The sequence below is a fragment of the Paenibacillus gansuensis genome (genome assembly GCF_042684925.1).
In the GTDB taxonomy this organism is placed as follows: Bacteria; Bacillota; Bacilli; order Paenibacillales; family DY6; genus Paenibacillus_N; species Paenibacillus_N gansuensis.
In genome coordinates this window covers 460271-575613 of record NZ_JBHUME010000002.1, presented here as the reverse complement: position 1 = coordinate 575613, position 115343 = coordinate 460271, and the positions used below count along the sequence as shown (strand labels likewise).

84 protein-coding genes and 1 pseudogene (2 of these 85 running past the window's edge) are annotated in these 115343 nt (G+C 48.9%); 62 read left to right on the top strand and 23 right to left on the bottom strand.

What is annotated here, in order from left to right; all coding sequences use genetic code 11:
• From ACFSUF_RS02680 to ACFSUF_RS02655, 6 genes are all read left to right on the top strand, one after another.
• On the top strand, positions 1-663 hold the 3' portion of the coding sequence (locus ACFSUF_RS02680) for an ABC transporter permease (RefSeq protein ID WP_377599832.1). Its footprint begins 192 nt before the window's first position; only the last 663 of its 855 coding nucleotides appear in the window; its start codon lies off the left edge, out of view; the stop codon is at positions 661-663.
• A gap of 51 nt (positions 664-714) precedes the next feature.
• Entirely contained in the window at positions 715-2073 is a 1359-nt protein-coding gene (locus tag ACFSUF_RS02675) for an LLM class flavin-dependent oxidoreductase (RefSeq protein ID WP_377599831.1), read from the top strand.
• Positions 2074-2169: 96 nt separating this feature from the next.
• Entirely contained in the window at positions 2170-2556 is a 387-nt protein-coding gene (locus tag ACFSUF_RS02670) for a YtxH domain-containing protein (RefSeq protein ID WP_377599829.1), read from the top strand.
• Positions 2557-2767: 211 nt separating this feature from the next.
• Entirely contained in the window at positions 2768-4468 is a 1701-nt protein-coding gene (locus ACFSUF_RS02665) for an extracellular solute-binding protein (RefSeq protein ID WP_377599827.1), read from the top strand.
• A gap of 140 nt (positions 4469-4608) precedes the next feature.
• The gene (locus tag ACFSUF_RS02660) at positions 4609-6321 is read left to right on the top strand and encodes a sensor histidine kinase (protein WP_377599825.1); all 1713 of its coding nucleotides are present in this window, start codon (positions 4609-4611) and stop codon (positions 6319-6321) included.
• 3 nt (positions 6322-6324) lie between these two features.
• On the top strand, positions 6325-7932 hold the full coding sequence (locus tag ACFSUF_RS02655; protein WP_377599823.1) for a response regulator: 1608 nt from the start codon (positions 6325-6327) through the stop codon (positions 7930-7932).
• 56 nt (positions 7933-7988) lie between these two features.
• Here the strand turns inward: ACFSUF_RS02655 and ACFSUF_RS02650 are convergent, their stop codons facing one another.
• Both ACFSUF_RS02650 and ACFSUF_RS02645 read right to left on the bottom strand, forming a co-directional pair.
• Positions 7989-8867 (bottom strand): carbohydrate ABC transporter permease, encoded by an 879-nt coding sequence (locus ACFSUF_RS02650; protein WP_377599821.1) that lies wholly within the window; start codon positions 8865-8867, stop codon positions 7989-7991.
• 14 nt (positions 8868-8881) lie between these two features.
• Positions 8882-9739, bottom strand: a complete 858-nt coding sequence (locus ACFSUF_RS02645) for an ABC transporter permease (protein ID WP_377600226.1) — start codon at positions 9737-9739, stop codon at positions 8882-8884.
• 371 nt (positions 9740-10110) lie between these two features.
• On the opposite strand from ACFSUF_RS02645, the gene ACFSUF_RS02640 reads away from it, so the two are divergent.
• The 4 genes from ACFSUF_RS02640 (at position 10111) to ACFSUF_RS02625 (ending at position 19416) form a co-directional block, all read left to right on the top strand.
• Positions 10111-14301, top strand: coding sequence for a sugar-binding protein (locus tag ACFSUF_RS02640; RefSeq protein ID WP_377599819.1), 4191 nt, complete (start codon positions 10111-10113; stop codon positions 14299-14301).
• Between the two features lie 208 nt (positions 14302-14509).
• Positions 14510-16681 (top strand): carbohydrate-binding protein, encoded by a 2172-nt coding sequence (locus ACFSUF_RS02635; protein WP_377599817.1) that lies wholly within the window; start codon positions 14510-14512, stop codon positions 16679-16681.
• A gap of 172 nt (positions 16682-16853) precedes the next feature.
• Entirely contained in the window at positions 16854-18860 is a 2007-nt protein-coding gene (locus tag ACFSUF_RS02630; protein WP_377599815.1) for a beta-galactosidase trimerization domain-containing protein, read from the top strand.
• 142 nt (positions 18861-19002) lie between these two features.
• Complete coding sequence (locus tag ACFSUF_RS02625) at positions 19003-19416, top strand: YtxH domain-containing protein (RefSeq protein WP_377599813.1); 414 nt, start codon at positions 19003-19005, stop codon at positions 19414-19416.
• Positions 19417-19511: 95 nt separating this feature from the next.
• Here the strand turns inward: ACFSUF_RS02625 and ACFSUF_RS02620 are convergent, their stop codons facing one another.
• From ACFSUF_RS02620 to ACFSUF_RS02605, 4 genes and pseudogenes are all read right to left on the bottom strand, one after another.
• Complete coding sequence (locus ACFSUF_RS02620; protein ID WP_377599812.1) at positions 19512-20063, bottom strand: NAD(P)H-dependent oxidoreductase; 552 nt, start codon at positions 20061-20063, stop codon at positions 19512-19514.
• Positions 20060-20233, bottom strand: a pseudogene (locus tag ACFSUF_RS02615) (ester cyclase); the annotation flags it as partial. The gene ACFSUF_RS02620 and the pseudogene ACFSUF_RS02615, both read right to left, overlap by 4 nt.
• Positions 20234-20343: 110 nt before the next feature.
• Entirely contained in the window at positions 20344-21267 is a 924-nt protein-coding gene (locus ACFSUF_RS02610) for a DMT family transporter (protein WP_377599810.1), read from the bottom strand.
• 150 nt (positions 21268-21417) lie between these two features.
• On the bottom strand, positions 21418-23661 hold the full coding sequence (locus tag ACFSUF_RS02605; RefSeq protein WP_377599808.1) for a glycoside hydrolase: 2244 nt from the start codon (positions 23659-23661) through the stop codon (positions 21418-21420).
• A 139-nt stretch (positions 23662-23800) separates the two neighbouring features.
• Between ACFSUF_RS02605 and ACFSUF_RS02600 the strand changes: the two genes are divergently transcribed.
• From ACFSUF_RS02600 to ACFSUF_RS02565, 8 genes are all read left to right on the top strand, one after another.
• Positions 23801-24661 (top strand): AraC family transcriptional regulator, encoded by an 861-nt coding sequence (locus ACFSUF_RS02600; RefSeq protein WP_377599806.1) that lies wholly within the window; start codon positions 23801-23803, stop codon positions 24659-24661.
• A gap of 258 nt (positions 24662-24919) precedes the next feature.
• Entirely contained in the window at positions 24920-25924 is a 1005-nt protein-coding gene (locus ACFSUF_RS02595) for a LacI family DNA-binding transcriptional regulator (protein WP_377599804.1), read from the top strand.
• A 28-nt stretch (positions 25925-25952) separates the two neighbouring features.
• Positions 25953-26918 carry an ABC transporter permease gene (locus tag ACFSUF_RS02590; RefSeq protein ID WP_377599802.1) on the top strand — a complete coding sequence of 322 codons (966 nt, stop codon included), beginning with the start codon at positions 25953-25955 and terminating at the stop codon, positions 26916-26918.
• Positions 26919-26937: 19 nt separating this feature from the next.
• Entirely contained in the window at positions 26938-27858 is a 921-nt protein-coding gene (locus ACFSUF_RS02585; RefSeq protein ID WP_377599800.1) for a carbohydrate ABC transporter permease, read from the top strand.
• 115 nt (positions 27859-27973) lie between these two features.
• Entirely contained in the window at positions 27974-29626 is a 1653-nt protein-coding gene (locus ACFSUF_RS02580; protein WP_377599798.1) for a DUF3502 domain-containing protein, read from the top strand.
• Positions 29627-29737: 111 nt separating this feature from the next.
• Positions 29738-30796 carry a zinc-dependent alcohol dehydrogenase gene (locus tag ACFSUF_RS02575; protein WP_377599796.1) on the top strand — a complete coding sequence of 353 codons (1059 nt, stop codon included), beginning with the start codon at positions 29738-29740 and terminating at the stop codon, positions 30794-30796.
• 27 nt (positions 30797-30823) lie between these two features.
• The gene (locus ACFSUF_RS02570) at positions 30824-31597 is read left to right on the top strand and encodes a hydroxypyruvate isomerase family protein (RefSeq protein WP_377599794.1); all 774 of its coding nucleotides are present in this window, start codon (positions 30824-30826) and stop codon (positions 31595-31597) included.
• A 2-nt stretch (positions 31598-31599) separates the two neighbouring features.
• Entirely contained in the window at positions 31600-32766 is a 1167-nt protein-coding gene (locus ACFSUF_RS02565; RefSeq protein ID WP_377599792.1) for a Gfo/Idh/MocA family protein, read from the top strand.
• A 445-nt stretch (positions 32767-33211) separates the two neighbouring features.
• On the opposite strand, the gene ACFSUF_RS02560 is transcribed toward ACFSUF_RS02565, so the two are convergent.
• Both ACFSUF_RS02560 and ACFSUF_RS02555 read right to left on the bottom strand, forming a co-directional pair.
• Positions 33212-34150: a tyrosine-type recombinase/integrase gene (locus ACFSUF_RS02560; protein ID WP_377600224.1), complete on the bottom strand. Its 939-nt coding sequence runs from the start codon at positions 34148-34150 to the stop codon at positions 33212-33214.
• Positions 34111-34389, bottom strand: a complete 279-nt coding sequence (locus ACFSUF_RS02555) for a hypothetical protein (RefSeq protein WP_377599790.1) — start codon at positions 34387-34389, stop codon at positions 34111-34113. Before ACFSUF_RS02555 ends, ACFSUF_RS02560 begins: the two co-directional genes overlap by 40 nt.
• 315 nt (positions 34390-34704) lie before the next feature.
• Here ACFSUF_RS02555 and ACFSUF_RS02550 point away from each other — a divergent pair, with 315 nt between their 5' ends.
• The gene (locus tag ACFSUF_RS02550; RefSeq protein ID WP_377599788.1) at positions 34705-37797 is read left to right on the top strand and encodes a sacsin N-terminal ATP-binding-like domain-containing protein; all 3093 of its coding nucleotides are present in this window, start codon (positions 34705-34707) and stop codon (positions 37795-37797) included.
• Positions 37794-38702: an RNA-binding domain-containing protein gene (locus ACFSUF_RS02545; protein ID WP_377599786.1), complete on the top strand. Its 909-nt coding sequence runs from the start codon at positions 37794-37796 to the stop codon at positions 38700-38702. The genes ACFSUF_RS02550 and ACFSUF_RS02545 overlap by 4 nt, the downstream gene beginning before the upstream one ends.
• Positions 38703-39068: 366 nt before the next feature.
• Here the strand turns inward: ACFSUF_RS02545 and ACFSUF_RS02540 are convergent, their stop codons facing one another.
• From ACFSUF_RS02540 to ACFSUF_RS02530, 3 genes are all read right to left on the bottom strand, one after another.
• Positions 39069-39995 (bottom strand): tyrosine-type recombinase/integrase, encoded by a 927-nt coding sequence (locus ACFSUF_RS02540; protein ID WP_377599784.1) that lies wholly within the window; start codon positions 39993-39995, stop codon positions 39069-39071.
• Complete coding sequence (locus ACFSUF_RS02535) at positions 39992-41113, bottom strand: tyrosine-type recombinase/integrase (RefSeq protein ID WP_377599782.1); 1122 nt, start codon at positions 41111-41113, stop codon at positions 39992-39994. Before ACFSUF_RS02535 ends, ACFSUF_RS02540 begins: the two co-directional genes overlap by 4 nt.
• Before the next feature lie 442 nt (positions 41114-41555).
• On the bottom strand, positions 41556-42356 hold the full coding sequence (locus tag ACFSUF_RS02530; RefSeq protein ID WP_377599780.1) for a hypothetical protein: 801 nt from the start codon (positions 42354-42356) through the stop codon (positions 41556-41558).
• 269 nt (positions 42357-42625) lie between these two features.
• Here ACFSUF_RS02530 and ACFSUF_RS02525 point away from each other — a divergent pair, with 269 nt between their 5' ends.
• The 8 genes from ACFSUF_RS02525 to ACFSUF_RS02490 all read left to right on the top strand — a co-directional run bounded on the left by ACFSUF_RS02525 (position 42626) and on the right by ACFSUF_RS02490 (position 56070).
• On the top strand, positions 42626-42958 hold the full coding sequence (locus ACFSUF_RS02525) for a helix-turn-helix domain-containing protein (RefSeq protein ID WP_377599778.1): 333 nt from the start codon (positions 42626-42628) through the stop codon (positions 42956-42958).
• 375 nt (positions 42959-43333) lie between these two features.
• The gene (locus ACFSUF_RS02520) at positions 43334-43690 is read left to right on the top strand and encodes a hypothetical protein (RefSeq protein ID WP_377599777.1); all 357 of its coding nucleotides are present in this window, start codon (positions 43334-43336) and stop codon (positions 43688-43690) included.
• 331 nt (positions 43691-44021) lie between these two features.
• Complete coding sequence (locus tag ACFSUF_RS02515; protein WP_377599775.1) at positions 44022-46754, top strand: hypothetical protein; 2733 nt, start codon at positions 44022-44024, stop codon at positions 46752-46754.
• An 18-nt stretch (positions 46755-46772) separates the two neighbouring features.
• The gene (locus ACFSUF_RS02510; protein WP_377599773.1) at positions 46773-48317 is read left to right on the top strand and encodes a DUF2357 domain-containing protein; all 1545 of its coding nucleotides are present in this window, start codon (positions 46773-46775) and stop codon (positions 48315-48317) included.
• Between the two features lie 1004 nt (positions 48318-49321).
• Complete coding sequence (locus tag ACFSUF_RS02505) at positions 49322-51148, top strand: type I restriction-modification system subunit M (protein WP_377599771.1); 1827 nt, start codon at positions 49322-49324, stop codon at positions 51146-51148.
• Positions 51136-52488 carry a restriction endonuclease subunit S gene (locus ACFSUF_RS02500; RefSeq protein ID WP_377599770.1) on the top strand — a complete coding sequence of 451 codons (1353 nt, stop codon included), beginning with the start codon at positions 51136-51138 and terminating at the stop codon, positions 52486-52488. Before ACFSUF_RS02505 ends, ACFSUF_RS02500 begins: the two co-directional genes overlap by 13 nt.
• Entirely contained in the window at positions 52485-53072 is a 588-nt protein-coding gene (locus tag ACFSUF_RS02495; protein ID WP_377599768.1) for a DUF4145 domain-containing protein, read from the top strand. Before ACFSUF_RS02500 ends, ACFSUF_RS02495 begins: the two co-directional genes overlap by 4 nt.
• A 13-nt stretch (positions 53073-53085) precedes the next feature.
• Positions 53086-56070: a type I restriction endonuclease subunit R gene (locus ACFSUF_RS02490; protein WP_377599767.1), complete on the top strand. Its 2985-nt coding sequence runs from the start codon at positions 53086-53088 to the stop codon at positions 56068-56070.
• Between the two features lie 326 nt (positions 56071-56396).
• Here ACFSUF_RS02490 and ACFSUF_RS02485 read toward each other — a convergent pair whose 3' ends face one another.
• Positions 56397-57191 carry a WYL domain-containing protein gene (locus ACFSUF_RS02485; RefSeq protein ID WP_377599765.1) on the bottom strand — a complete coding sequence of 265 codons (795 nt, stop codon included), beginning with the start codon at positions 57189-57191 and terminating at the stop codon, positions 56397-56399.
• A complete protein-coding gene (locus ACFSUF_RS02480; protein WP_377599763.1) occupies positions 57178-58488 on the bottom strand; it encodes a helix-turn-helix transcriptional regulator in 1311 nt (436 codons plus the stop codon). Before ACFSUF_RS02480 ends, ACFSUF_RS02485 begins: the two co-directional genes overlap by 14 nt.
• 581 nt (positions 58489-59069) lie before the next feature.
• Here ACFSUF_RS02480 and ACFSUF_RS02475 point away from each other — a divergent pair.
• From ACFSUF_RS02475 to ACFSUF_RS02455, 5 genes are all read left to right on the top strand, one after another.
• Entirely contained in the window at positions 59070-60587 is a 1518-nt protein-coding gene (locus ACFSUF_RS02475; protein WP_377599760.1) for a TROVE domain-containing protein, read from the top strand.
• A 23-nt stretch (positions 60588-60610) separates the two neighbouring features.
• Positions 60611-61396: a nucleotidyltransferase domain-containing protein gene (locus ACFSUF_RS02470; RefSeq protein ID WP_377599758.1), complete on the top strand. Its 786-nt coding sequence runs from the start codon at positions 60611-60613 to the stop codon at positions 61394-61396.
• Between the two features lie 77 nt (positions 61397-61473).
• Positions 61474-62739, top strand: a complete 1266-nt coding sequence (locus tag ACFSUF_RS02465) for a class I SAM-dependent methyltransferase (RefSeq protein ID WP_377599757.1) — start codon at positions 61474-61476, stop codon at positions 62737-62739.
• Between the two features lie 2 nt (positions 62740-62741).
• Positions 62742-65330 carry a metallophosphoesterase gene (locus ACFSUF_RS02460; protein ID WP_377599755.1) on the top strand — a complete coding sequence of 863 codons (2589 nt, stop codon included), beginning with the start codon at positions 62742-62744 and terminating at the stop codon, positions 65328-65330.
• A gap of 164 nt (positions 65331-65494) precedes the next feature.
• Entirely contained in the window at positions 65495-66334 is an 840-nt protein-coding gene (locus ACFSUF_RS02455; RefSeq protein ID WP_377599754.1) for an alpha/beta fold hydrolase, read from the top strand.
• 42 nt (positions 66335-66376) lie between these two features.
• Here the strand turns inward: ACFSUF_RS02455 and ACFSUF_RS02450 are convergent, their stop codons facing one another.
• The gene (locus ACFSUF_RS02450; protein ID WP_377599752.1) at positions 66377-66649 is read right to left on the bottom strand and encodes a hypothetical protein; all 273 of its coding nucleotides are present in this window, start codon (positions 66647-66649) and stop codon (positions 66377-66379) included.
• Between the two features lie 212 nt (positions 66650-66861).
• On the opposite strand from ACFSUF_RS02450, the gene ACFSUF_RS02445 reads away from it, so the two are divergent.
• The 4 genes from ACFSUF_RS02445 to ACFSUF_RS02430 all read left to right on the top strand — a co-directional run bounded on the left by ACFSUF_RS02445 (position 66862) and on the right by ACFSUF_RS02430 (position 70304).
• Positions 66862-67560: a nuclease-related domain-containing protein gene (locus ACFSUF_RS02445; RefSeq protein WP_377599750.1), complete on the top strand. Its 699-nt coding sequence runs from the start codon at positions 66862-66864 to the stop codon at positions 67558-67560.
• A gap of 50 nt (positions 67561-67610) precedes the next feature.
• Positions 67611-69176, top strand: coding sequence for an S-layer homology domain-containing protein (locus tag ACFSUF_RS02440; RefSeq protein WP_377599748.1), 1566 nt, complete (start codon positions 67611-67613; stop codon positions 69174-69176).
• Positions 69177-69285: 109 nt separating this feature from the next.
• The gene (locus ACFSUF_RS02435; protein WP_377599746.1) at positions 69286-69597 is read left to right on the top strand and encodes a DUF1806 family protein; all 312 of its coding nucleotides are present in this window, start codon (positions 69286-69288) and stop codon (positions 69595-69597) included.
• A complete protein-coding gene (locus ACFSUF_RS02430) occupies positions 69594-70304 on the top strand; it encodes a PIG-L deacetylase family protein (protein ID WP_377599744.1) in 711 nt (236 codons plus the stop codon). The genes ACFSUF_RS02435 and ACFSUF_RS02430 overlap by 4 nt, the downstream gene beginning before the upstream one ends.
• A 2-nt stretch (positions 70305-70306) precedes the next feature.
• Here ACFSUF_RS02430 and ACFSUF_RS02425 read toward each other — a convergent pair whose 3' ends face one another.
• Positions 70307-71506 (bottom strand): acyl-CoA dehydrogenase family protein, encoded by a 1200-nt coding sequence (locus tag ACFSUF_RS02425; protein WP_377599742.1) that lies wholly within the window; start codon positions 71504-71506, stop codon positions 70307-70309.
• Positions 71507-71620: 114 nt separating this feature from the next.
• On the opposite strand from ACFSUF_RS02425, the gene ACFSUF_RS02420 reads away from it, so the two are divergent.
• From ACFSUF_RS02420 to ACFSUF_RS02380, 9 genes are all read left to right on the top strand, one after another.
• Entirely contained in the window at positions 71621-75943 is a 4323-nt protein-coding gene (locus ACFSUF_RS02420) for a lipase/acyltransferase domain-containing protein (RefSeq protein ID WP_377599740.1), read from the top strand.
• An 89-nt stretch (positions 75944-76032) separates the two neighbouring features.
• Positions 76033-76428 (top strand): iron chaperone, encoded by a 396-nt coding sequence (locus tag ACFSUF_RS02415; protein WP_377599738.1) that lies wholly within the window; start codon positions 76033-76035, stop codon positions 76426-76428.
• A gap of 5 nt (positions 76429-76433) precedes the next feature.
• A complete protein-coding gene (locus ACFSUF_RS02410) occupies positions 76434-76853 on the top strand; it encodes a DUF1801 domain-containing protein (protein ID WP_377599736.1) in 420 nt (139 codons plus the stop codon).
• 182 nt (positions 76854-77035) lie between these two features.
• The gene (locus ACFSUF_RS02405; protein ID WP_377599733.1) at positions 77036-78010 is read left to right on the top strand and encodes an ABC transporter permease; all 975 of its coding nucleotides are present in this window, start codon (positions 77036-77038) and stop codon (positions 78008-78010) included.
• Positions 78011-78027: 17 nt separating this feature from the next.
• Positions 78028-78894 (top strand): carbohydrate ABC transporter permease, encoded by an 867-nt coding sequence (locus ACFSUF_RS02400; protein WP_377599731.1) that lies wholly within the window; start codon positions 78028-78030, stop codon positions 78892-78894.
• A 136-nt stretch (positions 78895-79030) separates the two neighbouring features.
• Positions 79031-81382 (top strand): AraC family transcriptional regulator, encoded by a 2352-nt coding sequence (locus ACFSUF_RS02395; protein ID WP_377599729.1) that lies wholly within the window; start codon positions 79031-79033, stop codon positions 81380-81382.
• Between the two features lie 210 nt (positions 81383-81592).
• Positions 81593-83095: an ABC transporter substrate-binding protein gene (locus ACFSUF_RS02390; RefSeq protein WP_377599727.1), complete on the top strand. Its 1503-nt coding sequence runs from the start codon at positions 81593-81595 to the stop codon at positions 83093-83095.
• A 211-nt stretch (positions 83096-83306) separates the two neighbouring features.
• Complete coding sequence (locus ACFSUF_RS02385) at positions 83307-87737, top strand: discoidin domain-containing protein (RefSeq protein ID WP_377599725.1); 4431 nt, start codon at positions 83307-83309, stop codon at positions 87735-87737.
• Between the two features lie 272 nt (positions 87738-88009).
• Positions 88010-89791, top strand: a complete 1782-nt coding sequence (locus ACFSUF_RS02380) for a right-handed parallel beta-helix repeat-containing protein (RefSeq protein WP_377599723.1) — start codon at positions 88010-88012, stop codon at positions 89789-89791.
• Positions 89792-90144: 353 nt separating this feature from the next.
• Here the strand turns inward: ACFSUF_RS02380 and ACFSUF_RS02375 are convergent, their stop codons facing one another.
• Both ACFSUF_RS02375 and ACFSUF_RS02370 read right to left on the bottom strand, forming a co-directional pair.
• Complete coding sequence (locus ACFSUF_RS02375) at positions 90145-91170, bottom strand: Gfo/Idh/MocA family protein (protein WP_377599721.1); 1026 nt, start codon at positions 91168-91170, stop codon at positions 90145-90147.
• 30 nt (positions 91171-91200) lie between these two features.
• A complete protein-coding gene (locus ACFSUF_RS02370; RefSeq protein ID WP_377599719.1) occupies positions 91201-91974 on the bottom strand; it encodes a sugar phosphate isomerase/epimerase family protein in 774 nt (257 codons plus the stop codon).
• A 161-nt stretch (positions 91975-92135) separates the two neighbouring features.
• Here ACFSUF_RS02370 and ACFSUF_RS02365 point away from each other — a divergent pair, with 161 nt between their 5' ends.
• The 4 genes from ACFSUF_RS02365 (at position 92136) to ACFSUF_RS02350 (ending at position 96262) form a co-directional block, all read left to right on the top strand.
• Entirely contained in the window at positions 92136-92945 is an 810-nt protein-coding gene (locus ACFSUF_RS02365) for an AraC family transcriptional regulator (protein WP_377599717.1), read from the top strand.
• Between the two features lie 457 nt (positions 92946-93402).
• Positions 93403-94782: a DEAD/DEAH box helicase gene (locus ACFSUF_RS02360; RefSeq protein ID WP_377599715.1), complete on the top strand. Its 1380-nt coding sequence runs from the start codon at positions 93403-93405 to the stop codon at positions 94780-94782.
• Positions 94783-94899: 117 nt separating this feature from the next.
• Positions 94900-95028 carry an S-layer homology domain-containing protein gene (locus tag ACFSUF_RS02355; RefSeq protein WP_377599713.1) on the top strand — a complete coding sequence of 43 codons (129 nt, stop codon included), beginning with the start codon at positions 94900-94902 and terminating at the stop codon, positions 95026-95028.
• Positions 95029-95368: 340 nt separating this feature from the next.
• Positions 95369-96262, top strand: a complete 894-nt coding sequence (locus ACFSUF_RS02350) for a DUF2935 domain-containing protein (RefSeq protein WP_377599711.1) — start codon at positions 95369-95371, stop codon at positions 96260-96262.
• 5 nt (positions 96263-96267) lie between these two features.
• On the opposite strand, the gene ACFSUF_RS02345 is transcribed toward ACFSUF_RS02350, so the two are convergent.
• The 3 genes from ACFSUF_RS02345 to ACFSUF_RS02335 are packed head-to-tail and all read right to left on the bottom strand — an operon-like array spanning position 96268 to position 99930.
• Complete coding sequence (locus tag ACFSUF_RS02345) at positions 96268-97368, bottom strand: Ger(x)C family spore germination protein (protein WP_377599709.1); 1101 nt, start codon at positions 97366-97368, stop codon at positions 96268-96270.
• On the bottom strand, positions 97365-98465 hold the full coding sequence (locus tag ACFSUF_RS02340; protein WP_377599707.1) for a GerAB/ArcD/ProY family transporter: 1101 nt from the start codon (positions 98463-98465) through the stop codon (positions 97365-97367). Before ACFSUF_RS02340 ends, ACFSUF_RS02345 begins: the two co-directional genes overlap by 4 nt.
• A 16-nt stretch (positions 98466-98481) precedes the next feature.
• Complete coding sequence (locus ACFSUF_RS02335; RefSeq protein WP_377599705.1) at positions 98482-99930, bottom strand: spore germination protein; 1449 nt, start codon at positions 99928-99930, stop codon at positions 98482-98484.
• Positions 99931-100125: 195 nt separating this feature from the next.
• On the opposite strand from ACFSUF_RS02335, the gene ACFSUF_RS02330 reads away from it, so the two are divergent.
• The 8 genes from ACFSUF_RS02330 (at position 100126) to ACFSUF_RS02295 (ending at position 106364) form a co-directional block, all read left to right on the top strand.
• Positions 100126-100296, top strand: a complete 171-nt coding sequence (locus tag ACFSUF_RS02330) for a DUF3934 family protein (RefSeq protein WP_377599703.1) — start codon at positions 100126-100128, stop codon at positions 100294-100296.
• Positions 100297-100320: 24 nt separating this feature from the next.
• Positions 100321-100773 (top strand): HEAT repeat domain-containing protein, encoded by a 453-nt coding sequence (locus ACFSUF_RS02325; RefSeq protein WP_377599701.1) that lies wholly within the window; start codon positions 100321-100323, stop codon positions 100771-100773.
• A 114-nt stretch (positions 100774-100887) separates the two neighbouring features.
• The gene (locus ACFSUF_RS02320) at positions 100888-101256 is read left to right on the top strand and encodes a hypothetical protein (RefSeq protein ID WP_377599699.1); all 369 of its coding nucleotides are present in this window, start codon (positions 100888-100890) and stop codon (positions 101254-101256) included.
• A 181-nt stretch (positions 101257-101437) separates the two neighbouring features.
• Positions 101438-102523, top strand: coding sequence for a fatty acid desaturase (locus ACFSUF_RS02315; protein ID WP_377599697.1), 1086 nt, complete (start codon positions 101438-101440; stop codon positions 102521-102523).
• Between the two features lie 64 nt (positions 102524-102587).
• Positions 102588-103724, top strand: a complete 1137-nt coding sequence (locus tag ACFSUF_RS02310; RefSeq protein ID WP_377599695.1) for a sensor histidine kinase — start codon at positions 102588-102590, stop codon at positions 103722-103724.
• A complete protein-coding gene (locus ACFSUF_RS02305) occupies positions 103721-104320 on the top strand; it encodes a response regulator (protein WP_377599693.1) in 600 nt (199 codons plus the stop codon). The genes ACFSUF_RS02310 and ACFSUF_RS02305 overlap by 4 nt, the downstream gene beginning before the upstream one ends.
• 380 nt (positions 104321-104700) lie before the next feature.
• Entirely contained in the window at positions 104701-105162 is a 462-nt protein-coding gene (locus ACFSUF_RS02300) for an acyl-CoA thioesterase (RefSeq protein WP_377599691.1), read from the top strand.
• Between the two features lie 80 nt (positions 105163-105242).
• Positions 105243-106364 carry a DUF3900 domain-containing protein gene (locus tag ACFSUF_RS02295; RefSeq protein WP_377599688.1) on the top strand — a complete coding sequence of 374 codons (1122 nt, stop codon included), beginning with the start codon at positions 105243-105245 and terminating at the stop codon, positions 106362-106364.
• A 74-nt stretch (positions 106365-106438) separates the two neighbouring features.
• Here ACFSUF_RS02295 and ACFSUF_RS02290 read toward each other — a convergent pair whose 3' ends face one another.
• Complete coding sequence (locus tag ACFSUF_RS02290; RefSeq protein WP_377599687.1) at positions 106439-107287, bottom strand: hypothetical protein; 849 nt, start codon at positions 107285-107287, stop codon at positions 106439-106441.
• 226 nt (positions 107288-107513) lie between these two features.
• On the opposite strand from ACFSUF_RS02290, the gene speD reads away from it, so the two are divergent.
• The gene (gene speD / locus ACFSUF_RS02285) at positions 107514-108347 is read left to right on the top strand and encodes an adenosylmethionine decarboxylase (RefSeq protein ID WP_377599686.1); all 834 of its coding nucleotides are present in this window, start codon (positions 107514-107516) and stop codon (positions 108345-108347) included.
• A 96-nt stretch (positions 108348-108443) separates the two neighbouring features.
• Here the strand turns inward: speD and ACFSUF_RS02280 are convergent, their stop codons facing one another.
• Positions 108444-108917: a GNAT family N-acetyltransferase gene (locus ACFSUF_RS02280; RefSeq protein ID WP_377599684.1), complete on the bottom strand. Its 474-nt coding sequence runs from the start codon at positions 108915-108917 to the stop codon at positions 108444-108446.
• Positions 108918-109257: 340 nt separating this feature from the next.
• Complete coding sequence (locus ACFSUF_RS02275; protein ID WP_377599682.1) at positions 109258-109407, bottom strand: hypothetical protein; 150 nt, start codon at positions 109405-109407, stop codon at positions 109258-109260.
• A 173-nt stretch (positions 109408-109580) separates the two neighbouring features.
• Between ACFSUF_RS02275 and ACFSUF_RS02270 the strand changes: the two genes are divergently transcribed.
• The 3 genes from ACFSUF_RS02270 to ACFSUF_RS02260 all read left to right on the top strand — a co-directional run.
• Entirely contained in the window at positions 109581-111038 is a 1458-nt protein-coding gene (locus ACFSUF_RS02270; RefSeq protein WP_377599680.1) for a sensor histidine kinase, read from the top strand.
• Positions 111039-111050: 12 nt separating this feature from the next.
• Complete coding sequence (locus ACFSUF_RS02265) at positions 111051-111626, top strand: response regulator (protein WP_377599678.1); 576 nt, start codon at positions 111051-111053, stop codon at positions 111624-111626.
• Positions 111627-111824: 198 nt separating this feature from the next.
• On the top strand, positions 111825-115343 hold the beginning of the coding sequence (locus ACFSUF_RS02260) for a fibronectin type III domain-containing protein (RefSeq protein ID WP_377599676.1). The gene runs 5892 nt beyond the window's last position; 3519 of the gene's 9411 nt are visible here — the first part of the coding sequence; the start codon lies at positions 111825-111827; its stop codon lies off the right edge, out of view.

Below are 115343 nucleotides of genomic sequence, written 5' to 3'. Positions count from 1 at the left end.
CCGCCGTTTAGCGCCATTGTGGAAACCTGGTGGAGGATGCTGCTCTCCGGTGATTTGCAGGATCATGCGGCGGCAAGCTTGACCCGCTCCTTTGGCGGGTTCGCCTTGGCTATCGCGGTGAGCATCCCGATCGGGCTCGCGATCGGGTGGTGGAAAGGCGTCTCCGATCTGCTGAATCCGCTTTTGGAGCTTTTCCGCAATACCGCTGCGCTGGCGATTCTGCCTGTGTTTATTCTGCTGCTGGGCTTGGGAGAGACGTCGAAAATTGCCATCGTGTTCTATGCGTGCGCGTTTCCTCTGCTGCTGAATACGATCAGCGGCGTGCGGAACGTAGATCCCCTTCTTATCAAGTCCGCGCGGTCTATGGGGTTGTCCCCGGTTGCCTTGTTCCGCAAAGTGATTTTGCCGGCTTCGATTCCTACGATTTTTGTAGGAGTGCGCCAGTCTGCAGCTGCATCCATCCTCGTCCTTGTTGCGGCAGAGATGGTCGGGGCGAAGGAAGGTCTGGGCTATTTGATTCAATACGCTCAATTCAGCTTTCAAATTAAGGAAATGTATGCAGGGATTCTAACGATCTCACTCATCGGTCTTGCGTTGAACTATACGCTGGTATTTGCAGAACGGAAGCTGACGGCTTGGAAACAGGGGTTTGGAGAGTCCTGAAGCAGAGCAGGAAGTGATCATCATTATATCGGAGAAGGGCGTGTTGTAATTATGGGAGAGAACAAGCGGCAAATGCATCTTAACGTTTTCATTATGAATGTGGGACATCATGAGGCGGCATGGCGCCGGACCGATACCGAACCGCGCCGTATTACGGATCTGTCGTACTATGCGGAGCTGGCCCGCGAGGCTGAAGAGGCGAAATTCGACTCGCTCTTTCTGGCGGACGGCCTTGCGGTGAGCCGAAACGTAAAGCACGGATTCCAGTCGGGGCTGGAGCCGTTCACACTGCTGTCCGCGCTGGCCGCAGTTACGAAGAAAATCGGGTTGATCGGTACCGTCTCGACTACGTTTAACGAGCCGTTTCATGTGGCCCGTAAGTTCGCCTCTCTCGATCATATCAGCAACGGGCGTGCGGGCTGGAACATCGTGACATCGGGCAGCGATTTGGAAGCGGCGAACTTCCATAAGGAAGCGCATCTGCAGCATGCAAAGCGGTATGAGCGCGCAAAGGAGTTTCTCGATGTGGCAGTAAAGCTGTGGGACAGCTGGGAGGACGATGCGCTGGTCGTGGATCGGGAGTCGGGGGTTTTTGCCGACGACCGCAAAGTACGGGCGATCGATCACGGAGGCAGCTGGTTCCACGTCCGAGGACCGCTCAACGTCCCTCGTACCCCCCAGGGGTATCCGGTTCTTGTGCAGGCCGGCTCATCGGAGGATGGCAAGGAGTTCGCGGCCGAGTTTGCGGAAGCGATCTTCACAGCGCAGCAGACGCTGGAGGACGGGCAGCGGTTCTACAGCGATGTGAAAGGACGCCTCCTGAAATACGGGCGCCATCACGACTCGCTGAAGATCCTGCCCGGCATTTGCCCGATCATCGCCCCGACGGAGGAAGAGGCGAAAGAGAAGGAGCGGCTGCTGAACGAGCTGACTGTGCCGGCTTACGGTTTGCACCAGCTTTCGCAGATGGTAGGCATAGACCTGTCCCAGTATCCGCTGGATGGCCCGCTGCCCGAGCTGCCGCCGGTGGATGTCATCAACGGCAATAAGAGCCGTTTCCAGCTGGTCGCCGACTTGGCGAAGCGGGAACAGCTCACCCTTCGCCAGCTGACGCACCGGCTTGCAGGGGGCCGCGGCCACCGCGTCTTTGCGGGCACGGCCGTGCAGGTGGCGGATCAGCTGGAAGAATGGTTCCAGCTGGGGGCGGCAGACGGCTTCAACGTCATGCCTCCGTTTCTCCCCGGCGGATTGACCGAATTTGCCCGGGAGGTCGTGCCGGAGCTGCAGCGCAGGGGGCTGTTCCGTACGGAGTACGACAGCGGAACGCTGCGCGGGCATTATGGCTTGCCCCGCCCGGAGAATCGCTGGGCAGCTTCGGAAGTTGACCGTTATAAGGAAGTATCGTTGTAAATCAACGTTCATTCGCTTCAGCCTGTCCGGCCTATTTTTAACTTCAGGAAAACGGGGTAAGTACTTGTGTAGACATTCACGAGAGGAGAGATGAACATGAACGCTCAAACAGGAAAGACCATCGCCGCCGGTGCAGTCATTGGTGCCGCGGTCGGTGCGGGTGCGGCGGTTCTCATGGCTCCCGGGCAAGGTCAGCAGGTACGTGCAAAGATTTCGGAGGCCGTTGATCTGCTGAAGGAGAAAGGCGCCAAACTGAAGGAAACCGGTCTTGAGTTCGCAGGCAAAAGCCAGGAAATCGCAGGCGTGATTAAGGACTCCCTTGCGGTGATCAAAGAAATACAGGCTGACGTACAGGCGGCGAAGGAAGAGATCAAGACGGGGGTTCAGCAGTTTAAGGCAAAGGCGGATACCGACTTGGAAAACATCAGAGAGGCGGCATCCTCGACTTCCGCTTCAACTTCAACTTCAACTCCGGTCATGTAACTGAATAGGAAGCGGCGCAAACCCTCTCCGTAACGAGAGGGTTTTTTGCCACGTTTGCTTCCTGATTCAAAGCCGCGGGCTCCTCTCTCAGGGGAAACGTAGTATACTAAGTTAATAGAATCTCCGAATTGTTTACTTATTCCTCTTACTCGTAATGGGTGATTTTTCTACAATGAGGATAGAACCTATTACTTGAAGGGGGAAGCAAACCATGGCATGGAGAAAGTCACTAACGGCAATGCTGGCGCTTTTGCTTTTTGTAAGCGTATTAGCAGCTTGCTCAGGCAGCAATTCTAACAGCGGCAGCGGGGGTAACAAAGAGGCACAGGCGGAGGAAGGCGCGAATAACAAACCAGAGGAAGCGCCGGAACTCCCGAAGGGATTTACTGATGGTAAATATGATCCTCCAGTTACGATTACGACCATCAGCAGCCGGCCGTCGTTAACGTTCAGAGACGGGGAGAGCATTGAGGACAATGTTCATACACGCTGGGCAAAAGAGACATTGGGCATCAATCTGAAGTATTTGTGGTCGGTTCCGAACGGCGATGATGCCAAGACCAAGTTAAGCTTATCGTTATCGGCCAACGAACCGCTTCCCGATGTTCTGATGATGGATGATAAAGCGTTTGAGAGCCAGCTCATCGAGTCCGGCAGATTTATGGATCTGACGGAAGCGTTCGAGAAATACGCTTCCGAGGACGTCAAGAAGCTGTACGAATCTACACCGGGCGTATGGAACCGGTATACCAGGGACGGTAAGATTTACGGGATCCCTCATCTGAGCGTCGCTATGCAGAATGATCCGATTCTATGGATCCGTCAGGACTGGATGGATAAGCTCGGACTGCAAGCACCCAAAACGCTGGACGACGTCGAGAACATCATGGATGCTTTCGTGACCAAGGACCCGGACGGCAACGGCAAGAAGGATACGTTTGGCTTGGCTATGAGCCAGTATTTCAAAGATTGGATCAGCGATACCAGCTGGGTGTTCGGCGCATACGGCACCGTTCCGAAGATCTGGACGAAAGGCAGCGACGGAAAGCTTGAATACGGTTCCATTCAACCTGGAGCCAAAGAGGCGCTGGCCCGCATGAACCAATGGTTTAAGAAAGGATACATCAGCAAAGAATTTGGAGCTATGGACGGCGGGAAAGCGTCGGAACTCATTCTGAACGGCAAAGCGGGCATCATCGGAGGCGCCTACTGGCTTGCCAACTGGCCTTTGCCGGATGCGATCAAGAACAATCCGGGCGCGGTATTTAAGCCTTATCCGATCCCTGTAGGTCCTGACGGTAAAGCAGGCCGTCAAGGACAGACCATTGCCGGCGGCGGATTAATGGTGAATAAGGATTTTAAACATGTCGATGCGCTGTTTCTATATCTGAACAAGCTCTTCGAAGGAGCAGATCCTAAGCCTGGAAGCGCATTTGAACACGGCTTCGCGGAAGGGTACGACTATGTGATGAAGGACGGCAAAGCATCCGGATTAACAGAGGATATTCCCGGAGGCAAGCTGGAAGTGTTTCAATATTTCCTGACGACGCAGCGGCCGAACGTACCGATGCTCGAAATGGAAACGTTCGATAAATTAGCGAAAGGCGGCAAACCGGAAACGCCGTTTGAGCTGATCGCATCTCAGCAGCTGCCGGGACGGATTGAGGGCGGCGCTGTAGTTTACTCCCAGAAGGAAGCCTCCAAACAAGATCTGTTCGAAGGGCCTGCTACCCCGGCTATGCAGTTGAAGGGGGAAATCCTCAATACGATGGAAGCGGACACGTACATCAAGATGATTTATGGAGAGACACCGCTGGATGCGTTCGATAAATTCGTCAGCGATTGGAAGTCCAAAGGCGGCGATGAAATTACCAAAGAAGTGAATGAGTGGTACCAGTCCGTCAGCCAATAACGCTGCGGGTAGAGCGAAAGCTGTGATATACGCAGCTTTCGCTTTCCCGCGTTTAGAAGTAACGATGCAGTTTGGGCTCCGCAAATCCTAAGCAAAGAAAGGGTTGACTTGTTTTGAGCAAATGGGGAGTTTTCACAAAAATGATTGTGCTGCTCTTCGTCATTATGATTCCTGTCATCTATCTGTACAATTACTCCAACAAAGTGAGTGTAGGGGTAGTCCGGGAGGAAATTCAGAATGCGAACTATGCTCAACTGACCTTTCTTTCGAAGCAGCTTGATAACCAGATCGACCAGTTGTCAATGCTGGCGATCACCTTAAGCAATGACCCGAACGTGAAAGAGTTTCAAGGAATTCAGACCGTGGACACGATGTACAGCAATTACAGCTCCGTGAAAACCCATCAGCTGCTGGAACAGAAGCTGAAGCTGCAAAGCGCATCGAACCATTGGACGAATACGCTGTCCGTTTATTCGCCCAATGCCAAAAAAGCGGTATCGTCCAGAGGGGGAGCGGTTTACGACGAGTCCGCCCTTCAAGACCGCCTTACGGCGGATTGGGTCCTGCAGAAGCCGGCCGGGCAGCCTGCCTATTTCATGAAGCATATTACTTCTCCCATTGTTGCCAAAGGCGACATAAGCAGGATGCAGCTTGTAACGGAAATCACGTTTCCGATAAAGAACATCCAGGACATCCTGGAACAGTACAAGGCCGGAAAGAAAAATAACCCGTTTCTGTACTCCCCGTCACAGCAGCCCATTCAAAGCTTTTCAGGCGATCAGGAACTTACGAGGTCCCTTGTTCAGCAGGTGGAAGGCAGCAGCAGTATCCAACGCGGGCGTCTTGCCAATCAAATCATGGAAATGAACGGCCAGAACTATCTGGTGAACATTGTGGAAATTCACAGCTTGCACTGGTATCTGGTGGATTATGTTCCGCTGCAGCACATGCTCGCGCCGATTACCAAAAGCCGCAACTTATTTTATATGTCCGTCTCTGTACTCTTGTTCATGAGCGTGATTGTAGTCGTCTTTTTGTATAAACATGTTCAGGTCCCGATCCGTGAGCTCGTCCACAGCGTACAAAGATTGAAGAAAGGGGATTACTCCGTACGGATTGTCGGCAAAAACAATGATTTTCAGTTTCTGTTCCTGCGGTTTAACGAAATGGCGGAGGAAATCGGCAGCCTGATCCAGCATGTCTATGCCGAACGAATCCGGTCCAAGGAAGCGACGCTGAAGCATCTTCAGTCCCAGATCAACCCCCATTTCCTATACAATTGCCTCGCGTTCATCCGCAGTATGACCAGGCTTGGGGAGAAGGAAGCTGTGATGGATATGGCCCTTCATCTAGGCAACTATTACAGGTATACGACCAGGAATGAAAGGCAGATTACGTCTTTGGGCGAAGAGCTTGAACTAGTCCGCAATTACTTGACCATCCAGAATCTGCAAACCCAGCGTCTGGACTATGACATGGCCGTGCCTGATTCCATGCTGGCTTTGGAACTTCCCAGGCTGACGCTGCAGCCGATTGTTGAGAACTGTATCAAGTACGGGGTAGAACGGAAAAGGGGAACCGGCATCATCCGCATTCTCGGGGAAGAAGACGACCGTTTTTATACCCTTGTTGTAGAAGATAACGGACCGGGTATGGAAGCCTCTTCTCTAGAGCTTTTGCGCAGAACTTTGATCATGCCGCTGGAAGACGAGATGGGATGCGGCCTTTGGAATGTGCATCAGCGGCTTTTGTATCATTTTGGTGAAGAATCAGGCTTGTTATTTGAGAATATTCCCGATGGAGGGCTCAGGGTAAGTCTCAAGCTGCAAAAGAAAGCAAACGCGGAGGGGTAAAGCATGCTGAAGCTTCTAATAGTGGACGATCATATGCATCTGGTGGACGATATGGCGGAGTCTCTGGATTGGAACGGACTTGGTATTACTTCGGTCTATAAAGCCTACTCGTCCGACGATGCGCTCGAAATCCTGAACGAACAGGCCGTCCACATTGTGATAACGGATATTCAGATGCCGGGGATGTCCGGGCTGGAGCTCGTACAGGAAATCCGAAAGAAGTGGCCTGGGGTGAAGTGTATTCTGATCTCCGGATATGACGATTTTCAATATGCCCAACAGGCCATTCAGAACCGGGTGGAGGATTATTTGCTGAAACCGGTGTCCGATGAGCAGATTCTCGGCAAGGTCCGTGAAGTGATCCTGCAGATTAGGGAGGAGTGGGAGCATGTCGCATCCTTTCAAAGAGCGGTCCACACCTTTCGGGAGAACTTGCCCCGCCTGCGGGAGACATTGCTGCTTGAGCTTTTGCGGGGGTTCAGGCACGGCAATCTGGAGGAGAAGCTGCAGCGCTTGGAACTGCCGTTTCAACCGGGAGATTCCGTCTCCCTATTGTTTATCCGGTTCGACGACGATTATGGAGCGTACCATCCGCATGATATCGCATTGCTGGAATATGCGGTTTCCAATATTGCCGCCGAGCTGCTGGCGGATTCCTTTGAGACATGGCACTGCAAGGATGAGCACGGCTATATGGTTGTGGCAGTGAAAGCCAAGGGACACGGGGAATCCGGGCTGCGGAAGGATCAGCTGGATAAAGCCGGGATGCTGTTGATGGACAATACGCGAATGTATTTGAACAAGGCCATTTCGGTAACGATCAGCACATGGGGGACGTTCCCCCATGAAATCCCCGGCATGTACCGGCATTCCATCTTAAATATCGTCAAGCGCATCGGGAACGAAAGCGAGTGCTTCTACTCGGAAACCTCGGCCCTAAGTGCCGGTGAAGAGCAGCTGCAGTCGCTGGTTTCCTTATACCAGCCTCCGGCACTCCCGCAGCTTTTGGAGGCCGGGCGTTGGTCCGAGGCTGAAGCGAAACTGCATGAGCTGGATAAGGAGCTGAGCCGGAAATGGACTTCTTCCCGGGAGCACCTGCTGGAAGCATTTCTGGCCGTCAGCTCGGCCTTTACGTTCATTGCCCACAAGAACGGCCGAAGCATTGTGGAAATTGCCGGAGACGATTGGAACCGGGTCATTGGAGGGGCCATGCCTCACAGCGTCCAGCAGTTGAGCGAATGGAGCCAAAGGGTGCTGCGGAAGCTGAAGGAGGACATGGAAAGCGAAATCCAACTATCCCGAAGCTCGATTGTCAGGGAAGTTCATCAGTTCGTCGAGGACCACTTGTCAGAAGATGTCTCCCTGAAAAGCATTGCGGATCATATCTATCTCCATCCTGTATACTTATCGAGAATTTACAAGCTCGAAACAGGCCAAGGATTGAGCGACTATATTCTGCAGCTGAGAATGGAGAAAGCGGCACACTGGCTGAGAAATACACATGAGAAAATTTACGAGATCGCTATGAAGCTGGGATATCATAATCCGAATTATTTTGCCAAAACGTTCAAGAAGCACTTCGGCATGACACCGCAAGAGTACCGGAGTTAGTGTTTGTATCATACAAAAAGGAGTTCCCGCCGGGAACCCCTTTTTGCTTTGCAACCTTATTCTTTGACAGCACCGAGCACAATTCCTTTCACGAAGAAGCGCTGCAGAAACGGATAAACCAGCAGGATCGGGAGAGCGCCGATGAAGATTTGCGCCGACTTGACGGTACGTTCGGATAAATTCTCCAAATCTTCCGGGTTGATCTGCACCCTGGTGAAATCCTGTTCCACTACGATCGACTGAAGGAAGGTGGCGAGAGGGTATCTTTCCATCTCGGTCATGTAAATCAATCCGTCAAACCAGGAATTCCAGTTTCCAACCATCGTGAACAAGGATAAGGTAGCTATGGCGGGAAGCGATACCGGTAAATAAACGCGCAGCAAGGTGACCAGATGTCCGGCTCCGTCAATCAGTGCGGCTTCTTCAAGTTCTTTGGGTACGTTGCGGAAGAAATTCAGCAGCAGCACAACGTTCCATGCCGACAGCAGGCCCGGGATAATGAGTGCCCAGAGTGAATTGATCAACCCCAGCTTTTGGACGAGAATATAGTTGGGAATCAAGCCCCCGTTAAACAGCATCGTAAATACAAAGAACCATACAAGTACGGTTCGTCCCCGGAAAAAAGAATCATCTTTAGACAGAGGATAGGCTGTAAGAATGACGACCAGCATGCTGAAAAACGTGGCAATCACGGTCCGTTTGGCGGAAATCCATAGAGAAGTGGTGAAATTGCTGTTTCCTATCGTTTTGAAATAAGCATCAAAGGTAAAGTCTACGGGCCATAATCCGACTAGGTTGGCCATGGCTGCTGATTTTCCGCTTAGGGAGACGGCGAAAATGTGGATCAGCGGAATAATGCACAATAAAGCCAGGGCGAACAGGAAGATATGATTAAACAGGCTAAAGATCCGGTACCCGCGCGATTTATAGTACATGGCGAGGCCTCCTATTAGAAGATTTTGTAGTTGGCATATTTATAGGCAAGCCTGTATGAGGTCACGATCAGGATGAACCCGATGACGGATTTCAGCAGGCCCATGGCGGTAGCGAAGCTCATTTTGCCGCTGAGGATCCCCTGACGGTAGACGAAGGTGTCGATAATATCCCCTTTGTCGTACACAAGCGGATTATACAAGTTGAAAATCTGGTCGAAGCCTGCATTCAAAATGTTCCCGAGCGACAGCGTACCCACTACGATCATAATCGGCACCAATCCGGGCAGTGTAATATGAACCGTCTGTTTCCAGCGGGACGCTCCGTCCACCTCGGCGGCTTCATACAACGACGGATTCACGCCGGCAAGCGAAGCAAGGAAAATGATCGTGCCGAATCCGAACTCTTTCCATACGTCGCTGATTACCACGGTCGCCCGGAACCAGTCACCGTTGCCAAGGAAGAAGACCGGCTCGAATCCGAATGCGCCTAACAGCCTGTTCACCAAGCCGCCTTCCGGCGAAAGCATATCCAGAAGAATTCCGCCCAGGATGACCCAGGACAGGAAATGCGGCAGATAGACAAGGGTTTGTACGGTGCGCTTGAACGCCATTTTGCGTACTTCATTCAGCAAGATGGCAAACACGACGGGCACGATCAGCCCCGCGATAATCTTGAGCACCGCGATGATAAAGGTATTCCAAATGACTTGCGTATTCTCTTTGTACTCGAACATGAACCGGAAGTGGAATAACCCTACCCACTTAGAACCTGTAATACCCAGCCACGGCTTAAAATCCTGAAATGCGATGACCAGCCCGGCCATCGGGATATAATTGAAGAGGAGCGCCAGCAATACCCCTGGTACAACCATCAAATATAACGGGGCATTTCTCCGGAAATTCCACGGGCGTCTTCTTAGTTTCGCCGTTGCAGCCGTTGACCTGCGGACCTTGCCGATGCCGGAAACGGCGTTTTCTGTTTTCATGAAGTTCTCCCTCCAGTACGTGATAGTAGAATCGTATCAAGAATGGATGAGGGCTTTAAGAAGCAAATCTAAAGATTTAAGATACTTTGTTTACGAGTTTTCCAGTCCGGGCAGTCCCGTCCAAGAATGGGTTAACAGGTTATCTTTTTTATTAATGAAGTATCATAGGAACCGGATGCGTTCTCCCTTAAGATGAAACTGTTCACTTGCCTGAGAGCTTAGGCGGGCAGGAACGATTTCGATGGGAGGGGAATCAGGTGGGTAAGAAGCAAATTGCAATGGTTTTGGTATTTCTTATGATGTTTTCCGTTTGGAACGGATGGCGGGGGGACGTTCAAGTCCTTGCTGAGACCGGCTCAGAAACGAAAGCGCTTACGGGCGTTGCTTACACCGAACAGTCCACGGGCTTTACGATCGATGGCAAGCTGGAGGAAGCAGGCTGGAATCCGGCGGAAGAGGCAACCCATTATACAGTGGGGACGGCTTCGGACAATGTCGCGGCGTTCGACACTGCCTGGGATGAGACTAATTTATATGCCGCTGTAAAAGTTACGGATCAGGATATCGTCAACAAAGGGAATGCCAATTTGTATGAGGATGATTCCGTCGAACTTTTTCTCGATGGGGATAACGGAAAGAAGTCGGCTTATGATACGAATGACTTCCAGATTTTTATCCGGTCCGATAACGCGGTAAAAGTGACCAGAAACAATGCGGCTGTTACTTTGGACGGACTGGAAACCGCTGTCTGGATCGGGGAAGGGGGCTATACGGTAGAAGTAAAAGTACCGTGGAACAGTCTCGGCGTCACACCTTCACAGGGCCGTTTCGTCGGGTTCGATCTGTCCAATAACGACAATGACGAGCCGTCCGGCCCGGCCGGCCGTTCCGCATCCCTCAGCTGGCATGCATCCGCTAATACCAATTGGAGCACGCCGTCTACCTTCGGCACCCTGCTCCTGACAGGGGATACGGATCCTCTCGTTTCTTTGGAGGGAACTGCCGTGATGGAGGATGTATATGCCGGCCTGGAAACGGATCAAGTTTGGGCGGCAGGCAGCAACACGGTTACGATGGGATCTGTCAACAACCAAGACTACCTATATATTCGCGTCCATGTAGCGGACGAGGAAGTGAACAGCGATGATGCCGTGCACCTTTTTATAGACGGGGATCACAGCAGATCGTCCGCTTATGACGAACATGACCGGCATTTCATCGTTGCCAGCGGAAGTCAGGACATTTGGGAAGCGGGTGGACGTTCCACTGCGGGTGTATCCGTACATACTGCACGGGTATCCGACGGATATGGAGTGAGTTTAGCCATCCCTTGGACTCTGTTGGACATTAATCCGAAATACAGGTCAGTTCTTGGATTTGACGCGGCGGTTGCCGATTCGGACGGCAGAGGCACTGCGACCTCTTATTGGTCGGGAGATGCAGAACATGTTACGGGTACGGCCGCATTCGGAATCCTTCTTGTTGAAAACATGAATGTGGAAAAACCTCCGTACACCGGGCCGAAAGGGACGTTTACCGACGAAACCGAGGACTTTTCGAAAGTGTTCGAAAAGGGAAGCCGCGTTACAATTGAGAACCAGCGGCTGGATACAACCGCGAAATTCAATAATGGGTGGGCGGAGAACCAGTTTGTTACCTATAAGTCCCCTGGTTCGGACCTGCTCTCCTTTGCGGTGGATGCCGTTGAGACCGGAGGATTTCATCTGGATTTATACGTTTCTCCGGACAATGGTAGTTATACGAAATTAATCGAAGGAGTTCACTATAAGAAAATGATTGTAACCCCGGAGTCCTCTCCGGAGTGGTACGCGAGAAATCGGTATGAATCGCTGAACCTGCCCCTGCAGGCCGAATTTTTAAAAATTGTGTTTACAACGGGCAGCTCTGACGGCTATAAATCGTATATTTCCACGGTAAACATCGATTACAAAATGGATTATACCGGTCCCAAGACAGCTGTAATCGACGAGACGAATGATCTTAGCAAGGTCCTTGCCAGTTCGTTCATTTATGTTACAGAAAACTTGAACTGGTATGACCTGACACCGAAGTTCGCTGCATGGGATGCGGGGGCATTTGTGAAGTATAAGTCACCGGCCGGCGATGTGCTGAACTTTGAGATGGAAACGGCGGAGCTGGATTCACCGGACCCCGCCTTCCGTTTATATGAATCCGCCGATGACGGGACCTACACCGAAGTAGCTATGAAGGCTGAATTAGTAGACGGTGCCAACAGTGAAACCGGCTGGTTTGCCAAAAAGAAATACAGCGCGGACAGATTCAAATCCGGAACCAGATATATACGGATCGATTATCAGACGCTCACGGACCATTGGAAGGCTTCTATTGCTTCTTTACGTTTCGAAGCGGTCAAAGAGAACAGCGTTCCTGCCGCAGTACAAACTCAATTCGCTGCTGCGGAAATCAACACGCAGACTGCAGGCGCAGTATCGGCCAGCGATGCGGACGGGGACGCGCTTGCTTACACGGTGAAGACACAGCCTTTGCATGGTACAGCGCTGGTTGCCGACGCTGCATCCGGAAATTGGAGCTACACTCCCGAACAAGGGTTTACAGGCAATGACCAGTTCGTGATCGGCATATCGGACGGATTCGGGGGAGAGACGTCCGTACTGGTTACGATCCTTGTTCACGATGCGCCCTCCCGGTTGAACTATTATGTCGACAGCGCTGCGGGGCTGGACAGCAATGACGGCCTTGCCGGGACCTCCGCGTTCCGGACTCTTCAGAAGGCGCATGATGTCTCCAAACCGGGTGATACGATTTATCTAATGAACGGTACTTACACGGATATTGGAAAGTCGGGCGATGACGGGGCGCTGCTCTCCATTACCCGTTCCGGCAGCCCTGATGCTTACATCACTTATCGAAACTATCCGGGCCATAAGCCTTTGGTTTACGGGAAGGGCAATATCGATAACGTGATAGCGGTGCATGCTTCTTACATTACCATTGAAGGCTTGGAAGTGGCCGGAGGGAATGACAGCATCACGTACGAGGAGGCTTACGCCAGATACGAAGTGGTACGTCCGGTTGTAGTCGATCAGACTTGGGATGCCGACTGGGATTGGGTGAGGGAAACGAATACAAGCGGCATCGGAATTGCCCCGTTAAAGGGAACGACGATAGTCCCGCATCATGTGCAGATCCGCGGAAATATCGTGCGGGATTTGCCGGGCGGCGGCATCGGGACCGGCCATGCCGACTATGTCACGATTGAAGGCAATGAGGTGTACGGCAATGCGAAGTGGACAATTTGGGCGAACAGCGGCATCTCTGTATATCAGCCTCAGGATGTCGACACCAATACAGCGGATTACAAAATCATCATTCGCAACAATATTTCCCGCAACAATGAGACAACGATACCTTGGGTAGTTATTGGAGATTATTCCGACGGCAACGGGATTATCATCGATGATGCGGAACATTCCCAGGCTGCGGTCAAGTATCCTTATCGGGGCAAAATTCTAATACAAAACAACTTGTCCTACCGCAACGGGGGCTCCGGCATACATGCGTATCACAGCAGCAACGTGGACATTATCAACAATACAGCTTACCGGAATTCTCATAGCCCGCACTTGAATTATGGGGAGATCTTCGCCAACTCCAGCCGGAACGTAAGGATCATGAACAACATCATGGCGGCCGGCGGCGAGAACATCAACGGGGATTATAACAATCAGAATGTTCTGTATCAACATAATTTGTACCACAACGGAACGGTGATCGTCGAAGGGGAGCACACGGTAAAGGCGGACCCTAAATTCAGGGATGAGCAGGCGGCGGATTTCCGCTTGCAGCCGGATTCTCCGGCTGTCGATGCAGGTACTGCTTCCGGTGCTCCATCCGTCGATTTTGCTTATCAACCCCGTCCCGTGGGAACAAGCGTGGATATCGGAGCCTATGAATATGTGCCTCCCGTTCCTACCGATGAAACGCCGCCCATGGCTCCGGTGTTACGGGCAGTAAACCAGTCCGCAACCAGCGTGGATCTGGCATGGGATGAATCTACCGATAACGCAGCAGTAGAGGGGTATGTTGTTTATCAGGATGGCGCCGCCATTGCAACTGTTACCGGAACGACGTATACTGCCGCAGGACTTGCGGCGGGGACGACATATAAATTTACCGTGAAGGCAAAAGACACGGCAGGATTGCTGTCTCCTGCCAGTAACGAAGTGACCGTAACGACCTTAACGGTCCCGGGTCCCGGGAATCCGGATCAGCCGGGAGGTAAGCCAGGCGGCAAACCGGGCGGTAAACCGGGCGATAAGCCAGGCGGCAAACCGGGCGGTAAACCGGGCGGAAAACCGGGCGATAAGCCAGGCGGCAAACCGGGCGGAAAACCAGGCGGTAAACCAGACCATAAAACGGACCATCCAGGGACGGAGTCCGAGTAGTCAACCAGGCGGATACTCTGATCCGGTTAATAGAATTTCCGATATCTTGAAAGAGTGGCGTTTTGCACGCCGCTCTTTTCTTATAAGCTTATGGTAAGCGCTTTCCTTACTTGTCTTACCGAAAGCGCCCCATCTACAAAGGAAAGGAGGCGTCCAGATAGGCTGGTAAGAAACGTGCTGTACCCCATTTTGTATAGGAGGGAATCTTTTGAAAAGAAAAGACGGTAAGCTTTACAGGCTGTTGCAAGTGTTCCTCGCCCTTATCATCATTGCTGGGCTGCTGCCGGTGACACCTTCAGCCAAGGCGGCGGGCGTGAATTATTATGTCAGTCCAACCGGCTGCGATACATGCAGCGGATACGGCACGTCCTCAACGACCCCCTTCAAAACGATTCAAAAAGCAGCTGACCTGACCAATCCCGGGGATACCGTCTATGTCATGAACGGAACCTATTCGGAGACTGTGGAGGGGCAGGCGAACTTTGTCGTTAAGCGTTCCGGCAGTGCGTCCGGCGGATACATTACTTACAAGGCGTATCCGGGCCATCGTCCGAAATTGAAGGTGGCGGGAGTCTGGAACCATATTCTGGTGACAGCTTCTTATATCAAACTGGAAGGCTTCGAGATTGAGGGTCCGAGCGAAAGCATTACGTACGATCAAGCGTATGCGCGTTATACGTATTACCGCAATGCAAAAACCTCCAACAATTGGTCCGGTTTCGACTGGAACTATCTCGGCCAAACCCAAACGGGAGGCATCTTCGTACGGCCGGACAATGGGGTAACCAATCCGCCGAACCCGCACCATATTGAGATTCGCAGTAACCTCATATACAACTGCGCCGGCGGCGGCATCGGAACCGAAAAGGCGGATTATGTCACCATTGAGGACAACATCGTGCATCATACGGCCAAATGGTCGGTTTACGCCAACAGCGGCATTTCCGTGTTTCACCCTCAAAGTTACGACACGAATACGGGATACAAGATCTTTATCAGGCGAAACATCAGCCATCATAATGAAGAGCTGATTCCTTGGGGTGAAACGGGGGATTACTCCGATGGAAACGGAATTATTATCGACGATACCAAGAATGAACAGATTTCCGGGACGCCTTATAACGGCAAGATCCTCGTTGAGAACAATATTGCTTACCGCAACGGAGGCTCCGGCATTCACGCAATCCAAAGCCGCAATATCGATTTTGTGAATAACAGCACCTATAAAAATTCGCAAAGCCCGCATCTGAATTACGGGGAGATGTTTACGCTGTTGTCCGACAGCATTAACTTCCGTAATAATATCCTTTACGCGAACGGCGAGAATGTAAATACGCAGTATAATGATTCCGGTATCAGCTATGATCACAATATTTTTTATAATGGCACGATCCTTGTACCAGGGTCGAATAACATTACGGCTGATCCCAAATACGTAAACCCCGAACAGGGCGATTTCCGTCTGTTGTCCGGTTCTCCGGCCAAAGACAGCGGTACGAACTCGCTTGCCTCCACTCAGGATATCTATTTAACTTCAAGGCCGCAGGGCTCGGGCATAGACCGGGGAGCAGTGGAAGTAACAGGCGTGATCCCGAATGATCTGATTCCGGGCAAGGTGGAGGCTGAGAGTTACAGCTCCATGTCCGGAGTGATCAAAGAGACTGTTTCCGATACAGGCGGCGGTCAAAACGCGGGTTCCATCGACTCGAACGACTGGATGGATTATACCGTCCATGTTCAACAGCCGGGTACCTACAAAGTGGAGTATAGAATCGCCAACAACAATGCTTTCTCGGCGCAGCTTCAGTTGAAATCGGGAGGTACGACTCTCGGGACTTTGAGTGTGCCGGTAACGAATAACTGGCAAAACTGGCAGACGATTCAGCACAATGTGACACTCAGCGCGGGAACGCAAATCATTCGGCTACATGCCGGCACCGGAGGGTTCAATTTAAACTGGCTGACGTTCACAAAAGTGAGCGGGGCGGAGATAGCGAAGACGGGGTGGAGCGCATCCGCATCCGCGGCCGCTTCCTACGGCCCGGCAAGCAATGCGATCGATAACGATGCGGCATCCAAATATGTGAACGGCAAGAGCATGGCGGATGGGGACTGGTTCAGGGTGGATATGGGCTCTTCGAAGACGGTAGGGCGAATCCGATTCTCCGTAGATAACGGAAACTATCCCCGCGGGTTGGAGATCTACGTTTCCGATTCAACCGGGAGTCTCGGCGAACCGGTCCATGCGATCCGCACAAACGGCAATGCGGTCGTGGACGCTTCTTTTTACGCCAAAAGCGGCAGGTATGTTACCGTGAAGCTGACAGCATCCAATGCGAGCTGGTGGGAGATTCAGGATTTGAAAGCTTATCAGCCATAAATTGAGCCGCGTTAGGCAGTCCTCAGGCAGAGGGCTGTCTTTTTTAAATAGTTAATACTATTGCATTTATCTTAATTTCGTTGCGTTCAAAGTGGGGAGGCCGTCAAGTAAGATATAGCTATGCATGGGCAGTAAAACGTTATGAATGATAGATCAGAAGGAGCGAATACAGTTGCAGCGAAACCAAGAGATGCCTTTTAGGCAGATTCATCTGGATTTTCACACTTCGCCTTATATTCCGGGTGTAGGGGCGCATTTTGATCCCAAGCAGTTCATTTCCGCGCTGAAAGAAGGGCACGTCAATTCGATTAACCTGTTCGCCAAATGTCATCACGGCATGTGCTATTATCCGACGAAACTGGGAACGGTACATCCGCATTTGACCTTTGATCTGTTCGGGGACATGGTGAAGGCTTGCCGCGAAGCGGGGATCGGGGCTGTGGCCTACGTTCCTGTGGGCTGGGAGGAGGACGCTGCGGAAAAGCATCCGGAGTGGCTTCAAGTGGACCGGGAAGGGGTGCTGGGCGGAAAAAAACCTTTTGAAACGGGTCATTACACATGGAGGCACCTATGCCATAACAACGATCATTATGTGGATTATGTCCTCGCTCAAACCAAGGAGATTCTGGACGCATATGAGATCGACGGCTTCTGGTACGATATTATTTTTCATATAGGCTGTGTGTGCGGTACCTGTCAAAAAAGTATGAGAGAACTTGGTTTGAATCCGGAACGGGAACAGGATGTATTGCAGCACGATTTTATGTCCCTGAAAAAGTTCCGCGAACGCGTAACCCGCTTTGTACACGCAGTCAAGCCGGACTTGCCTGTCTACTTTAACACCGGCTACTCCGCGGATATTGCCTATACCGATTACAATATTAGAGAAAAAGTCCGCTACAACACGCATATTGAAATTGAGTCCATCCCGTCGGGGTTATGGGGCTACAACCATTTTCCGCTTGTCGCCAACTACCACAACGCCAAAGATTACGAGATTGTCGGCATGACAGGCAAATTCCATAAATGCTGGGGCGACTTCGGAACCTTGAAGAACAGGGCCGCTCTGGAGTACGAGTGCTTCCGCATGTTGGCGTATGGGGCCAAGTGCAGCATCGGGGACCAGCTCCACCCATCCGGGCGGATGGAAGAGGCGGTCTACCGGCGAATCGGTGAAGTATACCGCAGTGTGGAAGAGAAAGAGCCATGGTGCGCGGGCAGCAGAAAAATGGCGGATATCGGCGTTCTTACCGCGAATCCGGATCTTGCCGATAAGCATGCCATCCACCACTCGGATGAAGGCGTTATGCGTATGCTAATGGAACTGCATCAGCCGTTCGACTTCCTGGACAGCCTGGCAGATTTGACTCCATACAAGCTGATTATCCTTCCGGATTCCGTGGCATTGAACGGCGCTTTGGCGGAGAAGCTGGAACGGTATGCGGAACAAGGCGGTGCCGTGCTGGCAACGGACCGGTCCGGTCTGGATCTGGACGGTAACGATTTTGCCACCAGGCTGTTTGGCGTCACTTATGAGGGTCCTGCCTTATACGCGCCGGATTACCTGCGATTGACGGATTCGTTCCGCGCGGCGATCGAACCAATGGATTATTGTTTCTACGAGCAAGGAACGGCCATTGCAGCAGAAAAAGACAGCGAGGTGCTGGCCTACGCCGTCCATCCGTACTTTAACCGGACACACGACCGGTTCTGCTCGCACTGCCAAACACCGCCCGATCTGGATGAGGGAGGTCCGGCTATCGTTAGAAACGGCAGGATCATTTATATTTCCAAGCCGATTTTTAAAGATTACATTGTCAGCGGAACCAAGGTGTACAGGGATGTGATTGAAAGATGCCTGGAGCTGCTTCTTCCCGAACCGCTGGTCCGCTCCACGCTGCCTGCGTCCGCCGAGGTTACTGTCCGAAGACAAGACGCACAGAATCGAGAGATCCTTCATGTCATCCACTATATTCCTCAGAAGAAATCCAAGGAAATGGAGATTGTCGAGGAAGTCCTGCCGCTATACGGCCAGCAGGTACGGGTCCGGCTCTATCGCCGGCCTAATAAAGTCTATCTCGCGCCGCAGCTTGATGAATTAACTTTTTCTTATCGGGATTCCTATGTAGAGTTTATCATTCCGGAGATATGGGGCCATCAGATGGTCGTCATGGAGTGACAGGGCCGAATATTCACGGTGTTTCTTTGCACGTTGCCGGCTCCATCTATCCCTCATCATGTTCTATCTTGCTGAATGTCTTTTGAATTCATGAAAATGTGGGTAAGTACTAGAGAAGACATTCACGAGAGGAGAAATGAACATGGACGCCCAAACAAAGAAGACATTAGCCGTAGGTGCAGTAGCGGGTGCAGTTGTCGGTGCAGGTGTAGCCGTTCTTTTTGCTCCGCAGAAAGGTCAACAGGTACGCGAGAAACTCGCCGGAGTCGCTGACATGGTCAAGGAAAAAGGATCCATGCTGAACGAAACGGGCCTGGAGCTCGCCGGCAAAAGCCAGGAAGTCGCAGGTGTCATCAAAGATTCCCTCAGCGTGTTCAAGGAAATCAAAGACGAAGTGACTACCGCGAAGGATGATATTAAGACGGAGATTCAGAACTTCAAATCAAGTTCCAGCCCGGGCGAGGGTCTGAACGGAGCTGGTAATCCCAGCACAAGTTCCGGCAGGAGCTCCGATACTGGTTTAGTTCAAGAAGATAATAAGATTCCTTATATGTAAGAAAAGAAAAGCCTGCGGCCTCTTCTTCGGAAGGGCTGCAGGTTTTTTTGAAATAGCAGAAGGATCTGTTATCCGGTTCACTTTGCCCCAATGGATTACAAACTCAACACGTTCTTCAAATGGCCGGTCAGACCGTCCAGAAACCGGTCTACCTGCGGGTTGGAAATGACATCATAGCAGGCATATCCGGGCAGGGTCTCCATGCCGCAATAGATATGGGTGCGATGCAGGTGAACAAGCGCTTCATCCGGAGTGATCCCTCCGAAAAATTGCGAACGGTCTTCAAATGCTTCTTGAGGAGCGTTCCATGTCGTGGAGAAGAAGTACTTTTTCCCCTTTAAGAGGCCGCCTTCCCCATACCGTTCGCTTCCCTCAAAGAAAATGCCGTACGCGAACACTTCGTCCATATACGTTTTCATGAGTCCCGGCACGCTGAACCAATACACGGGCGTCTGATAGATTACGACATCGGCCCATAGGTACTTGTGCTGTTCCTGCTCGATGTTATAGCCTTCCTGCACAAAAGTCGTCTGCACCCGGTTATCTGCTTTTAGTTGATTTACCATATGTTCGGTCAAGGTGCGGTTTAATTTGCCTTTTGCCCCTTCGTAGGACTGATGCCCGTCAACAATTAGAATATTCTTCATCTGGATCCCCCCTGTATAGCCCCAATCTGCTGCAAAAAGGACAGATTATCCTCCAAGTGCCAGTCCTCCGCAATTTTGCCGTCTTGGATTCTTAGAATATCAATCGCGGTAAAACGGATCGGTTTCCCGGAAGGCTTGGTGCCCATAAAGGTCCCGGTAGATTTTGTTGTAGTTTGCATTGTTATTTCCTCCAATGTCAGGACGTATTTCTTTAATATATTGCCCTGATATGGTAAAAACATGTAAAAAGGAGCCGCATAGGCGACTCCTGATCAAGGTGTTACCCTTTTGCTCTCCCAGCTGGAATCCTCCGAGAGTACCCCGCTTTGGCGGGCATGGTTTTTCGGTTTGCAATATACACCCCCCCAAGTATGAATGCCAATCCGGCCAGCAGACTCCAATGCAGTTCCTCCCCGAGCAGCGAAGCGCCCCATAATATCGCCGTAACCGGGACGAGATACGTCACATTCGTTGCAAACTCCGGGCTGCCGCGTTGGATCATGAAATAAAATAACACGTAAGCAACACCCGAACCGAGCGCACCAAGTCCGAACAGCAGCCCCCATACTTCCGGGGAAGCCAGCGGTGCGAAACTTACGTCTTCGAGCGTGAATGCGGCAATGCCGCTTCCCACCACCCCGCATAGCAGCGTGCCGAACGTCGTCTGGTACATAGAAAGCCCCGTCAGATAACGCTTGGACAGCTGTGCAGACAGGCCGTAACAGAGCGTCGCGGTTACCATAGCGAAAAATCCGACCGGATCCACGGAAATAATCGAAACGGGATTCACCCTGAGCAGGATGAGCAGCCCGACCGTCGCAATGGCCAACCCGACCCCTTGCGTGCGGCGGAAGGGGTTGCCGAACAGGACCACACCAGTAACCAGCGTCCAGATCGGCGTTGTGGCATTCAGCACCGAAGCCATGCCGCTCGTCACCCTGGTTTCGCTAAAGGCGATCAGCGCCCAGGGGAGCGTCGTATTGAGCAGCCCCGCAGCGATCATGGGAACCCACGGAAGGCGGGTTACCTGCAAAGGCTGACGCAGCGCAACCATAATACCCGATATGACAATCAGCCCCGTCCCCGACCGAAGCAGCGCAATCGTCAGCGGATCGAAGTGATGCAGCAGCATTTTGATAAAAAAGAAAGAGCCGCCCCAGATGAGACTGAGCAGCACTAAAGCGCCGTACAATTTGCGAGACATTTGCATTTCCTCTTCTCTGTGAATTTAACCAATGGTTACATTATACGGGAGGTTGGGTTTGGGGGGAAGGTTTTGACTAAAGCCGATGATGCAATTATTACAGAAATGAAAAAAGCCGATGCTCGGCACCGGCTTCGTTACGTATTCCCTTCAATACTTCATCACCAGCGTCACAACAGAGAGCGGAGGGACTGTAAAGGGTTCCCCTTGGGCACATAGAACAGGTTTCAAGTTACAGTCCGGCTCATCAGAAGTAATATATGCAGTGATACTTGCTATTTGCATACCCGCAACATGTAAAAGCAATGGTCGCTCGTTACAGGTGTCGTTGACTGCGACGGCGATCACGCTTTGGTTGGTTTCATCGATGTAAGCTGACGCCAGGAAGCCGGTACTGTGTTCCGGCCCTGTCAGGGCGACTCGCCGTGAGCCGGGGCGGATGAATTTGCTGAAGTTTCCTAAGGCCCAGAGCATTTTGGATTCAATGATGTTCTCCGGATCGCCGGGCTGGATCCAGTCGGTGTAGAGCAGCCCGTCTTTGAAGTCGAAGTTGCCCGGGGAGACGGACAGCCACCAATGCCAAGCGGCGGAATGGAGGATGGTTAAGTCCAAATGGACCAATTTTGCCAACCACAACGCCGGGGTCATCCCGTAGTCACGGGTTTGGCCGTTGCCTCTGCCGATGAAGCAGTATTCCGTCTGCCAGTAGGCGTGGTCGGGGTAAGCATCCAAAGCCTTCCGGGTCCGCCTGCGGAGCGGGACAGCCTCCTTTTCAAAGTTATCCGAAAAATAGGAATGGCCGCAGATCATTTGCGACAGCTTCGCACGAACCTCTTCATTGCCGTACAATTCATCGAGGTAGCCAAGATCGGTAAGGTGCCCGATGGTTGCTGCTTCAGGAGCTGCGATGCGGACAGGAAGATGCCTATCCTGAAGTTCATCATATAAGGCATTAATAATACGGATCATATCGTCATTGCTGGAGCGGTTGCCCTCTTCGTGTGCATTGTCCCACGGCCAGCCAGGTTCATTGATAGGGCATATATAATCAAAAGGCAGGTTCTCCTCATCCCTGAAATGCTCAAGAACGTCAGCGAGAAAGCGGGCATAAGGCCGTTCGTATCCTTCTTTCAGGTTGGTTGTATCCGGTCCGGCCGCGGGGCGGGTTCTGCCGTTCTTCGTCATCCAGTAGGGAGGGCTGTGGGTAAATGCCGTAAATTCCCGGACACCGCGCGCCTTGGCGGCCTGCATCATCCATTGCTGCCCGGCCTGCCTAGTCCAGTCATAAGGACCGTTTGCCTCCTCTTGGAATACTTCCACCCGTCGGAACGGATCGTGAAAATCCTCCGCGTCTACGATCGTACTTCCAGCGCCGATGTAAAAGCGGAAACCCGACAAACCAATGCCTTTGTCTTGCGAATACAACAAATCTGCGATCCGCGATTTATGTTCCTCCTGCCAATGCTCCCCGATCGGGTCGATCGACCAGCCGCTGGAGGCGCCGAAGCTTTCAATGGCCTGAAAGCGGCGGGCAGTAGCGATAAAAATTTGGGTGACCATGGCAGCTGCCGACGAAACGGCAACGCGGTCGATGGCGATGCTGCGGCCTGTCCCTGAGGTTTCACCGGTTACAGACGCAATTAGACGGTGTTCTGCCTGAGGTAGCGGTTCACTTGTATAAAGCAGCACGTTTCCTCGCGTTGTCTCCGAGCGGCAGTCCACCGTCAGAGGCGGCCCGTCATCAACCGAGATCAACATGATCCCCTGATCGGGACCCGTTCTGCCATAAAGCTGCACTTGTATACCCGTAAATGCGAATGAGATCTCAGCACCAACGTGACCGGACAGGAGAACGTCGCCGCCGTAACTATCATCACATTCCTCCTGTCCCCAATGGTCCGGATTATAATTCAGTTCATTCATGCCCGTACCAGCTGTACTGGAGCTAATATCGATCACGCTGCATGGGGCAGCCATGCGAACGGCGAACCTGTCTATCGTTACGGCTGTCCCGCCGGAGGATGGATGTTTGGTTCCTGTCACCCGTATCATAATTTCGTGTAGCCCCTCGGCAAGCTCCCGGCTCCTATAAATTAAAGACTCTCCGCTGATCTCAGTAGAGTAATAGTCCACAAGCTCTTCCTGCCTGCCATCAATGCAAACGGAAGCTATGCCGCAGTCGGGGCCAAGAACTCCGTGCAGACTTATCTCATGTCCGGCAAAACGCACCTTAGCCCAGGCGTCCGCGGTATCCGAGATGTGCATATGCCGGTTAGTGCAGTGAGGGGACTTAACATAGTCCCACTGGTAGTCGTTCCCGATTCGCTGGTACTGCACCTGATGAATGCCGGTGCCTATCTGTTCGTCGTCGATATTGAGTTCATGTCCGCGCATAAAAGCACCCCGTTTCCCTGCAGAAATATAATTGAGCGTGTATATTTCTAATTCTATCGTAAGTGCTTTCTGGATAAAATGGACTTGTGATGCACTCTTTTGCACGCAAGTTGCCAAATGGACGGGAGGATGATGAAAGTTGTTCACGCCAGGATTGAATCGGATAGAAGCGTTCAATTACGGAATCGGCACGGGTGCGTTGGAACTGACACATTGCGGATACGAGAAATGCGAACCGCATTTCGTCTGCCACACCCATGTGCGGAGCTGTTTCCTGATACATTGCGTTATCAACGGCACGGGTTGTTTTACCCAAGACGGCTGTACGCGGATTGTCGGTCCCGGAGAACTTTTCGCGATCTTTCCAGGCCATCTTGTCGCGTATGAAGTGCTCAACGCGGATCAGCCGTGGGAATTCTGCTGGTTCGGTTTTAGCGGCAACGAGGCGGACAGCTTGCTGGCCGCAGCGGGATTAACCGCTTATGATCCGGTCGTCAAGCTTAGGGCGGAACGGCAGGAACAGCTGGCGGCAGCTATCAAACAATGTGTGGAGGATATGCGCGGACACAAACAGGTTTCCAACACGTTGATCCGAAGCCATTTGTACAAACTGATGTATCTGTTAGAAGCTGAAGAGAACATAGCAAAACCGCCGGTTCCTCCTTACCATTCCAACGAACGCTCCGAAACTTATTTTCGCAAAGCGGCGGCCTTTATCGAGCATCATTACAAGCAGCCTATCACCGTCCACGATATATATACGCACTTAAGCATTGACCGCTCCTATGCCTGGCGTATTTTTCAGCAGCACGCTGGCAAATCCCCCCAACAATATCTTATGCAGTACCGGATTGACCGGGCCGCCGAACTGTTGATGCATACCAAGCTGAGTCTCAGCGAAACCGCACAGAGTGTAGGTATTTCCGACCTTTATTACTTCTCCCGATTGTTCAAAAAAATGAAGGGGATCGCCCCTTCGAGGTATGCTTCGATGAATTAGAACCTTTTAAAAGAACTGAATTCATCTTTCGATATCAGAGCTTAGGGCTTTTTTATTTAACATTTTTTGGTATCGATACCACCGATTTGGTTTTGTTCTGCAAAGCATGGTGAAGCAATCGCAGTTGACATGTAATTTTACAAATGTAAGCGGTTTATTTTTTTAGAATATTGTTGGCATCGATGTCATAAGTAAAAGGTATCAGCCGGATTAGTGGTATCGATGCCACATTTTGAAAAGAGACAGGGGGAGAAGCATATGGTACTGGTCACAATTACTGAAATTGCAGAGAAAGCCGAAGTCTCCAGATCCACTGTCGTCCGCGTCATCAACAAGAAGGGGAAGGTGTCGGAAGATAAACGGGTTCGGGTAGAGCAGGCTTTAGACGAACTTGGTTATGTGCCGAACAAGATAGCCCAGGGTCTGAAAAATCAAAGCACCAAGATGATCGGGCATATTATGCCGAGTTCATATCCAAACCCTTTCTTCGCCCGGGTTTCCAACGCTATTGAGAAGAGCGCGCATGATCTCGGCTACAGCGTATTGACGATGATAACGGACAGGGACGTCGAAAGGGAGCAGAAAATGATCGAAGAACTGCTCGGCCGCATGGTAGACGGCATTATCTTTACTTCCGCGTTCTCCACCGAGCAGATTAAGAAAGTGGCTAAGCTGGAGAAGCCGATTATCATGCTGGAGCGGGCAGACGATATTACCGGCGTGGATACGATTCTATCGGATGAAACGGCAGGTTCCTATGCCGCCACGTCTTACATGATCGCCCGCGGCCATCGCAAAATCGCTTGTATCGCCCATGAACCTGTCTATTCCGTTGAAAAGGGGAGACTGAACGGATACTTGAAGGCGGTTCAGTCCTTTGGGCTCGACCCGGAGCAGTATCTCAAATATGTAAATTATTATTCGCCGGAACAAGGCTATGAAGCGGCACGTGAGCTGTTCGGCGGCAACCGTACGGATGCTACAGCGGTATTCGTAGGCAGCGATATTCTGGCAGTAGGCGTCATGCAGTATTTTTACGACGTCGGGATGAAAGTTCCTAAGGATATTTCCATCATTGGCTATGACGACACCTACTCGGGGATGCTTGCTCCAAAGCTGACTACTGTAGCCCTCCCGATTGAAGAAATCGGCCGAAAAGCGGTGGAATTATTGATTGAACGAACGGCTGCACCGGAATTGGAAGCACGGGAAGTAAAGCTTGTACCCTATTTGATCGAACGTCAATCCGTAGGATCCGTTTAGTAACGGCCCGCGAGATAGGAGGAGCCTTATGAACCACTCCGCTTTGCCCGTCCGGCGTCCGTCTGGTACACCGGGGGCGCGCAAGCGCTGGAAGTCGCTGTGGAACTCTCGGATTCTGCTGTTGATGTGCCTGCCGGCACTGGCTTTTTTCCTGGTTTTCGCTTATATTCCCATGCCGGGCGTGTACATTGCTTTCGTAAACTATATGTACAATAAAGGCATTTTCGGAAGCCCTTTTGTAGGTTTAGACAACTTTAAATTCCTCTTCATTTCCGGTGATTTATGGCGGTTGACGACGAACACGGTGTTGTATAACCTCGCTTTTATCCTTGTAGGAAATGTCGTGCAAATCGGGTTAGCTTTACTGTTCAATGAACTCCGGAGCCGCACGTTCCGCAACATTTCGCAGTCGCTTATGATTTTGCCTTATTTCATCTCTCCTGTCCTCATCGGGCTGTTCGCCTACAGTTTCCTCAGCTACGACTACGGCCTGCTTAACAAGCTTTTGTCGGCTGCCGGATATACCCCTCTTGAAGCTTACTCCACACCATGGATTTGGCCTTTCATTATCATATTCACATTTCTTTGGCAGGGTGCCGGTTACGGTACGATCATTTATTTCGCCTCCATTATGAGCGTGGAATCCGAAGTGCTTGAAGCTTCAAATATCGATGGAGCCAACGGTCTGCAGCGGATCCGGTATATTTTGCTCCCGCATCTAAAGCCTACGTTTATTATTCTGCTGCTGTTCTCCATGGGCGGGATCATGAAGGGAAACTTCGGCCTCTTCTATAACTTGGTGGGCGCCAGCAATACGATGCTCTATGAGAACACGGATATTATTGAAACGTTCGTATTCCGGGCGCTCATGCGCGAGAATAATTTCTCCTTAGCCAGTGCTGTGAGCCTTTATCAGTCAGTCGTAGGTTTCGCGCTTGTGCTGGCAGCCAACTGGGTTGTGAAAAAAATCGATAAAGACTACTCGTTGTTCTAAAAGAAGGAGAGGGTGCTTTATGGACGGCACAGCAACAGCAACAGCAACACCATCCATACGCCAAGACAGTTACACCATAGCCATCCGGACCGTCGGGTATGCGGTCATCAGCCTGTTCTCGATCCTCTGCGTACTGCCTTTTGTCATCATGATTTCCTCCTCGTTCACAGCAGAGTCCTGGATCGTGAAACATGGATTTTCTATCCTGCCCATGGAGTTCAGCTTGGCAACTTACCGGTTTCTATTGGCTTATCCTCGGACACTGATCGGGGCCTATGCGGTAACGATATTATTGACGGCATCGGGTACGGCGATCGGGCTGTTTCTAACGGCCATGACAGGATATGCTCTGCAGCGGCAAGACTTTCCTTACCGGAACACCATTTCCTTCCTGATCTACTTTACGACATTATTCTCCGGCGGACTCGTGCCGTTCTATCTGTTGATGACCAAGGGCCTGCACTTAAAGGACAGTTATTTGGCGGTGCTGCTGCCTTCGCTGTTATCGCCTTGGCTGATCATTTTAATGAAAAATTTCCTCAAAACCATTCCGCATTCCATTACGGAATCCGCGAAAATCGACGGTGCCGGCGATTTTACGATTTTCCTTAGACTGGTCCTTCCGCTTGCAAAGCCCGCTCTCGCCACGGTCGGCTTGTTTCTAGCCATCGGGTACTGGAATGAATGGTACAATTCCATGCTGTTTCTTTCTGCAAATGTTCCTTACCGTCCTCTGCAGCTATATTTGTACACCGTTATCAATACGGCATTTTACATTAATAATTCTTCGGCCGGGGCCAATGTCTCGATGGATGCCTATCCGACGGAAACCATGAAACTTGCCATTGCCGTCATGGCTACTATACCGTGCTTGTTTTTCTACCCTATGATTCAAAAGTATTTCGTAAACGGGCTGACTATCGGCGCCGTAAAAGGGTAACTCAGCTTTACCGTTCCGCCAGGTTGTTTCCGCGGTGCAAGGATCCTGCAGCGCGTTAACATACGAAAAAAAATGTAATCGCTTACTAATTTGAATGGGAAAAGGGGCATAACACATGTTGAACATGCGGAAAACCATGAGTATCGTGTTGGCATTGGTCCTGACGGTGTGTATGGCGGCTTGTTCAGGCGGTAATAACAGCGGCAAGAGCAGTGAAAACGGCAGCAGTGCATCAGGAACAGGCAATAATGCAGGTTCCGGTAACAAGAACAGTAACGCGGATACGCCGGCTTCTACCGGTAATGCGGCTGCAGACAGCGGAAGCGCCGATACATCCAAAGAAGTAGAGCTGTCTATTCTGGTTCCCGGCGATCCGCCGACGAACGGCACATTGGAGAAAGTAGAAGCGAAGTGGAATGATCTGTTCAAACAAATGATCAATGCGACCGTCAAGCTGAAGTGGGTAGGTTGGACCGACTGGCAAACAAAGTATGATCTGGCGATGGCGTCGGGCGAAGCTTATGATCTGATCGTCGTTGGAGATTGGCTGAATTTTTGGGCGAATTCCAAGAAAGGCGCTTATATGAATTTGGAAGACTTGCTGCCGAAAGCCGCTCCTGAGCTTTGGTCCGAATTCAAAGAGGATTGGCCGAGCGTGACGAATGATGGCCATATTACGATGATACCGGAGACGCATTATTCACAATGGACAGACCAAGGCATTTATTACCGGGGAGACTGGGCCAAGGAGTTCGGCATTACGGAACCGATCAAGGATTTCGATACCTTGGGCAAATACCTGCAAGGCATCAAGGACAAGAAGAAAGGCGTCATTCCCTATGATGTAACGGCCGGCACCAAATACGAACCATACTGGGGCTGGGTGCAATCTCATACTGACGCCTTACTGATGGAAATGGTGCCAACAGGCTTCCTCCACCTGTTCTGGGGTAAGTCCTATTACGAGAAATATACGGCATGGAGCCCTGTGTTTGACCAGACGTTTGTTGATGAAGCGGTCATGATGAAGGATTGGGCGGACAAAGGCTACTGGCGCAAAGACGCACTCAATTTCACAGGCGACACCCGTGCCGAACTGCAAGAAGGCAAAACGGGTACGGATGCACATCATTCCCAAACGTTCCGGGGCCTGCGGGCGACGATGGATCAGAAACAGCCTGGCTCGGAACTTCAAATGTTTGCCTATGCGGACACCCGGGGGAATCTGATGACCGACTCGCCGGTGCACGGCGGCTTTGCAGTCGGGGCGAACAGCAAAAATCCGGAGCGGGCACTGATGGCGTTGGAGCTGATCCATAACGATCCGGATATTTATCGGCTGTTCCAATATGGAATCGAAGGCGAGCAGTACGTCGTGAAGGATGGACTGCGTGCTCAGCCGGACGGTTATGATCCTGCCAAGAGCGACTTTTTCTCCAACATGTGGGGTGCCCGCAATGACAAAAACGAGATTCCGAGCAAAAACGAGTATGCCGGCATCTATGACATGTTCAAAGAGAAAGCGGCCAAAGCCAAGCGTTATCCCTATGCTTCGTTTGTGTTTGACAAAACGCCGGTGCAGGCGGAGCTTTCCGCATTATCCAACGTCACAAGTACGATGGGGCCTGCCATCATCTGGGGCAAAGCCGGCGATCCGGTAAAAGCGGTGGAGAATTTCCGCAAAAAGCTGAAAGCGGCGGGATATGATAAGGTGCTTGCCGAGCTGCAGAAACAGCTTGATGCCTATAAAGCAAAAGTAGAGGGCTGATCACATTACAGCGGCACGGCGGCTGGCGGACCGGGTGCCGCTCTTCTTAAGAAGATAGGACTCCCTAGGGGCTTATCCATATACAATACCGTTCAGATGGAGGATGGAGAAATGAAAATCATGGTTTACGACGGGCCCAGGCAGCTTCGGGTGGAAGAGGCGGCCTCCCAGCCTTTACAGAGTGATCAAATTCGGGTGAAGACGATGTTTTCCGGCATCAGTCACGGAACGGAAATGAATGTATACCGGGGAGTGGCGCCGTTCTTCCGGAGAAAGAGCGATCCCGCCGTCCGCCTGTTCGTAGATGCGGAGCAGTCTGAAACCTGGCAGTATCCGATCCGCAGCAGCGATCCCGGCGTCTGGTACATGGGATATGCCAACGTGGGCAGGGTCATAGAGGCAGGCAGCGATGTGAAAGATTTTGAAGTCGGGGATATCGTTTACACGGATGCGCCGCATCAATCGGAATATGTGAAACGCGCCGATGGAGGCATCGTAAAGCTTCCGCCTGGCGTGAAACCGGAGCATGGGATCATGCTGACGAATTTGATGACTACGTACAACGGTATTTTGGATACGAAGATCAAACTGGGCGACACTGTCGTTATTTCCGGGTTAGGGCTCATTGGGCAGCTTCTGCTGCAAATGGTAAAACTGTCCGGCGCTTTTAAGGTCATTGGCATCGATACCGTCGAAAAACGGTTGAATACAGCGCTGGAAAATGGGGCAGATCTTGTGTTTAACCCTATGCAATGCGGCGATGTGGCAATGGCCATCCGGAAGGAAACGGGCAACAAGGGAGCGGATGCCGTCATCGAAGCGACAGGCAATCACCGCGCCTTGCATGAGGCGATCCGCATTGCCGCTCCCGATACCGTAATTACCGCGATGGGATGGTATCAGGGGCCTGCGGCCGACCTGGATTTCTCGGAGGAGTTCCATCACAACCGTGTCACGATACGTTCCTCGCAAACCGGCGATATCAACCCGGATATCCGGCATATGTGGAATCATGACCGCAAGCGGCAAGCTTGTATCGACCTGCTTAGCAAGCTGCAGCTGGATAACCTGATTACACACCGGATTGCTTATGATCAAGTAGCGGACGCTTACGCCATGGTAGACAACAAGCATCCCGATCTGATCCAGTCGCTGCTTGTATATGAATAAGCCCATTAGGAGACGGGAGATGTGAATATGAAATTTTCAGTGTGCATCGATGCGGTCTACTCCGGCGCGGACTTGGAGGAGAGTCTGGCTTCTATACAAAAGCTGGGCTTCCGCACGTTTGAGTTCTGGACCTGGTGGGATAAAGATATCGACCGCTTAAATGAAGCAAGGAAAAGACTTGGGCTAAATATCAGCTGTTTCTGTACCAAATTTATCAGTCTGGTGGACGAATCGCAAAGAGCGGCTTATCTGGAAGGGCTGTCCGAGTCGATCGAAACGGCAAAGAAGCTTGGGTGTACAAAGCTGATCACACAGGTCGGCAACGAGCTGGAAGGCGTGGCCCGAGAGGTTCAGCGGCAAGCCTTGACCGAGGGTTTGAAAGCAGGTGTCCCTATGCTGGAAGAGGCGGGGATTACCCTGTTGGTCGAACCGTTAAACCTGAAAGTGGATCATGCAGGATATTTTCTGTCGCGATCGGACGAAGCATTTGAGATCATCCGAGAGGTCAACAGTTCGAATGTGAAGCTGTTGTTCGATATTTATCATCAGCAGATTACGGAGGGGGATCTGATTCGCAGTATCCAGGCAAATGTGGAGGTAATCGGACATTTTCATGCGGCCGGGCATCCAGGGAGACATGAGCTTCACACAGGTGAGATTCACTACTCAGCAGTGTTTGAGGCAATTAGGGCAACCAGGTACGATGGGGATGTCGGGCTGGAATATTTTCCGACAGAAGAACCGGAAAAAGGGCTGGCCCGACTGACTGAATCCGCCTATTCCGCTGTCAGCGAGGGTTGAGTATGGGACCACGTTCGATCGGGATCGGCATGATCGGCTACCAGTTCATGGGCAAGGCGCACAGCCATGCTTACCGGGACTTGCCGTTCTATTTCGGACAGGATCCCTATCCGGCGATGAAGGCCATTGCCGGGAGGGATGGCCGAAGGGTGGCTGAAGCAGCACAGCGCATGGGCTGGGACAGTTATGAGACCGATTGGCGCGTGCTGCTGGAAAGGGCGGATATCGATGTGATCGATATATGCACTCCTAATGCCAGCCATGCGGAAATCGCAATCGCTGCGGCGGAAGCAGGCAAGCATATCCTATGCGAGAAGCCTCTTGCGCTCAATGCAAGTGAAGCGTGGACGGTGCTGGAGGCGGTCCGGAAAGCAGGCGTTATCCATATGATCTGCCATAATTACAGGTTCGCCCCGGCAGTCCTGCTGGCGAAGAAGCTGATTACGGAAGGAAAGCTCGGGCGGATTTATCATTTGCGGGCGACATATCTGCAGGATTGGCTGGCCGATCCCTTTGCGCCTTATTCATGGCGCATGAGCAAAGCCGTTTCAGGGTCCGGGGCCCATGGGGACCTGGCCTCTCACAGCGTTGATCTGGCCCGTTTCCTGCTCGGAGAGATTCGCGCGGTTTCCGGCCTGCTCCCTAGGTTCGTTTCAGAACGGCCTGACCCGGACGGGAATCCCGTGCAAGTCGACGTAGACGATGCTTCGATCTTCATGGCCGAGTTCGCCTGCGGCGCTGCAGGCACTTTCGAGGCGACCCGGTATGCCGGAGGCAACCGCAACGGCAACCGGTTTGAAATTAACGGAGAGCGGGGATCTCTGCGTTGGGACATGGAGAAGATGAATCAACTGGAGGTTTACTTTGCGGACGATCCCGCTGAGGTGCAAGGCTTCCGGTCCGTGAGTTGTACGGAAAACTGCCACCCTTACGGGGGAACTTACTGGCCGGCAGGCCACATTATCGGATATGAGCATACGTTCATCCACGTGATGCACGAATTAGTCCAGGGGATTGAACGGAGGGTCAACCCGGAACCGAATTTCGGGGATGGGCTGCGCAACCAGCTGGTGTTGGATGCGGTCGAGGAATCCTCTACTACGCGCCAGTGGGTGGACGTACAGGATGTTGAAGGGATGATACTAAGCGGATCGAGTGAAGATAAATGAAACGGATAAGATGGAAAAGGCAGCCCGGAGCAATCCGGGCTGCCTTCTTTGTGCGGGGTTTAATAGTTGGCCACTAGCGTGACAACGGAGCGGGCGGGAAAGGTAAATGCATGATGCAGGATGGGGAAGTTGGAGAGACGGGAGGTTCGGCGGTGGGGATGAGGGGATTGGCTTATTTTGGGCGAAGTAATGTTTTTTGAGGGTTCATAGATATGTATTAATATTAAGAAGACATGTTCTCGCATACGGTGCATGTGGAATCGGTGGCATTCCTGGTGAGGGATTAAACAGAGACTGAGACCCCTTGTCCTGATTGGTTTTTTCGATATGATACAGCATATTAATAGTTGTGATACAGCGGCCGAAAAATGGCATTGATGTAAAAGTGATGTAAAAGTCGAGCCGAAAAGAACTGAGAGACGCTCGGGAATTTCCCGAGCGTCTCTTATTGTCCTTGAGCTTTGTTGATGTTAAAGAGTGATTCGAACTTATCGGCAGCCGCTTGGTCAGCCGTACGGAGAGCATGACCATAGATGTTCATGGTTGTCGTTATGCTTCCATGCCCGAGTCGTTCTGAAATGATTTTGGCATGAACGCCCCGGTTGATCAGAATCGTGGCTGAAGTATGCCGGAGATCATGAAAACGAATATATCGTAGTTTGTTTTTCAAGATGAAATTTCGGAACCATTGGTATGGGGCCTCGTGATGGAAAGGTTGTCCGTCGGGGTGGGAGAACAGGAATAACCATAATCCTCCTCGCCAAGCGTTCCTTATGTCATGCCGCTCCTGAGTCCTATAGGTATGATATTCCCTTAACTCTTCAAGTACCGAGGAGGGAAGGGCTACTTTCCGAACGGATTTTTTAGTTTTTGGCTGCTTTACGATAACTTCTCCTTTTAAGGCATGAACCATTGTTTGCCTGACTTCAATAACGCCAGTGCTCAAATCAACGTGTTTCCACTCGAGCCCAAGAATTTCGCTACGACGTAGACCTGTTGTAAGGGCCAAAGTTATTAATATTCTCCAGTGGAAAGGCTCTCTTTGTAGAGCTTTAAGCATTTGGTTCACTTCAACTTCATCATACGGGATGATTTCTTTTGATGTAACCTTAGGCTTCTTAACATCACTCACAGGGTTCCGATTGATTATTCTCCATTCCACAGCACGTTTAAATATATTTTTTAAGATGCGGTGGTCGATTTCAATCGTACCAGAAGAAAGCCCACCGCTCTTTTTATCACCCCGACTGTTTTCCTTTTCCAACTTGTCAAGAAAATCGACTATGTGAAGAGGTTTGATTTCCTTAATTGACATGTGTTGAAAAGCAGGAAGAATTCGATTTTTCAAATTGGATCTATATGTGTATAACGTCTTGAATGCCAGGTGTTTAACGGCATATTTCGAATGCCACTCCTCGACAAAGCACCGAATGTCATTTTTTCTGGAGCGATATATTTTCCAGCCTCAACTTCCAGCCGGAATTTTGCATATTCGCTTTCTGCTTCCCGTTTTGTTCGACAATGAATGGTTCTTGTGAAGCGAATGTATTTGCCTTTTGCGTCTTTGCCCGCGTTGACCGTCAAGAACCATGAATTATCACCACGCTTTTGGATATTAGCCAATAGTATCAACTCCGATGATCTTGATGTAACTATTATTTCCAATAATCAGGAAACCAGACAAGACCCTTACAGTCTAGGCTTCTAATTAGTTAAATCTGAGAAAATACTATTCGACCTGAAGCATTAAGAAATATTATAAATAAACTTAATCCCAGCTCGACTTATTTCCATTTAAAAACAGGGGATTTGTAAACAAACGTCGAAAAAAATCAAATACTGCAGAAAAAGAAAGAAATGAATGATCGATGTAGAAGGAGTACATATACTTACAAGTTGAAAATAGAAAGAGTAGGTTTTATTTAAGGAGGGATAAAGATGGAGTTTTCACAAAAGATACAAAGTCTGCGTAATAAAGCGCAAGAAACGCAAGCTGCAAATAAAATTATTGATATGTTGACTCAGTTAAAATTGAAGAATGATGATACAACTTCTTATAGATGGATTTGGGAGCTTATTCAAAATGCAAAAGATGTTGTTAACTCTAGCGGTATGGTTGACATTATTATCAACTTTGAGGAAAGTAAAAGAACTGTTGAATTTAAGCATAACGGTAAACTATTCTCAACTGAAAATATAGTTTTTCTTATAGAACAAGTATCCACAAAAGATCGAACAATAACTGATGTAATAACCAAGAGGACTACTGGTAAATTTGGAACAGGGTTCTTAACTACACATTTACTTTCAGAAAAAGTGAAAGTATCTGGATATTTGCAGGACGTTGGCGAACCTCCGTGTTCTTTTAGTGTTATTTTAGATCGATCCGGTAAGGATAAACTGTCAATAATAAATGCGATACAAGAGAGTTGCTCTCAGTTAGATAAAAACACTTCTATGATTAATGATACAGCAATAAACGATAAGGATTTCAACACTTGTTTTAGTTATGCATTGGATGAATCGGGGGTAATAATTGCAAAGAAAGGTCTGAAAAATCTACTTATTTCTGCACCTTTCGTTTTTGCCTTTGTTCCTGAGATAAACTCTATAACTGTCACAATCGGTCAATACATCCGTACAATTAGTCGTGGAGAAACAAATATTAGTAATCTTGAAAATGCTTTTGAAATCGAAGTTATTGTTGAAACAAATAATAACGGGAAGCATTTCCGTAAAAATAAACATATCTGTGTTGTGGGTACTAAAGATTCATCACTTGCAGTTGAAATACTAAAGGAAAACTACAATATTGTTAAGTACGACAATGAATTACCCCGGATTTTTTGTGACTTTCCTCTCTTAGGAACAAATGATTTTTCATTCCCAGTAGTAGTTAACAGTCCACTGTTTAATCCAACCGAACCGCGAAATGGAATCCATTTAACGGATAAAGATCACGAACAAGTATCAGAAAACAAGCAATACTTAATAGAAGCTTGCCAACTTTACATCAAAATGCTGGACTTTTTCGCAGAAAAAAGTTATGAGGGGATTTATAACATTGTTAAAATCTCTGATCAACCTGAAAAGGAATGGATATCCAAAGAATGGTATGAGCAAGAAGTAATTAACCCACTTAAATCTCACATAAAAGCAATCCCACTCATTTATACACATAGTGCTGAGAAAAAGCCTCTAATTGATGAATGGGACTATACCTGTGTATTTATTCCCAAAGATCTAGACGATACACTTAGGGGAAAAGTATGGTCACTGTCAAGCAAAATCATTCCTAATATGATTACAAAGCGCGAAGAACTAGAGCATTGGTACAATTCTCTATGGGATGAGTGTCGTAACTATAGCTTATTAGATTTAATAAAAAGAGTAGAAGACTTCGAAGATATTGATGCATTATCAAAAAATGTTACTGATGATGTAACTGAATGGCTAAATGAATTAATAGAATTATTTTATACGAAAGAAGAAACTTTCATCAACAGTCTTGGCAGAAATCCATGTATATTGCCAAATCAACACGGTAAATTATGTACAATAGATTCAATTTTTCTTGATTGCGGTGTTGATGAAACCTATAAAAATATAGCTACTACTGTAGATTTTGACTTCAAAAGTAAGTTATTAGAAAGGAAAATTAAACATGAATTTCTGCTAAACTTAAAAAAGTACACGTTAGAAGATGTTCTTTCAGAGATGGAAAGGAAATTGCAGAGACCACATCCAAGAGAACAGGAGTTTTATAAGTATATTATTTGCTTACAAGCTGAACATAACCAAGAACAAGATGACTTTATAAGTCTTGTTAAGAATCTTTATTTCGATGATTCGTGGGAAAAAAGTAGAGTTACAAGGCATTCAAACGTGCTCCTTAAAGCAGCATTGAAATTCTGGAGAGAAAAAATAACCAAGGACATAAGCACATGTGAATGCATCGACGAATTCACTTCTAAATTTAGTTTTGCTAACAAAAACGAAGCAATTATTTGGCTGTCAAGTTTTGTGCATATCCTAGTGAAATATGAGCAGGCCTATTTATTAGATCGCTTCAATATATTGCCTAATCAGTATGGTGTGTTTAAAAAAAGTGCAGAACTATCGCTCGATTCTGGTGAAATTGAGGAAATCCTCAAAGACGCAAGCAAGTATACCGGATATGACGTGCGTGAAACATTGTTATTAAAAGACATTTGTTTCAAATTGCCTGAAAATAGAACAATTTACCTGGAGAGCATTTCTGAGAAGATCACAAAATATGTGAAGGAGAATAAAAACAGCTTAGGCCAATATAATACTGATGAAAAAGAAGTCTATAATAAAACCTACCTTTGGCTTAGAGAAAACTCTGATAATGAAACGGTTCTTAAGTGCTTTAAAGATTTATTAACCAATTTGCATTGGTTTTATAATGACAATGATATTGCTGAGAATATGTCTAAAGTTGAAGAGTACAATGATGTGTTAAAGAAATATGGTGTTTCAGGAGTGCAAGAACTAGAAAAGATATTGTCACGCACCGATATCGAAAGTGGCTCAAGTAAAACGGTGGAATTATCAAAAGAACTTCTTGCACAATGGGGCATTTCAAATGAAGAAGATTTAAAACGTGCTCTAGCTAATAATATACTTAACGCAGAATTCCTTCATGATTCTAAAGTTAGCATAGAGATGTTTAGCTATGTACAAGAGATTCTTGAGCGATCCAAGAAAAAAATCATCGATTTTTTAAGTGAGCAATCGGATTATGATGTTTCAAATATAGTAGAGATAAGCAATAATATATTTGTAATTAAAAAACACAATACTGAAATTTATTTGATTACTCGCCCATCAGATTATGGTCAAATAATCTTATATTATGATTCTGAATTAGATGTTCTTGATTACGAAAAAGATTGTGAATTGTGGGTTGAGGACGGGAAAAGTGATCCACAAAAAATAACATTTGGGAAAATACTAAAATTAACTGGCGTTAACAAAATTCCATTAAGGAGCATAAGAGAGAAGTGATCGACATTGATGAAGTGCTAGAATTACTGCGATCCCCAGAATCAAAAAATCTTATATGTAGGAACTTAGAGTTTAGGCCACAAAGTTTGGCTATGTTTATCGCTGCTCTGTCAAATATGCCAGACGAGTACGGTTACATTGTTATTGGGGCAATCAAAGATACAGATAAGTATTCTATAAATGGAGTAAGTGCTGGATTTAAAATAGATGAACCTGTTAAACGGGCACTAAGTTTATTATCTGAGCAACCTATAATAGATTATGGTCGGATTACTATTAATGGTAAAAACATCTTTGCAATCAAAGTGAAAAAAAATACAAGCGATATTTACTTCAAATCTACGCAGAAAGTAGAATCAAAGCCCGATTTATTTATTCGTGATCTTTACTTGGCTTGCATCAAGCTCCAAGCACGAAAACTTTATGTGAATGCCACAGAAGATGAGCGTAATGACTATATTGCTGATTTACTAGAAACAAACGGATACCGTTTAAAAGATCAAACTCGCCGTGGAAGTTCTGCCGCAGGAAAGTCATCTGGTGAAGTTGATATATATATCGAAAAAGACAGTATGCCGTTCACCATAATTGAAGCTCTTAATTTAGATAGTTTGAACACAAATTATCTTAATGCACATCTTGATAAAATATATTCTTATGATACAGCAGGGAATTTGTTCAATGTATGCCTTTCATACGTCAAAGTTAAAGATTTTGGTTCTTTTTGGGATAAGTATTGCACTCATGTTAAAAACCATGCTTACCCAGTAATGCTTATTTCTTCAGATACGAATGCTGATAAGGAATATTCATATTCTGATATAAGATTTATGACAACAACCCATAATCGTTCAGGAAAAACTACATGGCTCTATCATATATGTGTAAGAATACAAGAAACGTAAGCAGATGTTGCTGATTTACTCGTGCGACTTGAGGCAGGCGTTGGCCGGGTTATGGGTCGTACGCTAGCGGCTGGCAAGATGAACTAAAAACCCCGTACACGTTCAGGCGGACAGATTTCAGTGGATCAAAAGGCAAAGGCCGTTCACTACTTTGCGTCGAGCTTCGCATGCTTAGACCGACGAAAGTCCGTTTGTTTATTGTAGGCTTCAGGTTTGCATGCAGAGACGATCGAGGTGCTGCATATGTTGAGTACGACCGGTCTACATGGCAGTGGCGGATGAGTTTGATCCTTATAAAGATTAATGAAGGTATTAAAATAGGGTTCTGTCTACTAGTAGATGTACTAATTCAATATGGGGAATTCTTCATGTATCCTCGAGGATTTTGGTTAAGTCGGCTAAGGGTGGAACATAGCGTAAGGTTGTGCCTAAATTTTTATGACGCAGCTGATTCTGAATCTCAACTATGTCCATACCGCCAGTTTGCATCAAATATGCAGCAGTCCGTCTTAGGTCATGCGGTCGAATGTGCCTAGTTATCCCTGCATCGTGGGATAACTCAGATAGAATCCGTTTAACTTTGCCAACAGTCATGATTTTTCCTTGCTGATGAAATAGATATTCATCACCTTGGTTTGCGTATTTGAGATATTCCGTATGTTGTACATATCGTTCAAGTTCTGAAGTGAGGTCCTCAGGGATAGCGACCGGCCGATGATCGGTTTTGGCTGCTTCAAAGACGTGTACGGTTCTTGTCTCTAAGTTCAGCCGCTTACGACGTAAAAATCGGACCTCAGAAATACGAAGCCCCGTGATTAGCATAAACCAAATAAATAGAAATTCCTGCCGATAAAAGGGGCTTCTAAACAAGGCAGCTCGAAGAAGGGCACAGCACCCTTCTTTGGATAATGCGGTATTTTGAATCGGACTCTCGAATTTTGGCCGAGGATACCCGATCATCGGGTTATGTTCGATCAGATCCATATCATGAAGTAACTCAAAAAAACGTCTTAATGCGGTTATGGTTTCTGCGATCAATCGATCGGTCACCTGTTCATTGTGCTTTAACCCCATAACAAAACGATCAATGACTTGTCTCTGAATAGGGAGATACCTACCTGGGTAGTCACGGCTCGCATGAAATTGATCAAAATTGATTTCCCCTTCGAAGCCTTCTCTTTGCAGGAAGGCTTCGAAACGTTTTAGAGCAATGATGTGATTATCTTTTGTGCTGTCACTTCGTCTAAAATTAGTATTCCAGAACTGAAAATAATGGGAACGAAGCAATGTCATGCTAACACCTCCCTGTATGCAAAGAGATCGCTGGCTTTTAGCTGCGCTAAAGGATGCTTGTCAATAGCCGCAACGAGCATGCTGTCAAACAATCTCAAATAAACTTCGGTTGAACTGAGCCATTTATGTCGCATCAAATCTTTGATGGTATAGATGTCAACGCCGGATTCCAGTAAGTATAGAGCAAAAGAATGCCGTAGGGAGTGTACGGACAGTTGGTACGGTTTTTTATCGGATGACGGAATCGACTTCGCTTCATCAATCAACATGGCCAACATTTTTTGAACCGTGCTTTCATGCAAGGGGGAAGTACCTTTGTCATTGGAAAAAATATATCGCTCATGGTAATCCGGAGCGTTCTGAACACCTTGATAGCGAAAATTAATGTACGCGAGAAGGATTTCAAGGGCAGATTTAGTTATTTTGCTCGGTTGTTTATAGCCCTTTTTCCCCTTTCCGCGTACTTGTATTTCTTGGCGGGATGGCGTAACATCCCCGACCTGCAAATGTAACAATTCGCTTAAGCGGATACCAGAACCAAGAAAAGTCCATAGGATGGTGAAATTACGATGAGACTCACGGCCGAGACGAACAAGACAAAAGAGTTCATCGAGCTGTTCTTTAGTGAAAGCACGTGGTTCGCGATTTCGATCCATTTCGATGGAAAGGATCCTTTTTATTTTGCCGATATCGCTATTAAAAAAATGGACGTAGGATTCGCCAAGAAAGCTTCTTAAAAAAGCCGCCTTTTTGCTACGTGTATTGAGTTTTTGGACGCTCGATAAATATTCAGCTAAGAAGACAGCTGAAGTAACTTCTTTGAGGAGTGCATAGCTCCCTTTTTGGCCTCGGCAATGGCGGACAAATAGATTCATCTCATATCGGTAAGCTTGCTGTGAAGAGGTTGCTAGGCTTTGAAAGGTATCACTCTCGAAATAATGGAGAGTGGCATCGTCTAGCAAAACTTCATTGTATCGTTTGTTTGTCTCGATGTGAGTTGATGGTATAAGTCGTCGTACCATTTGCATAAACGAATCGGGCCCATATTGATCCGCCAATTGGAGAAGCGTTTCTTCAAGTGCTATTTCTTTGGTTACAGCGTCGTCGTATAATGGCATGTGTTATCACCTCACTTGAAATTTAGTAAATTGATTTGATTAACTAAGTGCTTGTCCTGGTTTGCCAGATGTAAATACAAACCAACGGTATTTAGCATTTTGACACGGGATACTTCTTTTATAGCTTGTGGTGGACACTCTTTGTATGCAAGTCGTGTTATAAAGATATGGCGGAACAAATGAACGCCGCCCGGAAATGGCCACGCTGCAATTAAGGCATAGAGTTTAAAATACTCATACAATTCACGCTTAATGGTGGATGGTGCTCCTCCCATGACATATTTCTGGGTATTGTGATTGCGATGAGCTAGTTTTCTTCAAAAAAATTGAACTTACACGGAACCTGCTGATGTTGATTTCAAAGCTCCTAACCAAGTTGATGATGTGTAGTTATACACTCATCAAAGTGAGTAAGCAAGCCTTAATGGAGGGGAGTGCGCTATCAGTTAAGGGGTAAAACGAAGGTGCGGTCACGAGCCTCGATGACTTTTAACAATTCTGCAAATGCTGTCTGTTTATTAGGTTTTGGTCCCAAGATCCAAAATGACCGTTTATGAGGCCGAAGAGGTGTATAGGTCGTCACAAGGTGCGTGGCAAACGGAAACATCTTCTGGATGATGCTTCTTTTTTGAGGATAAAGTGCAGGCTCATGATTTAAATGGAACTCAAAATACTCCATCTCTGAGTAACTGCTTACCCATCTTGCAGTGATCGGGCTAATCTCCCCTTCAAAGAGCGGGAGAGGATCACTGATCCAATATCCTCGGATGCTCCGAATCTGACCTCGTTCAGCATTAAGTTCGTCGATTCTTTTTTCAACGGATACCCCGTTAAACCAATATTCTGTTGGAGAAGTGAAAGATTTTTCCTCAGGTTTTTGCTCCACAAGAGTTTGCCAGGGAACGTTGCACATAACTGCATAAGTATGGATAAGACTCAGGGGTGGCTGCTGACTCGTGTTTAACAGATTGTGAACGGTTCCTGCTGCAAACCCCGTCCCTTCCCTAATCATATGTTGGCTTAGACCGAAACAATTAGCAAAAAGTTGCCTTCGAAAGAAGACATCTGGATACAGGAGCAATTGTTCCCAAAGTGATTGATAGATCTGTACACGAAAAAGTAATCGATAGTTTGCATTAAGTATATAGGTACGGCAATCCATTTTTCGTATGCTATCTGTCGTATGCAATAATTCTTTTGCTTTAAGTATTGGCTGATCCCAATATTCTTCTTTTATATTCATTTGCATTCACCACTTCTATCATAACCGTGGTATGTGCTAAATTCCGGGTTACTCACATAAGTGAGTAATTGACTTAATAACCGAGAGTGGGAAATTAATGAATGTAAGGTGCTCATTCGCAAAGTCAAAAATTATCACGCTTCTCCATATATGTGTAATTTGCAATGTAGATAAAGAATAGTTGGAAATTAACTTTCAATTAGAGTTTCCTTGTAGTGTGTAATTCGCCTCCTTCAAATTAAGATTGAATAATATCGAGGGTGATCGTTATGAGAGAATATGACTTGTTACGAATTCAATTACTAAAAACATTAGTACAAATGGAAGAACAGCTGCTAATTAGTATCGAGAAAGAAAAGATTCAATCTGACACTATTGCGGAAAGCAGAGACGAAAATTCAACCTTTCAACAAGATAATCATCAAATGAAAGTTGTATTTTCTGTAACGGAGTTGTCTGAGTATCTTGGCGTCTCAACGGACTGTATTTATGCAATGGTGCGAGAAAATCAAATTCCCTTTGTAAGAATACGAAGAAGAATCCTATTCTACAGAGATTCAATCAATTCATGGATTAACACTACCTCCCGTATCCTTGAATAATGTTCCAACTTGATTTTAAGTCGTCAGCAAAAATAAAAACCACAAATAACTCCATCCAAAATGGATGGAATTGTTTGTGGTGGTTGATTAGCTTTAACAGTACAATAAGATTAACATTTGAAACAAGAAGTAAATAATTCCTGTTTATATTTGTTGAAATATAATTAGCGTGGACCATATATTTACGCTGGGTGATGGCATAAAGGTTTCTTTTCTAAGGTCTGGGGAATGACTATCTTCAATTTTGGCAGATAACACTTATTGGAGCCATAAGGTATGTTTGGCACTGATGAGGGTAATGATATTATTTCTAAAATTGAACAAGCAAAGGGATCCGTTGATCGGATCGGTTCTTAAAATGAGGAGCGAATATAAGTGATCCAAAGTGAACCTCAACGTTCAATGAGTGAAATATATATGAAAGCGGTTATTCAGCAGTTGCAACAAAATAAAGGTCTGGATGAGTCGCAGGCCACACAGCTTTTTGAAAAATACTATCGTCCTGTTTACAAGCATTGGGGAATGGAACCCAATGCTGAAGAGTTCGCCAAAAAGATTCAGAAAATCGATGAACTTGCATGTCGGCTAGGTATGGGAGTAAAAAACATAAAGACCTTTGACTCAAAAGCGAGCCCTATAGACAAGGAGAAATTGATAAGGCTAATCATGGAGTTACCAGAAGGAAAGGTGCTACAGGTTTATGAATATGTCAAGAAAATCAACACATTCTAGAATCATTGAATTCCCTGGTAATTAGGATGCTTTTCTGGTGCTTTTCCTAAGTTCCCTATTAATTAGAATAGATGATTGTTTATTTATGAACTTCTGATTACATAATAACTAGTGGTTGATGACCTATGCTGTTCTGATGATGACAGTCATTCGGGTTAGTGAACTAAGCGGGTTTAAGTTTCAACTAAGTATAGAAAAATATTGAACAGAAAAGTAGAGGCATTTGTGGTTATCCACGGATGCCTCTTTTCACGTATAATAGGACATATTGTCAGTTTTAGACGCTCGTGTAATCAACCCAACCAACACACTTCTCGGGAGGTCGCCTATCTTGCTCAAATTCGAAGCCGCTCGAAAAATATTTACGAACCTGCTAGATCAACCATACGATTCAGTCGAAGTGGATCTATTGAACGGCTGGAAGCTAAGCGCGGAAGTTATATCTCGGCAAACAGAAAGCGAAGTGCCTTATTTGGGTAGTCTTCATGTCCCCGTTACTTTCCGCAAGGGGAATGAGGACCCGATAAACTTCCTCATTCAAATGCACTTTATTCGAAATAAAAGCATTCCTTCGCTAGAGGATCAGGACGATCAGAGGGGCGGTTACGCGATCTCAATTCGTAGCTCAAAGTCGGAGCTTTTGTTCAGAGCGATGCAGGCTGCTCGGTATGAAATTCAAGGCGACGGTATGACCGTGCATCTCACGACGGACTTGAACTCGAAAAAAGGTGACGAGACTTTCCGTCATCAGATGCTTCAATACATCCAGCAGTTCCTCCCGCTCCTTGAACAGTTGGGCGGAAAAAGACTCGGTGAGAATCAGTTTTTATTCGCAACCTATGATTCTACATATGACGCGTTCACCCAAGAACAACAAAATATATTCAAAATATTACTGCTCTTGTCTGTCTTCAAGGCGATGATTAAAAAGGAAATTAAGCTGCCGATTTCCGCTCTGCTTCCCGAAAAGAACGCAGCTATGCCGCCCTCAATATGGAAGATTGCACCAGGGAAAAAGGCAGCATTCTGGGAGGATGCGCTAGAGGACAACAATATTTTTATTGGATGGCCAGAGCTTGGCGATCTTCGGCAATACGATGACAAAGCGCAACTCAGGACAGCCTATTTGACTGAGTACAAGAAAGCTAACGAACCGAGAAACGATATGGAATCCATTTGGAGTTTCTATCGGGAAATCAAACCCGGCGATATAGTGATCGCAAATAATGGTATGAAAAATCTCGCTGGGATCGGTAGAATTACGGGGGAATATACGCACGATCCGGAATTCTCGGACTTCCCGAATATTCGATCCGTAGAATGGATCGTCACGACTCCAGTTCAGTTAAATAGCAATGCTTTTCGAATCCCGGCTGTTACGAGGGTGGACCCTCGATTTTTGGCCGAAATCAAGCAGGCAGTTCTGGAGCAAGTAACGGACGGTTTTTTGCTGTGGGACCAATTATTCGGAGCGGTTCCACTACAATTGAGCGTTCGACCGTCCAACACAACACTCGCGGAGAATTTTCATCAGTATTTGAATTCGTGCCAATTCTGGTATTCATTTGAATTCGTTTCCCGGTTCGTGACGGCTCTTCAAGTAAAACCTTTTACCATCCTTTCAGGCGCTTCTGGTACCGGGAAAACCAAAATCGCACAATATTTTGCCGATTATATGAAGGAAACCGAGTTTGGTCAAAGCCAGGTAATCAATTCGAAATCTACGTCATCGAACAGCCCAATCCATAATGATGGTGATACGTTCCATCTCGAGTTGTATCCCTATACGTTCGATTATCAGCGCATGATTGTGACCGTCGAGATGCTAGATCGGATCGACTTGGATCTGACGAACGGTACGGAAATCGAAGTGCGTTTCGGCGGTCAGGCAGAGCGATCGTTGATCAAATCGCAAGGCAAATCCGTACGCCTCGGATTCCGCAAAAACTTCATGGCTTGGCTTCATGCGGAATGCAAGATCGGCGATCAACTTCAGCTTAAGATAGCGGACGGAGGACGGACATTTCATTTCCAAAAGGAGATATCCCCCGAGATCTTAACAAAGGATGCCACCAATGTAGCCTTCGTATCGATTAGGCCGGATTGGCTGGACAACCGTGGTATGCTCGGCTACTACAACCCGATTACGGAAACGTATGAGCCCACGTCCTTCTTGCTCACGATGCTGCGAGCTGAGCGCCACCCGGATCAGCCATATTTCATATTGTTGGATGAAATGAACTTGGCCAAAGTGGAATATTATTTTTCCGATTTTCTAAGCTGCTTGGAGAGCCGCCGCATTGATGGAGACCGACTGATACAGGAGTCGCTTCTCCTTCATCAACAGGCAAGACCGATCGAATATGTCGACGATCAGAATCGCGTCTGGTACATCCCGGCTAAGCTTGTGATACCGCAAAACCTGTATGTGATCGGTACCGTGAATATTGATGAAACGACATATATGTTCAGCCCAAAAGTGTTGGATCGGGCGAACGTGCTTGAATGCGGAGAAATGAATCTTTCCAGCTATTGGCATGCTCTCGGCGACGTGGATGACTCTTCCCCTGCATGGACGCCGCTGCGAAATCGTCGAGCTCTCTTTACGCAAGATGGCCAATATCATCTTCCACTTTATCGAAAAGATTTTCTGATGCCGGAGAACCGTTTTCTATTAAAATCCGGAGTCGAAGAGGTACTCGATCTTCATCGTTTGCTCGAAGAGCATAGCCACGCTTTCGGTTACCGCGTGTTCGACGAAGTCATGACCTATTTACTCCTATACCTTAGAACGAATGAAGAACTGCTCACGGAAGCACTGGACGCGCAGATAGTTCAGAAAATACTGCCCAAACTGCACGGTAACCGCAAGCAAATCGAAGGGTTGCTTCTAGCCTTGCTCGAGAAATTCGTTGGAGGCTCGATCAATGGGGATCCGCTATCCAAAGAGAATCGAGAGAAGCTGGAGAGAGATGACGGCTACGTTTATCCACTGAGCGGAGTAAAAGTGTACAGAATGTACAAGCAACTAGTTCAAACCGGCTATACGAGCTTTGTTTGTTAAAGGAGAAGAGTTCTGCCAATGTTCAGAGCACATTCAATTTACGACCGGGGCACTCCCGTGAACGGCGTCTTGCGAGAATGGAACGATTACATCGTAGAATTCGAAACAACGCTTTCCGAGGCAGACAGGCAGCAGCTTCTGGACGACTATCGGAAAGTACTCAAGCCACTTCGAGGAAATGTTTTTTTGCTGAGCTTTAGAAATTTCGTGGGACACACGATTTTTTGCGGGCAGCCGTATACAGTGAGCAGCGATAAAATGTCCAAGGAAGATATTCACGACATGAATCGTTTCATCAGTTCACGAATAGCTTTGCTGCCCTATTACGACCACAATCCTGTAAGGTCATATTGGGCCGAGAATGCCGAAGAGGAAGCCTATCGCCTTCATCAGTGGCATTTGTTGCGGGAAGCGCTGTTTCGGGAGTGGGAAGGTGCTACGCTGCAAGATTGGTGGAAATTGATAGATCACGATCCTCACCATCGAATTGATAACGAGGTTGTGAGCTCGCCGATCTGGAGCGTCAGAACGGTATATCCGGAAACGCTTGAGGGGATCGCAAAGCATCCGGAAACATGGGTGCCGATTCCGAAATCCAGCGGCTTGTCTCTTACCGCTATTGCAGGCAGGCACACGATGCAGGGACAGGCTTATTTTCCGGCAACGGCTATCGAACGGATCAACCGTCTTACCTTCGATACGGCCGAAAATCGTATGATGAAGCTGATATTAGATCAGTTCGTGGAGCTTACGGAATGGATGGCGGATCGGCTTTCAAGAGATAAACATTCAATCTATGGAAAGTTCGAAATTCGGGATGAAAACAAGAAAATTCAGGACGAATTGACGGAGCTGCTGATGTCCGGTTGGGTGCAAGATATAGCTGAGCTCCATTCGATTCCACGGGCATCAACCGTCCTGCTGAGAAAAGCGGGCTATCGTCAGTGGTATTCTTTTTACCAGCATTGGCTGTTGGGCGGGAAATTCCCGATGCCGGAAGATTGGATCCGGACATTGGTCGATACGAGGGATATCGCCAAAATCTATGAATATTGGTGTTTCTTCATGGTAACCGACAAAATCGAGCGAATATGGCGGGGGCCGCCTTCCGCGATACTGCGAATCGAGGGATGGGACGAGTCCGGAAGATTGACTCAAGGCATTCGATTGGACTTTGCCGCACCGAACAGAACATTGTCGGTCTACTACAACAAGTGTTTCGGCGGCGGTCAGCAGTCGTATTCTCAAAACTACAGTCCGGACATCAGCGTGGATTCGGAAGGCAGATGGCATCATTTTGACGCGAAATTTAAGTTCGAAGAAAGCCCTAGCGGCGTGAAAGCAGCCAAAAAGGAAGATATCGATAAAATGCACACTTATCGGGACGCCATACGGAACACGGAGACGGTGTGGGTTTTGTATCCGGATTCCGAGCCGATGCCGCCGCGTTTCCATTCCGTAAACGGTAGCCACAACTACGATGCTGGTGTGGGCTCAATCGCGTTATCCCCCAATAACGGCGAAGGGCTGACACGAGTAATCGAGGAACTATTCAGCATCTGACTTGGTGTGTTTAGGGTCAGCATGACCGTCATGCGATCGGACTTCATAGCAAGTCTCATCTTGAAGCATAGCGTAGACTCCAATAGCGCGATTCATTTTAGCTACCATTCTTCGACAAACTCATCAAAAGTATACGCTTAGAACTTGGCTGACTTGTATGCACAGATCCACATGTCAGGACATTGGGGCGGAAACAAGCGAGACAGCGTTACTTTGTATAGGATCCATGTATCTGAATTAGTTTCCTTTGATAAGTTAGACGTTGAAATCAGCGTAAAAGGACATTAACGGTTAGGGTAAAGTTATCTCTTTGATTTGAGCTTTGTCAGAACACCTTTTATTTACAATACGATATTAAATCAATCACGGAATACACGAAAGGTAACCATACCCCACCAAGAAAATAACCGTTCAAAATAGCTTGAAAATGGCGCATGTCGGAATGACGCGTCCGACACATATGCTTTGTGTAGCTGCACATAAAGATGGATGTGAGCCACAAATTGAAGAACTGACTGCCGTTGGGTGGGGTATTCATCGCATTTTTTAAGTATAATAGTAAGGTCTGAATCCTACTTGAGAATCATATCTTCTTTGGGAGATAAAGAGGGGACAGGATTTTTGTGTCGAATCACTAGAGAATTGATCAAAAGAAGAGAAAAGGGATATTTCAATTTATGAAAATTATTCATAATACGGGAACTGAACGTTTTGTTGTTCAGCTCCCGCCTATGGATTAGAGAGGGCAATAGATCGACATTATGGCTCCATAGTTCCCTTTTTTCGCATTCTAGGAGCTTCTTGAGAAAAATTCGAAGATTCGTAGAGTACATTTTATATTTTTTGGCAGATAGGGCAGAATTAACTTTTTAAGTACAAAGTTTACCTCGGGTGAATACGTGCAAACGGATGTGCTTGTTAAAATATGCGCCGCCGTACTGATCTGCGGGATTAAGGATATAATGCAGATTTTATCAGAATTCGATAAGGTGGAGAAAGAATAAATGGACAATCAAATTTATAATCAAATCGTAAGTTTCATTTGGGGCATTGCCGATGACTGCCTTCGTGATGTTTATGTGCGTGGCAAATATCGCGATGTAATATTGCCTATGACTGTTATCCGCCGTCTGGATGTAGTGCTTGAGGAAACCAAAGATGAAGTTCTAAAAATGAAAGAGATGCTTGACACCGCAGGTGTTACCAACCAGACAGAAGCCCTGTGTAATGCTGCAAAGCAGTCTTTTTGCAATGGGTCAGAGTTTCGTCTTCGCGACTTAACCAGTCGCGCCAGTCAGCAGAAGTTGAAAGCCGATTTTATTGCCTACTTGGATGGCTTTTCGCCCAATGTGCAGGAAATACTGGACAAGTTCAAATTTCGTAACCAAATTGACACCATGGTGGATGCCGACATCCTCGGCGCGGTGATTGAAAAATTTGTTTCGCCAACCATCAACCTTGCACCGTTCCCGTTATTAGATGACAACGGCGGTATTCGTATGCCCGCACTGAACAACCATACAATGGGAACATTATTCGAAGAGTTAATCCGCCGCTTCAACGAGGAAAACAATGAGGAAGCCGGTGAACACTTTACGCCACGCGATGTCGTGGAACTTATGGCAGACTTGATTTTTCTGCCTGTCGCAGATCAAATCAAGGACTCTACATATTCGGTGTACGACGCCGCAAGCGGCACAGGTGGTATGCTCACGGTGTCCCAAGACCGTCTAAACGAGCTTGCACGACGCAACAACCGCACCGTGTCTATCCATCTTTTTGGGCAGGAAATCAACCCCGAAACCTATGCCATCACAAAAGCCGATTTGCTTTTAAAAGGTGGGGGGGCAGAAGTGGACAACATTGCCTACGGCTCCACGCTTTCTTCTGATGGTTTTCCAAGTCGTCAGTTTGACTTTATGCTTTCCAATCCGCCTTACGGCAAGAGTTGGAAAAGTGATGCTGAAAAGATGGGCGGCAAGAAAGGTATTCAAGATACACGTTTTGTCACCGATTTTGCGGGAATTCCCGATTTTGGCATGATCCCGCGTACAAGTGACGGTCAGCTTCTGTTCCTGCTCAACAACGTAAGCAAGATGAAGGAAACCACCGAACTCGGTAGCCGTATTGCCGAGGTGCATAATGGATCGAGTCTATTTACTGGGGATGCCGGACAGGGCGAAAGTAATGCACGCCGCTATTTAATCGAGCGCGACTTGGTGGAGGCGATTATCGCCCTGCCGGAAAATATGTTCTACAATACGGGCATCGGCACGTTTATTTGGGTGCTTTCTAATCGCAAATCGGGAATTCGAAAAGGCAAGATTCAATTGATAGATGCAACCAGCTTGAAATCTCCGCTACGTAAAAATCTTGGCAAGAAAAACTGCGAATTGACAGACGATATACGCCGCCAAATCATTGAGTTGTTCTTAAACTTTGAAGAGAATGAGTATAGTAAAATCTTTGATAACATTGCATTTGGCTACTACAAAGTCACCGTTTTACGTCCACAGTTGGGCGAGGATGGTAAGCCTTTACGCGACAAAAAGGGGAAGTTCATCGCTGATAAAGAGCTGACCGATACTGAGCAGATTCCGCTTGACTACGAGGGCGGGATCAAGGCGTTCATGACCAAGGAAGTGCTGCCTTATGCGCCCGATGCATGGATCGATGAGAAGCAGACAAAGATTGGCTATGAGATTAGCTTTACCAAGCATTTTTATAAACCTGTACAACTACGCGAGCTTTCCGAGATTGTCGCCGATATTCGTACGCTTGAAGCGGAGACAGATGGGCTGCTTGAGGAGGTGTTGGTATGGAGCGAATGAAGTCGTACCCTTCGTATAAGGCATCTTATCTGCCAGACATGAGTTCAATTCCAGCTTACTGGGAAGAGCAACGAATGAAACACTCATTCGTTGAAGTCGATGAGCGTTCAATAACTGGCGCTGAAGAAATGCTATCAGTATCACATATTACAGGTGTAACTCCTCGCAGCCAAAAAAACGTTAATATGTTTGTTGCTGAAACCAATGTTGGGCAAAAACTGTGCAGACCAGGGTATATTGCTATCAATACAATGTGGGCATGGATGGCTGCTATGGGGGTATCTGATTACGAGGGAATCGTAAGCCCATCGTACGGGGTGTATAAGCCAATTAATGAAACATATAATCCGAATTACCTTGACTATCTCTTAAGGACAGAAATTTACCGCGCTGAATATAATCGCAGATCGACAGGCGTTAATTCTTCGCGATTGAGGCTTTATCCAGATCGATTCCTTGATATGCGTTTTGTCTGCCCTCCGCGAAATGAACAAGATCACATAGTGCGCTTTCTTAATTGGAAGGTATCACAGATAAACCGCCTTATCAATGCCAAGAAAAAGCAGACTCAGCTTTTTCAGGAGCAGAAGCGAGCGGTGGTAAGTACAGCTATCTCGCAAAAAGGCGAACAAATACGATTCAGAAATTTATTTACACTTATTAAAGGGTTGAATATCACAAAAGAACAACTTTCTGAATCAGGAGTTCCTTGTGTGAATTATGGACAAATTCACTCGAAATACGGATTTGAAGTAAATCCTGATGCACACCATCTTCCGTGCGTTGCTGAAAGCTATTTGGAGACGAACCCAAAATCACTGATGCAATATGGCGACTTCGTCTTTGCTGATACTTCAGAGGATTTAACTGGCTCAGGAAACTTTACTTATTTAAATAGCAGATCACCAGTTTTTGCTGGTTACCACACAATCATTGCACGATCCTTTGAAAGGTGCAATTATCGCTATTTGGCATACTACTTTGATTCGCCGCAATTCCGTTCTCAAATTCAGCAGCGAGTAAACGGAGTTAAAGTATACAGTATCACGCGTACCATACTGAATAGCACGGTTGTTGTGCTCCCAACCGACAAAGAACAGGAAGCAATAGTTCAGTCGCTTGATAAAAAATGCGCTAGTTTTGCACGACTTATAGAGAAAATTAACACCGAAATCGCCCTCCTCAACGAATATCGAACCCGCCTCATCTCCGATGTTGTTACCGGTAAAATGGATGTGCGTGACGTAGAAGTGCCGCAGTATGAGGCGGTGGACGAATTTACGGAAGATATCGAAGAAGCTGATGAGGATGTTGGAATAATGGAGGAAGATTCTTTATGATTTCAATAAAAGAATGGAAGTGGGAAAAGGTTAAACCAAAAGATAAAAAGGAAGAAACCCTTTGTTGTCCATATTGTAATGTTAAAGTTCGTGCCACTTCTGACACAAGAATTTTTGATGTTGATACAGGTGCAATTAAATATCAAATATTCAAGTGTCCAGAGTGCTACATGCCCATAACGATTGGACTTGATGGGATAATAATACCTCCATCACAGTTCTTGCCGTTTGAAGATATCCAGCACTTGCCCGTAAAAATAGAAAAAATGTATCGCGAGTGTAGGAAATCTTTTTCAAGTACTTGCTATTATTCTGTCATAATGGTTGCCCGCACAATGATAATGCACATAGCAGCAGATTTAGGCGCAACATCAAATCTTAAATTTGTTGAATACATAGACTATTTAGAGAACGAAGGATATATATCACGACACAATCGAACTTGGGTAGATAAAATAAGAAAACTGGGAAATCAATATATACACGAATTAGACGAGGCAACGGAAGAAGAGGCTAAATTGGCGATTGTTTTCATTAAGCATCTGTTGATTAATGTTTATGAATTGCCACAGATGGCGCAATAGAAGGAGGGATATCATGAAAACTAACATAAAAGAACAAGGATTTGAATCGGTAATTATAAACCACCTTGTCATGCATAATGGCTTTGAAGAAGGAGAAAATGCCGACTATAACCGCGAATATGCCATTGACGAAAACCGTCTACTTCGCTTTTTAGAAGTAACTCAACCTGAACAAATGGAGTTGCTTGGAATTAAAAAAAGTAGACAAAAATACAATCAATTTCTCAACCGCCTAAGTGGAGAAATTGCAAAACGCGGTGTAATTGATGTGCTTCGCAACGGCGTAAAGATTTACCCTGCGAACCTTGTTATGTTTTATATGACCCCGTCTGACAAAAACAAGGCTGCAAAGAAGCTGTTCGAGCAGAACATTTTCAGTGTAACACGCCAATTGATGTACTCCAAGGATAGCACTACCCTTGCATTGGATTTTTGTATTTTTATTAACGGTCTACCCGTAATCACTTGCGAGTTGAAAAACCAGTTGACCAATCAAGACGTAGATGACGCCGTGTGGCAGTATAAAACCGATCGTGACCCGAAGGAACTGTTGTTTACCTTTAAACGGTGCATGGTGCATTTTGCTGTGGATGATGCGAGAGTGAAATTCTGTACAAAATTAAGCGGCAAAAGCTCATGGTTCTTGCCCTTTGACAAAGGCTATAATGACGGCGCGGGTAATCCGCCGAACCCAGACGGAATTATGACTGATTACCTGTGGAAAGAGATTTTCACCAGGGAAGAGCTTGCGAATATCATCGAAAATTACGCTCAAGTGGTGGAACGGGTTGATCCCGACAGCAAAGCGAAGTCATATATACAAATTTTCCCGCGCTATCATCAGCTTGCAGTGGTAAAGTCTTTGCTTGCCAATGTAAAAGCGAACGGCGTGGGGAAACGTTATTTAATCCAGCACAGCGCTGGTAGCGGCAAGTCAAATTCCATCGCGTGGCTCGCACACCAACTCGTAGGCTTGGAGGGTAATGGTGGGAATATCGTTGATTCGGTTATCGTAGTTACCGACCGCGTAAACCTCGACAAGCAAATCCGTGACACAATTAAGCAGTTCATGCAGGTTTCCAACAATGTGGCATGGGCGGAGCATTCTGGAGATTTGCGTAAAGCAATCGCCGGTGGTAAGAAAATCATCATCACCACTGTTCATAAATTTCCATTTATCTTAGAGGATATCGGTACGTCTCACAAGGGGCGTAATTTTGCTATTATCATTGACGAGGCGCACTCCAGCCAAAGCGGCAATATGTCCGCTTCCATGAACATTGCCCTTGGCGGCGACTATAACCCTGATTATGATATTGAAGATAAAATCAACACTCTCATGGAGGGACGCAAAATGCTGGCCAATGCCAGTTATTTCGCCTTTACCGCCACGCCTAAAAACAAAACACTGGAGATGTTCGGTGTTCCTGTTCCTCAGCCAGATGGCACGGTGAACCACGTCCCATTTCACAATTATTCCATGAAGCAGGCAATCCAAGAAGGTTTCATCTTGGATGTGCTGCAATATTACACACCCATTAAGAGCTATTATAAGCTGGCAAAAACCATTACTGAAAACCCAATGTTCGATAAGAAAAAGGCCCAGAAGCGCCTCCGCATCTTTGTCGAGAGCGATCAGTTTGCGTTGAACACCAAAGTGAACATCATTGTGGAGCATTTCCATGAACAGGTTATCTCCAAGGCGAAAATCGGCAGTAAAGCCCGTTGCATGGTGGTCACCGCCAGCATCGATCGGGCGATTGATTATTACTACACCATTACTCGTTGCCTTGCAGCACGAAAGAGTCCATATAAAGCCATCATCGCTTTTTCTGGGGAGAAGGAGTATGACGGAAAAACGCTGACCGAGGCTACTGTTAATGGAATCCCCAGCAATCAAATTGAAAAGACTTTTAAAACAGAGCCTTACCGCTTCTTAATTGTTGCGGATAAATTCCAAACAGGATACGACGAGCCGCTGCTTCACACCATGTATGTAGACAAAATATTGACAGATATCAAGGCGGTTCAAACCATCTCTCGCTTGAACCGTGCTCATCCAGATAAACATGATACCTTTGTTTTGGACTTTGCGAACGAGCCGGATATTATTCAAGAGTCGTTCTCGCGATATTACCGCACAACTATTCTGGCAGGTGAAACCGATCCAAACAAACTCTACGACTTAATCGCCGCAATGGAAGAGCATCAGGTTTATACAGACTACCATGTTAACAACTTTATTGACCTGTACCTCAATGGCGCGGAGCGCGAAAAGCTCGACCCGATTTTGGATGCTTGCGCCGTGTTGTACAAAGGTTTAGATGAGGATGCGCAGGTGGAATTTAAAGGCTCTGCCAAGGGATTTGTGCGTGCATATGGCTTCTTGGGAGCAATTTTGCCCTATGGCAATGCTGAATGGGAAAAACTCGCTATCTTCCTTAGACTACTCCTGCCTAAGCTTCCCTCGCCCATAGAAGAAGATCTATCGGCAGGTATTTTGGAAGCTATCGACCTTGACAGTTACCGAGCTGAGGCTCAGGCTATGGTTTCTATCCAGTTGGAGGATTCCGACGCAGAAGTTGGCCCAGTACCAACAAGCGCGATCGGAGGCAATCTAGCCCCCGAGCTTGATTTACTTACCAACATTTTGTCTACATTTAATGATCTGTTTGGCAATATTGACTGGAAAGACGCAGATAATGTTCGGGCTCAGATTCAGCGCATCCCCGGTATGGTGTCACAAGATAAGGCGTACCAGAACGCCATGAAAAACTCCGACAAGCAAAATGCCCGTATGGAAAGTGACCGCGCCCTACAAACGGCAATCCTCGGCGTTATGTCGGATAACATGGAACTTTTCAAGCAATTTACGGATAATCCTTCTTTCAAGAAGTGGCTAGCGGATATGGTGTTTAGTGTGACGTATAACACCGAAGGTAAGTCTTATGAAGGGGCGGACGACGGTTTAAGCGCAAGTCAAACATCCTTTGATTGAGAGGCAAAATACAGGATGTGGGATAATAAAAAATAAGTTTGTAACCACTAGAACTATGATAGCCAACGAAACCTTTCACACAAAGGATTTCAACGGGGTCTGTCGTTGATGTAAATTTGATGTAAAATATTAACAAAATCCATCGAATTGCAGCCAAACAGATCGGAAGCTAGTTGGCGAAAAGCCTGTCAAATCAAGGTTATGCGGATTCCAACAGACCATATTCGAAACCAACCTGATCTCGCATACAGTACATGAGTAGACAAGTCATAAACCACAATGACACTAGTCAATTCGTCATTGTGGTCTTTTATCTCAAAATCAACTTACCCATACCTACCCAAAACCCTCCCCGCCGACTCCAACATCCTTCTCTGCAAATACTCCCCCTCCAAAACCCGCACACGCTTCCCGAGAAACCGAATCTTCGACAACAAATAATCCTGCTCCCCCTCCAGCAGGCAGACCCGAATATCGTAGGTGTCCTGTTCAGCGTCATACCTCACATCCTTTTCAAAGCAGGAAAAAGCATACAAGATCCGCGACAATTCCTGGTTATACGCAGGCACTACCCGGATCACGGCTTCTATTTTGCGGGACTCTAGCATTTGGTTAATAGCCTCAAGCACACGCTCTGCACGCTCAGGCTCGATTACACCTGCTTCCACAGAAACGATATTCTCTAGTCTAGTACTCATAAGCTGTCTGCTCCCCAGATGATACCAAAGCAAATACCACTCGCGCTTCACCATGGAGTACTCCAGCTTATAGGGCAGGCCGGGCTGGTGGGGACGGAGGGTACTGTTCTTGGTACTGTAGCTTACACGGATCGAACTGCGGGACATGATGAAGCGGCGCAGGGGGCGGAGGAGCGGGTGGTAGACGTGTTTCTCCCGGCTGCGGGCTTTTTCAATGATGTGGCTTTGGAAGTCGAGGGGCTGGTCCGCATCCAGGAGCAACTGCAACTTGGCCAAGGTGCCTTCGCTGAACGCATCGGTTGCGGCAGTGTGCTCCAGCATGGTCCTCAGCCAAGCACGCTCATGGGCGGTGACCATGAAGGTGCCGGCGTCTTCCAGGCGGGAGACGATTTGGTAGTTAAAGATTTTTTCAAACGGATTCATAATAAGCCTGAATCTCCTTCCATTCCTCAATGAATTCCTCGCGCAGTTTCAGAGGCGCCAACACTTCGCAGCTGGAGCCGAAGCTCCGCAGCCAAGGCTTGATTTCGGTCGTCCCGTTCACGACAATTTCGTAAGTGAAGCTTGCCTCATCCTCTTCCACGATCTGTCCCCATTGTCCCTGTAGCAGCACCCGTTCTTTCACAAAGTTGGATTCCCCGGGACCCGGATGATAGAAGCGGGCTCTCACGGTGACAGGGCGTCCGGTGTCGATTAGCCAGCTGTGCTGGATGGCGCGCTGCAGTTGATTTCTTTTGGCCTCGAACAGGTCCTGATCTACCGCCTCTTCCACCGTCATCTGAGTGATGCCCTCCATCCGATATTTCCGGATGCCATCCCTTTCGTTCGACAGCAGGTACCAGCGGCCGTATTGATGATCGTAGACGATGTGGAGCGGGAGGGTCTTGACGGTTTTGCCTTTCGTTTCGCGTTCGAACAGAGGGTTCGTATTTTTGGATGCATAGCTCGTATCCGTCTTCGGGGAGAAGTACAGGAACTGAACTCGGCGGCGGTTTCGGATCGCACTGAGCAGGGTGAACAGATGGGCCTCGTCCAGGATGCGGTAGTAGTAATGGTATTTATACAAAAAAGGTTCCATCGCATGCCTCTCCGCCGTACCTCGCAGTAAATGCTTTTTCAACCCGTCCCGCAACAGATAGCCCTGAACGGAAGGCACTTGGGTGTTGGCCATAACATCCACAAAATCATACAGATCGTACAGCTCATCGTCCGTCAGTTCGGAGGGCAGATCGTTATAGATGCGGTACCGATACGGTCGAGGTCCCGGCTCTTTGCGGATGACGCCGACATCCTCCAGGTACTTCAGGTCCGATCGGATCGTCTTCTCGTCCGGCATTGGAAGGTCGGAGGGCAGGCTGCCACAGCAGATATCTATGAGTTCCATGGCCGTCCGGGCTTGTTCGTTCATGGCGGCAAGGAGCAGCGAGACCCGGTGGGATTCCGATTCTTTCAACGATTTGGCGCGAAACAAGAACAACAGCATCGGATCCGTCGAGTCGTAATAGCTGTAGCGAAAGGACTCTGTAAACTCCTGCCCTTGCGCCTGCGGCAGCTGTCCTTGAACGGTCTGGATAATGTCTTTGAGCCGGCGGATGGTTTTATCAAAGGTATGTACGGATATGCCCAGCCTCTCTGCAAACTGCTGCCTGTTGTAGGCCCCGCTGGTCAGGACGAGCATGCGGAGGAACTGGATTTCTTTGTCAAAGCTTTCTTTTGCCAAGTTGTGATGCCTCCGTCCCATATGTATGGTTCCATTGTAGCAGGGGGCGGGTATCCAGGGAATGGGAAGGAAAACTTTTCTGTGTCGTAATACTTTCGCCATGTTCGTGAGCTTGCAAATCAGCGATGATAGATACAGAAGCCGGTGCGGTATACGAGCCGGTGGACAAAAGCGCCATCGAGGCGCCTGGAAGGGTTACTTCGCCTGCTAAGCGGTTGGTCGCTGGTTCGACTCCAGCTTTCGTCTAAAGACGGGATAGCTCAGTGGTAGAGCAACTTATGTTCCTTTCCGACCTTTTTCCTCGATGGCATTCATCACAATCATATTGGAAGCGAGGCGCCTGAAAGGGTTCCTTCGACAAACTAATATTCCGGTCAGCCGATAGGGCTGCCGACCTTTTCTCCCTTTCCTCGCTTCCCTAGATTATAAAGAATACATATCAGCCGGCGAGGCGCTGGGGCGGGTTCCTTCGAGCTAATCGACCAAATGGAATACCCGGGCAGTACGGCAGGTTCGACTCCTGCAGCAAACCTGTCCCGCTTTTTCCTCGCCGGTGCCTATTTACTAAGGAGGTTGTGACCATGAGTCTAGCCAAAAAACTGTTCGGATCGCTTCGGCCGACCGCAAGCAATAAACATAACTACCCTGCCTATACGCGTTCTGTGGAGGAGCAATATGTACAGACGTTGATGACGAATACGATGAGCAATACGTTTTATGCGGATCAAAAAGAACTGCTGGAAGATGCAGAGCAGCTGCACCGGGAAATGGCGGAGAATAACCCGACCTTTATGGCCAAGGCCATTGTGTATGCCCGGAATGAAGGCTTCATGCGGCTGCAGCCGTTGTTCGGCTTGGCGGTGCTGTCGGGGGTTCGGCCGGATTTGTTTGCGGCGATCTTTCTGCAGGTTGTCCGTATTCCTTCGGATTTGGCGGACTTCCAGATGATCCTGAACGGGTTAGGACGCGGGGAGGGCGGCCGGGCGGTGAAACGGCAGGTGAACCGGTTTTTGTCCGGCGTGTCGGAGTATTGGGCGATCAAATATAACGGGCGCGGTCGAGGCTATAACCTGGGCGATGCCATCGCGACGGCTCATCCGAAACCGGCGGATCTGAAGCAGCAGGCGCTATACCGGTATTTGCGGGGACAAGAAGCGAATCTGACCTTGCTGCCGCAAGTGGAGGCGCTGGAGAATCAAAAGCAGGCCGGGACGGAAGCGGAGCAGCTGGAATGGATTCACCGCGGGAAGCTTCCTTACGAGACGGTAACGGGGGCGATCCAGCCTACGAAGGCCGTGTGGGAAGCATTGCTGTATCAGATGCCTACGTTCGCTTTGCTGCGCCATTTGAATGCTTTGCTGCGTGCCGGCGTGCTGGATGAAAAGCGTAACCTGGATTATGCGGTAAGCCGGTTGACGGATGCGGAAGCGCTGCGCAAGGCAAAGATCCTGCCATTCCGATTTGCGACGGCCTTCCATCAAGTGGAGAACCCGGTGCTGAAGGACGCATTGCGGGAAGCAGTAGAGCTGACTTTCGGCAATTTGCCGGAGCTGGGAGAGAACACGGCGATTTTCCTGGATATCTCCGGTTCTATGGAAGGGCGTTACTTGGAAATAGGGGCCGTGTTCGCTTTAGCTCTGTACAAGAAGACGCAGGGGAACTCGCTGTTTTGGCTGTTCGATGACGACGTGCTGGATGCGATGCCATCGCGGTATGACAGTATTTTGACTCAGGCTGCGAGGATCCATACAAGAGGCGGGACCGATACGGGGGCGCCGGTTCGGGAGCTGACCCGGTTGCGCCGTAAGGTGGACCAAATCATTATCATTACGGATGAGCAGCAGAATGCGGGGAGCCCTTTTTACGAAGAGTTGAGCCGTTATCGTGCCAAAGTGAACCCCGAGGTGAAAGCGTTCATTGTGGACATTGCCCCGTATCGCCATGCGATGGTGCCAAGCAGGGATACTAGAACATTTTACATTTATGGATGGAGTGACACGGTTCTTTCGTATATCGCGCAGACCGTACAAGGGTACGGCACGATGATGGAGAAGGTCGATGAGATAGAGTTAGGGCTAGAACTAGAGCAGACAAAATAACGCCAAAAAGGGGGAGAGGTCCCATGACAGACTACAGTCTGAAGATCCAGGATGAACTACAGCGAATCGAACAGGAGGAAGGCGTCCGGATTGTATATGCCTGTGAATCAGGCAGCCGGGCATGGGGCTTTCCTTCGAAAGACAGTGACTATGATGTGCGGTTTCTCTATGTGCGGCCGGTGGAATGGTATTTATCCATATTTGAGAAGCGGGATGTCATCGAGCGGCCGATCAGCGATCTGTTGGATATCAATGGGTGGGATTTGAAAAAAGCGCTGAATCTGTTCCGCAAGTCCAACCCGCCGCTGCTGGAGTGGCTGCAGTCTCCGATTGTGTATTTGGAGCAGACTTCGGTGGCGGAGCGGATCCGCGAGGCAGCACCGGGGGCTTTTGCCGCAAAATCCTGTATGTACCACTACCTGCACATGGCGAAGGGGAACTATCGGGATTATCTGCAAGGGGAGCAGGTGAAGATCAAAAAGTACTTCTACGTGCTCCGACCAATTCTCGCCTGCGGGTGGATTGAGAAGTACGGTGAGATGCCGCCTATCGTGTTTCAGGAGCTGGTCAACGGTTTGGTACCGGAGGGGAGCGAGCTTCGGGCGGTCATCGCGGAGCTTTTGAGGCGGAAAATGGCAGGGGATGAGTTGGACTATGAGCCTCGGATTGATGTGATCAACTCCTTTCTGGAAGAGAGAATGACCTATTATGAGCGGGCAGCAGCGGATATGGCAGGTTCGGCCAAAGGGCAGGACGAAGTATTGGATGCGTTGTTTCGCGGGGCTTTGGGTGAGGTTTGGGGCGCCTAACACCCAGGTGTAAGTAATATTTACCAAGTAACCGATAACATAAATAGAGTAAATATACATTTTAAGGGGGGCTACATATGGCAATCGTTCAGATCAAATCAACGAACCCGCAGTTTTCTTTTCTGCTGCGTAAAAATCCAAATTCCGGCATGCAGCTGCGCTCCGTTCGCAAAGGAATGGCTTACGGCTGGTATTCAGGTGAGGATACCTACAATGTGTATTTTAAAGATGCAGATAATGAAATTTCCTATAAACAACATGAGCAGGAGCATTTCGAATATTTAAATGTGTCCCGTTACAATACTCCGCTATTTCCGTTAAATGCGATCAATGAATTTTTCTCAGCCCCTCTCAAAGCCTGGGATACAAGGGATGCCGAGGGTTATGAGCACACTATTTATATTAATATGATTCATATTGAAATGGATCGTTATATTGATTTCTTCCGGAAGCATATGACAGACTATTCGTTTGAAATCGGGCACCGTGCTCACAAAAGTTACTCATTGACCGTTCGTACACAAAAAAGCTTATACCATTTGCTTCATACCGTGAGTGTGCTGTGTTTGTTCTTGTCTATGTTCGGCAACGAGTATATTGATATTTCGGACAGTATACTAGAGAAATATATGAAGAGTGTGAACATTATCGACGCGCCGTTCTATATTCGAAGCTTATTTGCAAGAAACTTTCTGTCGTCCAAAGAGCGGTTTAGAAAATATAAATCAGAGATAGAAAAAACCGGCCGTTATCGGATCGACTTCGATTATGGAGGCACGGCGCTTCAAAGAAGAAACTATATTGGACGTACACTGCCGTTATCCAAATCGATTTTGGACATTGGGTGTGGTGAGGGGTTCTACGCAATTCCTTTTGCCTCTAAGCTGGATGCTGTCTATTACGCCATTGATATTAACGAAGAAATGCTTGCTAAAGTGGAGCACAAGGCGAAAGCTAAACAGATTGATAATATTGCGACCTACTCTTCCATTGATCGGTTTCTAGCGGATTATTCCGGTGAGCAAGTAGATGTCATTATGACAGAGGTCATTGAACATATGCCGGAGGAAGAGGCTAAAGTGCTGATTCGCCAGGTGGCAGAGCATGTGGACTTTGATCATTTTATCATCACTACCCCGAACTCGGATTTTAACTCCTTTTATGAGCTTGACGGATTCAGGCATGACGACCATAAGTGGGAGATGGGGGAGCAGCAGTTTAAGAAATGGTTCTCCGAAGTAATGGCTGATTTAAGTTTAGAGTACGAGTTCGTGACTTTAGGTGACGGGGTTAATGATATTCGCACCACCCAAGGTGTTATTTTGAAGAAAAGGGGGGCCTAAAAGTGGAAATTCGGACGAAAGTACATACCATTTTCCTTATGATCGGGTCCACGGAATGCGGCAAAACTACCTTTGCTAACGAAGTGCTGATTCCGCAGCTGCAGTTCGATCTTCCAGATAAACACTTGAAATCCAACATCCAGTACCTGTCTTCAGATTCGATCCGGCAAGAAGTACTGGGGTACGAATACGATAAGTATGACCAGGTCATGCTTGAAGCGAGTTCTCAAGCTTTTCATCTGTTGTTTGAAAAGCTGAGAATGGTGACCTCGTTTCCTGTTAATGCGGAGTTTGTCATTGTGGACACTACCGGGCTTGCTGAGGATTTTCGTGAGAAAGTCAGGAAGATTGCAGCAGAGAACAATTACAGCGTTGAAGTGATCCTGTTTGATTATCGCAAAAGAGAAGATTACTATGCCTCGGAACGTTCTAAAAAACTAATAACCAACCACATCAACCGCTTGAAAAAGGACGTTTTGGGATCATTGTCTAGAGAGGGTTATGCGCAGATTCACCGGGTACGTGCCAAAGATTTTTATTCGCTGGATTCGAAATCCGCTAACCCGGATTATCAGGTGATTGTGGAGAATTGGGAGCAATACACTCGGACCGTGCTGCCGCAGGATCAGAAATATATCATGGTCGGGGATGTGCATGAGGATGTGGACGCTCTCCAAGGACTGCTAAAGAGTTACGGTTATAAGATCGAATCCGGAAGACTGCTAGGAACGGACAAAGTACACGGCACCAAGATCATTCTTGTAGGAGACTGGATTGACAAGGGAAAAAAGACTAAAGAGACCGTTGAGTTTCTTTACAACAATAAAGAGCATTTCTTGCTGGTCAAGGGAAATCATGAGAATTTTGTATCCAAGTATATAAAAGGCGAGATCCAAGGGGCGGATCGAGAGGTTTTAGAGCATTATTTTGATTCTGTGGGAATTCTCGTTGGGGACGAAGCGTTATTAGAGAAATTTCAGGATTTGGTTGATCGTTCCGAGCCGTTTTATCGCTATTCCGCTTCCCAAAAAGGACCATCCTTTTATGTTACCCATGCGCCTTGCCGCAATAAATATATTGGGAAGTTGGATGCAAATTCGATCAGGCATCAGCGAAACTATCGGATCGACCGGGAATCTTCCTTTGAGGAACAGCTGCAGTTTTTGAGGGAGGAGGCAGTAAGCAACCAGCCGTATCACGTATTTGGTCATATCGCTACGAAAACAGCTTTCCGCATCAAAAACAAGCTTCATATCGATACCGGAAGTGTACATGGGAACCTATTGACATCGGTAACTATTTCATTCAAGCCTTTCTATAAGTCACATAAAGCGCAACATGCCGTTGTAACAGAGGAATTGCCTGTCCTGTTCCAGGAGCAAAAGAAAGTTTCCATCCAGGATTTAGACGTGGAGGAATTACGGAGATTGCATTATGTTTCCCGGCACAAAATCAATTTCATCTCGGGCACGATGTCACCAGCTGATAAGGATTTGGCATCCAACGAACTGGAGTCGCTGAGAAGAGGACTTGATTATTTTGCAGAGCGCGGTATGAATCAGGTTGTTCTTCAGCCCAAATACATGGGATCAAGATGCAATATCTATTTGCACAGAACACCTGAGAACTGCTATGCAGTAAGCAGAAACGGGTACCAAATTAAACAGGTGGACCTGACGGGAATATACGATAGTCTGCTGAATAAATTTGGAGGATACATGGAACAGAATCTAGTTGAGATGATGATTCTGGACGGAGAGCTCCTTCCTTGGAAAGCCATGGGGGATGGGCTCATTCAAAGGCAGTTTAAACCTATTCAAACAGCTTTGGAAAGCGAATTCGCTTTCTTGAGAGAGAACGGGTTTGAACAAGCGGTAGGCAGCATGGTGGAAGGATTCCGGGAGAGCGGTTTTGAGAAGGACCAGTTCCATATGCCGAAAGCGCAGTTAAGTGAGAAATATGGAGACAGCATATATCAAACGTATAAATATGTTCCTGACGTACTGAAAACATATGTACCGTTATCGGAGCATGAACAGGCTTATGCCATATACAAAAAGCAGCTGGATCTCTATGGCGAAGACTCTCAATTAGAATATAAGCCGTTTGCCCTGTTAAAGCTGATTTTTCAGGATGGACGGGAGCTGCTTCCAGATTGGGGAACATCTAAGATGTTTCAGTTCCTTTCGGAAGACGAATGCCTTGTACTTGATTTGCATGATGCGGAGAGTTTGAGCAAAGCTCAGGATTATTTTTCAAAGCTTACCGTGGACGAATACATGGAAGGCGTGGTCATTAAACCGGAGTTTGCGGACAACAGGTCGGTACCTTTTATGAAAGTGCGGAATCCTGAATATTTGTCGATCATCTATGGTTATGATTACAAGTTCCCTCATAAGTACGACAAACTGATGAAACAGAAAAATACTAGCCAGAAGCTGAGAACTTCCTCTGCCGAATATAGGTTGGGACAAGAGATGCTGGCGGTGAAGCATTCGGAGATTGAACCTGGGAACGAGCAGTACAAAGAAATAGCAGCGAATTTGTTGTTTGAAACAGCGAAGGAGCGGGAGATTGATCCTCGGTTGTAAGAGGGAGGAGCTGCTCTCAAAAAAAATAAAGAATATCCTCACTAGGAAAACACGTTTTTAGTCAAATGTGCACTACCCTTCCCGGATCCACTTCATCTATCATGAAAACACAGGATTGTTTCCTGTGTTTTTTTGTTTATGCAATCATATAGGAGGGATGCTGCATGAGTGAACAGTTGATCAAAGTGGATGGCATTGAACTTTGTACCGAAAGTTTCGGGAACCCGGCGGACCCGGCGGTGCTGCTGATTATGGGGGCTCAATCTTCGATGATTTGGTGGGAGACTGAGTTTTGCGAGCGGATAGCTGCGGAAGGACGTTTTGTGATTCGGTACGACAACCGGGATGTAGGGCGTTCTACGGTGTATGAACCGGGTCAGCCGGACTATACGTTTGAGGATATGGCGGATGATGCGATCCGGGTGCTGGATTTTTATCAGGTAAAGCAAGCTCATCTGCTGGGCATGTCACTCGGGGGCATGCTGACACAAATGATCGCTCTGCGGCATCCGGAGCGGATTCTTACCATTACACTTTTGGCGACGTCTAACTTCGCCCCCGAACTTCCTCCAATGGAGGAGAAGGTGATGGAGTTCTTTTCGAATCTAGGGGACGTTGACTGGGCGGATGAACAATCGGTGGTGGATTACGCGGTTGCGCGATCCCGGGTGCTGGTGGGGTCGAAGCATTCTTTTGACGAGGAAAAAGTACGCCGGTTGGCGGGAGTAGAAGTGAAGAGGGGCCGAAATCTGGCTAGCATGACCAATCACGCTTTGCTGAGCGGCGGAGAATCGTACTTAACCAGGACGGGGGAGATTCAGGCACCTGCACTTGTCATCCATGGTACCGAGGATCCGATCATTCCTTATCCGCATGGGCAGCATCTCGCTGATGTCATCCAGGATTCGGTTCTGCTCACATTAGAGGGCGCCGGGCATGAGCTTCATGAGGATGACTGGGATGTGGTGATAGATTCGATTGTTGAGCATACTTTCAATACTTAATAGTAACGGGAAGTTCCCTATGGACTCACATGAAGCTATAGGCTAGTTTCGCTTATATTTATTTTGGATGAGGGTCCCAAACAAGAATAGGAGAAATGAAAAACTCACAACAATCAAAATATCCAACCACAGATTATCGGTGATTAAGTAAAAATGAAAAGTTTCCGGGAAGTATTGAATGATGTTAGCTAAAGGATGTTGTTCCAGTTCTTTTATAGCTGCTTGGGTTTGGTTCTGATTATAGATCACATCAATTATATACATGCAAATACCGGTGAATGCAGAGAAAACTACACTTCGCAGTAGGACTTTCATGGAACTCCTCCTCATCGATGGATCGTATATTGTTAGGACGCTGTATTTACCAGAAAGTTGCCTGAGAAAAGATTGTGTTTATAGTACCTGCTCTGCTGATATTAGTGGTACCCGGTATGACTGAAGGACTTCTGCGAGAGTCCTTTTTCTTATCTTTAATACATTCCGTCTCCCCCCGATAAATAAGTATCGATAACATAAGGAGACTTTTCATGCTCAAAAAACTATTAGCTCTGTTCAGTTCCGAACCTTCCAAGCAAGCGAAACCATCGAAACCAGCAGCACCCAAGCCCAAAAAGAAAAAGATAGAATCCACCCGTATCGGGGAGCTTGGCGAACACAAAATCAACATCCAGTTGGATCAGTTACCGAAGGAGTGCAAGTACCTAAGCGATGTCCTCCTCAGCAACCCTAAGTCCAGGTCAGGCTACTCTCAAATCGATCACCTCGTAATTTCACCTTATGGACTTTTTGTGATCGAAACCAAGAACTATAACGGAGAAATCAAAGGGACCAAAACCGATACATATTGGACGGTCAGCAACCGTTACAAGCTGTACAACCCTCTGATGCAAAATTACGGGCATATCAAGGCACTTCAGGCACAGTTAAGCGAATTCCCTGAGGCAAGGTATATTTCCATGATTTCTTTTACGATGAGGTGCCGGTTTGGTATAGACCCTGAACTAAGGAAGATCCAATCTGATGATCTTATCGTTTATGATGTGGAGCTTTCAGAATTTATTCAAAGGAAACTAGCCAGGCTAAAAATAGAACTAGGATCACCCGCATTTAGCGGTAACGACGTAAATCTAATCTATGAAAAAATAAATCAAAAGAATATTACGGATCCCCAAATAAGAGCTGATCACACAGCAAACCTGCAGAAAACAATAAAAAATCCATCTTAGCCATCCGATATAAACATTAGCAAATATATGAGTATCGGAGGGGAACATTTATGAAAAAGAAACAGATCGTACCTACTCTTCTCACAGCCGCCTTACTGGCTGCACCTATCCTCCCGGTCAGAGCCAACGCAGCCGTTAACTTCAGCGACATTGGCGGGTCTTATGCGAAGGACGCTATTTTGCAGCTGGCACAGCAGGGGATTATTAGCGGTGGCAGCGGTGGGAATTTTGATCCGACCGGAAAGATTTCGAGGCAGGATTTTGCTATTATTTTGGCCAAGGCGCTTCAGCTTGAGATCACTAGTAAGCCTCCGACAGCTACGTTCTCTGATGTTCCGCAGACTCATTATTCCTATAGCTACATAGAGGCTGCAGTAAAGGCTGGCTTGGTCAAAGGGACGGGTAATGGTGCTTTTGGAATGGATCAGAATCTGTCGCGTCAGGAGATGGCTGCGCTTTTTGTGAGGGCTTTAGGTGTTGATGTCAGTGGTGAAGGTAAGGCTTTCAAGTTTGCCGATAGTAACTCGATATCCAGCTGGGCTAAGGACGCAGTAGCCTTTGCAGTTAAAAATCAATTGATTACCCTCAACAGCAACAACGAGTTCAATGGTACGAAGCCGGTGGACCGGCAAACTGTGGCGCAAGCAGCCTCCCAATTTATTAAGGTTCATGAAGAAGTGAAGTCCCAAAAACCGGAACCCAAACCTGAGCAACCGAAACCGGGGCAGTCTAAACCCGAGACACCGAGCACTCCGGCACCCCAGCCGTCTAACCCGCAGCCGACGAATCCTGAACCAACGAATCCGACACCGCCGGCAGACACAACGGCTCCTCTCGTAGACACAGCGCAGTTTACGTTAGTTGATAACTACAACGGGATTCAGGATCAATTGAAGGGAGCGATCGGAGCCGTTGGCGAAGCGGGAGCGACAGTGAAAGTCTACCGTTGGGACGATGAAGTTGAGCCCGGTATTATTAACTCTGAAGATCTTGGCGAGCCAGTGACCATTGGGACAAGTGATTCAGCCGGAGCTGTTGGACCCGGGAACATTGGAGACTTAAAAGGCGGCATGACCTATAAATTTATCATTACTGCAACGGATGCGGCAGGAAATGAATCACCGAGGGATTTGCAGCATGTACTCACGCTTACTCCGGAAAAAGAAGAAGCCCCGGAACTCCCTGCTGAGACAGTGACCTCGACGGTTTACGGCTTCAGCTGGAGAGACATTACGGATTTATCGGATATGATTACAGAAGGCTCGATTGTGCCGTCGTTGGGCATCAATGCAAATCAGCAAATCCCGGTCAGGCTGTTGGTTAAGGTAAATGAGGCATTTGTAAACGGCACATTAGAGATCACGCTAAGCGATCCTACTTCTTACGCCCTGAACAAGTGGCTCCCTAAAGATGCGATAGGCGATCAAATAGATAATAAAGTTACAATTAGCGGTATCAACGCTGAAGCGAATTCCTATTTGTATGTGAATTTGGAAACGATCTTATTCGAAGGTACTTATCATCTCAGTTTCCAAACAGATGCCGATGGTTCCGGCGTCATGAAAACGATGTCTAAACCACAACAAGTAGAAATTAGAGCGGTCGTGCCAAGATAATCTGTATAACTTCAGCCTGTAGACTAAACTCCCCACGGAGAAGGGTCTGCGGGCTATTTTCGCGAATAGATAGATACCACAATTGCAAAAAGAAGGAGAGGACCGTCACATGAACCCGATCCGAAAAGAGGAAGTAGAACGCGGCTTTCAAGCCTTTATTGGCATAGAGACTTATCTGCACAGCGAGGCGACGTCGTATCTATTCGTCCGTAACTTCAAGGTGAAGATTAGTCACGCCTTTATTGCAGGCGAAGGGCCATACCGGGCGGCGCTTCGATTCGACGGGAACGGCTGGCTGCGGATCGAAGGGCTCACTCATTATGAGATAGATGAACACGGCCGTTTGCTGCTGGCTGGATTTGATGACAAGGGACGGATGCATACGGCACTGCACCTGGGAAAGGAGGCGTTTCCTGAATGAACGAAATCGAGACCATTCCCGCCAAAAAGATTCTGGCCGTGTTCGCCCACCCGGACGATGAAACCTTCATTTGCGGCGGAACTTTGGCTAAGTACGCCAGCGAAGGCTGCGATATTACGCTGGTGAGCGCTACACGCGGAGAGATGGGCAGGCGGATGGGCAACCCGCCGTATCTGAACCGGGAAACGATGGCGGCCGCCCGGGAGCAAGAGCTTCGCGAAGCATGCGAGTGCTTGGGCGTTAAGCGGCTGATCTTCCTGGATATCCGGGACAAAACAGTGGAATTCACCGACATGGATTGGCTAATTCGGAGAATTGCCGGGCTACTAACTGAAATCCAGCCGGATGTCGTCCTGACATTCCACGAGATGCTGGGCGGACACCCCGACCATTGCGCGATCGGAAAAGCAACGACGGCCGCTTTTCAGGCAAGCGGCCGTCGGGGAGCGTTGTATTATATTACCTTTGGCGATGCGATGGAATTTCCGGATCAATACGGCTACACTCGTAGCGATGTAGTCCGCATCGATGTCCATGCACATCAGGAAGCCAAACTTGCCGGATTTCGGGCACACCGCTGCCAGACCGAAATCGATGAGTGGGTATGGCTTCCTAATGAAGAAGCTCAGCTTTACTTTGGCAGATATGAGTACTTCCTTATAGGGTACAGGGAGGCGCCGTTTCTGGCAGGGGACAGCTTCTTTTGAAGCTACTCCGCCTCCTCGCCCAAAGCCGCCTGCGCCAAGCCCTGCAGTACCGAGCTGTCCATCGGCGGGTTATGCAGCCCCGCGCGGACATCGCGGTAGTAGCGCTCCAGCGGCCGCCGGCGGGACAGGCTGTCGGCGCCGACGATCCGCATGGCCAAATCCACAATACGTATCGCGTTGTTGGTGACCGTGTACTTGGCCAAGCCGAGTTCGTGCCTCATGGCAGGCCGCCCTTCGGCGTCCCGGTCCCACCGCTCGGCTGCCGCATACAGCAGTGTGCGCGCGGTCCGCAGCTGCACTTCCATTTCCGCAATGGACTGCTGCACGGCAGGGAGCGCGGCAATTGGGGCACTCAGCGAATTTGGCTGGTAGGAACGGGCAAACGCCAAAGCATAGTCCCGGGCCGCTAAGGCAATCCCCATATAGCAAGCGGGAATGTGCAGCAGCCAGCCGCCGCCGTCATCAGTCGTACGAAGAGCCCCTGAGCTCACGTTATTCGGCGTTCCATTCCCGCCCGGGATCCTCATTCGTTCCTCCACATACGCCCCTTCCAGCACCACATCATGGCTGCCGGTCGCCCGCATGCCGAGCGTGTCCCAAGTTTCCACCAGGCGAACGCCCTCGCCCCGGCTCAATAGAAACTCACTGACTGTATCCTCCTCAGGCAAATAAGCCGATACCACAAACCGCTCAAGTATGGGTGACAACGTGCTGTATGTTTTGCGTCCCGTAATGCGCCATCCTCCGTCCGCGCGGACTGCTGTCGTCTCCGGTATCCCGCCCCGGCTCGGGCTCCCCGAAGCCGCCTCGGTAGCAAAAGTATTGACCATCGCCCCCTCGGACACGATCGCCCGGCAAAACTCCGCAAACAATGCCTCCGGCCATTTCCCGCTGTGCCTCAAATGATGAACTTGCCCGATATGCCATCCGACAGCCAACGCCGTAGAACCGTCCCCGTACGCCAGCCGTTCCTGAAGCTGAACCAACTCGTACAGCGAAATATCGTCGCCGCCGTATTCGGCAGGAACGGTCAGTTTCAAGTACCCCGCCTCCCGCAGGTCCGCAAAGTTCTCAAACGGAAACGAACCTTCCCGGTCATGCCGTTCGGCCCTCTCCGCAAAGACGGCGGCCAGCTTTTCCACCGCCAGAACACGCGCCTGTTCCCGGTCGTTACGAACAAAGTGATCCATGTACCGTTTCATCCTGATTCACTCCTTTGGGTCCAGTATATCATTTCCCGGGTGATAAAACTTCAACCTTACGCACCGCCCCGGGACGCCATATACTTGCTTCAGACCACTTTACAAAGGAGAAGAATGATGAACATACGATTGCAAAAGACGGCTAAAGCCGCAGCAGCCGCACTACTGAGCCTATCGCTGCTATCCCAGCCGGTACTGCCGAGTGTGACGGCTTCCACTTTAGCGTCGGCATCAACAGCAGCAACGGCCGCAACGGTTTTTACCTACGATGAACAGGAGCAAGAATCTAACAATCTCACCACAGAGACCGGGCAGCCTTATCAGCTGACGGGAAGCGAGACGTTCCGTTACACAGGAACCATCAGCGGCAAAACAGACCAGTATGACTTCCACCCGTTCCGGGTGGAGAAGTCCGGTTACATGAATGTGAAGCTTTTTGAAGAGGGTACTCCAAAAATCATGAACCTGGATATCGTCGACCTGGCTGAAAACGAACTGGACGACAACTATGAAACGGTCAGCAGTGTTCAGGAAAATGTCTACTTGGAGGCAGGAAACGATTACTTCGTGAGAGCGGCCTTAAGTTACAGCTACTTCAACCAGGACATTTCACACGATTACCGTATTGAAGGTTCTTTTACCCCACAACCGGTCATCACTGTCGATCCGCGGACAACAGCACAAGCGGTGACCTTGGGCGAGACTATCAACGGAATAATTAGCGCTGCTAAAGGGGAAGCATGGTACACGTTCACACCGGATGCCAACTATGCTGCAACGATAAGCGTCACCCCTGACGCGGGCAGCACCTCGAGCTTTGCTTACCAGTTGTATGACGGGGCTGCTGTGGTGGCCGGCGGTACTCCGCTTATTTTGAAACAAGGCATGAAATACGATCTCAAAATCACAGAACTCAAAGGGGAAGCGAACCAAGCGTTCACGCTCACCTTAACTCAGACGGCGAAAGTGGATGAGTACGAAGCGAATGACGAGCACAACCGGGCATCGATTACTTCTCTTGGCCTGCATGCCTCCGATCAGATCAGCGCAACTCTTCACTCTGCAGCAGACGTAGACTGGTATCAGATGAAACTTGGCCAAAGCGGCGTGTTTGACGTAGGGTTAGCCTCCCTTCCAACCGGGGTAAATTACTACTTCAAAGTTTACAACGAGCATTTTACTCTTTTGGCGGATTCGGAAAACTATGCAGAGAAACTGATAAGAAACCTGCCGGGTACGCAAAATCAAATGTTCTATGTGAAGGTCTACTCTAAGCTGGGCTTCCATGTAACGGACTCCTACGAACTTTACACCAGGTCCTTCCGGGCGGCACCAGGTTCCGATACGGAGCCTAACGACAGGCTTGAGGACGCAGCACCGCCGATTGCGGTCACGCTCAACGAAGTTCTTGGAGGTTCCTTAAGCGAAGCGGGCGACCAGGATTGGTACACATTCCAGCTTGCCGAGGGCGGACGTTTTGAAGTAGAGATGTTCAATTTCCCGTCGGATGACCATCGTATGGACTTGTATGATAAGAACCGGAACCCGCTTTATCTGTCCGAAAATAATGACATGGATCCAACGAATAAGCTCATTACCGGTGTATCCGGAGCCAAGGGCGACCTGTTTTATGTCCATGTTTATTCCGTGAGCAGAGATCAGGAGAATTTTCCGGCGTATGAAGACTACGAAATCGAAATCCGCATGGTCGGAGGGGATCAGTATGAGGTCAACAATACAAGGGAAACGGCGGTATCCAATTATGTGACAAAGCTGGGCAGAGCGAACGAATCCTCGGTCCAGGGGACTATCCATGAAGCTGCGGACGTAGATTGGTATCAGTTATCACCCTACACGACCGGATACTTCTCAGTCAGCATTCCCGTACTCAGCGACAAATACAGAATCGATCTGTACGACGCCGCCCTGCAGCCTGTAGGGAACCGTTGGTCTGACGGGACTATTACCGATATTTTTGGCAAAAAGGACACAGCTTTCTATCTCAAAGTCTCCTCCAAAAACGGATACAGCAGCAACCTCCACTATTACGACATCAAAGTGAAGCTGGAACAGACCGGTTTGGAGACCAAAGAGAATGAGATCAACACGAATAACGACACGACCGATGTGGCGACGAACATCCCGCTGGGCCACGATATGCTGGGCATGTTTCATTGGAACAGAGACACAGATTATTACAAGCTTGATCTGACCGGGCGCAAAGGAACGGTCTGGGTAGCACTGGAGAATAAGCAGCCGACGTGGCATTTTTCCATCTATGATCAGAACAAAAACTTCATCGGCGCTTCCGAAGGAACGGGCGGTGTGAACGGGATTGTGATGGTTCCTTTTACGGAGGGTGTGTATTATATCCAGGTGTATCAGGAAACGGGGCTGCTCAACTATCACTTGAATGTTCCGTACCGGCTGAAAACGATCATCAGAGACATGGACAGCTTTGAAAATAACAATACCTTTTTCTCTGCAACAGAAGCCAGTGTGTACCCGAACAAAATCATTCAAATCCCTGGCTACCCGAACCAGCGGGAGTTCAAAGGGACGATTCACTCGATTTCCGACGGGGACTTTTATAAAGTGTCTAACACCGGACTTCCGTACGATTTGCAAATTTCAGTAGACAGATATGATGTATGGGTGCTGGACGGCGACGGCAGAGAGATCAGCAGCTCGGTCAAAGAGGGCCGGAACTTCTCGGTCATCATCCCGAAAAACAAGACGTACTATGTCAAAGTAGCTTCCCGTGATGGGTCTTACGATATGTGGAATTATACGTTGAACATCAAGTGCGGAGGGATCGTGCCGATTCTGATTGTGCCTGGATTTGGGGGCACCTCTTTATTCCACTACAACAATGAAGGCGAGATGGAGAATGTTTGGATGAACTACAACGTCTCCGATACGGCCAGACACATGCTTCAAAGTCCTTCAGGAGAGCCGGACGACGTCTTTTTCAAGGACCAGAATGGCGGATTGTGGGGTATTTCCGATATTGCTCCGGAGTCGGAGATGTTGGGGCAGGATAAATATTTTGACCTGATGATTGAGGATTTGCGGGCGGAAGGATATACTTCGGGAAATACATTGTTCGGCGTTCCCTATTACTTTATCAGGGATAATACCGAGGCGGCGGGGCTCCTGAAACGGAAAATCGATCAGGCTATATCCAAAACAGGCTCAAGTAAAGTCATGCTGATCTCGCACAGCAACGGCGGTTTAATTGTAAAAGAAGCGATGATGGACCCGAATTATGCTAAAAAAACCGGTAAGTGGATCACGATGGGAACCCCATGGCTGGGCGCACCGGCCTCGTTGAAGTCATGGATCGACGGATACGACCTGGACATTCCGATTTTATCAAATTCCGTTGGACGGCAATTGGCGATGCACTCTCCTTCTGCCTATGGACTGATTCCTTCGCCGGGTTATTTCCACACTAGCAACTATATGCCTGTACTGACTTACCTGCAAAAGAACAGCGATGAACGCAATGACCACAGGTTTGTAAATATTGACTCTTACGCCAAAATGAAAGATTTCCTTAGCAGAGTGAACCATGGCCAGGATTATCCTTACCTGGACTTTAATGAAGAGCTGATGAATCGTGCGTTGTCCAAACACCAAAGCTATTATGACGCGCCTTTGACGGATGTACCGTTTTACAATATTTCAGGTTATGGCATGAACACGATTGGAAGCTACAGGTATACGCATTCGGTGTGGGATGTAGCGGAACTAGCTGACCTGGATAAGCTGCCGATCCTGGACGAATCCGCCGTACCGGTTTATGTCAGCGGGGACGGCACCGTTCCGCTCAACAGCAGCCGGGGACGGGGAACGTTCGGCATCGGAACGAAGAAGATGAGAACGTACAGCATTACCGGAGTAGAACACATGCCGCTAGTGCGCGATAACCGCAACCGTCAGCAGGTGAAGCAGATTCTGATTTACGGCAATGAAGTCCCTGTAGCAGGTATTACGATGCCGGCTTCCACCGATGGTTTCCTGAATGATACAACAGCGTATAACACCGACGGTGTTACCGCAACTGTACTGTCCGTTCCGTTGACTGGTGAAGAAGCGTCCCTGACGCTGACACAGCAGAACGGAGAGAAGACGGTGATCAAGACGCGCAAAGACAAAACTTTTGAGGCCGAGCAAAAGTCCGCCGCTGTCACCGTTGACAAACTGGGCAACCGTCTATGGATCACCGTTCCGGCGGACCAGGAGACGGACATTGCCTGGACGGGAGCGGAACAGGCGGAGTTGAAAGTGTATGACATGAAAAACAGCGAGTACAAAACTTCCTACAAAGTCAAATTGACGGGCAAGGATAAGGCGTTTAAGGTCAAGAACTCCAAAGTGCAGGCAGGCAAGGGGGAGAGCTTGCAGGTAGAGGAAACCGCAGTATATAAGTGATTTGTTGAGAAGGCAGTCCCCTTTTGGGTAGGGGACTGCCCATTTTTGTGTATAATGAAAACAGGACTTTCTTGAGAAAAGGAGCGCATATGGACAAGACTGGTTTTGAGACAACGGATCAATATATCTCAACGTTTCCGCCGGAGGTACAGCAGCTCCTTCACCAAGTGAGACAAGCGATCCGGGAGGTGGTTCCTCAAGCAGAGGAACGAATCAGCTATCAGATGCCGACGTTTGCGCTGCACGGGAATCTGGTTCATTTTGCCGCGTTCAAGCATCATATCGGGTTTTATCCGGGCGCTAGCGGAATTGAGATGTTCCAGCACGAGTTTGCGAAGTATAAATGGGCCAAAGGGTCGGTGCAATTTCCTATGGACGAGCCCTTGCCTCTAGATTTGATCCGGAGAATTACGGCATTTCGGGTGGAGGAGAACAAGCGCAAAGCGGAAGAGAAACGAGGAGCAAAGAAGCCGAAAGGGGAATAATGCAGATGTACGAGCCAAAAACCAAAGAAACAGACAATAGCGTAATCGAATTCATTGAGCAGGTGGAAAGCCCGAAGAAGCGGCAGGATGCTTATGAGCTGCTGCGGATTTTTGAGGAAACGACCGGGTACGAAGCCCGCATGTGGGGGCCCAGCATTATCGGCTTCGGGTCCTATCACTACAAGTATGCGTCCGGGCATGAGGGGGATGCGGCCCTCACCGGGTTTTCGCCGCGGAAAGCCAAGATTAGCCTGTACCTGGCCGCCCAGCTGCCGGAGACGCATGAGCTTCTCGAAAAGTTCGGTAAACACACGGCAGCCAAGGGCTGTGTCTATATAAACAAAGTAGCTGATATCGACGTCGAGGTACTTCGGGATCTGATCCGGCAGACAGTGAAGTTTGTGCGGGAGACGTACCCGGATTGAGCAGGAAGGACAGGGCCTTTACCAGTGCCTTGTTCTTTTTTTGTATGCAGATATTTAAAAAACGTCGATTTCTTTACTTTTTACCGGGTGCTTTTACACAATCTGCGGTTTTTATAGTAGATGTATGCAGGAGCTTCGTTCAACATGTGGGTAAGGAACCACCACAGATAAGGAGTGAAGACATGCATACTGTTGTACAAGCAAAACCGGAATCCGTTCCAAACCAACCGGGCGTCCATACGTTCGCACGCTTCAGGAAGAGAGCGAAGAAAAGTCTGCCTCTCTTGGTTATGACCTTGCCCGGGATTCTCTTTGTGTTTCTATTCTCCTATGTGCCGATGTTCGGTATTATCATTGCCTTCAAGGATTATAAGTTCCAGGATGGCATACTGGGAAGCAAATGGGTCGGATGGAAGAACTTTGAGTTTCTCTTTACGTCGGAGCATGCTTGGAGAATTACTTACAATACGATTTATTTGAACTTCCTGTTTATCGCCACAGGGTTGATTGCTGCGGTCAGTTTGGCGATTATGATGAATGAAGTGAAAAGCAGATGGGCCAATCGGTACCTGCAATCTTCGTTCTTTCTTCCCAACATTCTTTCCTGGGTTGTGGTTGCGGCATTTGTGGTGCCGTTTATGGCCCAGCAGACAGGGTTAATCAACCAGCTGATTACAGCTTTGGGATTCGAACAGGTGGATTTTTACTCCAGACCGGAGTTATGGCCGTTAATCTTGGTTTTGATCAGCATCTGGAAAGGCGCCGGCTATAATTCGCTCATTTACCTTGCAGCAATCATGGGGATCAGTCACGAATATTATGAGTCCGCCCGTATGGACGGGGCCACGAAACGGCAGCAAATCATCTATATCACGTTACCGCTTCTGAAGCCTCTAATGATTATTCTTACGATATTGGCTATAGGCAAAATATTCTATGCGGATTTCGGGATGTTCTTCAATCTCATAGGAAATTCAGGCCAGTTGTTCCCCACGACGGATGTCATCGATACCTATGTATTCCGTGCATTAAGGAGCACCGGGGATGTGGGCATGGCTTCCGCAGCAGGCCTTTATCAATCGGTCGTAGGCTTCATTCTGGTGCTGACCACCAACTTTATCGTACGTAAACTGGACAGGGACAGCTCGCTGTTCTAGGAAAGGAGGATCTTCTCATGAAACCGAAGCTTACAATAGGGAAATCGATGAATTATCTCGTACTATTCGCATTTAGCATTGCCTGCATTTTGCCGTTGTTTATCGTATTGTCCGCCTCGTTCTCCTCATCGGCGGCACTGAATGAACATGGATTTTCCGTATTCCCCAGAGGGTTTACTACGGAGGCCTATGATTACATTATAGGTCAGCCCAAAGTCCTTCTGAGGGCTTATGGCGTAACGATATTCATTACGTTTATAGGAACGGTCCTATCTGTATTTATGAATGCTTTATTGGCCTATCCATTATCCAGGAAGGACTTTATGTTCCGTAACCCGTTGACGTTTTATATTTTTTTTACCATGTTGTTCAATGGGGGGCTAGTTCCGTCCTACATCCTGATTTCCAGATACCTGCATCTGAAAGACACCATCTGGGTCTTGATCGTTCCCTTGCTTGTAAATGCGTGGTATGTCATTATTATGCGTACTTTCTTTAAAGACCTCCCTGATGAGTTGGTAGAAGCTGCGAAGATGGAGGGAGCCAGCGAAATCGGGATTTTCTTACGGATTATTCTTCCTTTATCAACGCCAGTGCTGGGTACTATCGGATTATTCTGCACACTCAGCTTCTGGAACGATTGGTTCATGGCGCTCCTTTATATCGAAAGCGAGCACCTGAAACCGCTGCAGCTACTGCTCTATAACATTCAATCAGCGATAAGCGCCCTGCAGTTTAAACCGTTAAACGTTGAAGTAAGCCCTCCTGCTATGACCATCCGAATGGCAACTGTAGTAGTTACTACTGGCCCGCTGGTATTCTGCTACTTGTTCTTCCAGAAGTATTTCGTACGGGGCCTGACGTTTGGAGCGGTGAAAGGGTAGAGTAGAAGGCAGAGAGCTGATGAATCGCGGCTCTCTTTTTTGCATAGTGCCAGCCGCAACGAATCGAACCGGTTGACATTCCGCCGTTTACTTAGTATGAATAAATGAGATATCTTACCTATTGGGGGGGCAAGTCATGAAAACGGGTAGCCTGTTTCGAAAGATGATAATGACCTTAACCCTGTTCACTGTAGTGATCCTAGTTGTCTTAACCTATGCACTTCTCTCCAACTTCGAGCAATATGCAACGGAGGTTTTGGTAGACTCTAATACGAAAGCCCTTTCACAAGTGAGCTACAGCGCCAATTATATGAATGATAATGCCAGATCGCTAGCTTTCTCCTTGTTCGGTTTGGATAAGACCAATCGCTTGATGTATACCTCCAATATTGCGGATGCAACGATCGACGAGGTCGAGTATAAGCGGCTTTATGCTTACATCAACACGAATCCTTTCGTCCACTCCATTTACATATATAACAGCAAGCTGAATCTGTTCCTTTCTATTGCCGATCCCGGTGTGGCACAGTCCGGTTATATCCAAAGAGGAGTTTTCTCCGATACGGATGTTCTCGCACGGGTCAAGCATCCGGAAACGGTATTGCGGAGCAAACCAGTGCCGCGCACCGTTCCGATCTTCCAGGGGAAACAGAAGTATAATGTCTACTCTTACTTCGTGTATGATTTCGCCACCAGCCGCGATGGAATCCAAGGGGCTGTGATCGTAAATATCAAAACCGACTACCTTAAGCAAATCATGACAACTCTGGATCAGAAATCGAATCTCGGAGAAATCATTATCATCGATCAGAAGGGAAACAATATCGGAACTTCCCAGACCTTTGCATTCAATGAATCTTTATTAGACCGCTCTTTTGTTAAGAGCATTATGAAGGAGAACAAGGAAGCAGGCAGCTTTAAGGACCGGATCAACGGTAAGCAAGTCCTGGTCAGCTATTCGGTCTCGAAGGATTTGGGATGGACCTTCATCAATTATTCGGATTATGGTAAATTTGCACAAAGCATCAGCAGGATGAAGTGGATCACAGTAAGTATTTTCCTGTTAATCTTGTTAATTGCCCTCTCGCTGCTTTACGTCATATCCCGCAGGCTGTATCTGCCCATTGGCAACCTGGTGCAAGAGGTCATGAGAAAGAGCGGTACGGCGCAATCCGAACATATGCGTGATGAAGCGGGACTTCTTTCCAACATTTTTTCGGATTTTATTAACAAGGCCCGTCAAGCTGAAACGGTGAATCGTGATTTAATGAATACGAAGAAAAAAGAATATCTGAGAAATTGCCTGCTCGAAAACCATTTAACGATAGATCACGCGGCAAGGCTTTCCCATTATCGAATTCATCTGAACCCGTCTTTACCCTTCAGACTGGTCGGATTTAAAGTAGACCGGTTTGCCGCGTTTACCTCTGCGTATGATGCAAAGGACAGAAACCTTATGATTTATGCGGTGAGCAACGTAGTTGAGGAGCTCTTTTCCAAGCATTATGCAGTCGAGGTCATCGATATGGAAGAAGACTTTATCGCAGCCATTGTTCAAGAGCAAGCTTCAGCGGAATCTGGTTTGGACCACAGCAGGATAGCCGGCCTTGCAGAAGATGTGAAACAATATTCACATGAGCATTTCCGTCTCTCCCTATCGGCTGTTATCGGAAGCTTTGAACAAGACTTTGGTCAGCTTCCGGAGCGCGGAAGGGAGCTTGCAGAGTGGGCGAATTACCGGCTGCTCTTCGGACATATGGCAACGATAACGGAAGAGATGACAGCAAACCGCGAATATGCCGGGTATGAACTTCAGGATTCCTCCATGAAAGAAATCATGGATTTGCTGACCAGGGGAAAGTTGGAGGAGGCCAAAAACGAGTATATAACGCTGATGGAGAGCTTACAGTCAGCTCCTTATAACATTGTGCTTTCGAATATATTCTTTATCAGCCATCGAATTTTCCAATATTTGAACCAGGTTGCTGACAACAGCCTGTATCGGGTCAGGTTTGATTTTCACACGTTTATCCGCGGTGTCAGCAATGCGGAGACTATGGAAGAAGTGCATGTCCTGTTTTATCAGCTGTTTACGCAAATTCATGAACGTGTGGGGGACTGGAAGAAGAATCGGACACATGCCATAACCGGTTCTATCGCAGCCATTATCGAAAAGGAATATGCCGACAAGTCCTTATGTCTAGACACGATTGCGGACCGGATGAATATGTCGAAAGTGTATGTCGGCAAGCTGTTCCGCGATGATTACGGGAAATCAGTTGCCGAATATATCACTGAAGTCAGGATCAACCAGACGATTGAGCTTCTTGGAAAAGGCAGCCGGAATTTAAACGCCATCCTGGACGAAGTGGGCATTGAAAATAAGAACTATTTCTATAAACTCTTCAAGGCAAAAACAGGGGTTTCCCTCAGCGAATATAAGCTTAAGCATTTCAGCGGCATTATCCAAGCCGGCGAAGATATGTAATGATTCGGAATGCGAAAACAGCCGTGATGCCTGCGGCTTTTTTTGTTGCTGTGCGGATTCCGGTATCTTTAGTAATTGTTCATGTGAATCATGATTTATTGCTGAAAACTTCATTTTTCACACTAGGAATCCCGGTGCTTCTGGCCTATGATTCAGTTTGTCGATGCCAATGTCGACACAGATTTCAATAAACAGGGAGGTTTCCATTAGATGAAGAAACAAATGAAAAAGGCCGGCTTTATCCTAACAGCCGCTGTATTGTCGCTCAGTATCGCGTTGGGCGGTTGCAGTTCCAACGAGACACCGGCGGCAAGCGTAAACAACAGTAAAGCAGAACCAGCTGAACTGAAGCCTGTTGAGTTATCGTGGCATTATCTGGCTTGGGAGGATCCGAAAGACCTTGCGGCCGTTAATGAGAAAATTAATGAAATTACGACGAAGAAAATAAACGCAACCGTCAAATTGTATCCGCTAACATGGGATAATTTCAAACAAAAAACGAATATTATGGCTGCAGCAGGCGACACTTACGATCTCGTCTTTACCTCCAACTGGATTAATGAATTTGATCAGGCAGTGAGTAAAGGCGCTCTGCGGAAGCTGGATGATTTGTGGCAGTATATGCCTAATGTGAAGAAGAGCATTCCGGATGAAATCTGGAAAGCAACCTCAGTAAAAGGCAGCAATTATGCAGTAATTAACAAGCAGATTTTCGCTAATCAGTACGGTATCGGTATTATCGAACCTTATGTGAAAGAATACAATTTGGAACTGGACCAAATTACGAGTTATGAGCAAATTCTGCCGGTCTTCGAAAAAATCCATGCGGATCATAAAGATGTGAAGCTGAGAGGCATAGGTTTCGATACCCTTGGATTTGCTCCAGCCTTTTTCGGCAAATTTGAGGCGATCGGCGATACGCAGCTGCCTGGCTGGTTGAATGCAGAAGGCAAGGTCATAAATCAATATGACACCCCTGAGCTTAGAAAGGTCGCGCAATATAATGCTTCTCTCGTGCAGAAAGGCTATATTGATCCGAGGAGCAAGCTTCCCGGACAGGACTTTACGGAAGATGAAAAGGCAAATAAATACCCGATCGACAATGTAGAGTTGATCAAACCCGACATGGTGACAAATGGTGCTTTGGCTAAGGACGGCAAGACGAAGCGTGTATTTAATTTGATTACGAAGCCAAAAATTTTCTCCAACAGTTTGACGGCTGCTATGACAGGTATCAGTACCACTTCCAAAAACCCTGAGCGTGCAGCGATGCTGATTGAACTTGTTAATACGGACAAAGAGCTTTATAACCTGATTACGTTTGGAATAGAAGGTAAGCATTATACGAAGGCCGGAGACAATCTCATTACGAAAATAGCGGACAGCGGATACAACACGAATACGGATTTCGTATTCGGCAATGTATTTAACGGATTCTACACGGACCCGGGCCAAGTAGGCTCATGGGATGCAACAGAGAAGTTGAACAACGAAGCGGAGTATTCCGAGCTTTTAGGTTTCAATTTCGTTTCCGAACCGGTGAAAACAGAGATCGCCGCTGTAAAATCAGTGATGGATGAATACGGTAACGTATTCGCGGGATGGTTTCCGGAGAAGTACGAAGAATTTTTGGCCAAACTGAAAAATGCGGGCGTAGACAAAATTATTGCGGAGAAGCAGCGCCAAGTGGACGAGTGGAAGAGCAGTTTATAACGCCTAAGCCCTAAGTGAAAAGCAGGACCTGTCATGGGTTCTGCTTTTTTTTCTAAACAGCTTTCAAAAAGGATGTATTCTATACATTTTACACTGGATTTGCTGAATATTGGGGTGACATAATCTGAACGGAAAGGAGGAAGCGCTCGAAGTAGTGGAAGCAGCACAACAAATGTAATCGTTATCATTTTAGAAATTGGGAGGTATTGTGATGAAGAGGAAGCGAATGAACATGTATGCCTTCATGCTGATTGTGTGTATGTTGGCAAGTTATTTACCCGCTGGTGCGGCTAAGGTAGCCGAGGCAGCTGTATGGAGGACCTATTATGTGTCCCCCAATGGGAATGACAACTGGTCCGGCACGCTGGCTGCCCCTAACGCAAGCAGCACCGACGGTCCGTTTAAGACTATTCAGAAAGCACGGGACGTTGTTCGTACCGTAAAAGGCAGTATGACCGGCGATATCGTAGTCCAGCTTCGGGGCGGCACATACCCGGTTACTTCTGCCATTGTGTTCAATGAAAGCGACTCCGGAGCGGCAGCCGACAAGCGAATCATCTATAAAGCCTACAACGGCGAGACGCCGGTACTGAGCGGAGGACAGCAGGTTACGGGAACATGGTCACTGGTCCCGGGCAAGTCCTACTACAAGATTACACTTCCCAACACAGTAACTGACTTCAGGAATTTTTATATCGATGGAGAAAGGCGCACACGTGCCCGGACTGAGCTGCCGATTGCGGGGAAGGGCTGGTATAACGATACCAATACCTCCGAATCCAGGGATGGGTATATCGTTAACGGAAACATGCTTGAAACGCTGACGGATCCAGGCAAGGCCGAAATCCATCAGCAAGTGTCCTGGCGTGACAACCGGCTTCCGATAAAGTCCGTTGTGTCCCTGACGAACGGTGATAAGGCTTTGAACATGGATCAGCCTTATTTCAATGAAGCCTTGAATAATACCCCTTTCGACACTACCCCCTCGTTCAACCGGGTTTTTTATATTGAAAATGATCTTAGCCTTTTGGATAGGCAGGGGGAATGGTATTTTAACCAGAGCACCAAGGAGCTATATTATTATCCGAAATCCGGGGAAAATTTATCTGCTGTTCAAGCCTACTATCCGGTTACCAAAACGCTGATTGATGTGAAGGGCGGCAGTTTAACGTCCAAGGTACGGTATTTGACCTTCCAAGGCTTGACCTTCAAGCATACCGCTTGGAATGAACCGAGTACGGAAGGGATGTTCGCCAACCAGGCGGAATGGGTGCTCAGACCCGACGGACCCGCCAACACTTCGCTGGCCGAACACCCTCCAGGGGCAGTTCAGATTGACGCTGCAGAGTATATTGACGTTAAGGATAATGATTTCCGCAATTTAGGGTCTATTGGCTTAGCAGTCCTTTACGCAAACCACACGAATGTCATCGGCAATGTGTTCTATGACATTTCGGAAGCGGGAGTCACGATTGGTACGCAAGCCGGAGCCGTTGTTGACAAGGCGTGGGAAGAAACTCCCAAGTTTAATACGGTCCAGAACAACGTACTGCGTTACATCGGACAGGAGTACATGGGGGCTCCGGCCATCCAGCCCTATTTCTCCCAGGATACGAACATTTCCTATAACGATATTTCCGAAGTTCCGTACTGCGGGATCTCGGTTAACAGCTGGACTCCTGACGATTCCGTCAACCCGACCCGGCGGAATACGATTAGCAACAACAAAGTCACCAATTATATGAAGGTCACAAGAGATTGCGGGGGAATTTACACATGGGCCACATTAGGCGACAGTGCCCCAGAAAACCGTAGCGTGATCAAGAACAACTTTGTCAAAAAAGGGTACGGCGATTATGCAGGCCTGTATTTGGACGAAACTTCAAAGTATGCCGATGTGTTCAACAACGCTGTAGAAGATCCCCAACCAAACTGGCTGTATTTATGGAAGCCCTCCATCAAGTTTTTGAACATAACAGGCAATTACGCAACTACCCAAACTTGGGTCAATCAAGCAACAGAAAGTACGATAGAACAAGCAACTTTATATACCGCCAGCAGTCCGCCATCCGCTGTTCAATCCATTATTAACGGTGCAGGCCTTCAATCCGGCTACACAGGATTGCTTACTAAAGTGCCTGCACGGGGCACGAATGCCGCTCCTGCCGTAAGCGCAGGCAGCAACAGCAGCATTGCTTTAACATCTACACTTCAGTTGAATCCGGCCGTCTCAGATGACGGGCTTCCCCTAGGTCTTTATGTAAAGACAACTTGGAGTAAGGTCAGCGGTCCGGGCACCGTCACCTTCGGCAATCCGAATGTGGCCAAGACAACTGCGGCCTTTTCTGCGGCAGGTACGTATGTACTTCGTTTAACAGCCAAGGACGGTGATTTATCAACCAGCAGCGATGTTACTGTTACTGTTTCGAGCGCCGCGCTGTCGAATAATTTTGCCTTGAATCAGAGCGCCTCTTCCGTCAGTTATTACGATAGCAGCTATGTGCCTGCTAAAGCTGTGGATGGAGATATCAACACAGGCTGGGCCTCTGTTTATAGCGAGGGGGTAACGGACGAATACCTGACAGTGGATCTCGGCAGTCCGATACCGATTACCAGGGTAGAGATGGTTACCAGGCAGGATCCATGCTGTTATTCCTGGACAGGACCTAGAACGAACTTTGTTGTCATGGTTTCCAATGACAGTTCCTTCTCGGATTACTCCACGGTAACTGCGCTAGGTGCCGGAGGGAGCGAACCTTTTGAGGAAAAAGGTACTTGGGCGGCCAACTCCACCGATACCGCCGCATACCGGTATGTCCGGGTTGCAAAGGCGCCTTACGGGGATATGTTCATAGCGGAGCTGAGGGTATTCACGACGCCAAGCAGCGACACGCAGGCCCCGACGTCTCCAGGGAATCTGAATTCACCGACCAAGACGGATTCCAGCGTGAACTTAAGCTGGTCCGCTTCGTCCGATAATGTAGCTGTGACCAAATACAACGTCTATCAGGACGGGGCGTTGATCGGAAATACAACCCAGACCTCATACACCGTAAACGGGCTTATGGACAATACTGCGTACTCTTTTACAGTGAAGGCAGTTGATGCAGCTTATAATCTGTCCGCGGCCAGCAGTCCGTTATCAGTTACAACGAATAGCATTGGTACGAATTTGGCATTAAATCAGCCGGTGACCTCTTCTTCAGACAACGAAACATCGACTGACAAGACCAAGGTGAATGACGGCAATACGGGCACACGTTGGGCAAGCGCAGCGAGCGATACGGGGCAGTGGATTTATATCGACCTCGGAAGTTCCAAAAATGTCTCCCGCATCAGATTAAGGTGGGAGGCGGCCTACGCTACGGGTTATAAGATTGAAATGACAGATAATCCGGGAGGTTCGTGGACCCAAATTTATGCTGCAACTTCGGGAGACGGCGGAGTGGACGATTTGTCCGGAATTTCGGGTACGGGGCGTTATATCAGGATGACGGCCACTCAAAGGGTAAATCCGTATTGGGGAGTGTCCCTTTATGAATTTGAAGTATACGGTTCTGCAGGAACGGGAGATACTACTGCCCCGTCCAAGCCGGCGAACCTTTCATCTCCATCCAAGACCGGCAGCAGCGTAAGTTTGTCATGGACCGCTTCGACAGACAATGTAGGAGTAACCGGTTATGATGTGTACAATGGCTCTACGAAAGTAAACAGCAGTCTCATTACCGGAACCAGCTACACAGTTTCCGGTTTGTCAGCAGGCACGGCATACACGTTTACGGTAAAAGCCAGGGACGCTGCCGGGAATGAATCAACAGCCAGCGATGCTCTGACTGTTACAACCGATACGGCAAGCAGCACCAATCTCGCTTTGAATAAGACGGTTGCTACGTCCACTAATGACAGTACCAGTCAGACCGGTACCCAAGCGGTGGACGGCAATACGGGTACACGCTGGGCGAGCAGCTCGCAAGACCCTAGCTGGATATACGTAGACTTAGGGGCTCAGTACTCGATCAACAGGGTGAAGCTCCTATGGGAAGCGGCCTACGGAAAAGATTATAAGATCCAAGTTTCCAATGACGCAGCAACCTGGAGCGATATCTACACCAAAACAGGCGGAACAGGCGGTACGGAGGATATAACAGGCCTATCCGGTACAGGGCGTTATGTCCGGGTTTATGGGACCGCAAGGGGAACAACGTGGGGGTATTCTCTATGGGAGTTCGAGGTTTATGGAACGGCAGTAACAAGCAGTTTGTTATCTGCCAACAAGACTGCATCTACTTCCACTAATGACAGTACCAGTCAGACCGGCGCACAGGCGGTGGATGGCAATATGGGCACCCGGTGGGCCAGCACCTCCCAGGATCCAAGCTGGATTTATGTGGATTTGGGCGCAAGCAAACAGATTAACCGGGTAAAGCTGGTCTGGGAAACGGCTTACGGAAAAAATTACAAGATCCAAGTCTCGAACGATGCCGCAACCTGGACTGATATTTATACGAAAACGAATGGGACCGGCGGCACCGAAGATCTAACGGGATTATCCGGTACAGGAAGGTATGTCCGGATGTACGGTACTGAAAGAGGCACCACTTACGGATACTCTTTATGGGAGTTCGAAGTGTACGGGAATTAAGAGACAGAAGTAAAGCTGTACGCGGTGCCATCTTCACAGGGGGCAATATAACAGGATAAGAAGGAGTCGTTTGAAACCGCAAACGGCTCCTTTTTGCCGTGCAAGTCACGATACTGTCAGGAAAGGTACGGAATGAGATAGATCGGATTTTTGCCCCCATAGTATACTCTTACCGAACCGATGCAAGCAGTTACTTTGATAAGGAAGGAGGCGCGACTCAACAACAGGTCAGTCTGAACGATCCTATTCTATAGCCAGGAGGAATGCAGATAATGAGTTGGGTACAAACTGAAGGTACTAAGAAATGGTTAGCTTTGGTGCTCATGTTTACGATGGTTTTGAGCTTGTTCAGCTTTTTAACGGCTCCTAAGAGCCATGCTGCGGCCTCCTACTATGTGGCGGTAAACGGCAGCAACTCCAATCCGGGGACGCTTTCGCAGCCTTTTGCAACGATTAATAAATTTATGGAAGTGGCTCAGCCGGGAGATACTGTTTATGTGCGCGGCGGTACTTACACGTTCGGAGAAACGTACCTGTCCAAATCGGGTACGGCGGGCAACTATATTACGATCCGCAACTATCCCGGTGAAATTCCGATCATTGACGGCGGCGGCACGGTAGGCGTGGGTTTCTATTATGGCGAACCGCATCAAGGCACGGGTAAGGGCAGCTACATCATTATCGAGGGCTTCGTTCTGCAGAATTTCTGGCGTTCGGGCATTAATCTGGGGTACACAACGCCGGCGATCCGCCAGAGCGACAACCGCGAGATTTCCCCGTACCAGACGATGTCCAACGTGATCATTCGCAACAATATCGTGGATAAAGCCGGACAAAACGGCATCTCCATTATGAACGCAAGCGATGTAACTGTGGAGAACAACCTGGTAGGACGTACCGGGTATGATCCGAACACGGGCTCATGGTCGAGCGGAATCAATTTCTGGGGCATGTATGGAACAAATAACTATATCAAAAATAACGTTTCGTATCACAACATCGACGTTTCTTCCGCTCATACGGACGGTAACGGTGCGATCGTGGACCTGTCCTTCTACAAAGGCGGAGCTACCATCGAGAACAATGTGTTCTTTGAAAATGGCGGAGCCGGAATTGCGATCACGGAAAGCAGCTATTCGAAAATTATCAACAACACACTGTATGAAAACGGGAAAGACCCTTCCTATACGCACGGCGGTTCCGGTTTAGGCTACTACGGAAGCGATGCGGCTGACAACACCATAGTGAAAAATAACGTCATTCACCAATCCTTCGGCCAAGGCATGTGGACTTATAGCAGCTTCACGAACAGCACCTTCAGCAACAACAACATTGCCGGTCAATCCGGGTATAGCAACCCGTTATTTGTGGATGGTGACAACGCTAACTTCCGTCTGCAATCCTCTTCGCCAAGCATCGATACAGGTACTTCGAACGGCGCACCTGCAACGAGCATCGGTTTCGATCAAGGCGCTTTGACGAAAACATCTTCCAATCAGCCTGTATCCTGGTTCCGTTATGCGCCGAACTGGACGTACATCCAAGGCAAAGGTGAAATCAAGAACTTGTTCGTCTCCGTGGCTAGACCGCAAGGCAACGGCTATGATCAAGGCGCTTACGAAGGCAGCGGTTCCGGTACTACGACGCCTCCTCCGACAAGCAGCAACATTAAATTATACTCCCTTGCTAATAACAAATATGTAGCAGCCAACACGAATGTAACCAATAATCCGCTGCAGTCGATCTCCTCGAGTGCCAACACATGGGAGCAATTCGAGAAAATCACAAACAGCGATGGTACAATTACTTTTAAAGCACACAATGGCAAATACGTACTTGCCAATATCAACAAAACGAACTCGCCTTTGGAAGCGATCTCTAACTCCATCGGTACCTGGGAGAAGTTCGAAGTTATCAACAACAGTGACGGTACGGTAAGCTATAAATCCGTGGCCAATAACAAGTATGTAATGACTGATCCAAATGCGAGCGGCCAAGGTCTGTATGCAATGAGCACGGGCATCGGATCGTGGGAGAAGTATCAGCAGCAGTGATAAGTGAGTAAGTAAGGTCCTCGGAAGCTTGTCTTCCGGGGGCCTATCTTGTTGAGCGGGATTGAATCAGCACGTTGCCGCTTTTAACGAATCGTACATACCTTATTTGAACTCAAATCGGCAGTTTCAAATTCTAACGAATCGAGGCGGCCTTATTTCAGCTAATTTTACCCATTCCGTGCTCATTTGGACCAAATAACGTTACCACGATTCGTTAGCTCCAGAAACACTCTGATTTCCTCGAAATAACGTGTCCACGATTCGTTAGCTTGCGAAGGAGAAGGATCGGGATGCCCTCTAAACAAAAAAAGACCGTCCGCTGCACGACTCCGTGCAGGAACGGTCTTTATGATTTAATCCAGCTTTACATTCTTGCCTGTTGCTTGAGATTCGAAAGCGCCAAGGATCACCTGCAGCGACTTCAAGCCTTCTTCGCCAGAGACCAGCGGCGTGGTGCCCTCGAGGATGTGGGTTACGAACGCATCCACAACACCGCTGTGGGTCTGCTGCTCGTTCGTTGCCATCGCTCCGACCTGGTAGCGTTCCACGTTGCCGTTGGTCAGCTCCACGATGACATTGTCCACCGGATCGGTGTCGATCTTCAGGACGCCGTTCTCGCACCAGATGATCGTGCTGTTGTCGCCGCCTTTGTAGTACGTCCAGCTCGCCGTAAGCGTACCGATCGCACCGCTTCTCATACGCAGGATGCAAGTAGCATTATCGTCGACGTCCGTACCTTCCTTATGGATGGTGCCGACGAAAGCGCCGACTTCGGACACTTCATCGCTGAGCAGGTGGCGAATCAGGTCCGACTTATGAACGCCGAGGTCGCCCATGGCGCCCATGGAAGCTTCCGGCTTGCGGAAGAACCAGCTGTTGCGTCCATCCACGCTCCAGCCTTCCGGGCCGGGATGCCCGAAAGCGGTGCGGAACGTAATCACTTTGCCCAGACGGCCGGAGTCCAGAATTTCCTTTGCTTTCACATGAGGCGGCATATAACGCTGGTTATGCGCTACCATCAGCTGCACACCGTTCTGGCGTGCAGCTTCGATCATAGCTGTGCCTTCTTCCGTGGAAACAGCCATAGGCTTCTCTACCAACACGTGAGCCCCGGCTTTTGCTGCAGCAATCGCAACCGGAGCATGCAGTGCATTAGGTGTGCATACGCTCACGGCATCAACCTCTACTTCTTTCAGCAGCTCTTCGTAATCCATGTATGCTTTGGCGTTGTGTTTGTCGGCATAAAGCTGGGCGCGCTCGTTCACAGGATCGGCGAAAGCAACCAGCTCCACATTTTCGTTCACTTCATACTCGGGGATATGACGGCGCTGAGCAATAGCTCCACAGCCGATGACGGCTACTCGTAATTTTTTGGACATAGTTAAGTTGATTCTCCTCTAATGATAAAATTAAACCAATACCAGGTAATTGTTTTTGATCCAGTTCATGCTGGTTTCCACGCTTTCCAGCGGCGGGTTCTGGCAGTTGTCCTGTTCTACGATAATCCATTCGGAACCGGCTTTGTCGGCTGCGGAGATAATGTCTACCAGCGGCAGCTCGCCGTTGCCCAGCTCAACTGTGATCATTTCGCCTTGCTCGCCTTTGCGGTAGTCTTTCAAGTGAACGAGCGGCAGGCGGCCTGCGTATTTCGCAATGTAAGCAAGTGTGTCTTGGCCTGCGAATTGCACCCAGCCCGTATCCATTTCTACTTGCACCTGCTCAGCAGAGGTGGAAGAGTACAGCGCGTCAAATACGAATTGGCCGTCCACTTCCTGTTCAAATTCAAACGCATGGTTGTGGTATCCGAAAACCAAACCTTCGTTATGACAAGCCTTGCCGGCATCTTCAAACAGGGTGAACAGAGACTTCCAGGCTTCCGGCGTTTGATAATCTTCGATAGGCAGCCATGGGCAGATGAAATATTTCGCACCGATCGTTTTCAGGTAAGCGATTTCACCTTGCAGATTGTCACGGATCGCCTGTAAGCTGACATGCGCGCCGATTGCTTTCAGGTTCAGCTCTTGCAGCAGGTCGCGGACTTCTTCCGCGGATTTACCGCCGTAGCCGGCAAACTCTACGCCTTCGTAGCCGAGCGCCGCCACTTTGCGAAGCGTACCTTCGAAATCTCGTTCCGTTTCGTCACGTAATGTATACATTTGCAAACCGAGTCCTAGCTTTCTCATGCCGATTCACGCTCCATTATTTATAATTGTTGTTGGTTATCCGCAAAAGGGCTGCGGGGATGTTTCCATTATAAAAAGACATGCCGTATAATGGCTATGCACGATGTGCTTAGAACATGAACTATTTTGCTATAAATCTGAAACGAACCGGAGGGTCCTCTATGCTGGCAGAGGTGTTAACATGTGGATATTCTTACCACCCGATCCCATTTTCGATCAACTTGCGTGAGGGTTTAAAAAGTTATCTATTTCGCTTACAATCCGAAGGGTCTGCGCAGGCGCTGGTCGACGGGGCGATGGTGACGTTGAAACCAGGAGATTTGCTGCTGTTTAAGCCCGGGGATCCCTATGAATTGTCAGTCAAAGAGCATGTGAACGAGCTGGGCCAGACGATGGTCGGGAGCGGCGATTATTATGTTTTTGCGCAGGGGGCTTGGCTCGACGAATGGTGGGCACGGAAGGGGAAACGGCAAAGAGTAAGGATCAATCTGGATGAAAAGCTGCTTTCCCTGTGGAGGCATATTATCCTGGAAAAAAGAAGGTTTGCAGCGGAAAACGGAGAACTGCTGCAGCTGCTGCTGCAGGCTCTGTGCTTGAGTATGGAACAGGCGATCAAGGATGCGGCCGCTCCTTCCGGCAGGCCTTTTACAGCGGTGCGCATGAAAGCTTTTATCGAAGAAAATGCCGTTTCCTCCTTCAAGGTACAGGATGTTGCGGACCATGTGGGGCTGAGCGTGTCGAGGGCGGTTCACTTATTCAAGGAATGTTTCGGCAAAACGATGATCGAATACACGATGGAACTTCGCATGCTCACCGCCGAGGAGCGGATGAAGTACAGTTTGCTGACTCTTGAGCAGATTGCGGAAACGTCGGGGTTCGGAAGCTACACCTATTTTCACCGGGTATTCCGCCAACGATATGGCATGTCGCCGTCCGAGTTTCGGAAGCGGTTCGCGGGGGAAGTCCTTTAACTCTCAAAAATGGTATTTTATACCTATATACTGAAATATAGCAAAAGCTTGATTGATTATACGAAATATCCCCAAAACTTTAACTTTGACGAGATGGCGGCAGCTGAGATTCAGTTTGTTATGGTTGGCAAAAAAAACAGTGTAGCAGGCTTTAAAAGACCTGCAGGTTACAGCCCAAGGCTCCTTGGAGACGGCGGATAAGCTGGCAGCGGAAAGTAAAAAGTAAGAAACTCTCCCGGCAATTCAAGCCGGGAGAGTTTTTGGTTTCTGAAGCTTTACGGTGGTTTGTCCGGTCACTAGCAACCCTTTCAGGAAAACAGTCGATGTATCTTATTTCCCTCACAAATGGTATCCTTATGTGTTGCCTTGTCCAAGCTCTATTTAAGGCAGGCTTTATCATCCATGCACAACATGTACATTCACGAACGAAACTATATGCAGTTAAAAAGGAGAACCCATGACTTTTCAAGACTTACAATTGCTTTCCCCGATTCTCAAGGCGCTTGCCAAAGAGAACTATGTAACGCCGACGCCTATTCAGGAACAGGCCATTCCGGCCGTTCTGGAAGGGAGAGACCTGCTCGGCTGCGCCCAGACGGGAACCGGGAAAACTGCCGCGTTCTCGCTGCCGATGATTCAAAGGCTGATGCAGCAGAGCAGACCTCCCGGCCCGCGCCGCATCCGTTCCTTGATTCTGACACCGACTCGGGAGCTGGCTATACAAATATCGGATAATTTGAAGGCATACAGCCAATTTACAACGCTTCGCAGTACGGCGATTGTAGGAGGCGTTTCTCAAAAGGTTCAGGAACGCGCGCTGCAGCAAGGAGCGGATATCGTCATTGCCACGCCTGGCCGCCTGATGGATTTGATGAACCAGAAGCAGATCGACCTGCAGCATGTGGAAATTCTGGTGCTGGACGAAGCCGACCGGATGCTGGATATGGGATTCATCAACGATGTGAAGAAGATTATTTCCCGCATGCCTGCCAAAAAACAGACGCTGTTTTTCTCGGCAACGATGCCGCCGGAAATTTTGAAGCTGGTGAAGACGCTGCTCGTCGACCCCGTCAAAGTGGAGATTACGCCGGTTTCGTCGACAGTAGACCGCATTAAGCAGTCGGTTTATTTAGTGGAAAAGGCGAATAAGCAGAAGCTGTTGAACTACCTTTTGGAGGACAAAAGCATTGTATCGGCACTTGTTTTTACCCGCACGAAGCACGGAGCAGACCGGGTAGTACGTGACCTTGCCAAAGCGAAGGTGGCGGCTCAAGCGATACACGGCAATAAGTCGCAAAATGCGCGCCAGCTGGCTTTGAACAATTTCAAAAGCGGGGCCACCCGCGTGCTCGTTGCCACGGATATCGCCGCCAGAGGGATTGATATCGAGGAATTGTCCCATGTCATCAACTTCAACCTGCCGAATATCCCGGAGACATATGTGCACCGGATCGGCCGGACCGGTCGGGCGGGCCAAAGCGGCATTGCCATTTCCTTCTGTGAAGAGGAAGAGCTGCCGTATCTGAAGGACATCGAGAAAGTCATCCGCAAAACGGTGCCGCAGGTGAAGGAGCATCCGTTCCCGATGATGCTGGCCGCCCAGCCTGCAGGTAAGCAAGGCTCCGCCGTCGGCAAACGGCCGTCCGCTTCCGTACAGACCGAAGCGAGACCTGCCAAGGCTAACGGTAGTAACGGGGGGCAAAGGCAGGGTCAGGGCCGTAGCCAAGGTGCGGGTCGCAGCGAGGGTCATAGCCGAGGCCGGAGTGAGAAGCAGAACCCGTCGCGCAAGCCTAAATCGGAGTGGTTTCAGCAAGGACGGAAACCGCAGTCTAAATAAATCAGGAAGCTGCTCTTTGGAGCGGTTTTCTTTTTTTACTTAAATACGTCGTCGTATGAAGCTGCGGCGGTACCGTTCGCGGATAAGGAAGCTGTTTCCTCCTATGCGCTGCAAGCGGTGCAGGCTGTACAGCAAGCCGGAATCATTACCGGCAAACCGAAACACCGATTTGCTCCAAAGGATAAGGCAACCCGCCTGCAAGCGGCGAGGATGCTGGCCATGCTGCTGCAGATCGGTACTCGATAAGAAGTTAGAAACGTACATGTGACCCCCGCAGGATGGCGGGGGTCTTTAGCATCGTCCTAGTCGCACAGTAAATTTCATGACTCGAGTGACTTATATGGTAACGAATTTCCCTATTCTGCTGTCTAACTACCTTATTTTCGCGAAAATGCCGAGGTTCTCTTAAGCAAAGACATTAAATTACCAAATCCTGTTGTCATAGACGCTTATTATGGCAATTTAGTGTCGATTAATTGATGAGAGTGCCAACATTACTGTATTTATGGTAATCGCACAACAGGATAAAGAAATTGGTTACCATAAGTGACTAAGGACCGCTGCACCAGAGAAATAAGGTCAATCTTTGTCCCTTCCCGCATATACATTCATAGGTGAATTTTTACTTGGAAAGGCGGGGACAACCATTAACGGAGCGGCAAGCTACATAAACCCATGGGAAGAGCACCGGTTTTGGCTGGAAATTCTTGAGGATCATGCCATATTCGTATTTGACCAATTATCGCCGGCGGAAACATCGTACGTGCAAACGGCTGAGCAGTACATCATGGCGTTCCGGAATCTGCGAAGCAGGCTGAATACGATAGATCCGGCCAGTAAGGAGGACAATCCCGGGCTTGTCGAACTGGCGAAGGAAGCTTACCCGGTTGCGCTGGGCTATTTCCGGTTTGAGGGAGATCTGCAGAGGCTGCGGATTTTGGACCAGGTCAATATTAACCTGACCCCGACTTATTTTAACGGCACATTGAATGAAAACCAGGAATATCTGAGACTGCTCACCTACTACATGGAAGGGCTCCAACCCGAACAACTGCCGTTGAACGGCCTGCTGGATTTATGGCTGGAGGACCAAGTCGGGCATGCCGTGCTGCTGCGCAATGTGCTGGACCCGATCGAGCTGGGGCTGACGGAACAGGCTAATAATTACTCCCGGATTTTTCAGGCGCACCTGCTCAAGAATGATGCCTTTAAAGGATATCTTCGCTTTATCCAGCCGGGCTTTGAAGCGGAAAAACAGCTTGCTGTCGAAACGGCCGTCACGGTTGTTGAGTTTTATGAATTTGTCGTGAGAGTCATCCGGCTATACCGTGGTACCCGTGTCCTGTCCCGGACGACGCTGCGCTTTCTCGAACACCACTTGCCCGAATCGTGTTATTTCCTGAAGAAGCTCAGTGCCTTTGACGATTCCATCCAAACGATACCGGACTGCAGCCTTCATAAGCCGTCTTTTCCACATTAGGAGGGTTATTTCACAACACCGACCCGTTTGATAACCACGTCGGGGTCCACGGTGACTTCCGCACGGGAGAATGCCTCGCCCCAATTGTTCTTGTCTTTTAACCATTGCTGATATAGATGCGCTCTTGCATACAGGCCGAACCCGAACGGGTCGGTCTGTTGCTGTTGTGCTTTCCCGATGACGTCAGTCATTTCTGTCTTCAGCTTCTGATTGAGCTGATTCTGAAGCCAGTCGAGGTTTTTGTTAGCCTCCATGGTTCCGATTACTTCAGTCACTTCGCCCCGAATGGCTACTTTCACCCGATAACGGTAGGTTCCCTGCCGATAGGATACGGAGACTTTGGCATCGGCTCTTTTAATATCCATGCTAATCGGAAGCGATTCTTTCTTATGAGGAATTGCCGTACTGTAGTTTCCCGGCGGCCTAAGCTTGTTTTGTAAGAGGCGGAGCAGAAAGGATTCCTTCAAATTCAGGCTGGCTGCGTACTTTCCATCCTTGTCGAGTAAGGTGGTCCCCTTCAGAGTGATTGTATCCTGACGGGGAATGATTTGGGAAATGGATGGGGTAATCCCTTTCTCGTAATGAAAAAAGTGGAATTTCTGAAGCGTCGTCCTTACCGTATAATTTTCTGTATAGCCCGTATCGATTAATTTGCGCATAAATTCCGTTACAAGCGGATTTTGCGGCAATTTCATCTTCATGAGGTCTGAAATCTTACAGTCGCATGAGATGACAAGAGCTTCATTGGATATTTTGGCGTCGCGGTATAAAACATCCAAATAGGGATAGACATCTTCAATTTTAAGGAGACGGTTGCTTACAACGACAATTTGCAGCTTGCCTGCACCCAAAATACCTGAGCTCATCGAGCTTAGCTTGGACCGGTTTCCCCGGATGGACCTCCCTGTTGTAGGGATGAGAACTTCGGCGGCTTCCTCTTGTTTATTGAAATCCAGAATTTTTGTTTCAACGCTCAGCTGACCTTTTTTGACTTCATCCAACCCGATTGTCATGATGAGCGAAAGCTCCTCCAGCTCAATCCGGTCCGCGCACCCATTGAGCAGAGTTAATGCAAAAATTGTTAGAAGAATTTTGCTCCAGTTCATCCGGCGGGCTCCTTTCGGGCTCTCTTGAACAGAACGGCAAACAGCCATATAAGTATAGGAAATGCGTATGCCATCCCCATCCCCACCCAATTTTGAATGCTGCCCAGACGGCTGATGATCTGTTCATCGGGTTCATACGACAAGGAGAGAATGATCAGCAGAATAACTGCGGCAAAGAGCGGCCATTTATGGTCGCGGAGCTTGAGCAGGCTGGAACAGCCGGCAGCGGAGTAATACAGATACGGAATAATGGTTTGTGCGACAATCGTCAGGTAGAACGCTAGGAATACAATCTCGAACCTTTCTATAAAAGGGAGCGTAATGGCTTTAAGAAGCTGAAGCGTAGGCCAAAAATAATCCTGTATTTCATTCTCGTTAAAGCAAAGAAAGGAGATGATGACCACGAAAAGATAAAGAACAGCAGCCATCGATACAGCTAACGTTACCCCTTTCAACGCTTTGGAGCGGTCTTTCAAGTAAGGCTGCAGGAAATAGGCACCTTCAAATCCCAACAACGGTGCCAGTGTATAAGGGACAGCTTTCAAAACGTTTCCGATTCCCTCCTTGCCGATAGGCAGAATGTTCAGTACATTCGCGTCCCGCAGAGAAAAGAACAGAAGAGGAGGCATCCATAACGTTGAGATATAGACGAATTCGGCAAAGCGGGTCTGAACTTGCAGCCTCTGTTTCGCAATCAGATAAATGGGCAGAAGATAAGTGATCACCAGAACGACGAAATGTGTATTGCGCAGGATCCATACCTGGATGATATACACCATCGTAAACAGTACGACACCTGCAGAAAACAAGCTGTATACTACCCATAGGAGCGTAAGGGCGGACCCCGCCACCTTTCCGAACAGTTTCGGCAGAATTTCGTAAAGGGTGTGTCCGGGGAATCTTCGCAGCAAGCCGATAATGAAAATACCGATCAGCAAGGTCACCCCCCAGCTGATCAGAATGGAGATCCAGCCGTCCGTGCTTGCTTCTTCTGCTACAATCCGCGGCAAGGTAAGCACCCCTATGCCGATCTGGGTCTTATAGATGTAGAATACAAATTGCTTGAATGTAATCTGTTCTTTTTTGGGTATCTGCATAAGGGCACCTCCCCGATTATTTCTTCTTGCGGGTATTATGCGGGTTCGCCGCACTTACCCGGTTCTTGATAAAAGGCAGCGGTGCCCGGAACAAAGTGACTTTCCAGTCACGAAGCCGAAGGGGCATGACCGGCGTGGTGTAAGGCATCTTCAGTGAAGTAAGGCTGATGATGTGGGCCACCAGGATCATAATGCCGATGACGATGCCTACTAAACCCATCACATAAGCAGCGAGCATGAAGGGGAAGCGGATCATCCGGACGGCTGCGGCCATGTCCTGGTTGGGCTGAAGGAAGGAGGCGATGGCGGTCAACGCTACAACGATAACCATGATATTGCTGACAAGCCCTGCCTGAACGGCGGCCTGTCCGATAACAATACCGCCTACTATGCCGACGGATTGTCCGATTTTGTTAGGCAGCCGGAGTCCCGCCTCCCGCAGCATTTCCAGAAACAATTCCATGAACATCGCTTCGACAATCGGGGGAATCGGTACCCGTTCCAGGGAACTACCAATCGATTGCACCAGGTCAATAGGAATAATCTCATAATGAAACGAGACCATGGCTATATAGATGGAAGGCAGAAAGATCGAAATAAGCAGTCCAATAATACGAAGCAGCCGCAAAAAAGATACGATTGGCCAACGGATGTTAATATCGTCCACGGAGCTGAAAAATGATAAGAACGACATGGGCCCCATTAATACGTAGGAAGACCGGTCCAGAATGACCGCAATCCTGCCTTGAAGCAGATTGGAGGCAACCAGGTCGGGACGTTCGGTAATCAGAAATTGAGGAAAGATGGAATAGTTGTTATCCTCGATGTACTCCACCAATTCACCTGTGTTAATGATGGAATCCACCTTGATTTGCTTGATACGGCTCTTCATCTCCTCGACGGCATCCTTATCGGCAATGTCGTCGATATAGGCCAGGGTAACTTTCGTCTGGCTTCGTTCCCCGACGTTCATTTCATCCATTCGCATCCGGGAGTCTGGAATGAGTTTGCGGATGAGCGCGATGTTGGTGTCTCCCGACTCGATGAAGCCGATCCGGCTTCCGCGCAAAGTAACTTCGGATTCCGGCTCCACTAAAGCGCGTTTCGGCCAGGAGGAAAAATTGCATAAATAGGCGCCCTGATCGCCTTGTATGAATAAAGCGGATTGTCCCTCCAGCAAGCCGGTGCTGATGCTGTCCCAGTCAAAAACCCGATTCGTCTGATGATAGGCAAGCACGGAGCGCAGCTGCCGGGTATCGTCCGAGCGCAGCTGCAGGTCGCGCACGAAATTTTGGAGCAGGTTCAGATCCGTTGTCCCCCGTAAGTACGCGATAAAAGCCTGGGTTCCGGTCTGGCTCATGAAGAAATAGTGGACCACTAAGTCCGGCGCCTTAAATAAGAGCCGGACAAGAGTTTCTTCATTTGTCTTCAAATCTGCGGATAATTTCCGGGTACCTGCGTCCATAGAAGACAGCTCCTTGTGTAAATATTCCAACTTAGTTTGCGTCACCTTTGCCAATCCTATCCACAGGAAACCTTTCTACATCCGTCAGGCTATGGTACACTGTATGGTACACATGAAAATACAGGAATTGTGGCATCCTTAACAGAAACTGGACAGCCTTCGGCTGATGGTCCAGGAACCCTACGGAGTGATCATATGACGAAAGCCAAAGGCGGGACCGGCCGGGGTACGGGCAAGAAGGGCTGGAACCGGTGGCAGGCGTCCGCCAATAAGACGGCGCCGAAGCCTTACAAGAGCAAAGGCGTCAAGCATGCCGCCAAGATTGCGGCCAGTAAAGCGGAGAAATCAGAGCATACCGACAATTGAACGATATAAGGAGAATGAATAGTTTTGGCACATACAGAAATGAAGAACGAGTTACCCGAGCATTATGAACAGTTGAAGAAGAACGCAAACCGTATGTCGAGCTGGAGAGACCGTCTGGCGGCTGTGGAAGAGCTGGGACAGTATAACCACCCGAAGACCGTAGACGTCCTGACGAACCGGCTTGCCAATGATCCCGTGTTTACCGTGCAGCAGGCGGCTTACCGCAAGCTGAAGGACTTGGGACAGCAGGTTGGGCAGCCCGTGCGGAAGCAAGGAGATCTGCTGCCCGGCGGCGTAACGAAGACGCTGGTACGGATTAAGAAAAGTTTGCCTCACGGCCATACTTATGAAGAGTTCAAGGACAAGCTCCGCAAAATGCGGATTGACTTGTACGACACCTACGAAGGCGACAAAGGCGACGAGTTCGAGAGCTGGCTTGAAGAGAAATGGGCTTCCCTGACCTGGGGCCGAAAGTAACAACCGAACCGGTGCGGCAGCGCCGGTTTTTTTCTGTAAATAGACTTCTTTTTCCCTATTCCCGCATAAAATCAACCATAAGCCAACATAAACCCAGGAAGGGTGGGCGACGGGATGAACCTGATTAAGAAAGTGAAGCAGGGTGCGACGGATGCAGCCAAGCTGGCTCAGAATAAAATCGAGATGACCAAGATCAAGTCGCAAATTGCATCCAAGGAAAAAGAAATCGAACACCATCAAGCTCTGATCGGCGAGGCTGTGTTTCTTGCGTACCAGGCGGGAGAGCCGATCCATACGAAACCCTCCGTAATTGACCACTGCAAAGTGATTGCGCAGCTGCAAAACCAGGTTCAGGCGCTGGAACAGCAGGTGTTGAACCTGAAGAATGAGAAAGTATGCACCTGCGGCCACGTGATTCCTCAAGATGATTATTACTGCTCCAAATGCGGCAAAAAGTCGATAGCATTCAAAGAATTCCGCTGAGGCGGGGTTCTTTTTTCTTTTGCGTGACAGTTTTGGAGCAGGTTACATGACAAATATCATATCTTTCTCCATGACGTTTATGTCTTACGTATATTGCCGGGAATTGGCTATACTTTTACTAGGGGCATATAGCTTCGGCGCACCAATGCGAAGACATAAGCGTCACGAGGAGGAATTTTCGATGAGTCAATCCAATCAAAATCCCATAGTCCAACTAAAAAAGAACATGATTCCCTTTGAAAAAACTGACACCAAAGCAAGTATGAAGCAGATTTATAACACCTTAATTCCGCTGTTCGCCCTGTGGGCAGCCGCTTATTTCAGCCTCAGCGTATCGTACTGGCTGACGCTGCCGCTGGCCATGGCCGCATCGGGCTTCGTAGTCCGTGCGTTCATTATGTTCCATGACTGCTGTCATGGCTCCTTTCTGAAGAGCCGCCGCGGAATGGACATTCTAGGGACGATTCTCGGGATTCTTACACTAGTACCCTACCAGCAATGGAAACACAGCCACTCCGTCCATCATGCTACCAGCAGCAATTTGGACAAAAGAGGAGTAGGCGACTTGTGGATGCTTACAGTTGAAGAGTACAAGAAAGCTTCCTTCTGGACGAGGGTGTCCTATCACGCTTACCGTCACCCGTTCGTGATGTTCGTACTAGGGCCGCTCTTTGTATTCGGCGTTCAATACCGTTTCAACCGTAAAGATGCGCGTCGAAAGGAAGTCATCAATACGTATGTGACTAATGCGGGGATTGCAGGCTTATATGCCCTTCTGATTTGGCTGATCGGCTGGCAGGCATTCGTGCTGGTACAGGCGCCGGTGTTCTTTTTCTCCGGGCTGCTCGGCATCTGGCTGTTTTATGTGCAGCATACGTTTGAGGACTCTTATTTTGAGAACGAGGAAGACTGGAGTTACGTGAAGGCCGCAGTGGAAGGAAGCTCGTACTATCAGCTCCCGAAAGTGCTGCAGTGGATTACAGGGAACATCGGATACCACCATGTGCATCATTTGAGCCCGAAAGTGCCGAATTATCATTTGGAAAAAGCGCACAACGCCACTCCGCCGTTGCAAAAAGCTACGACCATTACCTTGCGTACCAGTTTGAAGTCTCTGCAATTCCATCTGTATGACGAAGCGCGGCAGACGTTTATCAGCTTTAAACAGATGAAGCGCAGGATGGCTGGAGGCTCTGCTTCTGAACCGGTCCTGAAAGCTGCAGCTGTGCCATCCGAAATGGTGAAAAGGAGCAAGACTGCCGGATAATGCGTAATCACAGGTCTTGTGCATAAAGGGAGAATAAGCGAAAATAGAGGCAGGAGGGATGCCCGTGCAGAAGTGGTACCAGATATTCCAGAGAAATACAGGACTAAGCCCTTACGTATGGGTGGTCTTCTACATCCTTCCCTTCTATTTCATCTTCCGGTCGTCATCAACCTACCAAATGGTGTTCGGCATTATCATGATACTAGGTTTCTTCGTATGCTACGTGCTGTCCTTTCTGTCGAAGGGATGGCTGTTGTATTTTTGGACGAGTGTGCAGATTCTGATATGTATAGCGATGACACTATGGTTCGGGTATGTGTACTTTGCGCTGTTTTTGGCTTTCTTCATTGGGAACATTCAGCACAGGGCCGGGTTTTTCGTGCTCTATACGATACATTTGATATCAACGGTCATCACGATCAACTACGGTTTTGTAACGCAAAATCAAGTGCTGATCACGCAGCTGCCTTTTGTGCTGGTGAGCCTGATTGCCGTGATCCTGCTGCCGGTAACGACTTACAACCGCAACAAGAGCGATAAGCTGCATGTTCAACTGGAGGATGCCAATAAGCGGATTTCCGAGCTGGTAAAGCTTGAAGAGCGGCAGAGAATTGCAAGGGACCTGCATGATACGCTCGGTCAGAAGTTATCGTTGATCGGACTTAAAAGCGACCTCGCCGGCAAACTGATCCGCAAAAATCCGAATCAGGCGCTGACCGAGATTACGGATGTGCGCCAAACAGCCAGAGCGGCGCTCAAGGAAGTGCGTGAGCTGGTAACGCAGATGCGCGGAACCAGGGTGGAGGACGAGATTTTCAGGTTAAAGCAAATTCTGAAAGCGGCGGAAATCGGATTTGCGCTGGAGGGCGACCCGGTGCTGACCAATACTTCGTTAATGAACGAAAATGTAGTCAGCATGTGCCTGAAAGAAGCAGTGACGAACATCGTGCGGCACAGCCGGGCAACCGAATGTTCCATTGTCATCCGGCCTGCGCCGGCGGAACTGGTCGTCACGGTCCAGGACAATGGTATCGGGATGCCTGTATCCACGGCGATCCACAAGGGCAGCGGCCTGCGGGGGATGAAAGAACGGCTGGAGTTTGTCAACGGCTGTTTGGACATCCAATCGGGTGAAGGAACCCGGGTTACCATCAGAGTGCCGAACGTGACGGTACAGTATGCAAAGGAGGCGGAAGGATGATTCGAATCGTCATAGCAGAGGACCAGCGGATGCTGCTGGGCGCTCTCGCCTCGCTGCTGGATCTGGAAGAGGATATGCAGGTTGTCGGACGCGCAGGAAATGGGGCTGACGCGGTTAAGCTGGTGCTGGAGCACAAGCCGGATATCTGTGTGATGGACATTGAAATGCCCGTCATGACAGGTCTGGAAGCGGCGGAACAGCTGAAAGGTACCGGCTGTAAAATAATGATCTTGACAACCTTTGCCCGGTCCGGGTATTTCGAGCGGGCGATTAAAGCGGGTGCGCACGGATACTTGCTGAAAGACAGCCCTAGTGAGGAACTGGCCGATTCGATCCGCAGCATCGTAGGCGGACGCCGGATCTATACCTCGGAGCTTGTTGATGAAGCCTACGAAGAGGAAAGCCCGCTAACCGAACGGGAAAAGGAAGTACTCACCCTGATCGCGGACGGGAAGAATACCAAGGAGATTGCCGGCCAGCTGTTCATTACTACCGGTACGGTCCGTAACTATATCTCCGTGATCCTGGATAAGCTGAACGTCAGCAACCGGATAGAAGCGATCACCCGGTTTAAAGAAAAGGGCTGGTTTAAGTAAGGGCTGCGGAAGCGGCTCTTTTTTGTTTCTGCTGCAGGGAGGGAACAGTAGTTGTCCGTTTCGAGACTGTACAATGTTGTCGGGGGTCAGGGTTGTATTATGTACAACATTTGGAGCATTGTTGGGCATGAATTTGTGCAAATGTTGCAACTTGTACAACATATTCGGTGAAATCATGCTGCCCGTACGCAGATTTATTGTACTTTGTACAACATTTTGCTCAAAATGAACTCTTTGGTTGCGAAAATGTTGTACAAAGTACAACATGGTGCTGCTTTTAATAAAATCAAGCGCCAAAAGGAGTGACATTTGGTTGCCAAGTCAGCTGCTTAGTTCTACAATGAATCGTGGCAACCTTAATCACGAGAGGAGATACGCCCATGAGCAAGGCCGCGTTCGTCCAGCCTGATCCGCAGAGCTGGCTTGAGAAGTTTCATTTTTCTATTCCCATTAAAATCCGTTATTGTGAAACCGACATGCTCGGACATGTAAATAACGTCAGCTACTTCATGTACTTCGAGCAGGGCCGGATTGAATATTTTGAGAACCTGCGCTTATCGCAGGAGCTGTTCGGAGAAGACCGCGTATCCGTTGTAGCTGATTTGGAGTGCCAGTATCTGGCCCAGCTCTATTTGCGGGATCCGCTGCAGCTGCATGTCCGCGTCGCCAAAATCGGACGGTCTTCCCTGGATATCGAATATGCTGTCGTTGTAAACGGCGGGGTGAAAGCTGCAGGGCGCGGAGCTATCGTGCTGATCGACACCAAAACCGGAAAAAGCACGCCGATTCCAGATGAAATCAAGGCCGTCATTGCGGAATATGAAGGATTGCCGCAGGCATAGCTGAGCGAGCTTTACCTTCTCGGGACCGTCTATCCGGCGGTCTTTTTCTATTTCTAATTCGTTTCATTGGGGGAGGCACTATGAATTATACGGTACAGTATTTGTCGTTCTTCGTTATTCAAGCGGACGGCTCCGCAGCGGGCGGCAAAGATTATAAGCATTTTCGGACGCTGGACGAAGGGGATTATATGACCAGTGATATCCGGCAGTTTTTGGACGGGGAATTCGCCAGGATCAGCAAGCGCAAAGTCGACAAGAACCCGGATACGGAGAACGCGCCGACCAAGATCGGGCGCTTTATTGTTGAGCCGGGGCATGAATTGAGCAGCAATCCGAACTATAATCTGTTTCAAAGGCTCCGCCATGCGGACAGCGCGGAAGACTTTCAAGAGCAGTGCGACGATCTGGTCCGCGTATACATGGATACGAGCGCGGTACGCGGAGGCGCCCTGATTGTGGCCAGCGCACGGCTGCGGGAGTATTTTGACGAGCCTTTCATTTTTGTACTGAAATGCGACTTCGAACCGAAGGTGGTCCGGATTGCGGATGAGCGGAGCTTGATTGCCGCCGTGGATATGGCCATTACAGCGAAAAATATGAAGTCCATCCAATACCCGTTCCTGATTGAAGAGGGCATGATCGACGATTACGAGCTGAAAATCCATCAGGCCTCCCATGCGAGGTATTTTGAGGATTTCCTGAAGTTTGTCACGTACGAAAAGTCGATGCCTGAGATCGTGCACGAACAGGTTACAACGATGGTGAAGCAGTATATCGAAGAGAAATGGCAGGATGCCGGCGCGGACCACGAGGAGCGCGTGCAGGAGGAGCACAGCTTCGAGCTGTGGGCCCACAGCGACAAGCGCGAGCTGCAGGAGCGCTGGGAGCACGAGCATGTAGTGGAGGCCGCGGCGCAGCTAACCGTGCACAAAGAGGATCTCGAGCTGAAGTTCAAGCTCGATCACGTCGCTGTGCGCGGACTGCTGGCCGATTACGGCCAGCGCATCCACATCGCCGAAGAGAATGGACGATATGTCGTCCTGATCGAAGGCGATTTGTTCCAGTTCGACCGGGGCGTATCGCCGGTCGAACTGCTGAAGCCGGAGCGGCTGGATGATGTGATCCAGCGGATCCGGGAGAGGCCGGCGCCGGAGGAGACGGCGCCGTGGAGCGACGACTCGCCCCCGTGGGACGAGGAGTAGGGTTAGGGTCAGTGCAGTTTGGAGGCTGGTATTAGCGCGTTGCTTAGCTGCGGCTTAGCCTCCAGAGGGCGCAGCTAGCGGGCAAGCTGCTGCCGGACGCGCTGCACAATGGAAGCGATGGCCTGCTCCTGCTGCAGGATGGCTTCCTGCTTCGCCAGCATGATGCCTAGCAGACTATTCAGCGTGCGGAGGGCATGAAGCGTGCTGCTGAGGTTTTTGCTTTTGGCGCTGGCGTTCAAATATTTAGTCTGATCCGGTATCTGTTTGGACGTGCTGTTGATTACCGCGCGCTCTACGCCGATTTGCTTATAAGGGCCTTGAGTTTCCGCGATCATAGCCCGCAGGTGCTTGATTTTCTGATAAGCGGCAGCGCGGACATTTTTCAGGATCTCCTGTTTCGAGCGGATGTCCTGCTTCGCCTGGGCAACAGGCGCTTTCATCCGGTCCATGGCGGCTTTATGGTAGGCGGTTCGGTCTTTGTGCTTGTCAGCACGGGCCTGTTTCCACTGCTGGTATGATGCATAATAGGCATCGAGCAGTGGCTTAGCCTGAGCTTTTGCAGACGCAACTTGCGCTTCCCATTGAGTAATTAGAGGCGCGTCTACGGCACGAATTTCTTTGCGAAGGGCTGTCAGCGCCTGGCCGCTGTCCCTATGAAGCTGATAGTTGAACGATTCCAGTTCCGATTTTTGGGCGAGGAGAATTTCGGTCTCTCCGAAAAGTGTGCGCAGCTTTTCCGCATCGGCTGGAGCGGCGGAAGATATCATCTCGTTCAGTCGGGTCCGGGTTGTATCGCTGACTTGCACCCAGGCGGAAGCCTCAGCCGGGGAAAGCGGTAAAATTAAATCAGCAGCGGCAAGCAAAGACAATTGGAGCATCAGGATCAGTAGAAAACGCATAGGAAATCGATAGGCAATGAACATAAAAAAGAACCTCCTATACACCTTTTACGGCGCAAAAAAGCACCCGAAGAAAAGGCGATGATCGCCTTCGCTTACGGGTGCTTCCGTCGTAAGGGTGTTATTTTTTACCAATATAATCGATATCCGGTTCAACTGTCAAGGTTTCAATTCGGGCTATGCATGGTATTTTATTCAAAGGACGGGGAAATATAAAATACATGTTTAAGGATAAAGGAGAACTGCACTCATGAGCCTGACACCCGAGCAAGTCATTACGCTGCATGGATTTAACAACCTGACCAAATCTCTCAGTTTCAATATGTACGACATTTGCTATACGAAAACAAAAGAAGAGCGCGAAGCTTATTTAGAGTATATCGATGAACAATATAATGCGGATCGGCTGACTCATATTTTGAAAACGGTAGCTGATATCATCGGGGCGCATGTGCTGAATGTGGCTAAGCAGGACTATGTGCCGCAGGGGGCGAGCGTGACGATGCTGGTGTCCGAAGGTCCCGTGGTGGAAGTGCCCGACGAGTCGTTTGAGGAGTCACCCGGGCCGCTGCCGAATAACGTAGTGCTTCAGCTGGACAAAAGTCATATAACGGTACATACGTACCCTGAATTCCATCCGGACGAGGGGATCAGTACGTTCCGCGCTGACATTGACGTATCTACTTGCGGTGAAATTTCGCCTTTGAAGGCATTGAATTACTTGATCCATTCTTTTGATACGGACATCATGACCATCGATTACCGGGTCCGCGGCTTTACGCGCGATACGAGCGGGCACAAGCTGTTTATCGACCACGAGATCAGCTCCATCCAAAACTACATTCCGGACGATGTTAAAGATCTGTATCATATGATCGATGTGAATGTGTATCAGGAGCATATTTTCCATACCAAATGCAAGCTGCGCAATTTCGATCTGAACAACTACCTGTTCGGTTACACGAAGGACTCGCTGAGCCCCGAGGAACAAAAAGAAATCACAGAGAGCGTGCAATGGGAGATGGATGAAATCTTCTACGGCAAAAATATTTATCCAGGCACGTTGATACCGGACGAGAATTGAAAGTATAAAAGAAGCCACCTGCGGGTGGCTTTTTTTGTTGAGTAGGGAATGTGCAGAGCAGGTAGTGCAGGGAATGCAGGGAATGCCCGGTGATGGCTAATTAAGCTCCTTTGTCATGTGGTAGTCTGTTATGATGTAACCTGATTTCTCGTACAAATGCCTCGCCCGCTCGTTAAATCCAAACACATGCAAAGAGATGCTGCGTGCACCCAGGCCCCGGGCAGTATCGTCCAGGGCAGCCATCGTCTGCTTGCCATAGCCCTGTCCCTGGAAGGCTTCATAGATCACAATATCGTATAAAAAGGCAGACGTACCCGCAGGGCTTTCGCTGATCTGCAGCCAAATCTCTCCGACATGGAGGGACTGATTCTCATCGATAACCGCTAAAAAATGCGCCCCAGGGGTATCCGCTTCTTCAGGCAAAAACCGTAGGAATGCCGCTTCCGCAAGCTTGGGAACCTCATCTTCGCTCCATGCGCCTATTTTCACTTTATCAGCCGCAAAATCCCTCAGCGACCTCTCCCGAAACCGGGCATATTGCGATTCATTCATAGGAGCCAGCTGTACCATGTGTCTTCCTCCTTTGTCTAATTAGTGTTAAGCAGATTATAGACAATTTCCTGGGTTAGGGTAAGTGCAGCGGACAAAAGTACCTTCACTGTAATTGGGCATCAGAATTATTGTCATACATGACGGTGCATGACAGGAAAACGGCGCCACGTGGCGTTTTTGGACTGAAAACGAGCATTTTTTGTCGAAATGCATAGGTCTTCATGCGCATCCCAGAAATGGGTCTACCGTATTATAATATAGGTAGCTTATGGAAATGAAACGGCACGACTTACAGCCGGCTCAGCTTTGCAGCTGGCCGGCAAATGCAAATCGTCGGCGGAGTGCTTCTTCGCCCGGATTATACCTCAGGTTTGGCTTCCGCTTTGGCAGCAGCAACTACTGCGCCCGATCCTGGTTTGGCCTCCGGTTTTGCAAATGCAGTCAAAGCCGCCCCGACTGTTAAAGCTGCAGCAACCAGCGCGATTACGGCGATTCTTCCTTTTTTCATGTCAAATCATCCCTTCTATCTGTCCTTGTCGATTCAGCCTAGGGGAGAATCCCCCGCTGTGACCTCAGTATAGTAGCATGGAGTACCGCAGCAGAAGGTTGAACTTTTTTCACCCGGCCCGCCCCTGCCGTAACGTAAAGGGGTTAGCAACGTTTTTTTTGGAGGCTGACTTTATGATTATCTTTTATTGCCTAATCTTTCTGTCCTTGTGGACTGTGGGCGCCATCATGCTGATAAACAACCGCTCCAACCCGCACACCCGCTGGTTCAGCGGACTGCTGTTCCTCACCGGCTTCGCGAGCTTTTCGGTCGTTATCAATCTGGCTCTAATGCCTTGGCTGCGAACGGTCTCAGCTCCGCCTGAGGCCATCGAAGCCCTGCGGATATTCACGATGATCGCCTGGGGAGCGGAATATCATTTTCTCCCTATTGTGTTCTTGCTGTGCGCCCTGGTATTTACCCGAAGGTTCAACGCAAGGACGATCCTATCCTTCAGCGCGGCGCTATCGGCACCGATTGCCGTGTATATCGCGGCAATACCTCCCCTGTACCCGGAGCTGCAGCTGGGACATCCGGCGTTTAGGGTGCTCTCGGGCGTTTATTTTGCCTGCGGAATTCTGATTTACTGGTTGAGATACCTCATCGAGCGGAACCCTTCCCAGCAGCGGAACAGCTTCCGTACGGCGTTGGCTCTGACGCTATGCATCAGTTTTCTCTATGCAACCGATTATTACGGCATGAACCATTTTCTGATTACTAAGAATGGGCTCGAGATCGCCAGCAATAACATGTGGCAGTTGAATGTGCTGATTGCGCTGATTTTCGTAGCATTTTTCGTAGTGTACGCGATGAAATACGGCTTTATGGGCATCAAGCTCCGCATAGAGCAGCAAAAATTGGACTATTCCATGCGAAACCTGACACAGGGGGCTCTGATTTTAAACCATACGATCAAAAATGAAGTGCAGAAAATCAACTATTTGAGCGGCCGAATGCGAAGCGCAGTTGAGAAGGGGGACCGGGCGGAGACGCTGCGGAACCTGGAAAGCCTGGATTTTGTGGCGGAGCATATTTTGAATATGATGAATCAGATCAAGGACAGGACCGGGGAAATCGAAATGCAGGAGCAGGAGTACCGCCTGGTAGATTTGCTGGAGTACAGTGTACAGACGCTCTCGCCGATGCTGGAAGAGAAACGGATTCAGCTGGTAACCGACATTGGAACCGATCCCATCTTGCTTTGCGACGCGGCGCACGTGAAAGAAGTGCTCAATAATGTGCTGGTCAACGCGGTGGACGCGATGGAACCGGATAAAGGCAAACTGTCTATCACCCTCGCAGAATCCAAAAAAGAGGTAATGATCTGGATCAAGGATAACGGGGCGGGGGTGTCGGAGGAGAGTGCGGCGCGGATGTTCGATCCTTTTTTCACTACCAAAAAAGGGCTTTCCAATTACGGCCTCGGCCTCAATTACTGCTACGGCGTTATGCACAAACACGGGGGTAGCATCCGGCTCGTCGAAACGGAATTGGGCAAGGGGACCTGGATGGAGATCAGGTTTCCGGCCAAACGGGTGCGCATGTTACCAATGACGGAACGTCCCGCACGGATGCGGGTCGGCGTCTTTTAAGGAGAATCGGAAATGGAACGCAGAATACGGGTTATGCTAGTGGAGGATGATGAGTTTTGGAGGCAAAGACTGTCGTCCGATCTGAACAAAGAAGAGGATATTGAGATTGTCCAGACGGCCGCCACAAAGAAGGAGGCGCTGGAAGCGGCGGCTTTGCATGATCTGGATGTCGTTTTGATGGATATTAACCTGACGGAAAATCAGCTCGACGGGCTGGAAACGACGAAGGAATTGATGCTGGCGAAAGATTTTCAAGTGAAGATCATTATGCTGACTTCGCTCACGGAAAAAGAAATTATCGTCAAAGCGTTCCAAAACGGGGCGGTCAACTATATTAACAAAAGCAGTTTTCAGGACATTGTCCGGGCCATTCGCGAAGCGCATGCGGGAACGGCTTCGATCCATCCGGATTCGGCCGCTACGATGCGGGAGGAGATCCGGCTGATGCTGCTGACTCCGTCGGAGCGGGAAATTCATGAGTTGAAAGAGCGCGGCTACAGCCGATCGGAAATTTCGGGTAAGCTGAACAAATCGCTGAATACGATCAAAACGCAGATCCGCAGCATACGGAATAAATTGCTGAAATAGGGGATCGGCAGGGAGCAGCTTCCTTTGGGCTTTGAGGGGGCTGTTTTTTTGTGCATTTGGAGGATGTAAGTATCCCACGTCACGGTACAGGGGTGAAAGAAGTTCAACCTTCCCGGGAGCGGGCCGCCATTCTATAATTCCGTATGGGATGAGAAATGTTGACCCTTAGCTACTCAAAAGGGAAAGGGAGAATGAATAATGAGTTGGAATCGGATTAAAAGAAACGCCTCGCGGTCGATCAGCCTGTCGCTGATCTGCCTCACGCTGCTGAACAGCGTGTTTCCGGCTGCGCTGCCCGGCACGGCGAGCGCAGCGGAGCTGTCCGGGGATGCCCAAACCGCCCAGGCGGCGGGCATCCAAGGGTTCATGGTCTCGGCCGCCGCAGAGCAGACGGCGGTCAAGACCGGCGCCCAAGCGGCCTTCACCGTGAAGGTGGCCGCCGGCGCTGGCGGCGAAGCCGCCCTGTCCCTGCAGGTGAAAGGACCTGCAGGGAATGTGGTCGCCCAGCAGCAATACCCCAAGGGGGTATTTGCTGCCGGCGAGGAGCGCACGTTCGCGTTCGCGTGGAACGTGCCGGACGGCGTCCCGACCGGGTTGTACACGGTCGGGGTTCGCGTGACCGACGGCGCAGGGAAAGCCGTCTACACGGAGCAGCCTCAGCTGCTCAAGCTGGAGGTGCAGCCGCCGGTAGAGGCGCCTGCGCCGAATGCGGCGGCCAGGTACACGGCAGCCGCGTTCGCCAGCCCCTACCTGGTGAAGGCCGGTTCCAAACTGACCGGAACCGCCGTGGTCACCAGCACGCTGAACACCACCGTGCAGGTGAATGTAGACCTGTATAATGCCTTGGGCACGAAAGTGCATGGCCATACTTACAACAACCAAGTGATGCTGGCGAACAAGAAGTACTTGTTCCCCATTGCCTGGTCCGTACCGGCCGATGCAAAGCCCGGCCTGTATAAAGCGGCGGTGAGCGTCAGCAAGCCGGGCGGCGCTGAGCTCTATGAGAGGAACGTTCTCACGGGCTACTTCGTGGTGACGGACCAGGTAACGCCGCCGGTCGGTGATACGTATCCGCCGGCTGTGCCCGTCGGGGTAACGGCTGCGGAGACGGGCGACGGGTTTGTGAAGCTTCGCTGGAACCCGGTAACCACGCTGGATACAGCGGGTTACAAGGTGTATGTGACCAGCGAAGAGGAAGGCTGGAGCCGCGAGGTGCTGGCGGGCCAGGCGGCGGGTTATACGGCAGCCGGGCTGAAGAACGGTGCAGCGTACCGGTTTACGGTGACGGCGCTGGATTATGCCGGCAACGAATCCGCGAAATCGGCAGCGGTCAGCGCAGCGCCGATTGACAAGATCGCTCCTGCGGCACCGCAAGGCTTGCAGGCTAAGGCGGGCGATCAGTCCGTGAAGCTGTCGTGGACGGCGAACACGGAGAAAGACCTGGCCGGCTACAAGCTGTTCAGCTCGCTTGACGGCGGAACCACCTGGGATGCCGGCGTGCATGTCGGCAGCGTAACGTCCTATACCGTCGATAAGCTGATAAATGATCAAGCTTATACATTCGCTTTAACCGCATATGACAACTCGGACAATATGTCCCCGAAATCGGCCGCAGCTTCGGCAACACCAATTGATCTGACTCCGCCGGATGCGCCTGGAGAGATTACGGCGACAGCTCAGGACGGCTCCGTTCTCGTGAAATGGTCTGCAGCAGAGGCAGCGGACTTGAAAGGATATACACTCTATGTCTCCGCAGACGGGGGAATGTCATGGCAGCCGGGTATTGAAGCAGGTAGCGCTTTGGAGTATAAAGTCAGCGGCCTGACGAACGACACCGAGTACACCTTTGCTGTGACAGCTTCGGATAAGGCAGGGAATACTTCAGCCAAATCGGTTTTTGCCAAAGCGACGCCGGTGGATTTGACAGCGCCAAACGCTCCGGGCAGCTTGCAAGCGGAAGCCGGAAACGGTCAAGTGACGCTTCAATGGACGGCTTCTTCCGCCGAGGAGGGCGTTAAGGGGTATAACATCTACGTTTCCACCGATGGAGGCACGAACTGGCTGGCTCCGGTAAATGCCGGTCATGTAACCCAGTTCACCGTGTCCGGGCTCACCAACGACACTGCATATACTTTTGCCGTAACGGCCTTCGATGCTCGCGGCAATGAATCGGCCAAATCAACTAGTACAACAGCGACACCGAAAGACAACACGCCGGCGGTTGTCCCGGCGGGACTGACCGCCACGGCAGGCGACGCCTCGGTCGAATTGCTATGGACGCCCGTTATACCGGGAGGCACAACCCAGCTGGTGAAATATACCGTCTACATGTCTTCTGACAATGGTGCCACATGGAATGCAGGTACAGCCGTTGGCATCAACAACAGCTATTCGGTCTCCGGTCTGACCAACGGCACAGCGTATACGTTTGCCGTAACCGCAACCTACAGCAGCGGAAAGGAATCTGCAAAATCCGCCACCGCCACCGCCACACCGCAGCCTTCTAATGTGGACCGCACGCCACCGGCTGTTCCGGTCATTATGATGGGCATTCCGGAAAGCAACGCGGCGGTGCTGGTCTGGTCCAAAGTCATGGACGCCGACCTGGCAAAGTACAAAATTTACAAATCCACCGACGGCGGAACTTCATGGGACATGGGAATTCTGGTCGATCCGGTAACCATGTACTATTACGGGGGGCTAAAAGGCGGAACTGCTTACACGTTTGCCATGACCTCCATCGATGCCAGCGGCAATGAATCGGCAAAATCGGCAAGCGTAACGGTCATTCCGGTTGCAGGCCCTGACCGTACGCCTCCGGCAGTTCCGACGGGACTTGCGGCCGTTGCGGGAAGCAAAACAGCAAACGTTACCTGGAACGCAGTTTCCGATGACGATCTGCAAAGTTATTACATCTATGTAACAAATACCGCAACTGGCGGCTTTAACCGGATCTATACAGGAACCGCCACTTCATACAAAGTGACCAACCTGACAAATAACGTAGAATATACAATTCAAGTGTCCGCGATGGACACGAACAACAATGAGTCCGCCAGATCCGCAGGAGTGAAAATTAAGCCTAGCAGCTCGGATACGACGGCACCTGCAGTTCCTGCAGGACTGCAAATAACCGACGTCAGGGACGGCATGCTGTCCCTGCGTTGGAACGAAATTGCCGACGCAGATAAGGACCACTACAACGTGTACGTATCCACGGATCAAGGCACCACCTGGCGTCCTGCCCAGCAGGCGCGTACGGCAGCGTTCCTTGCCAGCGGGTTAATGAACGGTACGAAGTATACGTTCGCTGTCAGCGCTGTAGATATCAATGATAACGAATCTGCCAAGTCCGCCCTAGTCAGCGGCACGCCAAGCAAGTACATCGTTCCGCAAGGCCTGACAGCCAGCGCGGGCGAAGGCGAAGTGAAACTCGGCTGGACCGCGGTAACAGCTGCCGATCTGAAAGAGTACCGGGTGTACACCTCCATGAACGGTGGTTCTTCCTGGAATACAGGCGTGAGTGTCGGCAAGACGGCCCGCTACACGGCGAAGCCGCTAACGAACGGGCAGCTGTACACTTTTGCCGTCACTGCCGTAAGGACGGACAATGCGGAGTCTATCAAGTCGGAACCTGTCTCCGCTAAGCCTGATACACTGAGAATCCCGCCGGACCCGGGTACGATCGCTCCATCGCTTCCGGATACCAACACAGTC

Excerpts from the sequence above, each read along its gene's own strand:
- ACFSUF_RS02300 (WP_377599691.1), top strand. The coding sequence starts at position 104,701 with ATGAGCAAGGCCGCGTTCGTCCAGCCTGATCCGCAGAGCTGGCTTGAG.
- ACFSUF_RS02430 (WP_377599744.1), top strand. The coding sequence starts at position 69,594 with ATGAACGAAATCGAGACCATTCCCGCCAAAAAGATTCTGGCCGTGTTC.
- ACFSUF_RS02535 (WP_377599782.1), bottom strand. The coding sequence starts at position 41,113 with ATGCCATTATACGACGACGCTGTAACCAAAGAAATAGCACTTGAAGAA.
- ACFSUF_RS02455 (WP_377599754.1), top strand. The coding sequence starts at position 65,495 with ATGAGTGAACAGTTGATCAAAGTGGATGGCATTGAACTTTGTACCGAA.
- ACFSUF_RS02395 (WP_377599729.1), top strand. The coding sequence starts at position 79,031 with ATGAAAACGGGTAGCCTGTTTCGAAAGATGATAATGACCTTAACCCTG.
- ACFSUF_RS02385 (WP_377599725.1), top strand. The coding sequence starts at position 83,307 with ATGAAGAGGAAGCGAATGAACATGTATGCCTTCATGCTGATTGTGTGT.
- ACFSUF_RS02465 (WP_377599757.1), top strand. The coding sequence starts at position 61,474 with ATGGCAATCGTTCAGATCAAATCAACGAACCCGCAGTTTTCTTTTCTG.
- ACFSUF_RS02335 (WP_377599705.1), bottom strand. The coding sequence starts at position 99,930 with ATGGACGCAGGTACCCGGAAATTATCCGCAGATTTGAAGACAAATGAA.
- ACFSUF_RS02585 (WP_377599800.1), top strand. The coding sequence starts at position 26,938 with ATGGACGGCACAGCAACAGCAACAGCAACACCATCCATACGCCAAGAC.
- ACFSUF_RS02510 (WP_377599773.1), top strand. The coding sequence starts at position 46,773 with ATGTTCAGAGCACATTCAATTTACGACCGGGGCACTCCCGTGAACGGC.
- ACFSUF_RS02565 (WP_377599792.1), top strand. The coding sequence starts at position 31,600 with ATGGGACCACGTTCGATCGGGATCGGCATGATCGGCTACCAGTTCATG.
- ACFSUF_RS02420 (WP_377599740.1), top strand. The coding sequence starts at position 71,621 with ATGATGAACATACGATTGCAAAAGACGGCTAAAGCCGCAGCAGCCGCA.
- ACFSUF_RS02485 (WP_377599765.1), bottom strand. The coding sequence starts at position 57,191 with ATGAATCCGTTTGAAAAAATCTTTAACTACCAAATCGTCTCCCGCCTG.
- ACFSUF_RS02330 (WP_377599703.1), top strand. The coding sequence starts at position 100,126 with ATGACGAAAGCCAAAGGCGGGACCGGCCGGGGTACGGGCAAGAAGGGC.
- ACFSUF_RS02425 (WP_377599742.1), bottom strand. The coding sequence starts at position 71,506 with ATGAAACGGTACATGGATCACTTTGTTCGTAACGACCGGGAACAGGCG.
- ACFSUF_RS02360 (WP_377599715.1), top strand. The coding sequence starts at position 93,403 with ATGACTTTTCAAGACTTACAATTGCTTTCCCCGATTCTCAAGGCGCTT.
- ACFSUF_RS02280 (WP_377599684.1), bottom strand. The coding sequence starts at position 108,917 with ATGGTACAGCTGGCTCCTATGAATGAATCGCAATATGCCCGGTTTCGG.
- ACFSUF_RS02650 (WP_377599821.1), bottom strand. The coding sequence starts at position 8,867 with ATGTACTATAAATCGCGCGGGTACCGGATCTTTAGCCTGTTTAATCAT.
- ACFSUF_RS02450 (WP_377599752.1), bottom strand. The coding sequence starts at position 66,649 with ATGAAAGTCCTACTGCGAAGTGTAGTTTTCTCTGCATTCACCGGTATT.
- ACFSUF_RS02320 (WP_377599699.1), top strand. The coding sequence starts at position 100,888 with ATGAACCTGATTAAGAAAGTGAAGCAGGGTGCGACGGATGCAGCCAAG.
- ACFSUF_RS02400 (WP_377599731.1), top strand. The coding sequence starts at position 78,028 with ATGAAACCGAAGCTTACAATAGGGAAATCGATGAATTATCTCGTACTA.
- ACFSUF_RS02435 (WP_377599746.1), top strand. The coding sequence starts at position 69,286 with ATGAACCCGATCCGAAAAGAGGAAGTAGAACGCGGCTTTCAAGCCTTT.
- ACFSUF_RS02540 (WP_377599784.1), bottom strand. The coding sequence starts at position 39,995 with ATGACATTGCTTCGTTCCCATTATTTTCAGTTCTGGAATACTAATTTT.
- ACFSUF_RS02595 (WP_377599804.1), top strand. The coding sequence starts at position 24,920 with ATGGTACTGGTCACAATTACTGAAATTGCAGAGAAAGCCGAAGTCTCC.
- ACFSUF_RS02525 (WP_377599778.1), top strand. The coding sequence starts at position 42,626 with ATGAGAGAATATGACTTGTTACGAATTCAATTACTAAAAACATTAGTA.
- ACFSUF_RS02495 (WP_377599768.1), top strand. The coding sequence starts at position 52,485 with ATGATTTCAATAAAAGAATGGAAGTGGGAAAAGGTTAAACCAAAAGAT.
- ACFSUF_RS02415 (WP_377599738.1), top strand. The coding sequence starts at position 76,033 with ATGGACAAGACTGGTTTTGAGACAACGGATCAATATATCTCAACGTTT.
- ACFSUF_RS02660 (WP_377599825.1), top strand. The coding sequence starts at position 4,609 with ATGATTGTGCTGCTCTTCGTCATTATGATTCCTGTCATCTATCTGTAC.
- ACFSUF_RS02570 (WP_377599794.1), top strand. The coding sequence starts at position 30,824 with ATGAAATTTTCAGTGTGCATCGATGCGGTCTACTCCGGCGCGGACTTG.
- speD (WP_377599686.1), top strand. The coding sequence starts at position 107,514 with ATGAGCCTGACACCCGAGCAAGTCATTACGCTGCATGGATTTAACAAC.
- ACFSUF_RS02275 (WP_377599682.1), bottom strand. The coding sequence starts at position 109,407 with ATGAAAAAAGGAAGAATCGCCGTAATCGCGCTGGTTGCTGCAGCTTTA.
- ACFSUF_RS02390 (WP_377599727.1), top strand. The coding sequence starts at position 81,593 with ATGAAGAAACAAATGAAAAAGGCCGGCTTTATCCTAACAGCCGCTGTA.
- ACFSUF_RS02610 (WP_377599810.1), bottom strand. The coding sequence starts at position 21,267 with ATGTCTCGCAAATTGTACGGCGCTTTAGTGCTGCTCAGTCTCATCTGG.
- ACFSUF_RS02645 (WP_377600226.1), bottom strand. The coding sequence starts at position 9,739 with ATGGTTGTACCAGGGGTATTGCTGGCGCTCCTCTTCAATTATATCCCG.
- ACFSUF_RS02470 (WP_377599758.1), top strand. The coding sequence starts at position 60,611 with ATGACAGACTACAGTCTGAAGATCCAGGATGAACTACAGCGAATCGAA.
- ACFSUF_RS02345 (WP_377599709.1), bottom strand. The coding sequence starts at position 97,368 with ATGAACTGGAGCAAAATTCTTCTAACAATTTTTGCATTAACTCTGCTC.
- ACFSUF_RS02625 (WP_377599813.1), top strand. The coding sequence starts at position 19,003 with ATGGACGCCCAAACAAAGAAGACATTAGCCGTAGGTGCAGTAGCGGGT.
- ACFSUF_RS02675 (WP_377599831.1), top strand. The coding sequence starts at position 715 with ATGGGAGAGAACAAGCGGCAAATGCATCTTAACGTTTTCATTATGAAT.
- ACFSUF_RS02490 (WP_377599767.1), top strand. The coding sequence starts at position 53,086 with ATGAAAACTAACATAAAAGAACAAGGATTTGAATCGGTAATTATAAAC.
- ACFSUF_RS02295 (WP_377599688.1), top strand. The coding sequence starts at position 105,243 with ATGAATTATACGGTACAGTATTTGTCGTTCTTCGTTATTCAAGCGGAC.
- ACFSUF_RS02580 (WP_377599798.1), top strand. The coding sequence starts at position 27,974 with ATGTTGAACATGCGGAAAACCATGAGTATCGTGTTGGCATTGGTCCTG.
- ACFSUF_RS02665 (WP_377599827.1), top strand. The coding sequence starts at position 2,768 with ATGGCATGGAGAAAGTCACTAACGGCAATGCTGGCGCTTTTGCTTTTT.
- ACFSUF_RS02575 (WP_377599796.1), top strand. The coding sequence starts at position 29,738 with ATGAAAATCATGGTTTACGACGGGCCCAGGCAGCTTCGGGTGGAAGAG.
- ACFSUF_RS02370 (WP_377599719.1), bottom strand. The coding sequence starts at position 91,974 with ATGAGAAAGCTAGGACTCGGTTTGCAAATGTATACATTACGTGACGAA.
- ACFSUF_RS02375 (WP_377599721.1), bottom strand. The coding sequence starts at position 91,170 with ATGTCCAAAAAATTACGAGTAGCCGTCATCGGCTGTGGAGCTATTGCT.
- ACFSUF_RS02530 (WP_377599780.1), bottom strand. The coding sequence starts at position 42,356 with ATGAATATAAAAGAAGAATATTGGGATCAGCCAATACTTAAAGCAAAA.
- ACFSUF_RS02670 (WP_377599829.1), top strand. The coding sequence starts at position 2,170 with ATGAACGCTCAAACAGGAAAGACCATCGCCGCCGGTGCAGTCATTGGT.
- ACFSUF_RS02590 (WP_377599802.1), top strand. The coding sequence starts at position 25,953 with ATGAACCACTCCGCTTTGCCCGTCCGGCGTCCGTCTGGTACACCGGGG.
- ACFSUF_RS02655 (WP_377599823.1), top strand. The coding sequence starts at position 6,325 with ATGCTGAAGCTTCTAATAGTGGACGATCATATGCATCTGGTGGACGAT.
- ACFSUF_RS02550 (WP_377599788.1), top strand. The coding sequence starts at position 34,705 with ATGGAGTTTTCACAAAAGATACAAAGTCTGCGTAATAAAGCGCAAGAA.
- ACFSUF_RS02365 (WP_377599717.1), top strand. The coding sequence starts at position 92,136 with ATGCTGGCAGAGGTGTTAACATGTGGATATTCTTACCACCCGATCCCA.
- ACFSUF_RS02270 (WP_377599680.1), top strand. The coding sequence starts at position 109,581 with ATGATTATCTTTTATTGCCTAATCTTTCTGTCCTTGTGGACTGTGGGC.
- ACFSUF_RS02290 (WP_377599687.1), bottom strand. The coding sequence starts at position 107,287 with ATGTTCATTGCCTATCGATTTCCTATGCGTTTTCTACTGATCCTGATG.
- ACFSUF_RS02620 (WP_377599812.1), bottom strand. The coding sequence starts at position 20,063 with ATGAAGAATATTCTAATTGTTGACGGGCATCAGTCCTACGAAGGGGCA.
- ACFSUF_RS02265 (WP_377599678.1), top strand. The coding sequence starts at position 111,051 with ATGGAACGCAGAATACGGGTTATGCTAGTGGAGGATGATGAGTTTTGG.
- ACFSUF_RS02315 (WP_377599697.1), top strand. The coding sequence starts at position 101,438 with ATGAGTCAATCCAATCAAAATCCCATAGTCCAACTAAAAAAGAACATG.
- ACFSUF_RS02340 (WP_377599707.1), bottom strand. The coding sequence starts at position 98,465 with ATGCAGATACCCAAAAAAGAACAGATTACATTCAAGCAATTTGTATTC.
- ACFSUF_RS02440 (WP_377599748.1), top strand. The coding sequence starts at position 67,611 with ATGAAAAAGAAACAGATCGTACCTACTCTTCTCACAGCCGCCTTACTG.
- ACFSUF_RS02410 (WP_377599736.1), top strand. The coding sequence starts at position 76,434 with ATGTACGAGCCAAAAACCAAAGAAACAGACAATAGCGTAATCGAATTC.
- ACFSUF_RS02505 (WP_377599771.1), top strand. The coding sequence starts at position 49,322 with ATGGACAATCAAATTTATAATCAAATCGTAAGTTTCATTTGGGGCATT.
- ACFSUF_RS02405 (WP_377599733.1), top strand. The coding sequence starts at position 77,036 with ATGCATACTGTTGTACAAGCAAAACCGGAATCCGTTCCAAACCAACCG.
- ACFSUF_RS02380 (WP_377599723.1), top strand. The coding sequence starts at position 88,010 with ATGAGTTGGGTACAAACTGAAGGTACTAAGAAATGGTTAGCTTTGGTG.
- ACFSUF_RS02475 (WP_377599760.1), top strand. The coding sequence starts at position 59,070 with ATGAGTCTAGCCAAAAAACTGTTCGGATCGCTTCGGCCGACCGCAAGC.
- ACFSUF_RS02605 (WP_377599808.1), bottom strand. The coding sequence starts at position 23,661 with ATGCGCGGACATGAACTCAATATCGACGACGAACAGATAGGCACCGGC.
- ACFSUF_RS02305 (WP_377599693.1), top strand. The coding sequence starts at position 103,721 with ATGATTCGAATCGTCATAGCAGAGGACCAGCGGATGCTGCTGGGCGCT.
- ACFSUF_RS02500 (WP_377599770.1), top strand. The coding sequence starts at position 51,136 with ATGGAGCGAATGAAGTCGTACCCTTCGTATAAGGCATCTTATCTGCCA.
- ACFSUF_RS02445 (WP_377599750.1), top strand. The coding sequence starts at position 66,862 with ATGCTCAAAAAACTATTAGCTCTGTTCAGTTCCGAACCTTCCAAGCAA.